The organism is Aeromonas sp. WP2-W18-CRE-05 (genome assembly GCF_014168615.1).
In the GTDB taxonomy this organism is placed as follows: Bacteria; Pseudomonadota; Gammaproteobacteria; order Enterobacterales; family Aeromonadaceae; genus Aeromonas; species Aeromonas caviae.
This window is the reverse complement of record NZ_AP021917.1, coordinates 3,408,281-3,520,689: the sequence shown is the minus strand read 5'-3', so window position 1 is coordinate 3,520,689 and position 112,409 is coordinate 3,408,281. Positions and strand designations below refer to the sequence as shown.

Below are 112,409 nucleotides of genomic sequence, written 5' to 3'. Positions count from 1 at the left end.
ATCGATCAGTTGGCCCGGTATTGATAATTCAGACTGAGCAGGGATATCTAACCCTCGAGCATCTTGCAGGAGCATCGGGACAGCTCGCGGCAGCTCTTGGTTCGCGCGAGCTGGCTCATGGCCTCGACTCGGCGTTGTTGCGACTTGCAACTGCCATGCGCGACCTGGGAGAAGACACACCCAACGACATGATTCTGGCCGCTGCGCTGGGTATCGAACTCGATGCGATCCGTCAAACGCGTCGCCTTGCAAGTGGTGACCTGATTGGGATGCTAGAGTTCGCCATCCCGCTCTCTGCGCATTTTGGATCGCAGCAGACAACGTCGCACCTGCAGGAACTATGGATACAGGATGCGCCTCAAGATGAGGATCTGCGCGCCGCACTCGACACCTTGGCACTCTCTATTGGTATTCCACTGGCTGATCTTGAGGCGCGATTGATGTATCTAGTCGATTTACTGGATCTTAAGAGGGCGTTCTCGATCCCCATTGCTCAGTTCAATGCGGCTATTGCAGGTTTAGGAGGTCGCTACAAGCCTTTGAGCAATGAGCATATGCACCGCGATGCTTGGATGAGACATTTGCGTCAGCGTCAGTCTGCAAGTGTCGACCGGCTGCGTGCCCGTGCCACAGGGATGTTCGATAGGCGAGAACCGCTCAACATGTATGTGATTGCGAGAGACGGTGTCCTAGGTATATCACCGGACCCTACCTGGTTCACAACGTATGACGATTTGCCAGATGTTGTGATGGACGCGCACATCGATAAGTGGATTGATGAAAGTTTACCAGCTGAAACCCTTGAGATGTCACTGGACCTCACACTAACCGATTGCAGGTTGGCCAACGCTACCAAGCTTAACGACTTCCTGGTCAAATTCTCACCAATTCTGTCAGCGTGGGTTCGTGCGTCCGGCGCTGCTACCACCGCAAAAGTTCGTCAGGCATGGGATAACCTGGAGGTAACACGCGACGTCTGCATGGTGTGTGCACGTGACGGAGGATGGCTGGACTTCCGAGTACTCGATGAAGACCAGATCGCCGACTGGTTGACCAGAGAAGGAGTCTGGCCCGTTGGACACGCACCAAGTGCAGACTTGGCGTCCTGGGGTCTGTCCGCAGAGAGCATGGCCCGCGGCGAGGAGCGAGTGAGGTCAGATCGTGCTGAGCAGCAGCGTCGTCGAACGCAGGTGGAGTTCGCAGGTTTGACCATGTCGGCTCTTTCGGACGGGTACGCTGAGATCGCCGTTGCGATTGGTAATGCTGTCTCCCATGCCCCCGCCCTAAAGCACGTTTCATCTAAAGAAGCTAGGCTGCAGCCGATGGATTTCGAAAAGGCGAGCGGGGGTTTGGGTGGAGGCTGCCAACGTGGCACGACCAAGTTGCCAGAGACCAGCATGTCCGATGAACAGAAGTTGGCGGTAGGCCTGATCGGCGAGCTTTGGGCCCGCGAATGGTTACGCCGCCGACATAGACTCGAGTCAGTTGACGAAAGTATTTGGGTGTCCCGCTATCGCGACGCGGTACTCAACACAAGCGGAGGCTTAGACAGTCTGGGCTACGACTTCATCGTCGCGACGAAGAGCCGCACCTACTACTACGAGGTGAAGGCCAGCACCGGCGACCCACTGCGATTCGAAATGGGGCCCACCGAGATTGTCACAGCGCAACGCTATCGTGCAGATCGAGAGCATCGCTACCGGATTTTGTACGTGGCCAATGTCGGCGATCCAAGGCGAATGACGTTCACGCTGCTTGCCAACCCTTTCTCGGCCAAGGGGATGGGGGCGTTTAGAACCGTTGGGAGGGGCAGCGTAGTTTACGCGTTCGATCCAACCCCTATCGATATTGATTGACACTTTGTGGCAGCAACCACCGACTCTGGGCTGCTACCTGCGTGTAGCTAGTTGCAGCCTCGGTAGTTCCTCGGTTTTCGTGTCGTACTGGCGAGCATCTGCTGAGCAGTTATGCAGTAGACAGGTGGCCCGGTGGGGACCTCTACGTAAGCACGAGTGCATTGTTAGTGTGCTTCATGGCACATGGCAAGAATCGTCAGTCGCAATACATAACAAGTTCATCAATCAAATAGATACTGGTTATTATTCGCTGACGGGCTTCAAATGAGGTGTTGTGTGGTGGTGCCCAGCAACAAGTGTTAACCGTTTCATTAGTAGCCCTATGCCTAAACAGATCCAAAATTATAAGGTTTGATATGTCTCAATCACCTGAACTCGCTGGCGGCGAGGGTTTTACTTTTGAAGGCGATGCAGCTGCATTCTACCTCGCTGCAATGCTAGCCGAGGCATATGCTCCTGGCATGACTGATAGAACTGTTGTCGGCGTGTCGGTTCAACAGCGAGATTTTGGAGAGCCGCTTGATGATGTAATCGTTGATTTTGAAGATGCAGCTAAGAATCCTGCTCGCCTGAGTCTCCAGGTTAAGCGCTCACTTACCATCAGCGATGCACAATCGAATACCGACTTTCGCGATATAATCCGCGATAGTTGGGCCACTTTGAAAAAGTCAGACTTTCGTATTAACACTGATCGCTATGGAGCGGCAGTTGGCACGATCAGCCCTGCCAAAGAGCGAGCACTTAAGACCCTTTCTGAATGGGCTCGTGAAAGTTTAACGACTGAGCATTTTCAAGAACGCTTTACACTGAGCGGTAGTGCAAGTCAGGACATAAAAACGGTTAAAGAAAATGTAACCAGTTTGCTGCAAGAGACGAAAGAGGACCCGTGCACTTGTGAAGATCTGCATCAGTTTCTTGCACACTTCGTTTTAATTCAGTTCGATTTCCTGTGTGAAGGTGCCACTGATTCTTCTGTTGCCATTAATCACATAAAGGACTGCCTTGCACCCGATGATGCAGCAAATGCACCCCTTGTCTGGTCGCGGATCGTTCAGCTCGCGCGATCGTCAGCAGGCAAGTCTGGACAATTTGATCGCGCGCGACTTGTACGATTTATCTCATCAAACGCGCGTATTCGCTGTGCGGCCACCTATCGACTCGACCTCGACAAATTGACAGACCTCGCAAGGAGCTATGCTCGTCTCATTCCGGATGATGTAGGCGGAACAAAGCTGGATCGTACTTCACTCCTTGAGGAAGTAGACCTGAAACTAAACATGGCGAGAGTGGTTCAGGTTCGCGGCTTACCAGGATGCGGTAAATCGGTTGTAGTGAGACATTTAGTTGAGCGCGCGATTGAGTGTGGTCCAGCAATCTTCCTCAAGGCTGAGCTGCTAGAGGGTACCAGTTGGGTTAGCTATGCGGCTTCTCAAGGTCTTTCCGGGATCCCCCTGATGCCGCTGCTCTTAGAGCTCGGAGCTGCCGGTACACCCATCCTATTCATTGACGCGATTGTAGTGGTCAACTAAATCCGGACACTTGGTTAGGCCGATCCTCGGCTTTTGCTGGCGCGCTCCCGTCATTGTGTTGATGTGGACGCCGCCAGTTGTAGTAATCCATCAGGTAATAGCTGATATCCCGCTTCGCCTCCCGCAGGTTCATATATCCCGTTGTCGGGAGCCACTCTGTCTTCAGACTCCTGAACAACCGCTCCATCGGTGCATTATCCCAACAGTTGCCACGCCGACTCATGCTCTGGGTCATGCGATGGCGCCACAGCCGCTGCCGAAATGCCCGGCTGCCATATTGGCTGCCTTGGTCGGAGTGAAACAGCACACCTGATGGGCAACCCCGCTGCTGATAGGCCATCTCGAGCGCTTTTATTACCAGCTCTGCATCAGGCTTGTCAGACATCGCCCAGCCCACGACTCGGCGGGCATAAAGGTCGAGCACCACCGCCAGATAATTCCAACGACCACCTGCCCAGACGTAGGTGATATCGCCACACCACACCTGATTGGGCTGCTGGACATCAAATTCACGGGCCAGCAGATTGGGAATATCCGGTCGTTCAGACCGGGCGACCTGATAGCGATGAGCGCCCGGTTGCTTGGATACCAGACCGACCTCCTTCATCAGACTGCGCACTTTGAATCGGCCAATCTGATGCCCCAGCTCTCGCATCATCGACATCAAGGCGCGGCTGCCCGCTGAGTTCCGGCTCTCTTTGAACAAACGGCGCAACTCGCTGCGTTGCTGCATCCGCTCACGGTTAATCGTCCGCTTGCGGGCCAGATAGTCGTAAAAACAGGATGTTGGAACATCGAAAGCACAGCAGACCAGAGTGATAGGGGCTTGCTCTCTTAATCGGTCTATCAGCGCGTACGTTTGAACTCGTCCGTCATCAAGAGAGCCGTAGCCTTTTTTAGAATGTCCTTTTCGCGCTCGAGCCGGTTGATGCGGGCTTCCAGCTCCTGGATTTTCTGCTGCTCCGGGGTCAGCGCCTTGCCGATTGGGGTGGTGCCGGTTCGTTCGGATTGAAGCTGCTGAACCCATCGGCGAAGTATGGTTTCACCGACATCCAGTGAACGGCTGGCTTCGGGGACAGAGTATCCCTGGTCGAGTACCAGGGATGCGGCTTCGAGTTTGAATTCAGCAGTAAATGAGCGACGTAATCTTGTCATTGAACACCTCAAGTCATGGTGGCGACTGTACCACCTAAAATGGTGTCCGGGATGATTAGACCACTACACAGACTCCTTCACCAGAAGTAGACCCACGCCATCACAGGTTTCGTCTCTTTTGGTGACGCGGTGAAGTAAATCAATTTATAAAATATTTTTATAAGGTATAGGCATTATTTAACACCTATGTGTTGGCATCACAACGGCTAGGTAAGGGCTAGATGAACGGCACTATCGCTAGTACAAAAGAGTAAGGGCATGGATTAAGTGAGTTATTGGATTTGATTTATAACAAGTGTTTGAGCTTTGCTTAAGCTGAAAATAATTGATGCTCCTGAGTCAAAACCGCAGGAGAGCAGAACAGGAAAACAACGATGAGTACAGGTGATAATCAACTGCTGCCGGTATTGCGTAACGCATCTGATAGCGAACTGGCCCCGCTCGTGAAATACATCACGGCGGCATTCAGCAACAGCCTCGAGAGTGAGAACTACTACAAAACCCATTACCCAAAGCACGGTAAGTATACCGACTTGATTGCCCAAGAGCTGTGCGCGTTTGGCGGCAACACCTTCGTCAACCTGTTTCGCGGCAGCGGCCCTGAGTGGAAAGCTGTAGTGATCGACGTAGCAGACAAGCTTGACGCGAAGTACGAGACGAGCTGGGGCGTTGAGCGCATTGAACTGGCAGTGCTCGCGGCGATCACCCGCAAGGCTTGGTCCGACATGGATGCGGCGCAGCGCAAGACGTTGCTTGCGCAGATGGATCTCACCCTGGGCAGCTCCACGCTGTTCCCGGAAGAGCTACTGATGAAGCAGCTACAGTCCAGCCGTTTCTCCAGCCTACTGCTGGCGTCGCTGATCGCCAATGTGTTTGCTAGCCAGTTGCTCGGGCGCACGGTGGTGATGACTGCTACCTCGTTTATGGTTTCGCGGGGAGCCGCGTCGCTCCTCGGTCCGATTGGCTGGGTTATCACCGGACTGTGGACCGCTTTTGACCTGGCGGGACCGGCGTATCGCGTCACAGTGCCCGCCGTGGTTCAGGTTGCATTGCTGCGTCAGCGCATCCATGCCACGAAAGAAGCTGACAAAGCGTGGTGGGAATACCACCGCTGGCAAGATGAGAAAGATGCCGACAGCTGGGTGGCAAATCTGTTTCGTATGGCGGGGCTGTCTACTGCCGCCAGCATACGTCGCGAACGCAATATGGCTTTTGATCAGGGTGTGGCGGCCGGACAACAGCAGGCGACTGAAGATTACGCCGATCAGATCCTCAAAAAAATGAACGAAATCCAGTGTTTTGAGAAACGTTGTGAGGCGATGCTGGCCGTTGCCTTTGCCTGTGCGAGAGAGGAGAGCATCGCGCCGTCTGACGTGCGTAGCGGTATCGAAACCTGCTGTCTGGGGATGATGGGCGGACATCTCTCCCCGGCGTTACAAACAGCCGTCAATCGCCTGACGATCAACCCGCCTGATATCCGCGACGCGTTTGCACAGGCAGTGGAGCAGGGGATCCCTGAGACCGAGATCACCGCGCTGATGACGGTGCTTCGTGAGACATTTTGCCAACATGCAGGCGCGAATTAAGGGAGGCCGTGATGGACAAAAAAACACTTTTGCTGCGTCTGAACCAGCAACGCCTGCAGCAAGCGAGAGAACCCGTCCCGTCTGTTGCAACAGTGGAACTTATCGAACCCGATATCAGCCCGTGGCAGGCACAACAGCGGGTCTGGCAACATCAACAGCAGTGGCGAACGGAACAAACCACGCTGATGCTAACCGAGTGTCGTCAGCGTCTGCTGCACAGCATTATCGGCCCGTTCGGGCTGGGGACCATTGTCTCAGCATGGGACAAGGTGGGGGGAAATGTCGATACCCTCCACAATGCCCGCGCCGAGGTGTATGCCACAGAGAAGGAACAGGCGCGTTATGACAGCCGTGGCAAGTACGACAGCGACTCGTACCACAAGCACAAAAACTACAAGAAGACCAACGCTGAAAACAGCAAAAAGCAGGATGCGGGCGAAGCGGTGGATGCCTATACCGGGCAGCCACTGGGCAGGAATACCGATGCGGAGCAAGATCACATGATTTCCGCTGCTTCGATCCATAACGACCCTGCGGTTTCGCTGGCGGAGGCTAATGGTGTGGAACTGGCGAATCACGAAACTAACCTGCACCAGACGCACCACTCGATCAACGAATCGAAAAAGCAAAAAAGTGCGGAGGAGTACATTGCCTGGCTGACAAAAAACCGAGCTGATCGCGACGCCAAAATTGCCCGGCTCGAGGAGAAAGCTAAAACTGAGCCGCTGAGCAAAAAAGATCAGAACGCGCTGGAGAAGTGCATGCAGCAAAACGCCGTCGATCAGGAAAAGATGCGCGAGCTGGATAAGGTGGCCCGTGAGCAGTATGAAAGCAGCCTGCGCAGGGGCTACTACGGCAGCGCGAAGTTTGGTACGTACTTACTGAAAACCAGCGCCGTCGAGGCGGGTAAAATGGGCCTGCAGCAGGCGATTGGCCTGGTGTTGACGGATTTTGTCGACGGGTTGCTGCTGGAAGTGCACGACAGCTGGCATAACGGGTTTTGCGAGGGCGTGGACCAGGATCATGTATGGGAGGCGTTAAAAATCCGTGCCGAACGGGTGGCGAAGCATTGTCTGGATAACTGGCGCAACGTGCTGGTCGCATTTCGCGATGGGGCCATCAGCGGGATCATCAGCAACCTGATGACAACGCTCATTAATACCTTCTTTACCACCGCGCGCAACCTAGTGCGGATGATCCGCGAAGGGGTCTTTTCGCTGTTTCGCGCGGCCAAAACAGTGCTGATGCGCTCTGAGGGCTCGAACCGTGCTGAAGCGCTGGATGCAGGGCTGAAAATTGCCGTCAGCGGCGCGTTCGTGATCGGCGGTGTGATGCTTGAAGAATATCTCAGCAAAACCCTCGGTGCGCTGCTTACTGCTCTGCCCGGCAGTCTGATCACTACCTTGGTGGCGGTGCTAGCGGGTTGCATCACAGGCCTTGGCACTGTGCTGACGGTCTATATGCTTGACCGGATCGATCTGTTCGGCGCGCAGCATCAGCGGGAAGACAGCGCGGTGCTGGCGATGTTGCAGAAGGGCCAAGCGCAGGCTGATGCCCATTTACAATCGCTGCTGGGAGCAGAGCCGGAACCAGCCTGAATACGTACACAGCGGCGAGCCGCTTATGCTGGCCGTTCAACAAAAAGGCTCGCATCTCTGCGAGCCTTGCTATGTTTGGTGCCGGTAATAGGAGTCGGACCCACTACCTACGCGATACGAAAACTGGATCATTTTCGCGACATCTCAAGTAAGTCTCCCATTGGTCAAACAGTTAGGTGGTGGCCATCACTGGCCATCACTTTTCTTGGCCACCACTTACGTCGTTTTTTTGGGCAGGTGAAGGTCACTGCAGTCCAGTATCCATGACGTTTTCAGGTCGATTTCCCCTCGCACCATCACTTTTCCTATTTACACAAAAAAAGTGATGGCGGCGGGCCATTACCACTCCCTCGCCATCACTTGGCCATCACATTTTGCTAGCTAGGCTTTGTGATCGTCTGGTTGTCCTCATCCCACACAATCAGGCCATCTTTGGCGAGCTTCTTCCTCCACCGTGCGCCGTTGCCGCTGTCCCAGGTTCCCGCTCCGGTCATCCACTTCATGACGCTCGTCCACGTGGCAACACCACCACCGGTCTCCCACAAGGTCTTGATCGCCTGATACATGACTTTGTGGTTCGATGAAAGGTTACCAACCGTATCCAGCTCCTTGTCGCCGGGTACGACAGGTTCCCGCCCGCGGTCGATAACCACAAGGCTAGTGACCTCGACACCATTATCGTCATAGCAGACAATGTGCCTTTTTAGGTCATAGCTCTGTTTGGCTGCTTCCTCGTCGTCTTTCATCTTGGTACAGGTGATGGTGACAGCCTGGCTCTCGCTGTCTTCACGTTTCACGAGCAGCTCAACATCGAGTGCAGCACGGAGAGCGCTGCTTCCACGCGCACCATTTTCCTCGCTCTTGCCGGTATGGTGGATGAGCAACACAGTGGCACCGGTCAAGCTCTTGATGAGATCACAACCTTTGATGAATGCCCCCATGTCGGTGGCCCTGTTTTCGTCACCAGCACCAAAGCAACGGGCCACAGTGTCGATCACGATCAGTTTCACGGGTAGGCCAGTCTGCTGCTTCACGCGTCCAGCCGCGATGCTCAACAGGCCCACCTGTTGGTCGTCGGCCATGAATACCGGCATCGGTATCCTGGCAATGTTCGGGATGTCGTGGCCGCCGTTGTACTCATCGGCCCATGCTCTGAACCGGCGGGCCACACCTGCGCCACCCTCACCCACGATATAGAGCACAGAGCCCTGCTCCACGCGCTTCCCATCCCACTCTTTGCCCATCGATACATGGCAGGCTATTGAGACAGCCACGAACGATTTGAAGCTGCCCGAGGGGCCGTAGATCGAGCACATGCTATTGGTCGGCAACAGGCCTTTGACGAGGTAACTGCTCTGGTTGTCGAACCCTTCATAGCCAAAAATGAGCGGGAACCCCGCCGCAGTGCGTTCAGTCTTACACGGTGTCTCCGCTGACAAGGCTTCGGTCAGGCCACACCACGACTCAGCATTCACACCGTACGATCCCCGGTAGATCTCGGTGTTGGGAGCCTGTTTCATCAACTCCAGGCACAACCGCGACAGTTGGCTGAAATGCAGCGGTACCGGGGTGTGAATGATTACGCGCTTGGTGGCGTCCTTGTCAGCCATTTTGAAGAACTTCCCATCCTCCTCACACTGCTTCCCACTGACATAAAGTGACTGCTCTGGCTCTTCCTCCGGGTCCACAGGGTTCTGTTCTTTGATCGCGATGTTGTGTGCACGCTGCCAAATTTTGCGCGCCTCAGGATTCCACTGGGCAGCAGTGCCGGCGTGAATGACAACCACAGAGGGATCGTGCAGATCCTCGAACTTGGTCTGGCGGAACTGATTGATATTGGTGGCCACGGTCATTGCACCACCTCCGCATCGACGGCGTGAGAGTTATCGCGAATCACATGTTTCACGAGGCGGTCACTACAGCACTCGTAAATATTGTGCGAAATCACCGGGCGGGCGGCCCCATGCGGGTTGGTTGCCGAGACAATCGCGTAATAGTCATCACTGAGTTTGACCCTGGTAATGTACTTAGGATCACTGGACTCGGCACAGATGGTGAGAATGACTTGCTGGCGGTTGGCAGCAGAACTACCATGGTATTCGTTATTCAGCGCCACCTCAGATGCCTGCAAGCTCACGGTGGCGCATTTTTTTTTGCTCATTTCGAAATCCTTTTATCAATCTGCGCATCGTTTGGTACTTCAACGCTGCGCAGGACTTGAATGACATAGATCCCCATCTGATTAATCATCTGCATATCCCTTCTGCTGCTCGGAAAGTACATTGGTTTTTCGCGGCTTAGCAGAGGACGTACAGAGCAAGATGAATGGGGTTCTTTAGGCATCCCTTTCTTCGATCTTGGCGTCCAGCCAGGCATTCAGTTCGGCGATGACGTAGTACGCGGTGGCTTGACGGCTATCGCTGAATTTGATCGGTTTCGGAAAGGTCGGGTCCTTCTTGCGCAACTTATCCAGGCCGGAGCGGGTCTGGCTGATAATCTTGTAGACTTCGGTTTGGGCGATGAGGGCGTGAGGAATGGCGGGATGAGTTTGATGCATTTGAATGTCTCCGTATGAGGTACGGGACGATGATTAGGGATCTCAGCGGTGGGGACTAAATCACTATAAGTGGGGTTATGGTGATAGTAGTGATGCGTGATTTGGCCAGTTTGACACCAGATAGTCGCCGGCTCAGAGCGCTCTTTGTGCTCAGGGTCTAGATGACATCCGGAGCTCAAACGCAACTTGCTGCTGGCGGCTGATCGTTATGAACGCACTAGTGACGACCAACCTGACGTTCAGCGAATGGGGAAAGGTGCTTACGGATGAGAAAGATGACCATAGCGATGCAGAAAGATTTATCCATCACGGCAAGGTCATCGAGGCAGGAAACGACGGTTACCGCTTCAAGTTGAGGATGAAATCAGTCAGGTAACCCTGGTTAATTTTGGATGCTGATCCTTGGACATTTTCCGATACGAATTGACAGAGGAAGGCATCACACCTTCCATGTCTTGAGCCGTTTTACCGCACGAACAAGGGCTCGAATCCTCTTAACTGACCAGCATTTGGTATTTCACGGAGCTATTTATTACCGTGGGTGAAGTCATGACGTTACATGCATGCCAAGGCTAGCTGCTCCAGTTGTTCATCGGGTAAGTATTCGGAGCCCGCTCGGAAATCTCTATAGGCCCGTTGGATGGTGATGCTTGCAAGCTTCATATGCTCGGCCGTATCTGTTATGGCATCTTCCCAAGTTGCGCCTTGACGCATGTGCCAGACGACTAGGGTCGCAGCACGAACGTCGCGCTCGAAGGTATCCTCCCGAGGGTATTTTCCCTTACTGACCTTCAATCCAAATGCCTGATCGGCGTTCTTTCCCGCCATGATCTGTTCAAAAACAGGCTTAATCAGCTTAGTTAACGCCCCAGTATCGACATGCTCGTCATCTTGCATGCGCTCATTGAATATCTCGATCACCTGCATGGTTAAGTCGGGATCAAAATTACACTTAAGATATTCGATTTTTGTGTCTAGCTCTTCGGGTGTTATATGGTCCCATTTACGCATTTGCGTTTCCTCGAATAGCAGGTGAATGTCATGTCGGTGGTGCGTTATATTTTGTAGGGGCGTGGCTTGTCATTGCCGACGACCAAATCGTCCAAGTGATCTGCATACCACTGCATCATCGCTTTTCGCTGTTCCAGATAAGTACTTTTGTCATACACCCCCCGAACACCCTCCTTCACATGAGAGAGTTGGGCCTCGACGTGCTGTGGGTCGAAACCGTTCTCGTTGAGGATGGTACTGGCGAGGTGGCGGAAGCCATGGCCAGTCTGCCGACCTTCGTAGCCCAGGCGTCGCAGAGCCATCAGAAATACGGTATTACTGCGGGGTTTGGTCGAGTTGCCACGACCAGGGAATAGAAGCGGAAAATTACCGGTGACATTGCGCAGTTGCCGCAGTAGTTCAAGGGCTTGGTTGGGTAGTGACATCAGATGCTCTCGGCGGCGCTTCATCCGTTCGGCAGGGATCAACCAAAGTCCAGCGTCCAGATCGAACTCGTTCCAGCAGGCTTCGCGTAGCTCAGAGGGACGGCAAGCAAGCATGGCCAACAACTGCAGTCCAATTCGTACGTCAATTGCATGCGGGTAGCCACTGATAGCCCGTAGCAGAGCTGGTAGTTCTTCATGGGAGACATGGGCATAGTTCTCGATGGGCTTGGTGAGCAGGAATTTGTGCAACCCCTCGAGCGGATTATGGATTACTCGACCAGTCACACGGGCAAGGTCGTAGATTTCGCGGCACATGCCGCGTACGCGGCTGGTCTGCTCAACGATGCCGGTCCGCTCCATATTGCGCAGGAATTCCATCCATTCCATCGGCAGGATACCTGCATATGGGCGCTTGCCGAATACGGGAAACACATGCTTCTCAAGCGCGCCGATGGTGCGAACCGCAGTTCCTTTAGTCCAAGTCTTGCATTTCACCGCATACCACTCGCGCGCAAGGTGCTCGAACGTGGTGTTGGCGGCCTCGATCTCGGCGGCACGGATGGCACGTTTGGTCGCTAGCACACTCCCATCCTTCGCCGTCTTATCGCGCAGTTCGATGGCTCTCTTGCGTGCCAGGGCCCCGCTCACCTCGGGATATGCCCCCATGCCTAGCCATGACCATTTGCCATCCGCTTTTTTGTAGCGAAGTTCCCAGGACTTTTGCCCACTCGGCTTCACGCGAAAGTACAGGCCATTGCCGTCGAGCTCCCGGTAAACAGCATCTGCAGGTTCCAGGGTGGCCAGGACGGTGTCAGCCAATGGGCGACGTTTGATTTCACTGCGCTTCATGCTTGTATGCCTCGAGTTCAAGACAGTAGCAAGCATACACACGGGCATACAAGGTGGGCAATGCTATACGGCAATATTTGGAGGTATATGGAAACAAGAAAGCCCGCACTGGGCGGGCTTTCAGGGCGTTTCCGATGCATGTGGGAACATGTGAAAACTTACATTTGGTGGAGCTGGGGGGATTTGAACCCCCGTCCAAAATTACTACATCCTCGGTACTACATGCTTAGTCACTCTTTACATTCGCCAACACGCTGCGGAGAGACACGCCACGCACTGACTAGCTCGATTGGTTTTAATGCTTCCGCCCCGAGCAGGACTTCCACACGATCCTGTGAAGGATGACCTTCCATTTCCCTAGGACACAGGCAAGCTAGGGGAGAAGGGCTCAGCGCAGGTTATTAAGCTGCGAGTGCGTAGTTTTCGTCGTTTGCGACTATTTTTTTGCGGTTTATTAACGAGGCCTACCGCACCTCGGCATGCACCTTGGGTTTCGTGAATCTTGTCGAATCCAGAATCAGCCCCAGGTTGTCAAAAGGGATTGTACGCAAAAATCCTGTCATGGCAAGGCGTTGATGGCAATCGACCGGCCTTGGCCGGTCGATTGCTGGTTTATTGGTCGCCGCATGGGGGCCGGCGGCGCACAATCAACCGCGGTGCTTGTTCTTCATGATGCGGGCCTTCTCACGGTCCCATTCCCGTGCTTTGGTGTCTTCCCGCTTGTCGTGCTCTTTCTTGCCCTTCACCAGGCCGATCTCGACCTTGACCCAGCACGCTTTCCAGTAGAGGGCCAGCGGCACTATGGTGTAGCCCTGACGAGCGGTCAGGCTCTCGAGCTTGTCGAGTTCACGGCGACTGAGCAGCAATTTGCGGGTGCGGGTCGGATCGCATACCACGTGGCTGGAGGCGGCGTTCAGCGGCAGGAAGCTGGAGCCGAACAGGAAGGCTTCCCCCTGCATGAAGATGACATAGGCTTCGCTGATGTTGGCCTTGCCCGCCCGCAGGGACTTCACTTCCCACCCTTGCAGGGACAGGCCGGCTTCCACGCGCTCTTCGATGAAGTACTCGTGACGGGCGGTTCTGTTGAGTGCAATGGTGCTGGACCCGGCTTTGTTTTTACTGTTCTTTTTGCTCATGACGGGGGCCTTAGGCAATGTTTAGGAAGGCGCATTATACGTGGGTGGCGGCGGCTGTAAAACGCACAGCGCTCCGAGTGGCGGCTTTGTGAGCAGTTCGATGACGATTTTGAGGGAAGGGCGGGGCGAGAGCGGACCACACTGGCCGGAAAGTGTGCGATTGCCCTGCTTGGTGACCCGCGAACAGTTTCGGCGGTGATTTTGGCTGACAAGGTGATAAAATCGGGCCGATTGGATGAGGAAAACCCATGCCCCGTATTACTCGCAGTGCCCTGGTGATGTTCAGCGCGGAACAGATGTTCCGGCTGGTCAATGATGTTGATGCCTATCCTGAGTTCCTGCCCGGCTGTGTCGGCAGCCGTGTTCATGAGTCGGGTGAAGACTACATGATGGCCTCGGTCGATGTGGCCAAGGCAGGTATCGCCAAGACCTTTACCACGCGCAACCAGCTTGATGCCAATCGCACCATCAAGATGGAGCTGGTGGAGGGGCCTTTCAGCAAGCTGGCGGGTTGGTGGACCTTCACACCCCTGGACGTGGATGCCTGCAAGGTGGAGTTTGATCTCGACTTCGAGTTCACCTCCAAGCTCATTGAGCTGGCCTTTGGCCAGATCTTCCGCGAGCTGGTGAGCTCCATGGTGCTTGCCTTCTCCAATCGTGCCAAGGTGGTTTACGGTGTCTGAGCTCCTCAATATCGAAGTGGCCTATGCCCTGCCCGAGCGGCAGACGGTGCTGTGCATCCGGGTCGCGCCCGAGACCAGCGTGCTGGCGGCCATCGAACAGTCCGGCATCCTGCAAAAGCACCCGGAGATCGACCTGTCGGTCAACAAGTTCGGTATCTACAGCCGTCCGGTCAAGGGCGCAGAGCCGGTGCAGGAGGGGGATCGCATCGAGATCTACCGCCCTCTCATCGCCGACCCCAAGGAGATGCGCAAGAAGCGTGCGGAAAAAGCCAAGGAAGAGGGGCGCGCCGATGTGGTCACCGGCGGGCGACCCGATGTGCACCGCAAGCGAGACGATGCCGGCACCTGACGGGTGATGGGCTGTGACAAGGGGCGCCGTGGCGCCCCTTTGTGATCGTCTCGCCCGGCACAGGGCATCACAGGGTGAGCAGGCGCTCGTTTTCCACCGTCTCTATCCCGCTCTCCTGGATGGCAAGGCGCGCCATGGCGTGCGCCACCTGACTGGCCTCGATGGCACGCCAGCGGCGCAGCGACCCGCGCAGCAGGGGCTTTACCAGCGGATAGATGGCCTGGATGATCTGCTCCGAACGGCGCGCAGGTTCGCGATGGCCGAGCAGCATGGCCGGGCGCAGGATGACGAGCCGCTGCCACTCCTGGGCCAGCAGGGCCTGCTCCATCTCGCCCTTGGTGCGGGGATAGAGGGCAGGGGAACCCGGGTTGGCGCCCAGACTGGAGACCACCAGCAGGCGGCGGCAGCCGTGGCGACGGGCGAGCGCGGCAAAGGCCAGCACATAGTCGAGATCGACCCGGCGAAATGCCTCGGCCGAGCCGGCATCCTTGCGGGTGGTGCCAAGGCAGCAGAAGGCAATGTCCACAGGGGAGGGCAGCGTCAATCTGTCCAGCGCGTCGAACGAGGTGGGCAGCCAGGTGCGTCCCGGAGCGGGATCGCCGGGTTTGCGGCAAAGCAGGAGGAGGTCGTGCTCCGTCCCCAGCTCGCGCAGCAAGGCTTTGCCAATCAGACCGGTGGCGCCGGCAATCAGGAATCGACTCATGATGATCTCCTCGGGGCAATGAGGTATCCAGAGTGTGGCCCGGCGACATCGCCGGGGCCAGAGAGAACAAAACCGGCAGAAGCCGGTTTTGTGATGTCATCTAGAGCGGTGTGGTGAAGGCGGCAGGGAGAGGGAAATCACCGGTCACGGTGGCCAGTCTGTCACCCACGAAGTTGAGGGTCAGCTCCTTGCGCTCCTTGTCGCCCCGACCGGGCTGGAACTCATAGAGGTAGTACCAGGTGTTGGGGTCAAAGCTGTCGCGCAACATGGGAGAACCCAGCACGAACTCGACCTGTTCGCGGGTCATGCCCTGGCGCAGCTTGTCGACCTGCTTTTGTTCCACATAGTTGCCCTGGGGAATATCGATGCGATAGACCAGGCTGCAACCGGACAGGGTGAGGGCGGTCAGGGCCGCGGCAATCAGGTGTTTCATCCGCATATCGGGTTCAGATCATCCATACAGTCTTTTTAGCTCGGCAAATCATACCCACTCCCCGTGCGGAAGTAAAAAGCCATTGATCCATCAGCCAATAAAAAGGGCCGCGTGGCGGCCCTGGCAGGATCTTGCCCCCTTACATGGCGGCGCGGAAGATGGCGACGATCTCCGCGTGAGTCGCCTGCCTGGGGTTGGTGAGACCACAGGCATCATTGAGCGCATTGGTGGCCAGCACGTCTAGGTCGTCGGCCCTGACCCCGAGCTGCTCCAGACCGGTGGGGATCTTGACGTCGCGAGCCAGTTGCCGGATGGCATCAATGGCTGCCGCCGCACCCTGCTCATCGCTCATGGCGCTCACATCCACCCCCATATGACGGGCCACATCCTTGAGCCGACCGGCGCACACCCGGGCGTTGTAGGCCTGGACATGGGGCAGCAGCACCGCATTGCACACCCCGTGGGGCAGGTCGTAGAAGCCGCCGAGCTGGTGAGCCATGGCGTGCACATAGCCCAGGCTTGCGTTGTTGAAGGCCATGCCGGCCAGGAACTGGGCATAGGCCATCTGCTCGCGGGCATGGAGATCCTCCCCCTGATGCACGGCGGTGCGAAGGTGTTCGGCAATCAGTGCGATGGCCATCACGGCGCTGGCATCGGTGACCGGGGTGGCGGCGGTGGAGACATAGGCCTCGATGGCGTGGGTCAGGGCATCCATGCCGGTGGCGGCGGTGAGGCCGGCGGGCTTGGCCAGCATCAGTTCCGGGTCGTTGACCGACATCAGCGGCGTGACGTGCTTGTCGATGATGGCCATTTTCACCTGACGGGATTCGTCGGTAATGATGCAAAAACGGGTCATCTCGGAGGCGGTGCCGGCCGTGGTATTGATGGCGATGAGCGGCAACTGCGGCTTGGCGGAGCGATCCACCCCCTCGTAATCCTTGATGCTGCCCCCATTGGCGGCCACCAGGGCGATGCCCTTGGCGCAGTCGTGGGGTGAGCCGCCGCCGAGCGAAATGACGCAGTCACAGCCGTGGGCCCGGATCATCGCAAGACCCGCCTCGACGTTGGCCACGGTGGGATTGGGTCTGGTCTCGTCGAACACCACGGCACCGATGCCGTGCTCGGCCAGGAGGGCGGCAAGCCGGCCCACCACGCCAATCTGGCCCAGGATCTTGTCGGTGACGATGAGCGCCTTGCGATAGCCATGTCCCTGGATATCCGCTGCCGCTTCCTGCAGGCAGCCCGCCCCCATCAGGTTGATTGCGGGAATGTAGAACTTGAATGTCGCCATGATGGACTCCGTATGATTAGCCATTAAGTGGTATTCGGGCGCCAACATAACAGCGTCGGAGGGGATGAGAAGGGGTCAATGGTATCTCGTTTGCAACTTTGTGGACTCGATCGCGCTCTTTAAATGGACGGTCGATCAAGGCTTGACAAGGGACGGGAGAGCAAAAGGAGCGTAAAAACGTTTTTCAAGAAATTCATCATCTTAGCAAACGTTTCGCGCCATTTTTGTCAGCTTTGAAGCGCAGAAGTGTGAGGCGCATCAAGGAATTGGAAAGCGCTTTCGACCATAGTTGGCGCCTCCCCGGATGAGGGGACACCGGCTTGAAAGTACCGTAAAGAATCACCTTAACTGCACTCGGCTGCCATGCGGCGGGGCGCAACCAGGAGTCCACTATGTCTGATGTATTTCACTTGGGTTTGAAAAAAGCGGATCTGCAAGGCGCCACCCTGGCGATCGTCCCCGGTGACCCCGAGCGCGTGAAGCGCATCGCAGAGCTGTTGGACAACCCGGTGCACCTGGCCAGCCATCGTGAATTCACCACCTGGCGCGGCGAGATGGACGGCAAGGCCGTGATCATCTGCTCCACCGGTATTGGTGGCCCGTCCACCTCCATCGCGGTGGAAGAGCTGGCCCAGCTGGGTATCCGTACCTTCCTGCGCATCGGCACCACCGGTGCCATCCAGCCGCACCTGAACGTGGGCGACGTGATCGTCACCACCGGCTCCGTGCGCCTCGACGGTGCCAGCCTGCACTTCGCGCCGATGGAGTTCCCGGCCGTGGCCGACTTCGACTGCACCACCGCCCTGGTGAACACCGCCAAGGAGCTGGGCTCCAAGCTGCATGTGGGCGTCACTGCTTCTTCTGATACCTTCTACCCGGGTCAGGAGCGTTACGACACCGTATCCGGCCGCGTGGTACAACGTTTCCAGGGTTCCATGAAAGAGTGGCAAGCCATGGGCGTGCTGAACTACGAGATGGAGTCCGCCACTCTGCTGACCATGTGTACCAGCCAGGGCCTGCGTGCGGGCATGGTGGCCGGTGTCATCGTGAACCGTACCCAGCAGGAAATCCCGAACGCCGAAACCATGGCGAAAACCGAATCTGATGCCATCAAGATCGTGCTGGGCGCCGCCCGCAAGCTGATCTGATAGCCCTCTTTGTAACAAAGAGTACCGAGTGGGGGGTGGGGGCCGTTGCGAAAGCGCGGCCCCTATCTTTATCCGCCGTTTGCCCCTTTTGCCTTCCTGGCCCTGCTTTCCCCCTTCTTCGTTACCCCTGTTGCACCGTCATGGCCGCCAGTGCCTGCGCAAAGGGCGCTTCACAGCGGATCTGTACCGCTTCGCCGCTCACCGGGTGCACAAAACCGAGTTCACTGGCGTGCAGCATCAGTCTGGGGGGCCGTTCGCAGCCGGGCGGGAGCAGGCCGCCATAGAGATCGCATCCCAGGATGGGATGGCCCAGCCACTGGCTGTGGATGCGCAGCTGGTGGGTGCGCCCGGTTTCCGGTACCAGCCTGACCCGGGTCAATGGCACCGGCTGGCCTGCCCCCTCCAGGGTGAGCCGCTCCATTACCCGATAGCGTGAGCGGGCGGGTTTGCCGCTGGCGGCGCAGATGCTCATCAGCGGGAACAGCGCCGGATCCTTGGCGATGGATGCGTCGATGACGCCCTCATCCGCCGCCAGATGGCCGCAGAGCAGTGCCTCGTAAGCCTTGCTCACGGTGCGCTGGCTGAACTGGTGGCAGAGCAGGGCGTTGATGCTCTTGTTTCTGGCCACCACCATGACGCCCGAGGTGCCAAAGTCGAGGCGGTGCACCAGGGTGCAGCCGGGGTAATCCTGTACCAGCCGGTAATGGACCGAATCGAGGTTCTGCGGGTTCTTGCCCGAGAGGCTCAGCAGGCCGCTCGGCTTGTTGATGAGCAGCAGATGCGCATCCTCAAACAGGATCTCGATGGTGGCGGCGCAGGGCGGAGCAACAAAGGTGTCGATGATGGCGGACATGGAGCAACCGGACGATGAAGGAGGAGGGATCATACCCGAACGATGGCGGCGCGGCGAATCTGGGTGTCCGCTCCCAAGGCATATCGCCAAGTACTTGATCTCGTTGGTTGAGGCGTTTTGTGACTCCCTCCTGAGTTCATCTGGCCATCTCTTGCTAAGGTATGGCTCCCTGTCATGTTGTAAGGAGTCTGTCCATGGCGTTGCCCGTTATTCTCGATTGCGATCCCGGCCACGATGATGCCATCGCCCTCATTCTGGCGCTGGCGAGCCCCGAGCTGAAGGTGCTGGCGGTCACCACCAGCGCGGGCAACCAGACCCCGGACAAGACCCTCAACAATGCCCTGCGCATCCTGACCCTGCTCGGCCGCGACGACATCCCGGTGGCGGCGGGGGCTGCCAAGCCCCTGGCCCGTGAGCTCATCATCGCCGACAACGTCCACGGCGAATCGGGGCTGGACGGCCCAGAGCTGCCGGATCCCGCCTTTGCTCCCCGGGCGATGAGCGCCCTTGAACTGATGGCAAGATGTCTGCGCGAGAGCCCGGAGCCGGTCACCCTGGTGCCGACCGGGCCGCTCACCAACATTGCCCTCTTGCTGGCGGCCCACCCCGAGCTCAAGCAGAAGATCGCCCGCATTGTGCTGATGGGGGGCGCCGCCGGTGCAGGCAACTGGACCCCCGCGGCGGAATTCAATATTTATGTGGATCCCGAAGCGGCCGATATGGTCTTCAAGTCGGGGCTGCCCATCACCATGTGCGGGCTGGACGTGACCCACGAGGCCCAGGTGATGGACGAGGATATCGAGCGGGTACGCGCCATTCCCAACCCGGTGGCGCAGTGCGTGGCACAGCTGCTCGACTTTTTCATGATCTATCATCGGGATCCCAAGTGGGGATTTGCTGGCGCGCCGCTCCATGACCCCTGTACCATCGCCTGGCTGCTGGCGCCCTCCCTGTTTCACGGGGTGGAGTGCCGGGTCGATATCGAAACCGGCGGGACCCATACCCTGGGCATGACGGTGGTGGATCGCTACGACCTGACCGGCAAACCGGCCAATGCCCTGGTGCTGCTGGGGCTCGACAGGGTCGGTTTCATCGAGTTGCTGGTGCAGCGACTGCGCTCATTTGGTTGACATCCTGGACATCGGATAAGGGGTTGGGAATGTGGAAAGGGACGTTGGCGCTGCTGACATGCATGCAACTGACGGGTTGCGCGACCCCGTTCGAGAAGATGTGGCAGGGGCTGGCGACCTGCGAGCTGGACACCCTTCATCTCGACATCGAGACCGGGCGCCCGGCCAATCCGCAGCTCGCCATGTATACCCCTGACAAGGTGAGCGAGGGCTTTGCCTGGTACAAGGTCCATCAGGAGTTGCACGGCCTGCCCATCGTCGGTTTCCTGGTGCCAGCCTCCACCTTCGAGGTACATGCCCTCTTCGTGGATACCCCCATCGCCAATGCCCGCAGGCTGACCCACAACGCCTATGGCAGCGAATTTTCCGACGAGAGGCTGCATGACGAGGGGATGGCCCCCCTGTTGCTGCGCGACCCCAACAATCCCAAGCGCTCCATCATCGACTGCACCCGGGGGGAGTCGGCGGAACCTCTGCCGGAAGCGTCGTTCGGCGAAGGGGAGTGAGTCCGGGGGAGGGCAACGGGATATCAGGCCAGACAAGAAAGGGGCCAGCCGCAAGGCTGGCCCCTTCTCTATGGGAGGCAGAGCAGGGCCCGGGGTGTCAGGGATACCCCAGGGTCTGCCTGATAACGGGAAGCTGCGCGGCAATCCAGGCCGGATTGATGGGACCCCAGTCGTTGATGCGGTAGTGCCCCTGCAGATGGCGAGCCCCCTCGGTCTGCTCGAAGGCGCACTGGATGTCGAGCTCCGCCAGGGCGCTGAGGGTGTCCTGGGCGGTGCGGCGCGGCATGCCGGTCGCCTCCATGATGGCGGGCACGGTGTCCGTGCCCTGACTGATGAGGTGAGCCACGTAGAGCCGGCGATAGAAGCTGGTGCGGGTCTTGCTCGGCTCGCTCATATCTCGTCCTCGAGGCGATCGAAGTAGCGCCAGGTGGCGATGGCCGCCTTGCCCATCACCAGGGCCCAGACACCGAACCAGAACCAGCGGAAGAAGCTCCAGGTGGAGGCATCGGGCTCGGTGCTCGCGATCTTGGTGACGTTGGGGAACATGGAGAACATGTTCACGCGCCAGCCGTAGGAGGTGATGATGGCCAGGCGTTTTTCGAACTCCATGGACTTGGCCTTGGCCTGGACGTCGGCGGCGTTGAACTTGAAGTAGAAGGGCCAGCCCCATTCGGTGTCTTCATTGCGAAACACCCGGATCTTCTCGCCGGGGCGCTCGGTGTAGATGTAATAGACGTCGGTGGTGGGGCCGTCAGCCGGGTTCTTCTGGCTGATGGGGCCATCCTTGTCGGTGCGCTTCACCTCCACCCCGGTGATGGTGGCGATGGTGTGTTCCGGCAGATAGAAATCGAGCCAGAGTGCGGAGAGCAGGGCGATGAGGCCGAGCGTGATAAAAGCGGGTTTCTTGAACTTCAGGCTCATGATGATCTCTCGATGAGGGGGAGTGACGTGCCTCTACCATACCCACATTTGCGAATGCAGCCCAGCCCCCAATGACACCTTGATGGCAAAAACCCGTTTTAAACAGGAGGCGTGAAGGGGGAGGGGCAAGTGCGGGGCCTGCGCCGGGCCCCGCGGTATCGAAGAGACCCTCTCGGGATCAGAGCTGGAACTGGGCGAGCTGCCTGCGCTGCTGCTCGGCGAGCTGTGACAGTTCGTGACTGGCGGCGGCACTCTGGCTGATGCCGGCGGCGTTCTGGTTCACGATCTCATGGATGTTGGTGAGGTTGCGGCTGATGTCGGCGGTGACGCAGGATTGTTGTTCTGCCGCGGTCGCCACCTGGGCGTTGGCACCGTTGATCTGGTTGACCGCGTCCGTGATGCCCCCCAGCAAGGCCTGTACCTCGGCGGAGAGCTGCCGGTTGTGGCCGAGGATCTCCAGGGTCTGCTGCACGCCGCTGTTGGCGGAGAGGGACTGGCTCTGCAACTGCTCGATGATGGCCTGGATCTCCTTGGTGGAGTCCTGAGTACGGGCGGCCAGCAGGCGCACTTCGTCGGCCACCACCGCAAAGCCGCGGCCGCTTTCACCGGCGCGGGCCGCCTCGATGGCGGCGTTGAGGGCCAGCAGGTTGGTCTGCTCCGAAATGCTCTGAATGACTTCGATCACCTTGCCGATCTGCTCGGACTGGGACTTGAGCCTGGCCACCACAGTCGCGGCGTTCTCCAGACTGCCCGCCATGCGGCCGTTGGCCTCGATGCTTTCGGCAAACAGGGCTAGCCCCTGCTCGACCCGACTGTTGGCATCCCGGGCCAGCTCGTCGGCCAGGGCGGCGTTGTGGTTGACGTTGTCGGCGGTGCTGGCCAGCTCGGTGACGGCGGAGGCCACCTGTTCGGTCTCACCGCGCTGCTGCTGGGCATTGACCTCTGCCTGGGTCATCACAGCGGCAAGCTCGGTGGCGGCGGAGGCCACATTGCCGCTGATGCCGGTCAGGGTCTGGATGGTGTTGGCAAGCTGGCTCAGGGTCCGGTTGATATCCCTGGCGAGCTGGCCCAGCTCGTTGTTGCCTTCGGCATTGGCACGCACGTTGAAGCGGCCGAGGGCGACGGCGTGCATCACCTCCTGCAACTGGCCGATGGGCTGCACGATGCGCCCGGAGATCCACCAGCCGCCCAGCAGGGCCGCGATCAGGGTGCCCCCCATCAGCAGCAGGGTGCGCAGCAGGGTCGCGCGGTAGTGGGCCTGCTCCTCGGCAATCTCAGTCTGGGTCAGCTGATTGATGTGGACGGACATGGCATCGATCTGCTTGATGAGCGCCTCCCCCAGATCGCGAAAGTGCAGGCGGGCCTGCTCATAGGTGGCGGGATCGCCACTGCCTTGGTACTTGGCGGTCAGCAGGGGCAGCATGCTGCTGCGGGTATGGCCGAGGTAGGCCTGCAGGGCGGCCGCGACCTGACGGTTGTCCTGCTCGGCTCCGGTGACAACCAGTCTGGTCAGGATGGCGCCAATCTCCTGTTCGGCGGCGGAGAGCTGGGCCGGCAACTGGGCGAAGAGGGCCTCATCGTACAGGCCGTAGATGGCGTTGGTGCGCAGCCGGTAGGTGGCGTGGATCAGGGCCGCGATGTCGTCCTTGTGGCGGGTGACGCTGGCGGTGGTTTCATTCATGTCCTGAATGGCACCGTCGATTTCCTGTTTGCTGATCACGGCCATCAGCAGCATCAACAGGCTGGCGAGCAGGAGAGGGATAAGCACTTGAAGACGAATGGACAGATTATTCAATGACATGAAAGATCCTAACCCGAAAGAGGAGTGAGGCGGCATCTTACACAGGCGCGACAATCCTTGTCACAGGGTTTTTAATGCTGAATTCTTGCTGAATGAAAAGGTTTTTCTTGTGTTAAAAGAGTGTGATAGGCAAGATCGTCTGCTTGTTACCCTGGAGGTGTAGTGTGTCCGACTGGATTGATCCCGCCATCTTGGCGCTCTTTATTCCCACGTTCTTTTTTGTCTCAGTAACCCCCGGTATGTGCATGACCCTGGCGATGACCCTGGGCATGAGTCTGGGGGTGCGCCGTACCCTGCACATGATGTGGGGGGAGCTTGTCGGCGTCGGCCTGGTCTCCGTGCTGTCGGTAGTCGGGGTGGCGGCAGTCATGCTCAACTACCCGGCCCTGTTCTCTGCATTCAAATATGTAGGTGGCGCCTACCTGGTCTGGCTCGGCATCCAGATGTGGCAGGCCAAGGGCAAGATGGCCATCCCGGCGGATCTCTCGGCGGGTCAGCAGACCAGCCCAATGGGGCTGGCCGTGCAGGGTTTCGTGACCGCCATCGCCAACCCCAAGGGGTGGGCCTTCATGGTCTCCCTGCTGCCCCCCTTCATCAATGCGGCCAAGCCGATGGCACCTCAGATAGGGGCCCTGGTCGCGCTCATCCTGGTCATCGAGTTCTCCTGCCTGATGCTCTATGCCAGCGGTGGCCGCACCTTGCGCCATTTCCTCGCCAAGAGCGGGAATGTCACTCTGATGAACCGGATCGCGGGCTCTCTCATGCTGTTTGTCGGGGTCTGGCTGGCCTTCGGCTAGACACCCGCTCAATCTGCCGCCCTATGTGACGCCATGGGGCACCTGAAGAGACATCATGCAAAAAGGCCACCTCCCTGCCCGGGAGGTGGCCTTTTACATGGGCCCGTTTTTCATGGACTCATGGGGTCAGTCGGTCAGGCAGTCCGGATCGAACACGTATTCCCCGGCCAGCCAGCGCAGGATCTCGTTCACGCAGGCCTGATCCTGGAACGGCAGGTAGCGGCTCTTGAGGTGGATGACCTGCTCGGGGGTGAGCTGGGCCAGACCGATGTCCTGGAAGAGCGGCAGGTCGGCCTGGATCATGGCGGAGATCTGCGGCCCGCAGGTGGCGTTGAGGGAGGCGTGCAGCGCCTTGTCAGGATCGTACTGCTTGCCGAGCTTGTAGCTCATGGGCAGGGTGGCGAGCGGCAGGGCCGAGAGGGCCGCCTGCTTCATGGGATTGACCGCATGGCCGCTCACGAGATCCGCCAGCTCTGCCGGACGGTTTTCGAAGGCGCGCAGGTGCAGGAAGCTGCTCGCCTTGCTGCCGTCGTTGACCGGATAGTTGTCCCACAGGAAGGGCTTGCGATGGAGCCAGTCGGCGGCCTGTTTGAGGTGGGCAGCCGGATACTCGGTGGAGCAGACTTTGGGGCCGGTCCAGAAGACATCGATGCGCTTGTCGAGCCCCTGACCCAGATCCTGCAGATAGTGGGGGGGCATGGCACCGAACACCTTCTCCAGCACGGGATCCGTGCTGTAGTAGCTGGGGCAGAACAGCAGGCGGCCTGCGCCGGTGTGGGCCGCGATGTCGTGGGCGATGGTGAGCTGCCAGTGGGCGAGATCCGGGGTGTCCCCCTTCATGTCGTCAAACAGGATCGCCAGGATATCGGGCTTGAGCGCCTCCTCGATGAGCCTCACCTTCTCCAGCAGGGCGGGTCGCTGGCGGGCATAGTCGTGATGGGCTCCCATGGGGCTCAGGCCCACCCCGAAGGCCAGACCGTTCTCCCGGCACTGGCGGGCGAGCTGGCACAGGGCTTCAAGCTGGTCGGCGGGCCAGGGCGTAGCCCAGTGCTTGCGCAGGTAGCCGTCTTCCTTGGGGGCGTAGAGATAGAAGCCATAGCCGTGGCGGGGCAGCCACTGGGCGTAGCGGGCACGGGCTTCCCAGCTCCAGCCCTTGCCAAAGAAACCCTCGATGAGGCCCAGCTTGGGCGAGGGAGGATACAGACCGGACAACAGGGTTTGATAAGGCATGGTTCACTCCCTTCTCACACAAATGCGGGCTACGATGGCCGGCGCCTAGACGGGGTCTTCTTCCAGGAAGCGCACCCCTATCTTGCGGGGTTCACCCTCTTCCATTTCCGCCACCGTCCAGAGCAGTCCCTGCCAGGCGACATGGTCACCGACCACCAGATTATCGCCCAACTGATGGGCAATAAAATCGCCGAGGCTCTGATCCGCCACCTCGCTCACATCCAGCCCGTAGAGCGGGGCGAGATCCACCAGCCTGGCGTTGGCCTCCAGCAGGAAGTCACCGAAGAAGCGCGGGCCCAGATCCTGCTCCGGCGCCTGGCTGAAGAGCTGACCGAGGGCAGGCAGGTCGTGCTCGTGGCCGATGACGCAGAGGATGTCATCGGATTGCAGGCAGGTACTGCCCGAGGGGTGGAGCAGCTCCTGGCCGCGGAACAGGGCGCAGATGCGGGTGCCCTGGGGCATGCGCAGCTCTCGCAAGGGGGAGCCGATGCACCACTTCTCGGCGCTCAGGCGATAGACGAAGGTCTCCCACTGGCTGTCGAGATCGATTTCCAGCCCAGAGCGGTTGATGGGAGAGGGCGGTGCGGGCACCTCCACTCGCGCCAGCTTTGATGCCAGCGGCAGCGAGCTGCCCTGCAGGATGAGCGAAACCAGCACCACGAAGAAGGCGACATTGAAGTAAAGCTGGGCATTGGGCAGCCCCGCCATCATGGGGAAGACCGCCAGGATGATGGGCACGGCGCCGCGCAGCCCCACCCAGGAGATGAACCAGCGCTCGCGCGGCGCGAAGTTTTTGAACGGCAGCAGTCCAATCCAGACCGACACCGGACGGGCAAACAGGATCATCCACATGGCCAGGGCCAGCGCCGGCAGGGCGATGGGCAGCAGCTTGTGGGGAGAGGCGAGCAGCCCCAGCACCAGGAACATGCCGATCTGGCTGAGCCAGGTCAGGCCGTCCAGCACGGAGAGGGTGGTACTGCGGCTGCGCAGGGAGAGGTTGCCAAGCAGCAGGCCGGTGAGGTAGATGGCGAGGATGCCGCTGCCCCCCACCGCCGTGGTGAGGGCGAAGATGAGCAGGCCGCCGCTCACCGTGAGCAGGGGATAGAGACCGGGGGCGAGGCGAGCGGTGTTGATGAGTTTCCACAGCAGCCAGCCCCCGGCAAGGCCGATGCCAGCGCCCAGACCAAACTGCTTGACGAGTTGCAGCAGCAGGAAGCCGGCATCCAGCCCCTGCTGGGCGGTGGCCAGTACCTCGATCAGGGTGACGGTGAGAAAGACCGCCATGGGATCGTTGCTGCCCGATTCTATCTCCAGGGTGGCGCTGACCCGCTCGTTGAGGCTGCGCCCGCCGAGCAGGGAGAAGACCGCCGCCGCATCGGTGGAGCCGACGATGGCACCGATGAGCATCCCCTGCATCAGGTTGAGGTCGAACAGCCAGGCGGCGGCGAGGCCCGTGAGGCCTGTGGTGATGGCCACCCCGACCGTGGCCAGCGAGAGCGCGGGCCAGAGCGCGACCCGAAAGGAGGAGACCCGGGTGCGCATGCCGCCGTCCAGCAGAATGATGGCCAGTGCCAGGTTGCCCACCAGGTAGGCGACCGAGTAGTCGGCGAAGTGGATGCCGCCGGGACCATCCTCACCCGCCAGCATGCCGACGGCGAGGAAGATGACCAGGATGGGGATGCCGACTCTGGAGGAGAGCGCGCTCAACAGGACACTGGCGCCCACCAACAGGGCACCGATGAAGAAGAAACTGTTGACGGTGGTGGCATCCAATGGCGAACTCCTTATGGCGGGCTGCAAAACAGGCACATTATATGCAGATTGACCCCCTTTGTGTGGCTTAATTGTGCATTGTTTTGCAGTTTTTTACGTTTGTTGCGCAGTTTTCAAGCAGGGCGAGGGCGGAGTGCCCGCGCGGGAAAGCGCTGGGAAAGGGGTTCAATCGAGGGGGCTTTCAGGGCCGGCTCAGGGGGCGGCAGAGGGCGGAAAAATGCCGTGGACGGGAAGGGGGCAGGAGCGCCGACGGGCTCCTGCGAAGGGGTCAGTCGTCCTCGTCGTCCTTGACCTCCCGGATCTTGTCCTTGTACTTGGGCAGCTGTTTCTCGAGCTGCTTCATGTCCTTGATGGCGTTGAGAAACAGGCCGAGCAGAAACAGCAGCGGCAAGCCTATCCATAACCACAAGCTCATCAGAATCTCCTTTCGTGGTGTGCCGGGGTGACATAGCGGGCCAGGATCTCGTCGAGATGGGCCAGGATGCACTCCTTGCCTTCAATATCCGCCCGTTCCAGACAAAGCGCCAGCGCCGCCGGATCCAGGGCCAGCCCGTCGGATTCGGGCGCGAAGCTCAGGTGCCAGGGCTCGTAGGCCACCCCCTGATCCGGTTGCTCCCCTTTTGCATAGGGCAGGAAGAAGCCGAAGTCGTTCATGTGATCGTCCAGCCATTCGCGCAAATCGGCAAACCAGCCGCCCGCCTCGTACTCCCAGGGTTCCAGCGCGAGCCGGGTGCCGGCGGGCAGGCAGTCCGGATCGTAGATGTCGAGATCCGTGCCCCAGTGATGGCGGCTGGTGCCGGGCAGGGCGCTCCAGTGCAGGATGGCGTGCAGTCGTTCGGTCTCGCCCAGTTGCAGGGCATCGAAGGGCTGGTTGTGCGCATCCAGCAGAGGGCGCTCCCCGCGCCACTTGCCGTTCCAGATGGCGAGCTGGCGCTCGAAGCCGCGCCAGCTGGAGGCCGCCTGCAGGTTGAAACCGGCATGGGCGGCAGCCACCTGCATGTCGTTGAAGGCCGCCGCGGTGGCGGCGGTCAGACGATGGGGGCCGCGCCCCACCAGGATGAGGTGGCTCTCATCCAGCCCAAGCAGTTGATCCTGATTCATGGTCTGGTCTCTCTTGTCCGGAGCGCCGCTCATGCCAGCAGTCGTGCCAGCACCCCTTGGTACATGTCCGCCAGCAGATCCAGATCGTCCGCCTTCACGCACTCGTTCACCTTGTGGATGGTGGCGTTGACCGGGCCGAGCTCGATGACTTCCGCCCCGGTGGGAGCGATGAAGCGCCCATCGGACGTGCCCCCCGTGGTGAGCAGGGCCGGCTGCTGGCCGTTCACTGCCGCCACGGCGGCGACAGTGGCGTCCAGCAGGGCGCCGGTGTCCGTCAGGAAGGGCTGGCCGGAGAGGGTCCACTTCAGCTCGAAGTCCAGGCCGTGACGGGTCAGCAGCGCCTCGACCCGCTCGCGGATAGCCGCATCGGTGAGCTCGGTGCTGAAGCGGAAGTTGAACTGGACCTGCAACTCCCCCGGGATGACGTTGGAGGCGCCGGTGCCGCCCTGGATGTTGGCGATCTGGAAGCTGGTGGGGGGGAAGTAGGCGTTGCCCTTGTCCCACTCGATGGCGGCGAGCTCCGCCAGCGCCGGGGCCGCCTTGTGGATAGGGTTGTCCGCCAGATGGGGGTAGGCGACGTGGCCCTGCACCCCGCGCACCAGCAGATCGCCGGTGATGGAACCGCGACGACCGTTCTTCACCACGTCCCCGACCTGGGCGGTGGAGGAGGGTTCGCCGACGATGCACCAGCGGATCTTCTCGTTGCGTGCCTCCAGGGTGTCGATGACGCGCACCGTGCCGTTGATGAAGGGCCCCTCTTCATCCGAGGTGATGAGAAACGCGATGGAGCCCTTGTGGTCCGGGTGCTCGGCCACGAAGCGCTCGGTTGCCACCACCATGGCGGCCAGGGACCCCTTCATGTCGGCGGCGCCCCGGCCATGGAGCATGCCGTCCTTGATGGTCGGCTCGAATGGCGGGGTGTCCCACTTCTCCAGGGGGCCGGCGGGCACCACGTCGGTGTGGCCGGCGAAACAGAAGAGGGGGCCCTCGCTGCCACGGCGTGCCCAGAGGTTGGTGGTGTCCTCGAAGATCATGGGTTCGATGACGAACCCCAGGCGCGCGAGGCGCTCCGCCATCAGGGTCTGGCACCCTTCATCCAGGGGGGTCACGGAGGGGCGGCTGATCAGATCCTTGGCCAGTGTGATGACGTCCGACATCGGTGTTCCTTAACAGAAAAAGTTAACGGGAGAAGAGGGATTGATAGAGGTCTGCCTTGAAGCCCAGGGTCAGGGTACCGTCCTGGTCCAGCAGCGGGCGCTTGATCATGGCCGGGTGGGCCAGCAGCAGGTCACGGGCCTTGGCGGTGTCGAGCCCCTGTTTTTCTGCTTCCGGCAGGGCGCGGAAGGTGGTGCCACGGGTGTTGAGCAGGGCTTCCCAGCCCAGCTTGGCGAGCCAGAGATCAAGCTGCTCCGGGCTCAGACCGTCGGCGCGGTGATCGTGAAAGCGGTAATCGATACCCGCCTCCTCCAGCCACTTACGGGCCTTCTTGATGGTGTCGCAGTTCTTGATGCCATAGAGGGTGGTGGCCATGGGGGATCCTTTGTCTGCGGGCCGGCGGCCCTGAAATCGTGCAAGGGCCCGATTCTGGCATTGTGGTCTCCCCATGGCAACGCTCATGGCCGGATGGGCTGGTTTTACCAGTCAGGCCGAGTGGAGAAGGGAGGGGCCGCGCGCCAGCACACGCTGGTCTGGGACGGGATGCGCTGCGGTATCAAAGGGGGAGACCGGGGGCAGGAGGCCCTTATGCTGCACGCCTGGCCGGATAGGACGACAAGGGGGCAGGGCGCCTCACAGGGACACACACCTGGCCTGGGGCCGGGGAAGAAACGGTGGGGGCCAAAAACCAGAACGCGCCTGCTGGTATGGGCGCGTTCCGGTTTCAGGGAGCGGCACTCAGTGCAGGGTGGTCCACTCGTGATCGAAGACCCGTGCCCGCTCCCAGGGGGCATCCGGCAGGCTGGAGGAGAGGCCGGCGTATTTGCCCACGTCATCCATCACGATGGCGGAGAGAATGGGCAGGTGATTTTCGGTGCAATACATGCGGATGCGTTGCAGCAGGGTGCGCAGTTCATCCTGGCACTGCTCCAGCCCGGCCTGCCTGGCCAGTTTGGAGTAACGAATGGTGGTGCGTTCCTTTGCAGACTCGACGAGGATGTCCCACAGCTTGCAGTCGCAGGTCGGGGTGCCTGCGGTGGCTTGGTTTGTCATAACTCTCTCCGGTGCGAAATGGTCGCTCTGTGTCGACGGGCATCTTGGCCAGTTCACCCCGGCGGGATGTTGATCCAACGCAAACAAAGTGGCGGTTGTCGGTCAGGGATACCCTGGGGAGCATTCTAGATCCAGTTCCTTGATGTTAAATGTCGTTTTTAGTTTTATTTTTGGAGTAAAAATCTACAACCGTTTGCTTTTTCCATCTTTATTGATGGTGATCAAGAGGAAAGGGGAGATCCCCCACTAGATTGCGCTTCTCGATAATCTTGTCAGGAGTGCACCTTGGAACTCGTCTTCGTCTTGCTCGTGCTGATCGCCGTGGTCTACGGCATCGTCAAGGATTACAACCCGCAGGCGGTGCTGGCGCTGGCGGGCATGGCCCTCTTTGCGGTGGCCTACTGGCTGGGACTGCACCCCATTCTGCCCGCCGACAAGAGCACCGGCTTCGCCCTGTTCGACCTGTTCGAGGTGTTCAAGGGGATCTTCTCCTACCGTGCGGCGGGCCTTGGCCTCACCATCATGGCGGTGGCGGGCTTTGCCACCTACATGTCCCATATCGGCGCCTCCCAGGCCCTGGTGCGGGTGGCGGTCAAACCGGTGGCGGGCATCCAGTCCAGCTACCTGATGCTGGCCATCTGCTACCTGGTGGCGGTCTTCGTCTCCCTGTTCGTCACCTCCGCCACCGGCCTCGGCCTGCTGTTGATGGTCACCATGTATCCTGTGATGCGCAACCTCGGCATCAGCCCGGCTTCCGCCTGCGGCGTCATCGCCACCTCCCAGGCGTTCGAAATCGGCCCGACCCAGACCAACGCCATCTTCTCCGCCGGCCAGTCCGGCATGGATCCCACCAGCTACTTCGTCGACTACCAGATCTGGCTGGTGGCCCCCATGCTGCTGGTGACCATGGTGCTGCACTTCTTCTGGCAGCGGCACTGTGACCGCCAGGAGGGCTGGGATCCGGCCCTGCATCGCGGCGAACAGGCGGAGCTTGACGAGAAAGGGGCGGACGAGGTGGCCGCGCCAACCTGGTACGGCCTGCTGCCCATCATCCCCTTCGTGCTGATGATGACCTTCTCCAAGCTCCTGGTGACCAGCATCAGCGTCAGCGTGGAGGTGGCCATGCTGCTGTCGGTCTTTATCGGCATGCTGTGCGAGCTGCTGCGCACCCGCTCGGTGCGCACCGCCTTCGCGGGGCTGTCGAGCTTCCTCGACGGCATGGGCAAGGTGTTTGGCCCCGTGGTGGCGCTCATCGTCTGTGCCGAGCTCTTCGCCGAATCCCTCAAGGCCATCGGCGCCATCGACACCCTGCTCCATTCGGCCAGCAATGCCGGCATCGGCAGCGGTCTGATGACCCTGGTGATGGTGGGGCTCATCATGGTGGCGGCGGTCATCATGGGCTCGGGCAACGCGGCCTTCCTCAGTTTCTCCTCCCTGGCCCCCGCCGTGGCGGCCAAGTTTGGCGTGCCGGCGGTAACCATGCTGCTGCCGATGCAGCTCGCCTCCAGCATTGGTCGCACCGTCTCCCCCATCGCGGCGGTGCTCATCGCCTGTGCGGGCATCGCCAAGGTCTCTCCCTTCGTGGTGGTCAAGCGTACCAGCGTGCCCATGGCGGGGGCCCTGGTGACGGCGCTGCTCCTCAACTATCTGCTGTTCATGTAAAGGCTCTGGTGTAGAGGCGGCGGCCAGCTGATCCACGCTGGCCGACCGCCGTTGACGAGGCGGCGCCGAGTGCCCGCCCACTCTTATCGTTGCAAAAACAGTCTGTGTTTTACGCAGATTGTTCCATGGAGAAGACAATGAACGACCTCACGCGCCCGTTTTCACTCGATACCTATCTGGCGGATCTGGCCCCGCTCATCAACCTCGACTGCGGCACCCGCACCCCGGCCGGGGTGGCCCGGGTCGCCGACATCATGACGGAGAAATATGAGGCCATCGGCTGGCAGGTGACCCGCCACCAGTTCGCCGCCGAGTGCGGCCCTTGCCTGGAGGCAACCAATGCCCCGGGGGCGGAGCACTACGATGTCATGCTGGTGGGCCACATGGACACCGTCTTCCCCGAGGGGACGGCGGCCAAACGCCCGCTGAAAGTCGAAGGCAATCAGGCGTTTGGCCCCGGCGTGTCGGACATGAAGAGCGGCCTGCTCTCTACCTGGTATGCCTTGAAAGAGCTGGACCCGGCCGTGCTGGCCAGGCTCAAGGTGCTGGTCTGCTGCAACTGCGACGAGGAGATAGGCTCCCCCTGGTCCAAGGAGTGGCTGGTGGAGCGAGCCAGACAGAGCGGCTGCGTGCTGGTGGCCGAGGCGGCGCGCCCGAGCGGGGATCTCATCAGCGCCCGCAAGGGCAATGCCAAGTACCGCATCACCTTCCACGGCAAGGCCTCCCATGCGGGCTCGGCCCTGGCACAAGGGATCTCCGCCATCACGGAGCTGGCCCACTGGGTGCTTGCCATCAACGAACAGGTCAACATGGAGACCGGCACCACCATGAACGTGGGGGTGGTGCAGGGGGGCACCGGCGTCAACGTGGTGCCCGACTTTGCCGAGGCGATCGTGGATTTGCGCTTCTGGCGCAACGAAGAGGCGCAGGCGGTGCACGACCGGCTCACCTTCATGGCCAACAACCCCTTCCTCGCCGGTTGCCGGGTCGAGGTGGCGCGCCAGAGCTTCAAGCCCGCGATGCGCCCGAGCGGCGACACCGAGGCCCTGATGGCACTGGTGGAGGCGGCAGGCAGGGAGGAGGGCGTCCCCTTCACCTGGCTGGAGGCCGGTGGCGGCTCCGATGCCAACTTCACCGCGGCCGCAGGCGTGCCGTCCCTCGATGGCTTCGGCCCCATGGGGGGCGGCTTCCACTCGGAGGCGGAGTTCCTGCTGTTGGACAGCATCGAGCCGCGCATCCGCCTGCTTAAGCGGGTGCTGGGCAAGCTGGCCAACTAGATCGGCGTTAAGGACAAGCAAAACGGGAGGCCAGCGCCTCCCGTTTTTTATGTGTCGCCCTCGTGAGAGGTCATTCCTCGTCCTCCAGCAGATAGGCGAGGTGCTCCTGGCGCGCCACCTGCCAGTGGCCGAGCGTCAGCGGTGCCGTAAACCCGGGGCCGTCGGTCACCATGGTGTGGTACTCCCCCTGCTCGCCGCAGGCATCGAAGCCATCCCGATCCGCCAGTTGCTGCAGATCGCTGAGGGTGCCAGCATCGAGCCTGCGCCCCACCCACTCGGGGGCCAGTACCCGGGTATCGACGCAGGATAGGTGGGCGACGATGCCGCGGGCCAGCATGTCCGCCAGCAACGCCTCGCGGGGTTGTTGCCAGAGCGGGGTGTGAACGGTGAGCCCCAGGGGGCGACAGCGCTCGCGGATCCAGTTCGGCGCGCCCCCCACGCTGTCGATGTCGCCGGTGACGACCCCATCGAGTTGCCACTCCTCTTTCAATGCCGCCAGGGCCCGCTCATAACCGAGATCGAACGGCGCCTCGATGGTGACCAGCCGATGGGGCAGTGCGAGGGCCGCCGCCTGACGGCGAACCTGTGACAGGGGATGGGCGAGAAAGCGGGGCGCTGGCGGGGCAAAGGTGATCAGGGCCACCACCTGATGGCCCGCTTCCCGGGCGTGGCAGAGGGCCTGCATGGCATCTTTGCCGCCGCTCCAGAGCAGGATGACGCGAGACATGGGGGATTTCCGCAAAGAAAAGAGGGGTCATGCTACCCAGAGTGGGGGGCGATGGCAAAGCGCGGGTCGGAGATGCGGGGATAAAAAAGCGGCTCCCACGGGGGAGCCGCTCGCACTGGATGCCTGTTACAGCAGGATGCTGGTCAGGATGAAGCCCAGGGTACAGGAGGTCACCACCCCGATGAGGCCCGGAATGATGAAGCTGTGGTTGATGATGAACTTGCCGATGCGGGTGGTGCCGGAGCGGTCGAAGCCGATGCAGGCGAGATCGCTCGGGTAGGTCGGCAGCACGAAGTAGCCGTAGCTTGCCGGCAGGAAGGCGATGAGCAGTTTGGGTTCGACCCCCAGCGCCAGCCCCATGGGGGCGATGGCGGTGAGCGCCGCGGCCTGGCTGTTCACCAGCTTGGAGATGAGGAAGAGCACCAGGGCGTAGGTCCAGGGCTGGGCCTGTACCACGTGGGCCAGGGTCTCCTTGAGCAGCGGCATGTGGGCCTGGAAGAAGGTTTCGCTCATCCAGGCGACCCCGAACACGGAGAAGATGGCGACCATGCCCGCCTTGAAGACGGCGCCGTTGGCGATCTCCCCTGGCTTGACCTTGCAGCGCATCAGGATGATGGCGCCGGCGATCAGCATCATCATCTGGATCACCAGGTTCATGGAGAGGGGGCCTGTCTTCTCCTTGATGGTGAAGACGGGGCGCAGCGCCTCATCGGCCCCCAGCAGCACCACGGCAGCGATGGCGGCGAAGAAGATCCAGGTGGACCAGTAGGCCTCTTTCGGGAACTTGGTGTTGAGCAGGGTTTCACCACCGCCGTAGATGAAGTCCCGCTGGGCAGGGTCCTTGATCTTGGCCTGGAACTCCTCGTCCTTGTCCAGATCCTTGCCGCGGCGCAGGCTCCACAGGGCAGCCATCATGACACCCATGAGAGAGGAGGGGATGGCGACCATCAGGATGTCGAGCAGACCGTAGGCCTGACCCACGCCGTGAGCCGCCGCCAGGATGGAGACCATGGAGACCACGGCCACCGAGACCGGCGAGGCGCAGATGGCCATCTGGGAGGCAACGGACGCCACTGCCATGGGGCGCTCCGGGCGGATGTTCTTCTGCAGCGCGATGTCGGCGATGATGGGGAACATGGTGTAGACCACGTGGCCGGTGCCGCACAGGAAGGTGAGGGTCCAGGTAGTGAGCGGCGCCAGCAGGGTGATGTACTGGGGGTGGCGGCGCAGCAGACGCTCGGCCACCTGCATCATCAGGTTGAGACCGCCGGCGGTCTGCAGGGTGGCGGCGCAGCCAATGACCGCCAGTATGGTCAGCATCACTTGCACCGGCGGCTCGCCCGGCACCAGGCCGAAGACGAAGGTCAGCAGGAACAGACCGATACCGCTGATAAGACCCAGCCCCATGCCCCCGAAGCGGGTACCCAGCAGCAAGCAGCCGAGTACCACCAAAAATTCCATCAAGATCATTCCATTACCTCGTGTGTTTTATCCATGTCCCCATCGGCCAGCTGCCCGGGATCCGCTGTCATTAATTACCCCTGAAGGGTTAATGGATATTTTGTCACCCCTAAAGGGGTAAAAAATTGCGTTGCTTCAACAACCGGCTTTTTTCCGATTTAAGTGCATAAAAACTACGGTTCAGCCCTTGAACAGGGGACCGCGTCCTGGCGCACACCAGATAAATGACGGGAAAGATGGGGGAGCGCACAGGGTTTGGAATGCAAAAGGCGGGAATAACGGGGGCGGGAAGAGCTAGGCGGGCATAAAAAAAGCCGACCCCGGGGGTCGGCTTTTGCACGGTGCGAGTAGGCGGGTCGCCTTAGAACTCGGCGGTGCGGGGAGTACGGGGGAAGGGGATCACGTCGCGCACGTTGCCCATGCCGGTCACGTAGACCACCAGGCGTTCGAAGCCCAGACCGAAGCCGGAGTGGGGCACGGTGCCGTAGCGACGCAGATCGCGGTACCACCAGTAGTCTTCCTTGTTCAGACCCATCTCGGCCAGACGGGCATCCAGCACCTCGAGACGCTCTTCACGCTGGGAGCCGCCGATGATCTCGCCGATCCCCGGGGCCAGTACGTCCATGGCGGCAACGGTCTTGCCGTCGTCGTTGAGGCGCATGTAGAAGGCCTTGATGTCTTTCGGGTAGTTCTTCACCACCACCGGGGACTTGAAGTGCTCCTCGGCCAGGTAGCGCTCGTGCTCGGAGGAGAGATCGATGCCCCAGGAGACCGGGAACTCGAAGCTCTTGCCGCAGTTTTGCAGCACGTCGATGGCGTCGGTGTAGTCAATCTGGGCGAAGTCGGAGGCGACGAAGCGCTCCAGACGGCCGATGGCGTCCTTGTCCACGTGCTGGGCGAAGAACTCCAGATCGTCGCGGCGCTCGGTCAGCACGGCGTTGAAGACGTACTTCAGCATGGCTTCGGCCAGGGCGGCGTTGTCTTCCAGATCGGCGAAGGCCACTTCCGGCTCCACCATCCAGAACTCGGCCAGGTGGCGGCTGGTGTTGGAGTTTTCGGCGCGGAAGGTCGGGCCGAAGGTGTAGACCTTGGACAGGGCGCAGGCGTAGGTTTCGACGTTCAGCTGGCCGGACACGGTCAGGAAGGTCTCCTTGCCGAAGAAGTCCTTGTCGTAGTCCACCTTGCCTTCGGGGGTGCGCGGCAGGTTTTCCATGTCCAGGGTGGAGACGCGGAACATCTCGCCGGCCCCTTCGGTGTCGGAGGCGGTGATGAGGGGCGCCGCGATCCAGAGGTAGCCCTGTTCGTGGAAGAAGCGGTGAATGGCCTGGGAGAGGCAGTTGCGCACACGGGTCACGGCACCGACGATGTTGGTGCGGGCACGCAGGTGGCCCTGCTCGCGCAGGTACTCGATGCTGTGGCGCTTGGCAGACATGGGGTAGGTGTCCGGATCTTCGACCCAGCCCACCACCTTGACCTCGGTGGCCTGCAGTTCGAACGCCTGGCCGCTGCCCTGGGACTCGACCACGGTGCCGGTCACTTCGACGGAGCAAGCTGTGGTCAGACGTTGCACTTCATTCTCGTAATTGGCCAGGGTATTGGGGGCGACGGCCTGCACCGGATGGAAGCAGGAGCCATCGGAAACGGCCAAAAATGAGATCCCCGCCTTGGAATCGCGGCGGGTCCGGATCCACCCTTTCACAGTCAGGGTGGTGCCGACCGAATACTTACCGGCCAGCACATCAACTACGGATGCGTGCGTCATCGAAATATTGTCTCCAGCTTGTTCTTGCAGCGCTATTTGCAACACTAGGGGTCTGGCCCGGGCGCAGTTGGCCCACCATGGCAGACTAAGCCGTTCATCTTACCCGCGCAGGTTTGATAAACAAGCAAAAATGTCGGACCCTTGCGGGGATTTCCCCATGCATCGTGCATGGATCATGGCGGCTGGACGGGGGTGAGGGTGAAGGAGCGCAGGCGGGGGCCGGATGGCTGGATACGGGTGTTGCAGGGGCTGGTGATCCTCTGCTGGGGCGGCTTTGTCGCCCTGCTCTCCCTCTATCACTTCGCCCGGCCAGAGGTGGCTTACGGCTTTCTGGTCTATGGGGGCGTCAAGGTGCGCCAGAGCTGGGACCCCCTGCTTACCCCCTGGCTGGAGCGTGGGCTCTGGGGTTGCTGCCTGCTGACCCTGGTGGTGCTGGTGCTGGCCCGTGGCCGCAGCCGTCGGCAGGAAGATGCCCGCCACGTCAATCTCTTCATCCTGCTGCTGATCCTGGTGGCCTGCCTGCTGCTTTACTACCGGGGCTGAGGGCCGTCGCCGTCATCCTTCCCCTGAGAGGCGGGGCGTTTGCCTATCTGGCGCTCCACGCTGTCGAGCATCTGGTTGTAGGCGAGCGCCACCCGGCCAATCTCGTCCCCTTCATCCCCCTCCAGCCTGTGGCCGAAGTCGTTGCGATCGGTGGCCTCCTCCATGGAGCGGGTCAGCTGGTTGAGGGGGCGGACTATCCAGGTGCGGATGACCCAGAGGGTGAGCAGGAGTCCCAGCCCGAAGATGAGGGTGAGGCTCAGGGCCGAGGTGAGGATGTTCTGCTCCACCCGGGTAAACAGGGTGTCGAGGGAGTAGTCAAAACGCACCGCCCCCAGCACGGTGTTTTCCGGCACCTGGTGGCAGCTGGTGCAGTCGGTACCGCGAAAATCCTTTCTGGCCAGCAGCGGGCGGGTCACCACCAGCCGGCTGTGCATGCCGTCATGCTCTACCTCCAGGCTCCCCTTGCCCGCCAGCGCCAGGGCATCGTACCTGTCCTTCGGGGCCTCGTCGTCACGGCCCGGCCCGTACTGCTTGTTGACCGCCGCCCCGCGCACGATGCGGGCATCTTCCACGTGGGCGTGATCGAGAAACTTGGCGCGCAGGGTGTCGCGGGCGTCCATCTTGCCGGTCAGCATCAGCATGTTGAGGCCGTCGAAGTAGGCCTCGGTCTGCTCGCGGCTCTGTTCCTTGATGAGGGTCAGGATGAGATCACGCTCGCGCACCGCCTGATAGGCCGCGGAAAACACCAACACCATGGAGAAGATGAAGAGCAGGAAGAAGTTGATCTTGGCAGCAATGGAGAGGCGCATGGGACTGGTACATCTGTTGGGTAAAACCCGCGCAGTCTACTCTCCTCGCCGGACGGGTTTTGGTGTCTTGCTCACATTCTGATGAAAAAGCGCCAAAAGGCCCTGCGTTCTCATGCAGGGCCCGTTCAGCCGGACTCAATATTCGCCGCTGGTGATGGCCTCGTGGATGGCGCCGGTCAATACCCGCAGCTCCTCGGGGGTGATGACGAAGGGGGGCATCAGGTAGATGAGCTTGCCAAAGGGACGGATCCAGGCGCCCAGCTCCACGAACTTGCGCTGGATGCGCGCCACGTCCACCCGCTCCTTCATCTCCACCACCCCGATGGCGCCGAGCACCCGCACATCCGCCACCGCCGGGTGCAGGGTCAGCTCCACCAGTTCGGTTTTGAGTTGGTGTTCGATGGCTTGCACTCGCGCCTGCCACGGGGAGGCGAGCAGCAACTCGATGGAGGCGTTGGCTACCGCGCAGGCAAGCGGGTTGCCCATGAAGGTGGGGCCGTGCATGAAGACGCCCGCCTTGCCGTCACACACGGTGCGAGCCACATGCTCGGTAGTGAGCGTGGCCGACAGCGTCAGGTAGCCGCCGGTGAGCGCCTTGCCCAGGCACATGATGTCGGGGCTGATCCCTGCCCAGTCGCAGGCAAAGAGCTGGCCTGTGCGGCCAAAGCCGGTGGCGATTTCATCTACTATGAGCAGCACGCCGAACTCGTCGCACAGGGCGCGCACCCACTGCAGGTAGCGGGGGTGGTAGAAGCGCATGCCGCCCGCCCCCTGGACGATGGGTTCGAGCACGATGGCGGCAATTTCCTCGTGATGATCCGCCACCAGGGTGGCCAGCTCCACCACGCTCTGCTCGTCCCACTGGGCGTGGAAGCGGCAGCTTGGCGCTTCGACGAAATGGTGTTCGGGCAGGAAGCCCTGGTAGAGCTCGTGCATGCCGCCATCCGGGTCACACACGCTCATGGCGCCGAAGGTGTCGCCGTGATAGCCGCCCCGAAGGGCAACGAATTTGGCGCGGGGCGTCCCTTTGGCATGCCAGTACTGCTGGGCCATCTTGAGGGCCACCTCCACCGCCACTGAGCCGGAATCCGCCAGAAAGACCCGATCCAGCCCCTTCGGGGTGATCTCCACCAGTTTGCGGCAGAGCTCGACCGCCGGTGCATGAGTCAGGCCGCCAAACATCACGTGGGACATCTTGCCGAGCTGGGCGGTGGCGGCCGCGTCCAGTTCCGGCACCTGATAGCCGTGAACGCAGGCCCACCAGGAGCTCATGCCATCCACCAGCTCGCGCCCGTCCGTCAGGGTGAGGGTCACCCCTTTGGCGCTGGCCACTTCATAGCAGGGCAGGGGATGGGTGAGGGAGGTATAGGGGTGCCAGACGTGGTGCAGGTCGAATTCTTGATTGGTCATTTTGTGTTCTGTTGTCAATTGATTTGATCTGGTCGGTGTTGACAGTCTACGCGTGCTCTCTACACTAGCCAACAATTTCAGCCACTTGGCTTCGCGAACGCCCTGGCATCGCGCTGTCCAGCTGGCGGGTCTTGCGGCGAACGCTCTCTTGAGCGCGGCGCAGGATCCCACCAATAACAACCGGAAGCCATGTATGAATGCTCTCACCGCGGGTGCCCACACCCTTCGTCACGACTGGACCCTGTCCGAGGTTCAGGATCTCTTTGCCCTGCCATTCAACGATCTGCTGTTCCAGGCCCAGACGGTGCACCGCGCCCATTTCGACCCGAACGAGGTGCAGGTAAGCACCCTGCTCTCCATCAAGACCGGGGCCTGCCCGGAAGATTGCAAATATTGTCCCCAGAGCGCTCGCTACCACACCGGGCTCGAGACCGAGCGGCTGATGGAGGTGGAAAAAGTGCTGGAGCGGGCCCGGGAGGCCAAGGCCAACGGCTCGTCACGCTTCTGCATGGGGGCGGCCTGGCGCAACCCCAAAGAAAAGGACATGCCCTACATCATCCGGATGATTGAAGAGGTGCGCGGGCTCGGCATGGAGACCTGCATGACGCTGGGGATGCTGACCGCCGATCAGGCGGCGCGTCTCGGGGCCGCGGGCCTGGATTACTACAACCACAACCTCGACACCTCGCCGGAGTTTTACGGCGACATCATCACCACCCGCACCTATCAGGACAGGCTCGACACCCTGGAGCATGTGCGCGGCGCCGGCATGAAGGTCTGCTCCGGCGGCATCGTCGGCATGGGGGAGCAGGCGAAAGATCGGGCGGGCCTCCTGATGGCGCTCGCCAACCTGCCGCGCCACCCGGAGAGCGTGCCCATCAACATGCTGGTCAAGGTGAAGGGGACGCCCCTGGAGAACCAGGAAAACCTGGACCCGTTCGAATTTATCCGCACCATCGCCGTGGCACGCATCATGATGCCGGCCTCCCACGTGCGCCTCTCCGCCGGGCGGGAGAAGATGAACGAGCAGATGCAGGCCATGTGCTTTATGGCCGGGGCCAACTCCATCTTCTACGGCTGCAAGCTGCTGACCACCCCCAATCCGGACGAGAACAGCGACATGCAGCTCTTCAAGCGCCTCGGCATCCGCCCCGCCCAGCGGGCCCAGAAGCCGGATCAGGTTCAAGAGGAGGAGCTGCTGGCCGAGGTGAACCGCCAGAGCGAGCCGAGCGAACTCTTCTACGATGCCACCCGTTCCCGCGCAGATGTCCTCCGTCCATGATGACGCCCGTTGTTACCGGCCCCTTTGCCCTGGGGGAGGCGCTGGCCGAGCGTGAACAGGCCACCCTGCTGCGCCGACGCACCCCGGTGGATGTGGCGAGCGGTGGGCGGATCCGGGTCGGGGGGCGTGATTACCTCAACGTCTCTGGCAACGACTACCTGGGCCTTGCGGGTCACCCCGCCATCAAGGCCGCCTTCACGGCGGGGGTGGCGCAATATGGCGCAGGGGCAGGTGCCTCGCCCCTGGTGACCGGCTACAGCCGCGCGCACCAGCAGCTGGAAGAGACGATTGCCGACTGGCTCGGGGTGGAGGCGGTGCTGCTGTTCAACTGCGGCTTCTCCGCCAATCAGGCGGTGCTCAAGGCCCTGCTCGGCAAGGATCACCTGCTGTGGCAGGACAGGCTCAACCACGCCTCCCTGCAGGAGATGGGGAGCCAGCTCCCCTGCAAGATGAAGCGCTTTTGCCACAACGACATGGCGGCCCTTGAGCGGCTGCTTGAGCCAAACCGGGGCCTGATCGTCTCGGAAGGGGTCTTCAGCATGGACGGGGATCAGGCCCCCTGGGCTGAGCTGGCCACACTCGCATCCCGAAGCGGCAACTGGCTGATGATTGACGATGCCCACGGCCTCGGCGTGCTGGGTGCCGAGGGGCGCGGCACCCTGGCGGCCCAGGGGGTTGCTCCTGCCAGCGTGCACATCCAGATGGGGACCTTCGGCAAGGCGCTCGGGGTGGCCGGCGCCTTTGTGGGGGGCAGTCGCGAGCTGGTGGAGTACCTGGTCAATTTTGCCCGCCACTATGTCTACAGCACCCATATGCCCCCCGCCCAGGCGTGCGCCGTGCACCAGAGCATCGAGCTGGTACGCGTAGCCGACGAGGCCCGTGCCCATCTGGCTCGCCTTGTCGCCCGGTTCCGGCAGGGGGCGCAGGCGCTCGGCTGGCGGCTTGGGGCAAGCGATACCCCCATCCAGCCGCTGCTGGTGGGGGAGAGCGTCGCTGCCCTGCAACTGGCCGAGCGGCTGCGGGAGTGCGGTGTCTGGGCCGGCGCCATCCGCCCGCCCACGGTGCCGGTCGGCACGGCGCGCCTTCGCATCACCCTGTGCGCCGCCCATGGCGAAGATGACGTGGATCGCCTGCTCGAGGCCCTGGGGCCCCGCCCATCCACTGACGAGAGAGGGGGCGCCCATGGTGCATGAGCGTTTCCAGTCGGTGGACAAGGCGCAGCTCGCCCGCCGCTTCGGGGCGGCGGCCCGCCACTACGACGCCCACGCCCGCTTCCAGCAGGAGGTGGGGCAGTCGCTGCTGGCGCGCATGGACGAGGGGGGCGTGAAAGAGGTGCGCTCAGGGGCCGGGCTGGATCTGGGCTGCGGCACCGGTTTCTTCCTGCCTGCCCTGGCGCCGCGCTGCGAGACGCTGACCGGGCTGGATCTCGCTCCCGGCATGCTGGCCCAGGCGGCCCTTCGCGGGAGCGGAGCCCGCCTGGTGTGCGGCGACGCGGAGGGGCTGCCCTTTGCCGACCAGAGCCTGGACTGGGTCTTCTCCAGCCTGGCCCTGCAGTGGTGCGAGCGGCCGGCCCAGGCCTTTGCCGAGCTCAACCGGGTGCTCAAACCCGGTGGACAGGTCTTCTTCTCGACCCTGCTTTCGGGGTCACTGTGGCAACTGCGGGAGGCCTGGCGGGCCGTGGATGGTCGTGACCATGTCAATCGCTTCCTGACGTTGCCCCAGTTGCAGCAGGCGGCCCGTGACGGGGGCTTCGAGGCAACGGAACTCTGCCCGCTGACCTGGTCCCTCGCCTACCCGGCGCTCAGCGGACTGCTGCGCGACCTCAAGGGGATAGGCGCGAGCCAGGTCAACGACGAGCGGTCTGCGGGCCTGGGTCATCGCCAGCGCCTGGTGCGACTGGGGGAGGCCTACGAGCGCCACCGTCAACCGGACGGCCTGCTGGCCGCCAGCTACGAGGTCTGCCTCGGGCGCCTGGTGCGGCGCTGACACAAAAAGACCCGGCGCACCCACCCCTTCAGCGGCAGGACGCGCGCCTGCCTTTCACCATGGATATCGGGGCGCCTCTGCGCCCCTGCACTGCATCGAGGAATCATCATGGGGACATCCTATTTCATCACGGGCACGGACACCGACGTGGGCAAGACCCTGGTGGCCCGCACCCTGTTGCTGGCGCTTGCCGCCAGAGGCATTCGCTGCGCCGGGTACAAACCGGTGTCGGCGGGCTGCACCCGCACCCCGGAGGGGCTTCGCAATCTGGATGCCTTGCTGTTGCAGCAGGCGGCCACGGTTGCGCTGCCCTACGAGCAGGTCAATCCCTATGCCTTCGAGCCGCCCATCGCCCCCCATATCGCCGCCCGTGAGCGGGGGGTGAGCATCCCCTTCGAGGGGCTGTCCGCCGGCTTGCGGGAGATTGAGGGAGCTGGGGCCGATCTCGTCATTGTCGAAGGGGCGGGGGGCTGGTTCCTGCCGCTGGATCATCAGCGTCTGCTCTCGGAGTGGGTCGCCCAGGAGCGGCTGCCGGTGATCCTGGTGGTGGGGGCCAGGCTGGGCTGCCTCAACCATGCCCTGCTCACCGTCAGCGCCATTCGTCAGCAGGGGTTGACCCTGGCGGGCTGGGTCATCAACCGGGTGGATCCGCACATGAGCCGCTACGAGGAGAACCTGGACACCTTGAAAGCCATGTTGCCGGCCCCATTTCTGGGGGAGCTCCCCTTCGTGGACGCGGTGAATGAGGTGGATTTGCACCACTGTCTCGATGTGTCGCCCTTGCTCTGAGGCCAGACATTCAGCAAACATTCATCGAGTCTGTCTATTATCTGGGGCAAGTGTGGCATCGGTCGCCCCTGGGGCGCCCCGAACCATGCATCCATATCTCACAAGGAGTCAATATGAAGCGAATTATGCTATTCCTGGTGACCAACCTGGCCGTCATGCTGGTGCTGGGGGTGGTACTCAATATCCTGTTCTCGGTTCTGGGGATCAACAAGTCCAGCATTTCCGGTCTGTTGGTGTTCTGTGCCGTGTTCGGTTTTGGGGGTTCCTTTATCTCCTTGCTGATGTCCAAGTGGATGGCCAAGCGCAGCTATGGCGTCCAGGTCATCGAGCAGCCCCGCAACGAGACCGAGCACTGGCTGGTGAGCACTGTTGCCCGTCAAGCCCGTGAAGCTGGCATCAAGATGCCGGAAGTGGGGATCTACGACTCCCCCGAGATGAACGCCTTTGCCACCGGCGCCCGCCGTGACGACTCCCTCGTCGCCGTCTCCTCCGGTCTGCTCTACAGCATGAGCCGCGACGAGGCGGAAGCCGTGCTGGCCCACGAGGTGAGCCACGTGGCCAACGGCGACATGGTGACCCTGACCCTGATCCAGGGGGTGGTGAACACCTTCGTGATGTTCTTCGCCCGCATCGTGGCCGGCGTCATCAGCAACTTCTTTAGCTCCAACAACGAGGAAGAGAGCAGCAGCACCGGCGGCTTCGCCTACATGATCACCGTGTTCGTGCTGGAGATGGTGTTCGGCGTGCTCGCCTCCATCATCGTCATGTGGTTCAGCCGTCAGCGCGAGTTCCGTGCCGACGCCGGTGCCGCCAAGCTGGCCGGCCGCGACAAGATGATCGCCGCGCTCCAGCGTCTCGCCCGCGGTGCCGAGCCGCAGATGGAGGGTTCCATGATGGCGTTCGGCATCAACGGCAAGCGCTCCATGAGCGAGCTGTTCATGAGCCACCCGCCCATCGAGCAGCGCATCGCCGCCCTGCGTGGCTGATAGCCAGTCATCTAAAGAAAACGGCTGCCCTCGGGCAGCCGTTTTGCATTCCGGGGACGGGGTTTTGCCCCCCGATCACCCTATTTGATCACCAGATCCGTCAGGGGCACGGCGCAGCAGGCGAGGATCTTGCCCTCGGCACGCTCGGCGGCGCTGATGGCGGGGGCATCGGGGTGATCCACCTCGCCCGAGACCAGGGTCTGCTTGCAACTGCCGCAGATGCCGGCACGGCAGCTCCAGGGCAGCTCTACCCCCTGCTTGTTGGCCTGATCCAGCACGGTGCCCTGGTTGTTGCCCGCAAACTCCCGCTCGCCGATACGCAGTTGCACCGCCTGATGGGGGCGGGCCACCGAGAGCAGGGCCCCGCCAAAGCTCTCCTGGCGGATGCGCCCGGCCGGTACGCCGAGGGCGGTCAGCCGGTTGGCTGCATCGGCCATGAAGCCGTGGGGGCCGCAGATGAACACCTCCCGCTCCTGCAAACCCCGGATCCGGCCCAGGTGATCGTCATTCAGACGGCCGCTGAGCCCCTGCCAGTGTTTGTCAGGCTGGCTCAGGATCAGGGTGAGGGTCATTCCCTGCTGCGCCATGGCGTGCAGCTCGCTGGCGGCAGGGATGTCTGCCTCGCTGCGACACAGGTGCATGAAGTGGACGTCATCGAGCTCCCCCCGTAGTGCCAGAGTGCGGGCGATGGAGAGCATGGGAGTGACCCCCGAGCCTGCCGAGAGCAGCAGCAGCCTGCGCTCGGCCTCTAGGTGAAACTCGCCGGCCGGGGGGGCGGCCAGCAGGTGATCGCCCACGCGCAGCTCATGGTGCAGCCAGGGGGAGAGGCGGCCATCGGCCAGCTTCTTGACGCTGATGCTGTAACGCTCGGGCCGCTCCGGCGTGGAGCTCAGGGTGTAGCGCCGTTGCAGCCGCTCCCCCTTGATGTCCAGGCTGATGGGCAGATGCTGGCCGGGCAGGTAGTCCGGCAGGGGCTCGCCGTCGGCCCCCTCGAACCAGAAGGTTTCCAGATCCCGGGCCAGGGGTTCCCGGGCGACGCACACCAGCTCCCGCTTTTTTGGGGCCGCGTTGGGGTAGACCGGCGCCCGGGCCCGCTCCAGCACCTCGATCTCGCTGCCCGCCTCAATCCAGCCCTCGTTCAGGGCCACCAGATTCTGGCCGAAATAGACCTCACCATCTTCGCCACGGCGGTAGCGGGTGAGGGTGGCCAGCGGCTCTTTCAGGGCATTGAAGCGCTCCGTGCCTGCCTCCACCGTGGTCATGATGCAGCGGCTGCACGGCTTGTCCACCCGAAACTCCACTTCGCCGATGCGGATCCGCTTCCAGCCATCCTCTTCGAAGGGGCGGGTGCCGCTCGCCACCAGGTTGGTACGAAACTGGCTCATCTGGTGCAAGGCATCGGATCTCAGGTTGAGATCCTCAAGGGAAGCCTGGCTGATGAGCAGCAAGGGGTAGCCGTCCGCAAAGCTCACCCGGGTGCCGGTCTTCTCCCGAAAACGATCGGATGCCTCCCCGAGCCAGAGCAGGCGCACCGGCTCCCTCGCCACCCGGCTCAGCCACTCATCGGCGTCGGGCCCGGTGTGCAAGGCGGTAAAGCGATCCCCCCAGACACCGGTGTGCTGAGGGGCGCGACTGAACGCCGCCTCCATGAGGGCAAGGGGGGGCAGACCCGGATAGCGCAGTTGCAGCCCCCCCTCGACGGGGGTGGCCACCACCTGCTGCAACTGGGGATGGGTGCGGGCGGTGATAAAGGTGCCATCCGGTTTGACCACCATGTAGCGGCGATCCCCGGCAAGCCCCTCCTGGGTCACCCGGGCGCGCTCCAGCGGCATGCCTGCCGTCGATTTGATGGGGTAGAGATGTATGCTGGCGAGGGTCGGCATGTCCTGGTCCTTGTGCTGTGGCGATTCCTGTGAAGAGGGGAAGATAACGATTCCTGTCCCGGGCGGCAATCTTCTCCTGCTGCCCACGTCGAGGGCGGCGAGGGGGCTCGGGCGACAGGCCCGAATGGCTGCGGGGTGTGACGGGGATCCGGTTGTGAAGGGGGCGACCCATAAAGCGCAACATTTATTGATCCTGATCCACCATGTCGTACAAAAAACGGCCCATCATCGAGCCAGCTTCCAGTTTCTGACGCTTTCGCTTCTTCCCTCTCCGGCCACCGTCTGCCCAGGCAACACGGTATCAAGCGCATTCGGATGGGGCCTGTCACACAAAAAGAAGAAAGCAATGTATGAGCAAACAACTGGATATGACCCCACAGCCGGATCTCTCCCAGAAAACGGGAACAGGCCCGGTCCGTACCCGGCTGCCCGTCTGGCGGCCGGCCCTGCCACCTTGCAACCACGCCTGCCCGGCTGGCGAGAACATCCAGGCCTGGCTTGCCCTGGCCGAAGCGGGCCGCTTTGAGGCGGCCTGGCAGCGCCTCATCGAAGAAAATCCCCTGCCTGCAGTCCACGGGCGGGTCTGTTATCACCCCTGCGAAACGGCCTGCAACCGTGCCCAGGTGGATGATGCCGTCTCCATCCACGCCATCGAGCGTTTCCTCGGCGACGAGGCGCTGGCCCGGGGCTGGCTGCCTGTGCCACCTGCCCCTGCCAGCGGCAAGAAGGTGCTGGTGATCGGTGCCGGTCCCTCCGGCCTCTCCTGCGCCTGGCACCTCAATCGGCTCGGCCATCAGGTGGAGATCCGCGAGGCAGGGCCGCTGGCCGGCGGCATGCTGCGTTTCGGCATTCCCGCCTACCGCCTGCCTCGCGATGTGCTGGATCGGGAGGTGGCCCGCATCGTCGCTGCCGGTGTCACCCTTACCCTCAACCACAAGGTGGAGGATGTGCTCAAGGCGCGTGACGAGGGGGGCTTTGACGCCGTCTTCATGGCCATCGGCGCCCATCTGGCCAAGCGGGTCGACATTCCGGCCCGGGAGGCAGGCAAGATCCTCGATGCGGTGAGCTTCCTAGAACAGGCGAGTCTGGCCGAAGAGAAAGGACTGCCACCGCCAAAACTGGGACGGCGGGTGGCCATCTACGGCGGCGGCAACACTGCCATGGATGCGGCCCGTACCGCTCGTCGCCTCGGGGTCGAGGAGGCGATGATCATCTACCGCCGCGACCGGGACCATATGCCAGCCCACGCCTTTGAAGCCGATGAGGCCGAGGAGGAGGGGATCAAGATCAACTGGCTGCGCACTATCCGCCAGCTCGACAGCACCAACATCGAGGTGGAGGTGATGATCCTCGACGAGCATGGCAAGCCGGTGCCCACCGGCAAGTTTGAAACCCTCGAAGCGGACTCCCTCATTCTGGCGCTGGGTCAGGAGGTCGACCTCTCTGTGCTGGAGAGCATCCCCGGCGTGCGGGTCAACAAGGAGGGAGTAGTACAGGTTGGCGAGAACCTGATGACGGATGTGCCGGGCCTCTTTGCCGGTGGCGACATGGTGCCCTCCGAGCGCACCGTCACCATTGCCACCGGCCACGGCAAGAAGGCGGCGCGCCACATGGATGCCTGGCTGCGCGGTCGCCTCTACCACAAACCGCTTTCCTATTCATTGGTGGGGCCGGAGCAGTTGCAGCTCTGGTTCCAGACCCACGCCCCGGCCAGCAGTCAGCCGGTCAAACCGCCCTCGGCGCGGGACGACTTTGGCGAGATCATCGGCGGGCTGGACGAGACGGCAGCCCGCTACGAGGCTGCGCGCTGCTACTCCTGCGGCAACTGCTTCGAGTGCGACGGCTGCTATGGCAGCTGTCCCGAGCAGGCCATCGCCAAGCTGGGGCCGGGTCTGGGGTATCAGGTGGATGCCGAGCGTTGCACCGGCTGCGGTGCCTGCCATGACCAGTGCCCCTGCCACGCCATCCTGCTGCGCCAACCGGAGGAGTCCCAATGAAACATGAACTGATCATGGTTGACGGCAACGAAGCCGCGGCCCGGGTGGCGTACCAGCTGAGCGAAGTGTGTGCCATCTACCCCATCACCCCGAGCTCGACCATGGCCGAACTGGCTGACGCCTGGGCGGCAGAAGGGCAGACCAACCTGTGGGGCAACATCCCCACAGTCGTGGAGATGCAGAGCGAAGGGGGAGCGGCCGGCACGGTGCACGGCGCCCTGCAGGCGGGGGCGCTCGCCACCACCTTCACCGCCAGTCAGGGGTTGATGCTGATGCTGCCCAACATGTACAAGATCGCAGGCGAATTGACCTCGGCGGTGTTCCATGTGGCGGCCCGATCCTTGGCGGCGCAGGGGCTGTCGATCTTTGGCGACCATCAGGATGTGATGGCGGCGCGCAGCACCGGCTTTGCCATGCTCGCCTCCGGCTCGGTGCAGGAGGCGCAGGACCTGGCCCTGGTCGCCCACAGCGTCACCCTGCAGTGCCGGGTGCCCTTTATCCACTTCTTCGACGGCTTTCGCACCTCCCACGAGGTGAACAAGATAGTCGCCCTGCACAAAGATGAAATTCGCGCCCTTATCGACAACGACTGGGTACGGGCCCACCGTGCCCGGGCGCTCAACCCGGATCATCCGGTGATGCGCGGCACCGCCCAGAACCCGGATACCTATTTCCAGTCCCGCGAGAGCGTCAACCCCTTCTACGAGGCGGTGCCGGCCCGGGTGCAGCAGTGCATGGAGAGCCTCGGTGAGCTGACTGGCCGCCACTACCAGTTGGTGGAGTACCACGGCGCGCCCGATGCCACCGATGTCATCGTGCTGATGGGCTCGGGGGCCGCCACCGCCCGCACCACCGTGGATTGGCTCAACCGGCAGGATCGCAAGACCGGGGTGCTGGTCATTCGCCTCTATCGTCCCTTCCCGGTGCAGGCGCTGCTCGATGCCCTGCCCGAGAGCGTGCGGCGCATCGCCGTGCTGGATCGCACCAAGGAGCCGGGGGCGGGTGGCGAGCCGCTGCTGCTGGATGTGCAGAGTGCGCTGATCGACGGCTTGCAGCGCGGCCTTATCAAGCGGCTGCCCTGGCTCAGTGGCGGTCGCTACGGCCTCTCCTCCAAGGAGTTCACCCCCGCCATGTGCGCGGCCGTGTTCGAGGAGCTGGCCTCCGATGCGCCACGCCCCCGCTTCACCGTGGGGATAGTGGATGACGTCTCGGGCCTCAGCCTGGCCTGGCACCCCATCGGCGATCTGGAGCCCCCTAGCCGGGTGCGGGCGCTCTTCTTTGGCCTTGGTGCCGACGGCACGGTCGGCGCCAACAAGAACAGCATCAAGATCATCGGCGAGCTGGAGGGCTTCCACGCCCAGGGCTACTTCGTCTACGACTCCAAGAAGTCGGGCTCGCGCACCGTCTCCCACCTGCGCTTTGGCCCCGAGCCCATAGACGCCCCCTGGCTTATCGAGCAGGCGAGCTTTATCGGCTGCCACCAGTGGGGCTTTGTCGAATCGGTCGATCTGCTGGAGCACGCCGCGGAAGGGGCGACCCTGCTGCTCAATGCCCCCCATGAGGCTGACCGAGTGTGGGGCCAGCTGCCCGAGCGGCTGCGGGCCCGCATTCGCGCCCTCAATATCCAGCTCTACTGCATCGACGGCGATCGGGTGGCCGAGCAAAACGGCATGGGCAATCGCATCAACACCATCATGCAGACCTGCTTCTTCGCCCTGGCCGGCATCTTGCCGCGGGACGAAGCCATTGCGCTTATCAAGGAGAGCATCGAGAAGAGCTATGCCCGCAAGGGGCCCGAGGTGGTCGAGCGCAACTTCGCGGCGGTGGACGACACTCTGGCCCATCTCCATCAGGTGGCCATCCCGGCCGGTGAGGAGCTGCTCAGCGACTATCCGCTGCCGCTGGCACCGGGTGGCAGCGAGTTTGTCCAGCGGGTCACAGGCCCGATGCTGGCGGGGCGCGGCGATCTGATCCCCGTCTCCATGCTGCCGGTGGATGGCACCTACCCCACCGCCACCAGCCGCTTTGAGAAGCGGGATATCGCCCGCGAGATCCCCATCTGGCACTCCGATATCTGCATCCAGTGCGGCAACTGCGTCTTTGTCTGCCCCCATGGGGCGCTGCGGGCCAAGTTCTACCATCAGGACTGGCTGGCGAGCGCCCCCGAGGCGGCGCAGTCGGTACCCGTCACCGCCAGGGGCTTCCCCGACAGCCGCTACACCCTGCAGCTCTATCCGGAGGATTGCACCGGCTGTGGCCAGTGCGTGCAGGCCTGTCCGGTGCGGGCCGGGGCTGATGAGGAACACGAGGGCGAGCGCGCCATCACCATGATGGACAAGGCCCCCCATCTGGCTGGTCAGAAACAGGCGCTGCGCTGGTTCGAGAGCCTGCCCTGGCCTGCCCGCGAGCGGGTGGACTTCTCCACGGTGCGAGGGGCCCAGTTCCTCGAACCCCTGTTCGAGTTCTCCGGCGCCTGCGCCGGCTGTGGCGAGACCCCCTATCTCAAGTTGCTGACCCAGCTGTTTGGTGATCGCATGCTGGTGGCCAACGCCACCGGTTGCTCTTCCATCTATGGCGGCAACCTGCCGACCACCCCCTGGGCCAAGAACGGTGAAGGGAAGGGGCCGGCCTGGTCGAACTCCCTGTTTGAGGACAACGCCGAGTTTGGCTTTGGTTTTCGCCTCACCGCCGATCAGCATCACGGTCAGGCGGTGGCGGCTTTGCAGGCGATGAAGGGGGAGCTGGGCCCAGAGCTAGTCGAGTCGCTGATCAGCGCCCCGCAGCGGCTGGAGTCTGAGATCCGCGCCCAGCGTACCCGGGTCGCGCAAGTGCGGGAGCGGCTGGAAGAGGTGAAATCCGGCAAAGCTCGCGAGCTGCTCTCCTTGATTGATCAGCTGGTGCGCCGCTCGGTCTGGATAGTGGGCGGCGATGGCTGGGCCTATGACATCGGCTCGGCGGGGCTCGACCATGTGCTCGCCTCCGGGCGGGATGTGAACGTGCTGGTGATGGATACCGAGGTCTACTCCAACACCGGCGGTCAGATGTCGAAATCGACCCCGCTCGGCGCTGTCGCCAAGTTCGCGGCGGGAGGCAAGACGCTGGCCAAGAAGGATGTGGCGCTGCAGGCCATCTCCTACGGCAACGTCTATGTTGCCCGCATCGCCTTTGGTGCCAACCCGCAGCAGGCGCTGCAAGCCTTGCGGGAAGCGGAAGCCTATCCGGGCCCGTCCCTTATCATCGCCTACAGCCACTGTATCGCCCACGGCATCGACATGGAGCAGGGATTGGCCCAACAGAAGCGTGCGGTCGATTCGGGCCACTGGCCGCTGATGCGCTACAACCCGATACTGCGCAGCGCCGGGCAGAACCCCTTCAGCCTCGACAGCCTGCGCCCCTCCATCCCCCTTGCCGAATATCGGCAGCAGGAGACCCGTTATCGGGTGCTGGCCCAGAGCCATCCTGAAGAGGCACAGCGGCTGATGCAGGTGGCGCAACAAGTGGCGTGGCAGAAGTGGGCCACCTACGAGGAGATGGCTACCCGCGAGGCCAGCCAGTTCCATCCGCCGGTGTGATCATGGGATGAAACAGGTAAGACAAAGCGGGCCATTGGCCCGCTTCGTTTTCCGGTGCCAAGGGAAGTGGCCGTTGCCGCGCCTTGGGGCGGTCAATAAAAAGCCCGGCGTCGGGCCGGGCTGGCAGGATAAGTTGCTTATCCAGGTATTCGTCGAGGCGTCTAGTGTGGATGTTGTTTGAGGATGTCGTATATCTCCTCTTTCAGTTTAAGTTTCTGTTTTTTCAGATCCTTCACCTCGGAGCTGTAGTCGCTGGCGTGGTGTTTCTCCAGCTTTCTGATCTCCGCATCCAGGTCGTTGTGCAAGTCAAACTTCTTTTGGAAATGGACATCACTGCTCTTCAGTTGCGAGATGAGCTCTCTGTACTCTGGGAACATGTAATGCGGCCTCCTTGGTTTCGTTTGATTGTGCCTGCAAGACCAAAGTACCCCTTACTGCCGGGGAGAAACGTGATCCCGATCCAATTCGGGGCCACGGATTTGCTGCATGGGAAGGGCGATTTTTAACTGTTTGAATTACAAGATGATTGCCTGCTGACCCTGGGGCAGCAGAGGAAAGAAGCGGGATCCGCTTCACATTCGGGAGAGGGGGTCTGCAACGGGGCGGGCAACAGAAAGGGGCGCGAGGCCCCTGACTGGAAACGGGTGAGCCGTTTACTCTTTTTTCTTTTTCTTCTCGGGCAGGGGCTTGCCGTCTCTGGCAATCACCTTGCCTGCCTCGAAACCGATCTGCGCCGCCAGCTCTTCCAGATCCGGCGCCTTGGCCTCGTTGCCGATGGCGTACTGGTAGTTGGCGATGGAGATCTTCTCCGCCACCGGTGTGCCCGGCACGATGGGTTCACGCCAGCCCTGACCGATGTGGGCCACGAGGGTGCCGTTCATGATGAGCTCGCCGACGATCTCCTGGGTGGGGATGCCCTTGCCGTAGGTGAGGCCCTGCGGGTGCTTCTTGCCGACCAGGGGCTCTTGGCTTGCGGGCATCAGCTTGGTGCGGATCAGCCACTTGGGCGATTTGGTCTTGCCCACCGCCTTGCCGGTCTGGTACTCGTTGATCTTGATGGTCTTGATCATCTGGGCCGTGAACTCCTTGGTCAGGGCCTTCTGGGCTTCGCTGGTCTCGTCGATGACGATGGGGGCCACATACCAGGTCTGGGGAGCCTGCGCCTTGGGGGTCGCCGGGGCGGTTTGCGCCATGGCGAGCGGGCTGAGCAGGATGGCCGTCAACAAGAGTCCGATTTTCTTCATGGTGATTCCGCTTATGTTTCGACAAGAATTTTGTTTTGCCAGCGACGACTGCGCCAGCGCCAGAACATGGCCAGACCGCGCACCCACTCGTCGCAGGCGAGGGCCAGCCAGATGCCTACCAGGCCATAGCCCTGCATGATACCAAGGAAATAGGCCAGGGGAACGGCAATGCCCCACATGGAGACGAGCGCCATGTAGAGCGGGAAACGGGCATCCCCGGTGGCGCGCAGGGCGTTGATCACCACCAGATTGAAGGTGCGACCGGGTTCGAGGATGAGGCTGATGAGGAAGAGCTGCGCCACCTGGGTGATGATGTCGGCGTCGTCGGTGAACAGGCTGATGATGGCGCGGCCGTTCAGGGCGGCGGCGATGGCGATGGCGGCGGTGACGATGAGGCCGAGTTTCAGGCTCTTCATCAGTTGGCGATAGGCTTGATCGAAGCGTCTGGCCCCCGCCAGGTGGCCGATGATGATCTCGTTGCCAAGGCCGATGGAGAGGCCGAACAGCAGGATGAACAGGCAGATCTGGAAGAAGTAGGACTGGGTCGCCAGCGCCTTGTCGCCGAGCAGGCCGACGAAGGCGGTCACCACCATGAACTGCAGCATCCAGGAGAGGTTCTCCCCCGCCGCCGGCAGCCCGATGTGCAGCACCTTGTCCAGCATGGCGCGGCTTGGGCGGACGATCTCGGGCAGACGCAGCCGGATGCCGGTCTTGCGTGCCACCAGCCACACCAGCAGCACCACCCCGACGATACGCCCGGCCACCGTGCTGATGGCGACCCCGGCGACCCCGAGCTGGGGCAGGCCGAACCAGCCATAGAGCAGCAGCAGGTTGCCGACGAAGGTGATGAGGTTGACGATGAGGGTCACGTACATGGCCTGGCGGGTGTGGCCGTGGGCACGCAGGGTGGCGGCCAGACAGAGGGCCGCCGCCTCCGGCAGCAGGCAAAGCCCGATGATCTGCAGGTAGAGGCTGCCGTCGCTCATCAGGTGGGCAGGCAGGTTCATCAGCGCCAGCATGGTGCCGGCCCCTGCCATGACGCCGACCGCGGCCACCAGTCCCACCAGCAGGTTGAAGCCGATGGCGGTGTGGATAACGACGCGGGCTTTTTCCTTGTCTCCCGCCCCCAGATACTGGGTGATCACCACGCTGGTGCCGATGCTGACAAAGCTGAACAGGGTGATGGCGAGATCGAAGACCTGGTTGCCCACCGCGAGGGCCGCCACCCCCTGATAGGAGACGTGGCCCACCATGAAGGTGTTGAGGGCCCCGGTCAGAAAGTGGAGGGCCAGATCGATGAACAGTGGCCAGGTCAGGGCGAAGAGGGAGCCCGGGCCCGCGTGGGATTGAGTCTGCATGGGATATCCAGGTGCTGGCGATGGCCCTCGTCAGGGCCAACTGGAGGGGCATTTAACACCAAGCGGGGGCGGGGTGCAATCCTGGTCGCAGGAGGAGGGGGCCTGCGACCAGAGGATGTGTCTCAGACCGGCGTGGCGCCGGCCTCCTGCTCGCTGGGGCGGGTGAGGCGCGCCGAGTCGGGCAGGTCGTCATCGTGCGGCCAGCGGGTGAGCAGGGCATCTGTGGTGCTCTCCACCCCCTCGTCGTCCCGGAACACCGGCTCCCGGTAGCAGCGGGTCATGCGCAGGGCCTGGTACATGTCGGGGCAGAGGATGATGCCATCCTCGCCGACCCGGATCCCCGCCTGTTTGAACCACTGGCTCATCTGGCCGTGCCGACCGGCCATCACCATGTGGATGCCGCGCCGCTTGAGCTCCTTGTGCAGCTCTCCCACCATGCTCATGACGCTGATGTCCTGATGGGTGAAGCAGGCCACCGCATCCACCACCAGGCACCTGGGATTGTGGGGATCCTGCACCAGCAGTGCCAGCACCCGCCGCTTGAAGTAGGGGGCGTTGAAGTAGGTGAGCGGGGAGTTGAAGCGGTAGACCAGGATGCCGGGAATCGCCTTGGCCTGCTCGTTGTCCCCCAGGGTGCGCACCACGCCCTCGTCGTCCATGCCGAGCAGCTGGTCGGTGGGGCGCATCACGTTGCGCAGGAACTGGAACAGCCCCAGCAGGACCGCGAGGGTGATGCCCGGAATGACCCCCATGGTGAGCACGCTGACAAAGGTCACCAGGGCGAGCCAGAAGGCGGCGCGGTCAGATTCGCGCAGGGCCCAGAGGCCGCGAAAATCCGTGAGCGACAGGGAGGCCATCACCAGCACCACCCCGAGGGCGGCGGTGGGAATGTATTGCAGCGGCGCCGTCAGGTAGAAGGTGACCAGGGCGATGACGGCGGCGGCGATGATGGAGACCAGCTGGCTCTTGCCGCCGTTGGCGTCGTTGACCGCGGTGCGCGAATCCGCCCCGCTGATGGCAAACCCCTGGGAGGCGGCGGCGGCCAGGTTCGCCATGCCCAGCGCCCTAAACTCCTTGTCCGCATCAATCTCGTAGCCGTTCTTGGCGGCAAAGCTGCGGGCGGTGAGCATCATGGAGACGAAGCTCACCATGGCGAGGTTGAGGGCGGGCAGCACCAGCTCACGGATAAGCCCGGGGGGAAAGTCCGGCATCTGGAAGGCGGGCAGCCCCGAGCCGATGGTCCCCAGGGTGGCGATGTCGACGCGGCCGAGATTGAACAGCCACACCAGGGCCGCCGTCACCACCATGGCCACCATGGAGGAGGGCCAGGCCGGCTTGTAGCGTTTGGCCAGCAGCAGGGTGAGCAGGGCCGTCAGGCTCATGGCCAGGGTGGGCAGATGGGTCTGGGTAATGTAGCTGGTGCCGTTCAGGATCCGCTCTATCAGGTAGCGCTCGCTGAAGGTGAAGCCGAAGATCTTGGAGAGCTGGCCCACCATGATGGTGATGGCCACCCCGTTGAGCAGCCCCATCAGGATGGGGCGGGAGAGAAAGTCTGCCAGCACCCCCAGTTTGAAGCGGCTGGCGATGAGGCACCAGAAGCCGGTCATGGCGGTCATGGTCATCACCAGTTGCCAGTGACGGGTGGGATCCCCGGCGGCGAGCGGCGTTACCACGGCGGCGATCACCGCGCAGGTGGCGGCATCCGGACCGACGATGAGCTGACGGGAGGTGCCAAAGAGGGCATACACCACCATGGGCAGGATGCAGGAGTAGAGGCCGACGATGGCGCCTACCCCGGCGAGCTCCGAATAGGCGATGGCCACGGGCAGGGCCACGGCCGCGACCGAGAGGCCAGCGCGAAGATCCGGCATCAGCCAGGCCCGCTGGTATTGCAGCAAGGCGGCGAGCCCCGGCAGCCAGCGCTCGAGAGAGAAGAAGTCGCGCATTATTTAACCCATTGAGTTACAAACATCTTTTTCTTAGTGTGCCCAAGGTTGTCGACCCTTTGCAATCCGCTCATGGCCAGTTCACCACAAGGTCAGGCCAGATGCGTTGCCACTCCTTGGCGCTGACTCGTTCGCTAAAGATACGGCTCTCCTGGCGACAGCGCGGATTGGGGCTCACCACCAGGGACCAGTTGGGGGCAAAGCCGTAGGGGGCCAGCCACTCGAACCCGTCATCTGCCAGCAGGCGGACCCCGATGCAGGTGGGTATCTCCACCCAGTGGCTGAGGGCCGACAGCGAGCTGGCAAAAGGAGGCACCTGCTGGCGCAGATGCATGCGGGCCTGGTTGCGCACCTCCCACAACTGGCCCGGCATCCTGGCGGCGAGCCAGGCTTCGTGATCGGCCTCCTTCAATCCAGTCGGATCAGCGCTGTCCAGATAGATAAGATCGATGTCGTTGAGCGGGGTGGGCTCGGCCTTGTGATGGAGGTGATCCCAGATGAGGTTGCGCACAAACCCCGCCCCCAGGGCCCAGTCGGGCAGGGCCAGCTCCCGCGCAGCCCGGAGGCAATCCATGCGCGGGTGATCAGCCCGCAGCAGGGCCTCGGTACAGGCCCGCAGGTGCGCCTCCCGCAGCGCCCCGGCTTCAACCGGCATTGCGGCGCAACCAGACGTCGATGTAGCTGCAGCTCGGCACTATGGTGAGCCCCTCGGAGAGGGTCCAGTCGTAGAAGCTGCGGGCCAGCTTGTCGGCGATCCCCTGTCCGCGCAGCTCGGGGGGAACCTGGGTGCTGTAGGCGTCCACTGTGGTGGCGTCCAGCCGGCGATAGGCAAGGCGGGAGAGCTTGCCGTCCACGGTGCAGACAAACTGCTGCTGATCGGCCTGGTGTAGGATGTCGCTCATCGGGAGTCCTCTCTGGGTGAATGGGAAGATCAGAACATGGCGGACAGGGTTTGCCAACGCCATTCTTTGCGCCCATGGCGGGCTCGCTTACACTGGCCGGCCTGCGAATGGTCGCAAGGCAAGGTATAGAACATTGAGAGAGGATGGATCCGTCATGGCCTTCGCCACCCTGGACGATCTGATAGGCAACACCCCGCTGCTGGCGCTGCGCCGCATCAATCCGCACCCCGGCGTCACCCTGCTGGTGAAGCTGGAGGGCAACAACCCCGCCGGCTCTGTCAAGGACAGGGCGGCGCTGAACCTCATCAGGCAGGCAGAGGCGAGTGGTCACTTAGCGCCAGGAGCCCGGCTCATCGAGGCCACCTCCGGCAATACCGGCATCGCGCTGGCCATGGTGGCGGCGTCCCGGGGTTACCGGATGCGACTCATCATGCCGAGCAACATGAGCCAGGAGCGGCGCGACGCCATGCAGGCCTACGGCGCCGAGCTGGTGCTGGTGGAAGAGGGCATGGAAGCGGCGCGAGACCTCGCCCTGGCCATGCAGGCGCGGGGGGAAGGGCTGGTGCTCGATCAGTTCAACAACCCCGCCAACCCGGATGCCCACTACCGCTCCACCGGCCCCGAGATCTGGCGCCAGAGCGGCGGGGCGGTCACTCACTTCGTCTCGGCCATGGGCACCACGGGCACCATCATGGGGGTCTCCCGCTACCTCAAGGAGCAGAACCCGGCGGTGGCGGTGATCGGCCTGCAACCGGCCGAGGGGAGCCAGATCCCCGGCATTCGCCGCTGGCCCGAGGCCTACCGGCCCGCCATCTTCGAGCCTGCGCGGGTCGATGAGGTGCTGGATGTGACACTGGAAGAGTCCCTCGTCATGATGCGCCGCCTGGCGCGGGAGGAGGGGATCTGCTGCGGTGTCAGCTCGGGTGGCGCCATGGCCGGGGCCTTGCGGGTGGCGGCGGAGATCGGGCAGGGGGTGGTGGTGGCGATCATCTGCGATCGGGGGGATCGCTATCTCTCCACCGGGGTCTTCACCCCCGATGTCTGACGGGCAAGGGGCCCGCTACTCCCAGGCCCGCTCCAGCAGGACCAGCAACTGGTCCCTGTCCGCATCCTTGCGGTTGTAGAGCAGGGCGCCATCGTTGATGGCGAGATCCCGGATCCCGGGCAGCAGCGCCTTGTCGGTGAGGCCCGCCTCCCGCAGGGTACGGGGCAGCTTGACCGTCTGCCACAGAGTATCGCGCAGTGCCTGCAACGCCTCGATGGTGGCCTGGGGTCGCCCCTCGGCCGGGGTCGCGGCAAAGCGCTCCGGCCCCACCAGGGGTAGCAGCAGGCGGGCCAGCTCGGGGTCGATGCCGGGCCGGTTGTAGTCGAGCACGGTGGGCAGGAAGAGGTTCATACAGAGGCCATGGGGCAGGTGGCAGCGCGCCCCCAGACTGTGGCCAAGGGCGTGTACCAGCCCCACCATGGAGTTGGAAAACGCCATGCCCGCCAGGGTGGAGCCCTCCGCCAGTTGCAGCCGCAGGCCCTTGTCCGTCGGGTGGGCCAGCACCCTGGGCAGGGCGGTGGCAATCTTCTCCACCGCCATCAGGGCCAGGGCGTCACTGACCGGGTTCTTGCCGTTGCCGATGAAGGCCTCGATGGCGTGGGTCATGGCATCCATGGCGGTGGCGGCGGTGATGGGCAGCGGCAGCCCCAGGGTGAAGCGGGGATCCAGCACCGCCAGCCGGGGCAGCAGGAAGGGGGAGGTGAAGGGCACCTTGCGCCCGCTCCCTTCGTCCTTGATCACTGCCACCAGCGTCACTTCGGAGCCGGTCCCCGCCGTGGTGGGGACCACCGCCAGGGGGTTGAGGGGACGGGTCAGGCAATCCGCTCCGGCATAGTCGAGCAGCCGCTCGCCCCCCAGGGTCGCCAGTATGTTCACCGCCTTGGCGGTGTCGATGACGGAGCCGCCGCCAAGGGCGAGCAGGCTGTCACAGCCCAGCTCCCGGTAGTGGCGGGCGATCCGCTCCACCACGGCGGTGGAGGAGTCCGCCGGGATCTCGTCCCAGATGGCGGCGACCGGCAAGGCCCCTTCGGCCATCACATCGGCCAGCAGGGTGGCGAGCCCGCTGCCGCTGACCCCCTTGTCGGTGAGAAGCAAGGGGCGGCCAGCTCCCAATCCCCTCAAGGCATCCGGCAACTGTTCCAGTGCCTGCTCCCCCGCCATCAGCTTGACCGGGCAGAAAAAATCGTAATAACGGCTCATCCCGTTCTCCTCGTGTTCAACCGGTCAGAAGACCCAGATAGATGTGGCAGGCCCGCGCGAGCTTGCGATGCGGGTCCGGGTAGTGGCGAAGCAGGGGCCGCGCGATGAAGGCGGGCAGGATGAGGCTCTGCAACTGCTCAAGCGCTCGCACCAGGTGCATGGCCGCGTCGAGATCCCCCTCCACCAGCAGCCGGTTTTCGCAAAAGGCCTGGTTGATGCCGAGGCGAAAACTGAGGGCGCGAAAGGCGACGGCGGGGTGCTTGAAGCGCACCCGCAGGGGGTGGGGGCTGTCATGGGCACAGGTCGAATGCGCCCTGCCAGCCTCCTCACCGCAGTGCCAGCGCCCCGCGAACTTGTAGAGACTCAGCCCCCGGGTCATGCCGTTTACCTCCAGCCTGATGGTGAGACCGTCCGGCAGGGGGGCAAGCTCGCGGCGTACCGCCTGGTCGACCCGGGCGGCGCGGCACAGGGTGCGGCCGATGATCCAGAGCAGGCTGCCAATCCAGAGGCGTCTGCCGGTGGCAAGTAGGGCGTCAGGGCGCATGGGAACCTCCGCTGATGGCGGACCAGAAGAGGGTGAAGGCGCTCTCCTGCCAGTGGGGGTCTTCTCCCAGTTCAGGCTGATCGACAAAGAGGGAGGCGCAGGCCAGAAACTGGCCCTGGCACACCTCCAGCATGAGGGCAGGCGGGGCCGACATCAGCTCGCTGCTGGCCTGGCCCCGGGCGAGCAGGCTCGGCAGAAAATGCAGGGTCTCAGCCAGGATCTGGCTGCGCAGGGGGCGGGCCAGCAGGGGGGAGTGGAAAAAGCCCAGCACGAACCTGAGCTCACGGGGGTGGGCCTGCATCCAGCCCATGGCCTGGTGCCAGTAGTGGCGGGCCTGCGCCTGGAGCGGCAGGGCGGCATCGGCCTCGGTGATGGCGGCGCCAAGGCGCAGCTTGATGTCCTGGTAGAGGCTCTGGATCAGCACCTCCTTGCTGGGAAAGTGATGAAACAGGGTGCCATTGGCCACCCCGGCCGCCTTGGCGATGCGGGCGGTGGCGGCACCCTGCAGGCCATCCTCCGCGCACAGGGCCAGGGCGGCATCCAGGATCTGGCGGCGTTTGTCGGTCATGGTTTCTCGCATCTCGCCTCCTAGCGCAGGAACAGGGCCATCATCAGCCGCTGGTACCAGCGCCGATAGGGGGGGTGAATGAGGGAGCCTGTGCTGAAGCGCCCGCGGCGCAGCACGGTTTTCGCTTTGGAGAAGGTGAGAAACCCCTCGCGGCCGTGATAGTGGCCCATGCCGGAGGGACCGATGCCGCCGAAGGGGGCATCGTCCGCCGCCACCTGGAACAGACTCTCGTTGATGGCCATGCCCCCGGCGTGGGTCTCCCGAATGAGGCGGCGCTGCAGCGTCTCGTCCAGGCTCATGAGATAGAGCGCCAGGGGGCGGGGCCGGGCCGCCACATAGGCCAGGGCCTCCTCGATGTCGTCATAGGGCACCAGGGGCAGCAGGGGGCCGAAGATCTCCTGCTGCATCACCTGGCAGTGGCCGGGTACCTCGGTCAGCAGGTGGGGCACCAGTTTGCGGGTGGCGTCATCCTGGGCGGGCGTGACGCAGGGGTGGATCTGGGCACCGGCCTGCCTCGCCTCCTCCAGCCAGGCGGTGAGCCGCTCGTACTGGGGGGCGTTGATGATGGCGCCATAATCCGGGCTCTCGAGCCCTTTGGGGTAGAGGCGGCGAAAATGGGCCTGATAGGCCTCGATAAAGGCCTGCTCCTGCCCCCTCGGCAGCAGCACGTAGTCGGGGGCCACGCAGATCTGGCCGGCGTTGAGGCTCTTGCCGAAGATCATCCGCTCCACCGCCAGGGCCAGGGGCATGTCGGGGGCGATGAGACAGGGGCTCTTGCCGCCGAGTTCCAGGGTGAGGGGGGTGAGCTGGGGGGCGGCCGCGGCCATCACCAGCCGACCCACCGCCGTGGAGCCGGTGAAGATGAGATGGTCGAAGGGGAGGGCGCTGAAGGCGGCCGCGATCCCCGCATCCCCCTCGATGACCACCACCTCGTCATTGCCGAGGGCCTCATCGAGCAGGGTGCGAAGCGCGGCGTTGGTGTGAGGGGTGAACTCGGAGAGCTTGATCATGGCGCGGTTGCCGGCGGCGAGGGCGCCGATGAGGGGCCCGAGGCTCAGCATCACCGGGAAATTCCAGGGCACCATGATGCCGACCACGCCGAGGGGCTGATAGTGCACCTCGACCCTGGCGGGTGCCAGCAGCAGGCCGGAATGACGGCGCTCCGGTTTCATCCACCCCTTGAGCCGTTTCAGGGTGTAGTTGATCTGCATGACGCAGGGGAGCACATCGGCGATCAGGCTGTCGTAATCGCTGCGCTGGCCGTAGTCCCGGGCCAGGGCCTGACACAGTGCCTGTTTGTGGCGCAGCAGCCCCTGCTTGAGGGCATCAAGTCTGGCGCGGCGGGACGCCAGATCCGGCATGGGAGTGGCCTGGCTGGCCTGCCTGAGCCGATGCAGTTGTTCGGGGAGGGAGAACTTGTCCGGTGAGGCGGGGGTGACGGTGGTGTCCATGGCATGCTCCGCACGAAAAGTGACCGACTGATTAGTCGGTCCAAATCTAGCGATTCGTTGCCGACTTGTAAACCGGGCGAGGGCAGAGGGTGGCTGCCAGTGGGCAGCGTTGCCCGGAACTGTGTCCGGGCTCCCATTTTTGAGGTATCTGGATTGGTCTTCTATCCAATAAGGGGTAATTGTGGGTCACCAACTCGGAGGGAGAACCGCACATGACCAGGGAATTGCATAGCCTGCTGGCCCGGCTGGATGACGTGATCGCGCGCATGCCGGACAGTTTCAACACCTATGAGTTTGCCCAGAAGCTGGCGCTGCAACATCAGCAGGAGTATTTCGCCGCGGGCCACTCCCTGGCGGGCCAGGAGAAGAACCTGCTGCGCCTGCTCCACGAGAAGATTGCCCTGGCGCTGGCGAGCCATGAGGACGTCATCGAGGGGGCCCTGCTGCCCTGCATGACCCCCTGGGGAGAGCGCGCCACCTCGCCCCGCTGGCACCGCAAGCACTGACCCGGCAACAACATGAAAAGGCCCCGAGGGGCCTTTTCATGTTTGGGGTCGCACCTACTGGACCAGCCTGCGGGCCTGCCAGTAGCGGCTGTTCCAGTAGACGTTGTCGAGGCGCGAGCGGATCACGCCTTTGCTGGTGGAGGCGTGGATGAACTCACCTGCCCCGGTGTAGACCCCGACGTGGTACTGCTGCCAGCCGGTCTTGAAGAAGACCAGGTCCCCGTGCTGGAGACGGTATCTGTCCACCGGGCGGCCGAGGCTCGCCTGGGATTCCGTGGTGCGGGGCAGGGTGAAGCCCAGCACCTGGCTGTAGGCGAGCTGGGTGAAGGCGGAGCAGTCGAGACCGGCGCGGCTGGTACCGCCCATGCGATAGGGCACGCCGCGCCACTGCTGATAGAAGTTGTCGAATGCGCCGCTCTGGCGCACGGGAGGGGGAGGCTCCGGCGTGCTGGAGCAGGCGGCGAGAAGCAGGGCCAGCAGGGGCAGCAGCAAGGTGCGAAACATCTCAACTCCTTGATAGGGCACGGGGTTCATCATAGACGATGATCCTGCCTGGAACCTGAATGACAACGGTATTGACGAGTGGCCGCCTGTGGGGGCAGCCACTGGATCACCCCGCCGGTTTGGGGGTAATGAGCGGCGTCAGCAGCTCGGCAATCTTGTAGAAGGTCTGCACCCGGGTGGTGCTGGGGCGCCATACCAGGCCTATCTCCCGATAGGGTTTCTCACCGGGCAGGGGAATGGCCACCAGGTCCGTGTTGTCGAGGATGCCCGCATCTATGGCCATCTGGGGCAGGAAGGTGGTGCCAAGACCGGCCCCCACCATCTGCACCAGGGTGTGCAGGCTGGTGGCGGCGAACGGGTTGATCTTGCTCTTGTCCCGCAGCCGGCAGGCGCTCACCGCGTGCTCCGTCAGGCAGTGCTCCCGCTCCAGCAGGAAGATGCTCTGGTTGGGCAGCTCCTTGTAGTCGAACGGCATGTGCAGGCCCGCAGCCATGTGGGAGGGCATCACCATGTGGAAGGGATCCTGGCCGACGGTCTTGCTGTGGAAGCCGCCGATCTCCACCGGCAGCGCCAGGATCAGCAGATCGAGCTGCCCCTGCTCCAGCTGCTTGAGCAGATTGGTGGTGGTGTCTTCCCGCAGCAGCAGCTCCAGATCCGGATAGGCCTTGCCGCACACCTGCAGCAGCTTGCTCAGCAGGAAGGGGGCGATGGTGGGGATGCAGCCCAGGCGCACCGTGCCGTGCATGACGCCCCCCTGCTGCTGCCCCAGCTCCATCAGATCCCGGGCGTCGGAGAGCAGGTTGCGCGCACGCGCCACGATTTCCATGCCGACCGGCGTCATGATGAAGCTCTTGTGATCCCGCTCCACCAGTTGCAGGTTCATCATGTCCTCCAGGGTCTGGATCCCGGTACTCAGGGTCGACTGGCTGACATGGCAGGCCTTGGCGGCGCGGTTGAAATTCTTGTGCTCGTCCAGAGCGACCAGATACTGGAGCTGCTTCAGGCTGGGCCAACGTTGCATAGGAGAAACCCGATCGATGCTATCTATTTGATTTGATTAATCTACCATCGAGAAGCCCCGTTGTCGTCGACAAATCGGTGCCCCCTGGCAGGCGCACTGTCTCACGCACATGGGGTGGCCTGCGCCGATGAGCTGGTCACCCCTCATTGGTCAGGAGCTTATCCCCTTGTGCCGCGCCATTGAAGGGGCGCCGCCATGGGATGTGACGGGGATCGGCCTTCCGGCGGGGCGCCCTGCGCGCAGGAGCGGCCATAAAAAAACGCGCCGGTGGGCGCGTTTTTGCAGAAGGGGGGCGGACTATTCGTCGAAGATACCGAAGTGATCCTTGGCGAAGTTGACCCGCTGCTCCACGTTCATCTTGACCTGACCCAGCTTCTCGATGGTCTTGAGGTTGGGCACCAGGCCGCGACCGTTGGCGATCTGGATGGCAAGGCCCGGTCGTGCGTTGAGCTCCAGCAGCATGGGGCCGCGGAATTTGTCCAGCACCATGTCGGTCCCGATGTAGCCAAGACCGGACATCTCGTAGCAGGAGGCCGCCAGGTTGAGCAGGGTGTCCCAGTGGGGCACCTTCAGATCATAGAGATCCAGGCCGGTGTCCGGGTGGTGGCGCAGCGGGTTGCCAAACTGCACCGCCCGCAGGGCGCGGCCGGTGCGCAGGCACAGGCCCACCCCCACGGCGCCTTGGTGCAGGTTCGCCTTGCCATCGGAAGCCGAGGTCGAGAGGCGCATCATGGCCATCACCGGGAACCCCTTGAAGATGATCACCCGGGCATCGGGGACCCCTTCGAAGGAGTAGCCGTCGAACACGTCGTCGAAGTTGATGAGCCCTTCCACCAGCGCCACGTCGGGCTTGCCGCCGAGGGAATAGAGTCCCGCCAGGATGTTGGAGACATGGCGCTCCAGATCCTGGCCGTTGGCGGCGCTGCCGTTGGGCTTGTAGAAGAGGCCGTCCTCCTGGCGCAGGATCACCAGGATCCCCTTGCCGCCGGAGCCGCGGGCCGGCTTGATGCAGAAGCCCGGCCAGTCCTTCACCAGCTCGGTGATGCGAGTCACGTCGTGCTGCTCTCGGATGGTGCCGATGAGTTCAGGCACCGTCACCCCCGCATCCAGCGCGATGCGCTTGGTCTTGAGCTTGTCATCCACCAGCGGATAGAGGCGGCGCGGGTTGTAGCGGCTGATATAGGAGTGGTTGCGCTTGTTCATGCCGAGGATGCCTGCCTGGGACAGGCTCCACGGACTGGTGTATTTCTGCCAGAACCACATCTGTTACTTGTCCTTACCCGGGGTGGCACCAGACTTCATCTCGTCCACCAGCGGCTTGAAGCGCTTGAGCTCGCTCAGCTTGTAGCCGGTGTAGTTACCCATCAACAGCACGGTCGCCATCAGCACCAGCTGCAGGCCGAGGAAGTTGAAGGTGAGGTGACGAATGAGCTCGTTGTCCATGGCCAGGTAGGCGATGACCGCCACCAGCAGGGAGCCGCCACCCTGGCGGAACACCTCTTTGGGACCCTCTTCTTCCCACAGGATGGACATGCGTTCGATGGTCCAGGAGAGGATGATCATCGGGAAGAAGGTGATCTTCATGCCGTCGGTCAGCCCCAGCTTGAAGGCGAACGCCGAGAAGATGCCGATCATCGAGATCACCATGATGATGATCGCCGATATTCGGGCGACCAGCAGCAGGTTGAGCCTCGAGAGGTAGGAGCGGATCACCAGGCCGGTGCCGACGATCAGCAGGAAGCCGATGAGGCCGGTGACCAGCGAGGTCTGGATGAAGGCGACCGCGATCAGCACCGGCATGAAGGTGCCGGAGGTCTTGATCCCCACGATGACCCGCAGGAACACCACCATCAGCACGCCGATGGGGATGAGCAGCAGACCCTTGAACAGGGCTTGCTCTTCCAGGGGCAGGCTGTGGATGGAGAAGTTCATCATCTCGGATTTTTCGAACTTCTGGGCCAAGGCCACGTTGACCGGTTGCTCCTGCTCGATCATCGAGAAGGTGACGCGGGAGTTGTGACCGCCGGTGACGTCCAGGAGGGCGCCGGAGTTGTACTCCCACAGCAGCAGGTTGGCCGGTTGACCCTGTTCACCGCTTTGCGGGTTGAACAGCTTGTAGTCGGTCGGGCTGTTGAAGACCTGCAGGTAATCCACCAGCTCCTGACGGCGGCGGCCATCTTCCAGACTGAGGGCGTGAACCACCCGGGCCGGGACGTCCGCGTTGTTGAGCAGCTCGGCAATCAGATTGGCGCGGCTCTTGTGGGACTTGAGCAGCTCGGCGTTCTGTTCCTGCTTCTCGATCTCCTTGATGATCTCGCGGGTCAGGGTGTAGCCGTCGGCGGAGCGCTCCTGGGCGCGCTCCAGGATCTGCTTCATGGCCGTGGCGTAGGGCTCGCTCTCGATCTGCTTCTCGATGGCGGGCGGCTGCGGGTTGGCGGCGGGCTTGGCATGGGCATCGGCCATCATGTCGACCCGGTAGTAAAGCTCCTGACGGCCGGAGGCGGTGCGGATGGACCACTCGGCGCGGGCATCCCCGTCTTTTTCCACGAACGACAGGCCATAGCCCGGGCTCGCGGCGTTCTCGTTCATCAGGGTGAAGCCGGGCTGGGTGCCCGGAATGGCCAGGGAGGCGATCACCGGCTCGCCGGTGGCCTCGAACTCGAGCTTGGCTTCGATGGACCAGATCTGGCGCTTTTCACCCGGCGTGAGCGGGACGTCCAGCGCGATGTGATGATAGAAGGTCATCCCCAGGCCGACGATGTAGAGCAGGGCGACCAGCAGATAGAACGGCTTACGGGAAACCATGGATTATTTCACATCCTTGAGCTTGGGTTTGGGTTGGATATATTCGCGGGCCACGTCGACCACGGCGATGTCTTTGAGGAATTCACGGCCCAGCAGCACGGGGAAGGTCATGTCGCTGCGGTCCTTCAGGGTAAATTCGGCCTTCTCGGTCATGTCGCCGATGCGCACGGCGAGGCGGACCACGGGGCGACGGTCGAGATCGTCGGCGGAAGCCTGACGGACCCGCACGTGACGCACCAGGGGCGCTTCAATCTGGATCTTGTCGTCCATCTCCTGGTGGCTCAGGAAGAAGCGCACCCAGTTCTTGCCGTTGCGCTCGAAGATGGTGATCTCCTGGGCGCTGATGGAGGAGGTGGTGGCGCCGGTGTCGACCCGGGCCTGGAAGGCGTCGTTGGCGGCGTCAACCCAGATCCACTCCGCTTCACCCACCAGCAGCTTGCCATCGACGGTGTGGCCCTGACTCGGCGCCGGGCACTTCTCGGTGGGAATGGGCATGGCCTTGGGCGGCTCGGGAGGCAGGGTAGCCAGCTTGCTGTCGACTTTCTTCACGGACTCTTTCATGTTGGTGACATCGGTGTTGAGCTGAACCAGCAGGTGCTGTTGCTGCACATACTGCTTCTGTTGCTGTTCCATGGATGTTTGCAGACGTTGCTCGCTCAACGAGATCTCGTTGCGCAGCTCGGCCAGCGTCAGGGTCGGGGCCGGGGGGGCTTTTTCCATACTGACACACCCGCCGAGACTGAGCAGGGAGAGCAGGGTCATTCCTTTTAATTTGCTTTTCATGTCATTCATTTAACTGTGCTTCCTGGAATTGGGTCAGTGTAACTTCCACAGCCGCCATCGGCTAGTCTTTGGCCTTTCTGGCGATCAGTACGGCACGTTTGGGTGCCGGGTATCCTTCGACCGTGAGTGCAGGATTGTGTGGATCCAGATAGTCACTCAGGGACTCGTTAATCATCCAGTCGGTACGACGCTGTTCGTCGGTGCTGGTCATATTCTCGTCGACGATGCGCACATCGGTGAACCCGCAGCGCTCGACCCAGCGTGTGAGGGCCGCGCTCGAGGGGAGGAACCAGACGTTGCGCATCTTGCCGTAGCGATCGGAGGGCATCAGCACCTGGTTTTCGTCGCCGTCCACCACCAGGGTCTCGAGCACCAGCTCCCCATCGTCTTTGAGCTGGTTGCGCAACTGCTCGATGTGCTCGATGGGGGACTTGCGATGATAGAGCACCCCCATGGAGAAGACGGTGTCAAAGGCCCGCAGCGCCGGCAGCTCCTGGATACCGAGGGGCAGCAGGTGGGCGCGCTGGTCGTTGCCTGCGAAGTGGCGAATGGCCTCGAACTGGCAGAGGAACAGCGGGCTCGGGTCGATGCCGACCGCCAGTTTCGCCCCTTCCCCCACCATGCGCCAGAGGTGGTAGCCGCTGCCGCAGCCCACGTCCAGCACGTAGCGGCCCTGGAGCGGGCTGATGTGGGGCAGCACCCGATCCCACTTCCAGTCGGAGCGCCACTCGGTGTCGATGTGGATGCCGTGCACATGGAAGGGGCCCTTGCGCCAGGGCATGAGCTGGCGCAACAGGCTCTCGGTCTTCTTGCGCTCACCCTCTCCCAGGCTATCGGGGCCGCCGATGGCGACCCGTTCTTTGAGCTCGATCCGGCCGGGGGCCACGACGGGCAGCTTGGCGAGGGCGCGGTTCCAGCGCGGCAGATCCCCGTGCAGGTTGTCGTGCTGCCAGGCGTGCAGCTGGGCGGGCAGGGTGTGCAGCCAGTGGCTCAACCGGTTCTTGGCGATCAGCTGATAAAAATGGGCGAAATCGATCATGGCTTAGTTGGTGTCGCTGGCTTTGATGGCAATCATGGAGCCGAAGTTGAAGCACTGGAACCAGAGGTCCAGGTGGGTGAAGCCGGCGTCCCGCAGGCGCGCCTGATGGACCGCCAGGGTGTCGGTGCGCATCACGTTCTCAAGGGCGGTGCGCTTCTGGCTGATTTCCAGCTCGCTGTAGCCGTTGGCCCGCTTGAAGTCGAGGTGCAAGTCGATGAGCAGCTCGTTGACCTGCTCGTCATCGAAGCGGAACTTCTCGCTCAGGATGAGGATGCCGCCGGGGCGCAGGCCGTCAAAGATGCGCGCGATGAGGGCGGCCCGCTTCTCGGGGGCGACGAACTGCAGGGTGAAGTTGAGCACCACCACGGAGGCGTTCTCGATGGGGATGTCGCAGATGTCCGCCTCCACCAGATCCACCGGTACCTCGGACTTGAAGCCCGAGAGGTGAGCGCGGGCCCGCTCGATCATGGGGTGGGAGAGATCCACCGCCGTGATCTGGCAGCCGGGCTGGGTGACGTGGCGGCGCATGGCCTGGGTCGCGGCGCCGAGGGAGCAGCCGAGATCGTAGAGGCGGCTCTGGGGCTGGGCGTAGCGGGCGGCCATCATGCCGATGGCGGAGATGATGTTGCTGTAACCGGGCACCGAGCGCTGGATCATGTCGGGGAAGACGTCGACGACCTGCTCGTCAAAGCAGAAGTCTCCCAGACGGGCAATGGGGGCGGCAAAAATCTGATCGTGCATGCTGACGCAACCTGACAGCCGGTGTGGTGGGCGGCTGTTTTATTCAATTGAATCTTGGGTGGACGGGCATCGAAATGGCGTCGTCACCGGTTGACGAACGGGGTGGCTTGCTCCGGGATCCGTCGGGCTGCCCCTGTTCGCAACGGGCCATGGTCCGGGCCCTCAGGGTGCCGGGCTGGGGTGGGCAACGCATTGCCATGCACCCAGGCCCGGGACCTTACTTGGGGCGCTAGTGTAGAGGAAAGGCGGGCGTTTGTCTTGACGCCAACCCCGGTGGGACCACAAAAAAAGCGGCTTTTTTTGGGGACGGAGAAGGGGCGGGGAGGGGGCCGCTCAAAAGGGCAGCACCCCCTGGCGGGCGCGATCGTTTTCTCCCGGCCAGGGGGCCATCTCCTGGCCGAGCAGGCGGCTGATCTGCCGTGCGAGTTCGGGGGCCCGGGCATTGTCGGCGGTGTGGACAAAGAGGTAGAGATCCTTGCCCTCCTGGAGCCATTGTTTCCAATGTGGCAACCATGGTGGCAAAAATGGGTGATTGTCCTCGATTTGAGGTAAACCAATCAGGCGTACCACCGGGGCACCCCCCGTGGCCAGCAGATGGACCGGCAACCTGGGTTTCTTGCCCTGGGCATCGATCATGGCGGCCGTGGTGGCGGGCACCGAGAAGAGCGGGCGGCTGTCGAGCATGATGCGATTGATGCCCCGCGCCATCAGCATCCGGTTGAGGGCCCGTTCCGCCTCCCCCTTGGCGAAGAAATCGGGGTGGCGCACCTCGAGGGCATAGGTGAAATCCTGGGGCAGCCGCGCGAAGAAGGCATCCAGACGGGCCAGCCCCTCTGGCCCGAAGCGGGCGGGCAGTTGCAGCTTGAGCAGCCCCAGCTTGTCATGCAGGGGGGCCAGCAGGCGGATGAAGGTCGTCACCTGTTTGTCCGCGCTCACCAGATCGCTCTGGTGGCTGATCTCCTTGGGAAACTTGAAGCTGAAGCGAAAGTGGTCGGGGACCGCATCGGCCCAGCGCTGCACCGTCTCCGGGGTCGGTGAGGCGTAGAAGGTGGTGTTGCCCTCCACGGAGTTGAACACCCTGGCATAGTCGGCGAGGTGCTCGGCGGGCCTGGCATTCATCCCCAGCAACTGGCCGGGCCAGGCCGGGTGTGACCACTGGGGCAGGCCCAAATAGAGGCTCATGATGGTTCCTGTCGGCAGGTTGGCGCACTTTTGCCCTCCTTTTTGCGCCAGAACAACAAAAAACAGGGTAACGGGGGCTGCGGGCCATTTTACCCAAATGGAGGTTTTCCTCTATAATGCCAACCCTTTTGTTTGCCACATTGTCGTAATGCGCGCGACCGAGCCCCCGGGTGACGATGATCGCGGCCCGGCAGTGGCCAGACAACGACGCCAGCCGATACCCCGGCGCCTACTCGTCATCCCGGTCGGGAGCGGGGGCCTGCCTGGGACGGCGGCAAGAATCCGGCTCGGGGAGCCGGATGACCCGAGACAGATTTCAAACCGGGCAAGAAGCAGGATCTGGCCAGCTGTGAGACAGACGGTGCTTGCCAGTCGTGCCCGGCGACCCAGGATGAACCGTCTCTCTACCATTTCGAAGGAAGAAGTCCATGCGCTCTATCTATTGCGGACAGGTCAATGAGGCCCATGCCGGGCAGACCATTACATTGTGCGGTTGGGTCCATCGTCGTCGTGATCTCGGCGGCCTCATCTTTATCGACATGCGCGACCGCGAGGGCATCGTGCAGGTGTTCTTCGATCCGGACAAGCCGGACGCCTTTGCCCTGGCCTCCGAGCTGCGCGGCGAGTTCTGCATCCAGGTGACCGGTGTGGTGCGTACCCGCCCCGACTCCCAGCGCAACAGCGACATGGCCACCGGTGCCATCGAGGTGTTCGCCCACGAGCTCACCATCATCAACCGTGCCGAGCCGCTGCCCCTTGACTTCAACCAGGTCAACAGCGAAGAGGTGAGCCTCAAGTACCGCTACCTGGATCTGCGTCGCCCCGAGATGGCCAAGTACCTGAAGACCCGTGCCAAGGCCAGTGCCTTCGTGCGCCGCTTCATGGACGAGCACGGCTTCCTCGACATCGAGACCCCGATGCTGACCAAGGCGACCCCGGAAGGGGCCCGTGACTACCTGGTGCCGAGCCGCGTGCACAAGGGCAAGTTCTACGCCCTGCCGCAGTCCCCCCAGCTGTTCAAGCAGCTGCTGATGATGTCCGGCTTCGATCGCTACTACCAGATCGTCAAGTGCTTCCGCGACGAAGACCTGCGTGCCGACCGCCAGCCGGAATTCACCCAGATCGACGTGGAGACCTCCTTCATGACCGCGCCCCAGGTGCGTGAAATCATGGAAGAGATGATCCGCAAGCTCTGGCTGCACATCCTGAACGTGGACCTGGGTGACTTCCCCATCATGACCTTCGACGAAGCCATGCGCCGCTTCGGCTCCGACAAGCCGGACCTGCGTCTGCCCATGGAGCTGGTCGATGTGGCAGATCTCTTGACCGAGGTGGAGTTCGCCGTGTTCGCCGGCCCCGCCAAGGATCCGAAAGGCCGTGTGGCGGCCCTGAAGGTACCGGGCGGCGCTGAGCTGTCTCGCAAGCAGATCGACGAGTACACCAAGTTCGTCGGCATCTACGGTGCCAAGGGCCTGGCCTGGATGAAGGTCAACGACGCCGGGAGCGGCCTCGAAGGGGTGCAGTCCCCGGTGGCCAAGTTCCTCTCTGACGCCATCGTGCGCGAGATCCTGGCCCGTACCGGCGCGATGGACGGCGACATCATCTTCTTCGGCGCCGACTCCAAGAAAGTGGTGTGCGATGCCATGGGCGCCCTGCGCCTGAAGGTGGGCCGCGATCTGGGCCTGGTGGAGAACGTCTGGAAGCCGCTCTGGGTCATCGACTTCCCCATGTTCGAGGAAGATGGCGAAGGCGGCCTGGCGGCCATGCACCACCCCTTCACCGCCCCGAGCAACCTGGGCCCGGCCGAGCTGAAAGCGAACCCGGTGGGCGCTTACGCGAACGCCTACGACATGGTGATCAACGGCTACGAAGTGGGTGGCGGCTCTGTGCGTATCCACAACAGCGAGATGCAGTCCACCGTGTTCGACATCCTGGGGATCACCCCGGACGAGCAGCGCCTGAAGTTCGGCTTCCTGCTGGATGCCCTGAAATACGGCACCCCGCCCCACGCCGGCCTGGCCTTCGGTCTGGACCGCCTCAGCATGCTGCTGACCGGCACCGACAACATCCGGGATGTCATCGCCTTCCCGAAAACCACGGCGGCCGCCTGTCTGATGACAGACGCCCCGAGCTTTGCCAACCCGGCCCAACTGGGCGAGCTGGCGATTGCGACCACCGTCAAGGGTGACGAATAAGCCGTTATCGGCAACAAAGGCCGCAGCGATGCGGCCTTTCCCGTTTCCCCCTGGGCGCAACCAGCGTTACTGAAATTTCCAACTATAACGGAGAGTCCCTATGGCAGGTCACAGTAAATGGGCCAACATCAAACACCGCAAGGCGGCGCAAGACGCCAAGCGCGGCAAGATCTTCACCAAGCTGATCCGCGAAATCACCACCTCCGCGCGTCTGGGTGATGCCGATCCTGCCAACAACCCCCGCCTGCGTGCGGCGGTGGCGGCAGCCCTGACCAGCAACATGACCCGCGACACCATCAACCGCGCCATCCAGCGTGGCGCCGGCGGCGGTGACGGCGAGCAGCTCGAGACCATCGTGTACGAAGGGTACGGCCCGGCCGGTTCCGCCGTCATGGTGGAGTGCCTGACCGACAACCGCAACCGTACCGTGGCCGAAGTGCGTCACGCCTTCAGCAAGTGCGGCGGCAACCTGGGGACCGACGGCTCCGTGGCCTATCTGTTCACCAAGAAGGGGGTGCTGACCTTCGTGGGTGCCGATGAAGACGCCCTGATGGACGCCGCCCTGGAAGCCGGTGCCGACGACGTGGTGACCGAAGAAGATGGCACCATCGAGGTCTACACCACCCCGAACGACTTCGGCACCGTGCTGGACGGTCTGGAAGCTGCCGGCTTCAAGCCCGAGAGCGCCGAAGTGACCATGATCCCCTCCACCGAGGCGGAACTGGATGCCGAGACCGCGCCCAAGCTGATGCGCCTCATCGACATGCTGGAAGATCTGGACGACGTGCAGGAGGTGTACCACAACGGCTCCATCTCCGACGAGATCGCCGCGACCCTGTAATTGCCTCTCGGGAACGCGGTGAGACCCAGGGCAAGGGGAGGGCGACCACAACGGTCCTCTCCCCCGGCTCCGACGAGATCGCCGCGACCCTGTGATCCCTCAGGGCAAAGGGGAGGGCGACCACAACGGTCCTCTTCCCCGGCTCCGACGAGATCGCCGCGACCCTGTGATCCCTCAGGGCAAAGGGGAGGGCGACCACAACGGTCCTCTCCCCCTGCTCCGACGAGATTGCCGCGACCCTGTAATTGCCTCTCGCGACCCTGTTCAGGTTCGCGAACACACAGGTGCAACACCTTGTTCACCTTCGCAAAAACGGCAGCCCGGGCTGCCGTTTTTTTATGTGCCAGACCGCGCACCTCCCCTTGTGGTTCGTTTTCCTCTCTTAATGTTCGCTTAAGTTTGCCGTCCTAGGATGACCCCGTATCTGGACCTCCCTGGCTCTTGTCCTGTTTTCAGGGCCGAGTGTCGGGATGGTCACCACGAAGCCTGCTGGCAGGTTGTTAGTTCCACTGGTTTGTCGGAGTCTCTCTATGCGTCTCACTCTGGGAGTGATGAAGGTCAATCTGTTGCTGGTGCTGCTGTTTGCACTGGTCTTCAACTGGCCCATTTTCCTGCACTTTTATCGCATTCTCAGCGCCCTTGAACACGTCAAGGCGGGGTTTGTCCTCTCCATACCCCTGGTACTGGTGGCGGCCCTCAACGCGGTGTTCCTGCCCTTTACCTTCCGTTATCTGCTCAAGCCCTTTTTCGCCTTGCTCATCCTGACCGGCTCCCTGGTCAGCTACGCCATGCTCAAGTACGGGGTGATCTTCGACATGGGCATGATGCAGAACATCATCGAGACCAACAGCGGGGAGGCGGGCTCCTACCTCAACGGTTCCGTGGTGCTCTGGTTCCTGCTGACCGGCCTGTTGCCGGTGCTGGTGCTGCTGTGGGTGAAGATTGAGTATCCCCGTCCCTGGTACAAGGGGCTGGGTCTGCGCCTCGGTTCCATCGCCCTCTCCTTGCTGTTTCTGATGGGGGCTGCCGCCCTCTATTACCAGGATTACGCCTCGGTCGGGCGCAACAACAAGTCCCTCGGCAAGGAGATAGTGCCCGCCAACTATGTGCACGGGCTCTACAAGTACGCCCGGGATGTGGTCTTCGCCACACCCATCCCCTACCAGCAGATCGGCACCGATGCCAGGGTGATCGGCCAGCACGAGAAGCCGACCCTGATGTTCCTGGTGGTGGGGGAGACGGCTCGCAGCCAGAACTACTCCCTCAACGGCTACAAGAAGGAGACCAACGGCTTCACCGAGAAGGAGGCCAATGTCGTCTCGTTCAGAGACGTGCGCTCCTGCGGCACCGCCACGGCGCTCTCCGTGCCCTGCATGTTCTCGAACATGACCCGGCGCGGCTATGACGAGGCCAGGGCCCAGTCCCAGGACGGCTTGCTGGACGTGCTGCAACATGCCGGGATCTCGGTGCTCTGGAAGGAGAACGACGGCGGCTGCAAGGGGGTGTGCAAAAACGTCCCCACCATCGAGATTGAGCCCAAGGCATTCCCCGCATACTGCTCCGGCAATGCCTGTCTTGACGAGGTGCTGTTGCAGGGGCTGGATCAGCAGATCGCCGACATGCAGGGCAAGCAGGGCAGCAAGCTGGTGGCCTTCCACCTGATGGGCAGCCACGGTCCGACCTACTATCGCCGCTACCCGGCCGCCGATCGCGTCTTCCTGCCGGACTGCCCGCGCAGCGACATCGAGAACTGCAGCAACGAAGAGCTGGTGAACACCTATGACAACACCATCCGCTACACCGACAAGGTGCTGGCCCAGCTCATCGACAAGCTCAAGAGCCTGGAGAGCCAGTACAACGTGGGGCTGGTCTATCTGTCGGATCACGGTGAATCCCTCGGTGCCATGGGGCTCTATCTGCACGGCACCCCCTACAAGTTCGCACCGGACGATCAGACCCGGGTGCCGCTCCTGACCTGGTTCTCTCCCCAGTTGCAGGCAGACCGTCAGCTCAATCTGGATTGCCTGCAACAGGAGGCAGCCAGCAAGCGCTTCTCCCACGACAACCTGTTCCACTCCATGCTCGGTATCATGGACGTGCAGACCCAGGTCTATGAGGGCAAGCTGGATCTGTTCAAGCCGTGCCGGGCGGGGTGAATGGGCCAGAACGGTTGAGCGGCACGACAACCTGTTGCCCCGCACCATGCTCGGCATCATGGACGTGCAGACCCAGGCCTATGACGGCAAGCTGGATCTGTTCAAGCCGTGCCGGGCGGGGTGAATGGGCCGGAACGGTTGAGCGGCACGACAACCTGTTGCCCCGCACCATGCTCGGTATCATGGACGTGCAGACCCAGGTCTATGACGGTAAGCTGGATCTCTTCAAACCGTGCCGGGCGGGGTGAACCGGCGAAAACAGACCATAAAAAACGGCAGCCACTGGCTGCCGTTTTCGTGTCCGAAGGGGTGGGCCTTACTTTTGCTCCATGATGATCTGCAGCAGATCCCCTTCCAGCAGGGAGCGCTTGACCAGGGCGAAGCCGCCGATGGTGGGCTGGTTCTGGAAACGCGCCTTAACGATGGGCAGGCCGCGATGGAAACTTGGCAGAGACTGGTGCTCGACACAGCGGCGGATGGCCGGGATCAGGATCTCTTCGGCGGCGGTGATTTCACCGGCGATGAGCACCTTCTGGGGGTTGAACAGGTTGACCGTGATGGCGATGGCGCGCCCCAGGTGCTCCCCCACGTTCTCGATCACGCTGCGGGCCAGCTCGTCACCGGCCACCGCCGCCTTGCACACCTCCTGAATGGTGATGTGCTTCTCTTGCAGCGAACTCAGGTGACCGCGGCTGATGAGCTCCTTCACCTTGTCGACGATGGCCTCGTTGGAGGCGATGGTCTCGAGGCAGCCGAAGTTGCCGCAGTGGCAGCGCTTGCCAAGGGGTTCGACCTGGATGTGGCCTATTTCGCCGACGTTGCGGTTCTGGCCAAGAAACACCTTGCCCTTGGTGATGATGCCCGAGCCCGTCCCCTGGTGGACACTCACCAGGATGGAGTCCATGCAGTCGCGGGACTCGCCGAAGAAGTGCTCGGCCAGCGCCAGCGAACGGGTGTCATTGCCCACGTAGCAGGGGAGGTTGAAGTGGTGCTCCAGGAGCTTGGCGAGCCCCAGGTTGCGGATCTGGTAGGTGGGGGTGTAGATGACCATGCCGGATTCCGGGTTGACCAGACCCGGCATGGTCAGCGCGATGCTGATGAGGTTGCGGCTGCGATCCTGATTGGCGTCGATGAAGGCGCCAATCTCCCGCAGCAGCATGTCCACCACCGGTTGCTGCTCGATCTCGGTCACCTGGGTGATGTGCTGATCGAGCTCCTTGCCGTCGAGGTCATACAGGGAGAGCTGCAGGTAGCCGCGACCCAGCTTGGCGGACACAAACTGGAAGCGATGCTTGATGGTGGTCAGGGAGATGGCGCGGCGCCCGCCGGTGGAGGCTTGCGGCGAGGTTTCCCTGATGAGACCGTGCTCGATCAGTTGCCGGGTTATCTTGGTCACGCTGGCCGGGGCCAGCTGACTCAACTCGGCAATTTTGACCCGCGAGATGGGCCCCTGCAGGTCAATGAGGCGATAGACGACCGCACTGTTTACCTGCTTGATAAGATCTACGTTTGCTATTTGTCCGCCAGTCATAGTGTCACTGTGTTGTGTAGTGTCCGTTAACCACGGTCCCGCAGACCGCGAAGGCCTGATCAAAGACGGTGAGGTTGGCAATTTTTCCGACCTGGATACTACCGAGACGCGAGTCCCATCCAATGGCGCGAGCGGGGTAAAGGGTGGCCATTCTCAGTGCTTCGTCGAGCGGCAATCCGACCTGTTTGACCAGATTTTCCACCCCTTCGATCATGGTGAGGGCGGAGCCGCCGAGTGTACCATTCTCATCGACGCACTGACCATCGCGGAAATAGACGGTTGCGCCGCAAAAATCAAATTTCTCAAAGCCTTCCGGTGCGCCCGCCGCCGCGGTGGCATCGGTGACCAGCACCAGCCGCTCCCCCAGCATCCTGTGCGCCAGGCGCACGTTGGCCCAGTGTACGTGGTGGCCGTCGACGATGATGCCCGCATAGACATCCTTGCGATCGTAGATGGCACCGACCACGCCGGGCTCGCGACCATTCAGGGTCGGGGTCATGGCGTTGTAGAGGTGGGTGGCAAAGCGCATGCCGTTGTCAAAGCCCGCCATGGCCTGGTCGTAGTTGGCGGCGGTGTGGCCGGCGGAGACCAGGATGCCGGCCTCCACCAGACGGCGGATGTGCTCGGGCTTGTTGCGCTCCGGCGCCAGGGTGATCTTGGCGATGGCGTCCGCGTTGTCGCAGAAGAAGTCGATCATCTCGTCGGCGGGCTGGCGGATCTGTTCGGCCGGGTGGATCCCCTTGCGCTTGAGGTTGGTGTAGGGCCCTTCCAGATGGACGCCAAGCACCTCGTTGGGGTGGGCGGCCATGTAGTCGCGGGTGACGGCGACGGCCTGCTTCATGTCCGCATCCGGGCTGGTGATCAGGGTCGGCAGGAAGCTGGTGGTCCCGGATTTCAGGTTGGCCGCCTGCATGGTGGCCAGGGTGTCCGTGGTGATGTGACCGTTGAACATGACGCCACCGCAGCCGTTGAGCTGCACGTCGATGAAGCCGGCGCTGAGGTTGGCGCCCTGGAGGTCAATCTGCTCGATGCCGGCGGGCAGTTCTGCCTGGCGGGAGATGGCGACAATCTTGTCGCCATCGATGACCACGCCATAACCGGTCAGCACGCAGCTGCCGGTGTAGAGAGTGCAATTAGTCAGAGCGTACATGGGAGCTCCTCAGAGGTGCTTGATATTGTCGGCTTCCAGTTGCTGGAAGTAGCGCACCGTCTTGACCTTCAACTCCATGGTGGAAGGTTCGTCGCACACCACAATCCCTTTCGGATGCAGTTGCAGGGTGGAGATGGTCCACATGTGGTTGACGCTGCCCTCCACGGTGGCCTGCAGGGCCTGGGCCTTGGCGTGACCGACCACCAGGATCAGGATCTCTTCGGCGTCCATCAGGGTGCCGACACCCACGGTCAGGGCCAGCTTGGGCACCTGCTCCATGTCGCCGCCAAAGAAGCGGGAGTTGGCGATGCGGGTGTCTTCGGTCAGGGTCTTGACCCGGGTACGGGAAGCCAGGGAAGAGGCCGGTTCGTTGAAGGCGATGTGGCCGTCATTGCCGACGCCGCCCATGAACAGGTGGATCTTGCCGTAGGACTTGATCTTGTCTTCGTAACGCTGGCACTCGGCCACCAGATCCTCGGCGTTGCCATTGAGGATGTTGATGTTTTCCGGGCGAATGTCAACGTGATTGAAGAAGTTGTTGTGCATGAAGCTGTGGTAGCTCTCCGGATGTTCCTTGGGCAGCCCCACGTACTCGTCCATGTTGAAGGTGACCACGTTCTGGAAGCTCACCTCGCCGGCTTTATGCAGCTCAATCAGGCGCTTGTAGGTGTTGAGCGGGGTACCGCCAGTGGGCAGACCCAGCACGAAGGGGCGCTCGGCAGTGGGCTTGAACGCATTGATGCGGTCAACGATGTAACGGGCAGACCAGAGACCCACCTGGCTGGCAGACTTCAACGGGATCAGGCGCATTCTATATACCTCAGTACGGTTGCCGCACAGGGAGTGACGGCAAGGGACCAGACACGGATTCAAGTTGTTTTATAGCGTAAATAAAGATTGCGAACTAAGCCACATCTATCGGCTACCTTTATCTCTGTTGAGTGATAATGATCACGAAAGCTGGTTTATTAATTTGCGCAGCGAAATAAAACACATAGACTGCCAATCAAGCCTTGATGGCTTATGCGTCGAACGTGATAAGCACTTAATTTCTAGAAAAACACCAACTAAGGAGAGGAACCGTGAACATTCTCGGTTATTTGCAAAAGATCGGCCGTGCCCTGATGGTGCCGGTAGCGGTATTGCCTGCCGCCGCGATCCTGATGGGGATTGGCTACTGGATTGACCCGAACGGTTGGGGTGGCGGAAGCCCTCTGGCTGCGTTTCTGATCAAGGCGGGCGCCGCCATCATCGACAGTATGCCCATTCTGTTCGCCGTCGGCGTCGCTTACGGCATGTCCAAGGATAAAGACGGTTCCGCCGCGCTGGCCGGTCTGGTCGGCTTCCTGGTGGTCACCACCCTGCTGAGCCCGGGCGCCGTGGCCCAGATCAAGGGTATCCCGGCCGACCAGGTGCCGGCAGCCTTTGCCAAGATCAGCAACCAGTTCGTCGGCATCCTGTGTGGTGTCATCGCCGCCGAGCTCTACAACCGCTTCAGCAGCGTGGAGCTGCACAAGGCGCTGGCTTTCTTCTCCGGTCGTCGTCTGGTGCCGATCGTGACCTCCGTGGTGATGATCGTCGTCTCCTTCATCCTGATGGCCGTCTGGCCGGTCATCTACGGTGGCCTGGTGAGCTTCGGTGAATCCATCGTCAGCATGGGCTCCACCGGTGCCGGCATCTATGCCTTCTTCAACCGTCTGCTGATCCCGGTCGGTCTGCACCACGCCCTGAACTCCGTGTTCTGGTTCGACGTGGCCGGCATCAACGACATCCCGAACTTCCTGGGTGGCCAGTCCTCCATCGACGCCGGCAAGGCTGTCGTGGGCGTGACAGGCATGTACCAGGCCGGCTTCTTCCCCATCATGATGTTCGGTCTGCCGGGTGCCGCACTGGCCATCTACCACAGCGCGAAGAAAGAGAACAAAGAGAAGGTTGCGTCCATCATGATCGCTGCCGCCTTTGCCGCCTTCTTCACCGGGGTGACCGAGCCGCTCGAGTTCTCCTTCATGTTCGTGGCGCCGGTACTGTACGTCATCCATGCCCTGCTGACCGGTATCTCCGTGTTCATCGCAGCCTCCATGCACTGGATCGCCGGTTTCGGCTTCAGCGCCGGTCTGGTGGATATGGTGCTCTCCAGCCGCAACCCGCTGGCGACCCAGTGGTACATGCTGCTGGTACAGGGTCTGGTCTTCTTCGGCCTCTACTACGTGGTCTTCCGCGCAGTGATCGCCAAGTTCAACCTGAAAACCCCGGGTCGTGAAGATGACGAAGCCGTGCCGGTACAGGCTCAAACCACCGACCGCACCGAGCTGGCCAAGCAGTATCTGGAAGTGCTGGGTGGTCAGGAGAACCTGGTGACCATCGATGCCTGCATCACCCGTCTGCGTCTGACCCTGAAAGACCGCAGCATCGTCGATGAGCGCAAGCTCAAAGCTCTGGGCGCGGCCGGTGTGGTCAAGCTCGGTGAGCAGAACCTGCAGGTGATTCTGGGCCCATTGGCCGAGATCATCGCCGGTGAGATGAAAGCCCTGCGTTAATCGAGCGACTCGCTCACCTCAAGTCTAAGTCCATTGTTGACATAACTAAGGGCCCCGCCTCGGGGCCCCATATAAAAAAAGCCAAGAAAATCCAACCTTTACTTCAAATGAGAGCAGCAGTTATGAACCTGAAACATTCTCTGTTAGCCATTGCCATGTCTACCGTTTTCGCCGGTCCCGCACTTGCAGCCGATGCTGCCAGGCAAGCGGTGGTCGACGCCCTCGCCAGCAACCTCGTCGTCAAGTACGAAGTCGTCACCAATGACGGTGCCGGCGCCGGTCTTGACTGCCAGGCGCTGGGCTCCGAGTGGGCGAGCTGCGGCGTTGCCAAGCTGCACCTGACCAACACCGGTGCCGACGTCACCTCCAAGGACTGGAGCATCTATGTCTCCTCCATCCGCCGCATCCAGCGGGTGGACAACGACCAGTTCACCATCACCCACCTGACCGGCGACCTCTATCGTTTGACGCCGACCGAGAAGTTCCAGGGCTTTGCCAAGGACGCCACGGTCGAGGTGCCCCTGGTGGTGGAATACTGGGTATTGTTCGAATCTGACATCATGCCGAACTGGTATGTCGCCAGTGAAGGGGCCGAGCCGAAAGTGCTGGCCAGCATGAGCAACATCGACGATGCCAGCACCTACGAGAAGCCGATGCCGGCCGATGGCTGGAAGCGCACCAAGGATGACAACAACATCCTGATGAACAGCGAGACCCGTTTCGCCGCCAACCAGACCAGCACCTTGCTGCCTGCCGGCAAGATTGACGACCGCATCCTGCCAAGCCCGATGAAGCAGGTGGTCAAGGCCGGCCCGCAAATCGACTTCTCCACCATCAAGCTCAATGCCCTTGACCTGCCGAGCGATCGCGCCGAGGCCCTGAAGGCGCAACTGACCAAGCTGGGTGTTACCCTCTCCGACACCGGCTACCCGGTCACCATCAAGCTCGGCAGCAAGCTCAAGCAGGCCGAAGGCTACGACATGACCATCGGCAAGAAGGGCACCGTCATTCAGGGGCACGACGTTGACGGCGCCTTCTGGGGCGCCCAGTCTCTGATCTCTCTGCTGGGGGTTGACGACAAGCTGGTGAGCCAGATGAGCGTCGAGGATGCGCCGCGCTTTGAATACCGGGGCATGCAGACCGACGTGGCCCGTCACTTCCGAAGCCCGGAGACCATGAAGAAGCTGGTGGATCAGATGTCCGCCATGAAGCTCAACGTGCTGCACCTGGGGCTGACCAACGATGAAGGCTGGCGTCTGGAGATCCCGGGCCTGCCGGAGCTGACCGACGTCGGCAGCCAGCGTTGCCATGACGAGTCCGAAACCAAGTGCCTGATGCCGCAGCTTGGCTCCGGCCCCACCAACGACAACCAGGGCTCCGGTTTCTACAGCAAGGCGGACTACATCGACCTGGTACGCTATGCCAAGGCGCGCGGTGTGACCGTGATCCCCGAGATCAACATGCCGGCCCACGCCCGTGCCGCCGTGGTCTCCATGGAGGCGCGCTACAAGCGTCTGATGAGCGAGGGCAAAGAGGCCGAGGCCAACCAGTTCCGTCTGACTGACCCGGCCGATACCTCCAACGTCACCTCGGTGCAGTTCTACGACAAGATGTCCTTCATCAACCCCTGCCAGCCGGGTGCCGCCACCTTCGTGGCCAAGGTGATGGACGAAGTGGCCCAGATGCACCAGGCCGCCGGCCAGCCGCTGACCGCCTGGCACTACGGTGGTGACGAGGCGAAGAACATCATGCAGGGCGGTGGTTACCAGGATCCGGCCGTCACCAAGAAAGAAGATCTGGTGGCCTGGAAGGGCAACGTCGACTCCAGCAAGCAGGACAAGCCGTTCGGCAAGTCCCCCATGTGCCAGAAGATGATCGACGATGGCAAGATCAAGGACGTGGCCGAGCTGCCGGTCTACTTTGCCAAGGAAGTGAGCGAGATGGTCAAGGGCCACGGCTTCTCCACCCTGCAGGCGTGGGAAGATGGCCTGAAGTACGCCACGGATGCCAGCGTATTCGCCACCGACAAGACCCGGGTCAACTTCTGGGAAACCCTCTACTGGGGTGGTTTCAACGAGGCGATGAAGTGGGCGCACAAGGGCTATGACGTGGTGCTCTCCAACCCGGATTACCTCTACTTCGACTTCCCGAACGAGGTACACCCGGCCGAGCGCGGCTACTACTGGGCAACCCGCTTCAACGACACCCGCAAGGTGTTCGCCTTCGCCCCGGAAAACCTGCCGCAGAACGCCGAGACCTCGGTTGACCGCGACGGCAACGCCTTCGTGGCCAAGGGTGACCAGGATCCGGTCAAGTTCAAGGGGATCTCCGGTCAGCAGTGGAGTGAAACCGTGCGCACCGATGCCCAGTACGAATACATGGTCTATCCGCGCATCTTCTCCGTGGCCGAGCGCGCCTGGCACAAGGGCGGCTTCGAGCTCGATTACGTGAAGGGTCGCGAGTTCTCCGGCACCACCAAGCATGTCAACAAGGCCACCCTGAACAAGGAGTGGAACCAGTTTGCCAACGTGCTGGGCCAGCGCGTGCTGCCCAAACTGGACCAGGCCGGGGTGGAATATCGCCTCTCCGTACCGGGTGCCAAGGTGGTGAACGGTGTGCTGGAAGCGAACGTGGATCTGCCGGGTCTGCCCATCCAGTACAGCCTGGATGGCAAGAGCTGGAGCGCCTACGACGCTGCCGCCAAGCCGACCGTGGATGGCAAGGTCTACCTGCGTACCACCAGCTTCGATGGCAAGCGCACCAGCCGCGTCACCGAGCTGAACTGATAGCTAGCCTTCAATCCATAACGCAAGGTGGGTCGCAAGACCCGCCTTTCCCAAGGTCGATGGCCATCGGGTTTGGGAAAGGTTGACTCTGCGTGTGAACCTTTGTTGTGTGTGTTTTGTCTGTTTTTCATCACTTGAGACCCCGCCCCGTGCGGGGCTTTTTTTGACCAGGATCTCTGCAATTTCTCCCGTTTCGCCGTTTTTGGTGCGCCAATGACCCGAATTGACCAAATTCAGGTTGAGGCAGGGCGCGTAATGAGGGATCATACCCGGCTTGACGGCGGGGGTATGAGGGTGCCAGCCGGCACAACGTCCGCCAGTGACGCATTTTTGAGGTGAGCCATGAGTCAGGCGAACAGCCCAACTAACTTTATTCGTCAGATCATTGATGAAGATCTGGCCAGCGGTAAGCACAGCAGCGTGCATACCCGTTTCCCGCCGGAGCCGAACGGTTATCTCCATATCGGCCACGCCAAATCCATCTGCCTGAACTTCGGCATCGCCCGCGACTATCAGGGTCAGTGCAACCTGCGTTTCGATGACACCAACCCGGCGAAGGAAGACATCGAGTTCGTGGAGTCCATCAAGCAGGACGTCCAGTGGCTGGGCTTCCAGTGGAGCGGCGAGATCTGCTACTCCTCCGACTATTTCCACAAGCTGCACGGCTACGCCATCGAGCTCATCGAGAAGGGACTGGCCTATGTGGACGAGCTCTCCCCGGAGCAGATGCGCGAATACCGTGGCACCCTGACCGCTCCTGGCAAGAACAGCCCGTTCCGCGATCGCAGCGTGGAAGAGAACCTGGCCCTGTTCGCCAAGATGAAGAACGGCGAGTTCGCCGAAGGCACCGCCTGCCTGCGCGCCAAGATCGACATGGCATCCCCCTTCATGGTGATGCGCGATCCTGTCATCTATCGCATCAAGTTTGCCCACCACCACCAGACCGGTGACGAGTGGTGCATCTACCCGATGTATGACTTCACCCACTGCATCTCGGACGCCCTGGAGGGGATCACCCACTCCCTGTGTACCCTGGAGTTCCAGGACAACCGTCGCCTGTATGACTGGGTGCTGGACAACATCAGCATCGACTGTCACCCCCGTCAGTACGAGTTCTCCCGTCTGAACCTCGAATACACCGTCATGTCCAAGCGCAAGCTGAACCTGCTGGTGACCGAGGGGCACGTGAACGGCTGGGATGATCCGCGCATGCTGACCGTCTCCGGTCTGCGCCGCCGTGGTTACACCCCGGCCTCCATCCGCGAGTTCTGCAAGCGCATCGGTGTGACCAAGCAGGACAACATCGTCGAGATGAGCATGCTGGAAGCCTGCATCCGCGACGATCTCAACGAGAACGCCCCGCGCGCCATGGCCGTGCTGCACCCGGTGAAGGTGGTGATCGAGAACCTGGCGGCGGACGAGGTGCTGACGGCGCCTGCGCACCCGAACAAGCCGGAGATGGGGACCCGTGAGCTGCATTTCTCCCGCGAAATCTTCATCGACGAGGCGGACTTCAAAGAGGAAGCCAACAAGCAGTTCAAGCGTCTGGTGCTGGGCAAGGAAGTGCGCCTGCGCAACGCCTACGTCATCAAGGCCGAACGGGTCGAGAAGGATGCGGACGGCAAGGTCACCTGCATCTACTGCTCTTACGACCCCGAGACCCTGGGCAAGGATCCGGCGGACGGCCGCAAGGTGAAAGGGGTGATCCACTGGGTCAGCGCCACTCACTCCCTGCCGGCCGAAGTGCGTCTCTACGATCGTCTGTTCAAGGTGCCGAACCCGGGCGCCGAGGATGACTTCGAAGCGGCTCTGAATCCGGAATCCCTGGTGATCATCGAAGGGGCCCGGGTGGAAGCTTCCCTGAAGGATGCCAAGCCGGAGTTTGCCTACCAGTTCGAGCGTGAAGGTTACTTCTGCGCCGACAACAAGCTCTCCAGCGCCGAGCGCCTGGTGTTCAACCGCACCGTGGCCCTGCGTGACGTCTGGGGCAAGGCCGAGGCCTGATAGAAGAGGGCAGGGGAAACCCTGCCGCTTCTGGTCCGGATTGCGGACATAAAAAAGCCAGCATCATGCTGGCTTTTTTATTGCGCCGACCCGGCCGAATCAATCGTCGTGCTTGCAGTCACCGTTGGCGCAGTGGCCATACAGGTAAAGGCTGTGGTTGGTCAGGCGGATGTTGTGCGCCTTGGCGATGTCGCGCTGGCGCTGTTCGATCACCTCGTCGGAGAACTCGATCACCTTGCCGCAGTCGAGGCAGACCAGGTGGTCGTGGTGCTCCTGGGTGGCCAGCTCGAACACCGACTTGCCCCCTTCGAAATGGTGACGGGTGACGATACCGGCATCATCAAACTGGTTGAGAACGCGATAAACGGTAGCGAGACCAATCTCCTCGCCCTGATCGATCAGCCGTTTGTACAGATCTTCCGCACTGGTGTGCTGGCAGTCCGGCTGTTGCAGGATTTCCAGGATCTTGACACGGGGCAAGGTGATCTTGAGCCCGGCCTTTTTTAACGCTTGGTTGTTGTCTGCCATTTCTATTTATTCGCATTCTCGAAGGTGTGGTTATTCTGATTGACTGCCGCTGTAATGGCAACCACGAACTCGCTTGGCCTGTCATTATAGGTCGTAGCCAAGTTAAAAATAAACCCAGCAATTCAAGGGCTTTAGCTCATCAAGCCCGTCATGGGAATATTCAGGCCCGCTTGCTCGACCAGAGAATGTTGATACTATGTGACTTCTTTATAGTCTGGTCGGATGAGATCCATGGATTGGCTTTTTGGCAACGCGGCCTGGGTGCGCTGCGCCCTCAACGCCTGGCCCCCCTTCTGGGGTGCAGGCATCAAGATAGAAACCCTGAGCCCCGATTTCCGCTTCTGCCGGGTCACTCTCAAGTCCCGCTGGTGGAACAAGAATGCCAACCGGACCCAGTTCGGTGGCAGCATGTTTGCGATGACGGATCCCATCTATCCGCTGATGCTGATGGGTCATTTCAAGAACCGCTATTACGTCTGGGACAAGGCGGGCAGCATCAACTTCATCAAGCCTGGCAAGGGCAAGCTGGTGGCGGAGTTCACCCTGACAGACGGCAAGCTGGCATCGATCGTGGCGGCGACCGAGGGAGGAGAGAAGCACTTTCCCGAGTTCGAGGTGCAGGTGCAGGATGGTCAGGGCGAGCTGGTGGCCCAGGTGAAGCGCACCCTCTATGTCAGATCCAAGCCCCAGCACAGGGGTGGCTGAATGCCTGCTGCAGATGCAACAAGGGCCCCGTCGGGGCCCTTGTTGCATGAAGAGGGAGGGAGATCAGATCACTCCAGCTCACCCAGGCACATCTCTTCATGCAACTGTTTGCACCAGCCCTTGACGCGCTCTGCAGTCAGCTCCGGCTGGCGATCTTCGTCGATGCCCAGGCCCACGAAGTGCTTGTCATCCACCAGCGCCTTGGAGGCTTCGAACTCGTAGCTCGCGGTCGGCCAGTGGCCGATGATGATGGCGCCCTTGGCTTCGACGATGTCACGCAGGGTGCCCATGGCGTCGAGGAAGTACTCGGCATAGTCTTCCTGATCGCCGCATCCGAAGATGGCCACCAGCTTGTTGTTGAAGTCGATCTCTTCGAGTTCGGGGAAGAAGTCGTCCCAATCGGCCTGGGCTTCGCCGTAGTACCAAGTCGGGATGCCGAACATCAGCAGATCGAAGCTGTCGATGTCGGCCTTGCTGCTCTTGGCAATGTCACGGACTTCAATCAGTTGTTTGCCCAGTTCTTTCTGGATCATCTTGGCGACAGCTTCGGTATTACCGGTATCGCTGCCGAAAAACAGACCTACACTAGCCATAGTGTTTCGTTACCCGTATCTGGTGTTGATGCTTGACGGTTCAGATTGCGATGCCTGCTGCATGAGCAGACTCGATCTGTTGCTTCAGGATAGATTGGATCAGCTCGGCTCGGCTGACGTTCTGTTGCAGCGCAAGTTGGTTCAGGCGCTCCAGCAACTCGGCTTCCACCTTTAACTCGACCCGTTTCAGCCCGTTCTCACGATCGCGCTTGAGCTGGTTGCGCTTGTTGATCTTGAGCTGGGTCTCGCGGGGGAGTGGATTGGTCTTTGGCCTGCCGGGGCGCTTCTCAGTTGCGAACAGATCCAGTGTTGTTCGATCAGTTTGCTGTTTGGCCATACATCACAGATGAAAAGTAGTTAGCCGATCCCTGAGCCTTCCCAGCCCATTTCGATCAGCCCCTTGGCGACAAAACCCGCGCAACCCAGAAACAGCACCAGCCAGACGATGAAGCGGCCGAAGCGGGGCACATTGCCCCGTTTGAGCACGTCCTGAATGGCCAGACCAATCAGCAGGAAGATGGCCACGAAGAACAGTTTCAGGCCCAGACTCTCGATGAGATCGATGTGTTCACTCAGCATGGATTGCGCGCACTCCTTAAGACGGTCGCACTATATCACAAAGGATTTGAAACTGTTAACCGCCTGTCGACAGGAAATCCACAACCAGTTTGTTGAACAAAACCGGCTTTTCCGCGTGCAGCCAGTGGCCGGTGCCGGCGATGACGCGGGCCTTGGCGGCCGGGAACTGGGTCATTGCGGCCCCGCTGTATTCGGGCAGCATATAGTCGGAGTCGCCCCCCTTGATGAAGAGTGTCGCGCCTTCGAAGCGGCGTTCATCGTCGGGCCAGCCCATGATGTTGGCGTAGTTGCGCTCAAGGGCCGGCACGTTGAAACGCCACCCCCATCCAGACTCCCCTTTGGCGAAGGATTTGAGCAGGAACTGGCGCACCCCGGCGATCTCGATGTGCTCGGCCAGCATGGCTTCCGCCTCGCTGCGGCTCTGGGGGGGCGTGGCCAGCGTGGCATTGAGCCCGGCAAACACGTTCTTGTGGCGGGCGTGGGGATAGGCCACCGGGGCGATGTCCGCCACTACCAGCTTGCTGACCCTGTGAGGGGCCTGCTTGGCGACCTGCATGGCGACCTTGCCCCCCATGGAGTGGCCCACCAGGGCCACCTGCTCAAGTCCAAGATGGTCCAGCAGGGCCAGGATGTCCGCCGCCTGGGCCGGGTAGCTCATCTCGTCCGAGTGAAAGGAGGCGCCGTGATTGCGCAGATCGACGCTGATGACCCGGTATTGTTCGCTGAGGGGGCGCGCCAGCAGGCCGAGGTTGTCCAGGCTGCCAAAGAGGCCATGGATCAGCACGACAGTCAGGCCTTTGCCCTGATCCTTGAAGTTCAATCGTGGGTATTGTTGCAAAATGACACCTTATCGGTCGTGGGCTCTATCGCCATAATTTTTAACACACTGAAAGAAAAGGATTTCATTCATGGTGGGGGATTTTTTTGTGGTTTTTTTTCAAAAATATCGCCCCGGGATCGGCTATCAGTGCGGGGGATCACACACTTGGCCCGTCATTATGCCGTATTCTCAAGGAGATTCATGCACATCTGTCCGCCCCTTGCTTGGGCTGCCGGGTCTGCCTATGTATAATCGCCGCATCCGAATTTCGACGAGTCCAGCGCATCCCTATGAAAACCATCGAGCTTGATGACGATCTCTACTTCTTTATCGCGAGCCAGACCCGGCACATCGGCGAGAGTGCGTCCGATATCCTGCGTCGCCTGCTGGAGCAACCCGCCCAGGCTGGCACGGCAACCGTGGCGGCCGCGCCTGCGATGCAACCGCAACCCGTGGCCGATGCCATGGGGCTGGAGGCGTTGCTGGATTCCGGCGAGCTTCAGAAAGAAGAGAAGTCCATCAACCGCTTCATGCTGGTATTGAGCACCCTCTATCGGGACAACCCGGAAGGCTTCACCCAGGCGACCGAGATAAAAGGGCGCAAGCGCGTCTACTTCTCCCGTGACCCTGAAGCGCTGCGTGCCAGTGGCAGCACCACCAAGCCCAAGCCGGTACCGGAGACCCCGTTCTGGGTGATCACCAATACCAATACCAGCCGCAAGCAGAACATGGTGGCCCAGCTCATGAACAGCATGGGTTATGACGAGGATCTGACGGCTCGGGTGTGCGGCGCCGTTTAACCCATCAATGACTTCAGGCCTTGCCGGGCAAGGCTCAGCTCAAGGAAAACGCCATGGCACAGCATTCCCACGCCGGTCAGCCGGCTCGTCTTTGCGATCTGACCAACATTCCCCGTCTGGTCAGCGCCTACTACCTCAACAAGCCGGACATGAGCCGCCCTGAGCAGCGGGTCGCCTTCGGCACCTCCGGTCACCGCGGCAGCGCCCTGCACGGCGCCTTCACCGAATCCCACATTCTGGCGGTGACCCAGGCGCTGGTGGAGTACCGCCAGCAGGCCGGTATCACGGGGCCGCTGTTCGTCGGCATGGATACCCATGCCCTGTCTGAATCCGCCTTTGCCAGCGCGGTGGAAGTGCTGGCGGCCAACGGTGTCGAGACCCGCATTCAGGCCGGCCTCGGCTTCACGCCGACCCCGGTCATCTCCCATGCCATCCTGCGCCACAACGCAGGCAAACCCGTGGCCCAGGCGGACGGCGTGGTGATCACCCCGTCCCACAACCCGCCGGAAGATGGTGGCTTCAAATACAACCCGCCCCACGGCGGTCCTGCCGAAGGCGAGATCACCAAGTGGGTGGAAGACCGCGCCAACGCGATCCTGGAAGCGGGCCTGGCCGGTGTGAAGCGGATGCCGTTTGCCGAGGCTCTCAAGAGCCCGTTCGTGGTGGAACACGACTATGTCACCCCTTATGTGGATGATCTCGAGAACGTGCTGGATCTGGCCGCCATCAAGCAGGCTGGCATCAAGATAGGCGTGGATCCGCTGGGTGGCTCCGGCGTCGCCTACTGGGACGTCATCGCCAGGCGCTACGGTCTGGACATCGAGGTGGTGAACTACAAGGTCGACCCGACCTTCTCCTTCATGACCCTGGACAAAGACGGCAAGATCCGGATGGACTGTTCCAGCCCGTTCGCCATGGCGAGCCTGATTGCCCTGAAAGACAAGTTCGACATCGCCCTTGGCAATGACCCTGACTACGACCGTCACGGCATCGTCACCAAGGCGGGCCTGATGAATCCGAACCACTATCTGGCGGTGGCGATCCAGTATCTGTTCACCCACAGAACCGGCTGGCCCAAGGGGGCGGCCGTCGGCAAGACGCTGGTCTCCTCTTCCATGATCGACCGGGTGGCTGGCGAGATCGGTCGCACCCTCAAAGAGGTGCCGGTCGGCTTCAAGTGGTTCGTGGACGGTCTCTACAGCGGCGAGTTCGGCTTTGGCGGCGAGGAGAGCGCGGGTGCCTCCTTCCTGCGCAAGGACGGTACCGTCTGGACCACCGACAAGGATGGCTTCATCCTGGCGCTGCTGGCGGCCGAGATCCTGGCGGTGACCGGCAAGGATCCCCAGGCCCACTACGATGCGCTCGAAGCCAGATTCGGCCGCTCCAGCTACCGCCGCATCGATGCCCCGGCCAACAGCGCCCAGAAGGCGGTGCTCTCCAAGCTGGATCCGGCCCTGGTGGAAGCCTCCACCCTGGCTGGCGAGCCCATCCTCGCCAAGCTGACCAAGGCGCCGGGCAACGATGCCGCCATCGGCGGCCTGAAAGTGGTGACCGAGAACGGCTGGTTCGCGGCGCGCCCCTCCGGTACCGAGTCCATCTACAAGATCTACATGGAGAGTTTCAAGGGGGAGGCGCACCTGGACCTCATCCAGCAGGAAGCCCAGCAGATTGTCTCCGCCGCCCTGGCCAAGGCCGGCGTCTGACCCTTACGGCAACAACCCATGTGAAAGAGGAGCCCTGGTGGCTCCTCTTCTTTTTGTGTCGGGTTGACTGCGGATCAGCCGTTGTCGACGCTGCCGGTGGCGGCCTTGCGGTTCTGCCAGCGCTTGAGGAAGGAGCGGGCCGGCAGCTTCATCAGGAAGAGAGAGAGCAGGATGATGCCGATGCCGAGCCACTGACGGCCATCCAGGGTTTCTCCCACCATCAGCACACCGCAGGAGACCGCCACCATGGGGTTGGTGAGGGCCAGCATCCCCATCACCTCCGGGCCATGGCGTTTGAGTCCCCAGAGCCAGGCCCAGTAGGCCAGGGCCGTGTTGAGGATCACCAGCCAGATAAGCCCGGGAGTGGCGTCAGCCCGGGGCAGGGGCATGGGGCCGGCCAGCCACCAGGCCAGCGGGATCAGCATCAGGCCGCCCAGCAGCAGCTGCCAAGCGGTCAGGGCCAGCAGATCGTCCACCGGCCAGCGTTGCATCCAGCGGCTCGACTGGCCGATGAGCAGGGTGGCGAGCAGGGCGCACGCCACGCCGACGGGATCCAGATTGGCAGAAGGATTGAGCAGCAAGAGCACCCCGACGAGCCCCATCACCCCCAGCAACAGCCACTTGATCGTCGGTCTGACACCGTCTTGCAGCCAGGCCAGCCCCATCAGGATGAGGGGCAGCGTCGCTCCCAACGTACCCGCCACGGCGCCGGGCAGGCGAAACGCCGCCACGAACAGCAGGGCGAAGAAGGCGGTGATGTTGCAAAACGCCAGCAGGAACTGCCTGCTCCAGACGAGAGGCGGCCTGCGGGGATGGAGCAACAGCAGCAGCACCCCGGCGGGGAGGGCGCGCCACACGGCCACCCAGTAGGGGGAGTAGTCGGTCAGGTAGAGACTGACGACGGCATAGGTGCTGCCCCAGAGCAGGGGGGCGAGCAGGGCGATCAGCAGTGGCATGGTTATCTCGTAATAAAGTATCTTTAAGTAAAGATACATTAGTCGCGAGTTGGTTTATTATCAAGTATCTTCATGTAAAGATAATGGAGCCCCAATGGAGAGTGATCATGTAGATCAGCTGCTGGCCCAGTGGGCCCGGCAGCGCCCGGACCTCGACTGCACCCCCATGGGGGTGCTGGGGCGGGTGGCGCGCATGGCGGCGATCGCCGGGCGCGAAGTGAGCGAGACCCTCAAGGAGTGCGGTCTGCTGGGGTCCGATTTCGATATCCTGGCGACCCTGCGTCGGGCCGGCGAGCCGCTGACCCCGACCGCGCTCTACCAGTCCGCCATGCTGAGTTCAGGGGCCATGACGGCCCGGCTCGACAAGCTGGAGCAGCGTGGCCTGATAAGACGTGAAGCCTCCCCCGATGACAGGCGCAGCCTGCTGGTCTGCCTGACGGAGCCGGGGCGGGAGCTGGTTGACCATGCGGTGGAGCAGCACGTGGCAAACGAGCGTCGCCTGCTGGCCCCATTGAGCCTGGCCGAACAGGAGCAGCTGGCGGCCCTGCTCAAGCGCTGGTTGCTGGAAAACGAATAGCAAAACGGGCCCATCGGGCCCGTTTTCGTTGGCATTGAGGCTGGCTCAGTAGCCGCCTCTGGCATCCCTGACGGCAAGGCCAAGCTGCCATACCGCCATGGCGTAGTGGGTGCTGTGGTTGTAGCGGGTGATGGCGTAGAAGTTCGGCAAGCCGTACCAGTACTGGTAACCGGTGCCGACATCCAGACGCAGCAGGCTCGCCTCCTTGTGGTTGCCCAGATTGCCGGTAGGAGCCAGCCCGGCACCGCGCAGGGTGGCCACCGGGTAGCGGGTCTGGAAGCCGTGCTCATAGCCCGGCAGCTGTCCCTGACCACGCACCGCCACCGGCTGCCCTTTCTCCCAGCCGTGGGCCTTGAAGTAGTTGGCCACGCTGCCGATGGCATCCACCGGATCCCACAGGTTGGTGTGGCCGTTGCCGTTGAAGTCCACCGCGTAGTTGCGAAAACTCGACGGCATGAACTGGCCGTAGCCCATGGCCCCGGCATAGGAGCCCTTGGGTTCGGTGGGATCCATCCCCTCATCCCGGGTCATCACCAGGAAGGCTTCCAGCTCGCCGGTGAAGAAGTCGGCGCGGCGCGGGTAGTCAAATGCCAGAGTCGCCAAGGCGTCGAGAATGCGGGTTTTGCCCATCACCCGACCCCAGCGGGTCTCCACCCCGATGATGCCGACGATGATCTCGGGTGGCACCCCGTAGATCTGCTGCGCCCGGTTGAGTTCACTCTCGTATTCACGCCAGAAGTTGACGCCGTTCTGCACGTTGTCCGGGGTGATGAACTTGGCGCGGTAGCGGTTCCAGGCGCCGGTCGGACCGGTGGGCGGTCTGGTGGTGGGGGCCTGGGCGTCCATCAGCTTGATGATCCAGTCATAACGCTCGGCCTGGGCCAGTACCCGGTGCAGCTCGGCGCTGTCGAAGCCGTGCTTTTGCACCATCCGCTGCACGAAGTTGTCCACGTTGGAACGATTGGCGAAGTCCCCCTTGCTGACCCCGGGCTGGCTCACCTGTCCGTAGAAGGGTTTGCTCGGCGGCGTCTGGTTGATGAAGGCGCTGTTGGGTTGGGGTTTGACCACGGGCTTGGGCGCCGGCGTGCTGCTGCAGCCGTAGATCAGGGGAAACAGGGAGAGGACACAGACAAGGCGACGCATAGGGTTCTCGTGAGCCTGAAAAAGAGTGCCGTCATGGTAAAACATTGGCGTGCAGGCGCAAGTGCTCCGTGCCGGCGCGCCCTCCGGGATCCCGTCAGCGCAGGGTGTGGTAGCCGCTCCAGATCCGGGTCAGGGTCGTGATGGCACAGAGCAGGGCGAAACCGTAGGCCAGTGGCACGAAGGCGGCGGGCCAGAGGCACATGAGCACGAAGAGGGCGATGGTTTCGCTCCCCTCGGTGAGCCCGCCCAGATAGTAGAGGGATTTGTGGTGGTAGACGGGGCTCTCGATGCCCCGTTTGCCCGCCATGATGGCAAAGGCCAGAAAGCTCGATCCCGTGCCCATGAAGGCGAACAGCAGGGTGGCGGCGGCCAGGGCGTTGGCCGGGTCGGCGAGGGCAAAGCCCAGCACCACGGCGGCGTAGAAGATGAAATCCAGCGTGATGTCGAGAAACCCGCCGCAGTCGGTGATGCCCGTTTCCCGCGCCACGGCGCCATCCAGCCCGTCCAGCAGCCGGTTGAGCAGAATCGCCGCCAACGCCCACTGATAGCAGCCAAAGGCCAGCAGCGGCAGCGCCAGCATGCCGATGAGAAAGCCGGCGAGGCTCACCTGGTTGGCGCTCACCCCGGCCCGGCACAGTGGGAGGGCGAGCGCGGCGAGGGGGCGGCGGATAACCGGGATCAGGTGGCGATCAAACAAGGTGGTGCTCCTCTTCGGGGATGGCTGGGGGGATCAGCTGCAAGATGGTGCCCGGCGCATCCTCTTCGTCGTGGGTCACCAGCAGGGCGGGGATGGCCTGCGTGCGCAGGCGCTCGAACACCAGGGTTCTGAATGCCGCCCGCAGCGGCTTGTCGAGGCGGGAGAAGGGTTCGTCCAGCAGCAATGCCCTGGGCTCGGCCAGCAGGGCACGCAGCAGGCTGACGCGGGCTTTCTGGCCGCCGGAGAGCGTCCCAGGCAGCTTGTCCGCCTGAGCCTCCAGCCCGACCTCGGCCAGCGCCTCACGGGCCCGGGTCTGCCTTGCCGCCATCCCCTTGAGATGCGCCGGCATGCCGAACATCAGATTTTCGGCCACCGTCAGGTGGGCAAACAGCAGGTCATCCTGAAACAGGATGCCGACGCCTCTCTCCTGGGGGGGGAGCGGGGTGAGGCGATGTGCGCCGAGCAGGATGTCCCCGGTCAGCCGGATGGGCCCCCCGGGTGGCAGCACTCCCGCCAGGGCCGCCAGCAGGGAGCTCTTGCCACAGCCGCTCTGTCCCATCAGGGTGAGCACCTCGCCCGGGGCCACCCTGAGGGGGGGGAGCGTCAGCAGGGGGGCGCCGTCGAGGAAGAGGGTGAGTGCGGAGGTGTGCAGCATCGGGTCAGGACCTCAGGGCGGGGTTGATGCGCCGCGGCAGCCAGAGCGCCAGGGCATAGATGAAAAGGGGCAGCAGGAGTTGCAGCAGGCCGTAGAGCCCCGCCAGCCGCCGGTTGAGGCCGCTACCGATGGCCACCGCCTCCGTGGTGATGGTGACGACCCGCCCGCCCCCGAACAGCAGGGTCGGCAGGTATTGGGCCAGACTCACCGCCGCCCCGACACCGAAGGCGAACAACAGGGGACGGGCGAGCAGGGGGCCCTTGACTCGCCACCAGGCCCCCCAGGGGCTGGCCCCGAGCGTGAGGGCCACCCGGGTGAGGCGCTCGTCGAACTGGCGATAGGGGCCGTGCAGGCAGAGATAGACGTATGGAAAGACGAAGATCAACTGGCTCCAGAGTACCCAGCCAGGGCCTATGCCAGTGAATCCCAGCCCGTCGGTCTGAAGGCGCAATCCAAACAGCAGGCTGGCCTGGGGCAGCAGCAGAGGCAGGCAGACAAGCCAGAGGGTGCGTGTGGCGCGGCGCGCAGGCAACGCCTCGAGGCAGAGCACCGCCAGCAGCAGGGAGAGCGCGGCGCAGAGCAGGGCCAGCCACAGACTCTGCCACAGCAGCGGGCCCAGGCTCGGCAGCAGAGCCAGCCAGTGGTGGCTGCTCCATTCGCTCGGCCAGAGGGCGGGAAAGGACCAGCGCCGGGTCAGGGACCAGAGCAGCAGGGCGGCGAGCACCAGCAGATTGGTCAGGAGCAGCCCCCACACGCCGATGCGGGCAATGAGTGCGGGCCAGGGCGAGGCGGGGGCGCGTCGCCCATCCAGCCAGCGTGCCTTGCCGAGGGTGAGGTGGGCCCGCTCCAGCAGCCTGAGGGCGCCAAGCAGCAGCAAGTTGAGGGCGAGCAGCAAGAGGGCGCCGCTGGCACTGGCGCCGCGCCAGGCGGGGTCGGCATCCTGATACCAGAGCCAGAGTCGCACCGCCAGGAGCGGCGGGGCATCCGGCCCCAGCAGCAGGGCGAGATCCACCACCGCCAGACCATAGGCGGCCACCGCGTAGAGGGGCAGTCGCAGGGCGGGCCAGAGGGCGGGCAGCAGCAGGCGCCACCAGATCCGGGGGGCACTGAAGCCGAGGCTGGCCCCCAGCCACTGCTGGCGCGCCACCTTGGCGGGATCCAGTGCCGCCAGCGCCATCAGCAGCAGGAAGGGGGTCTCCTTGAGGATGAGCACCACGATGAGGCCAAGGCCCCAGGGATCCTTGAGGGTTTGCCAGTCCGGGGGCTGATGGGTGAGGTCAAGCAGGGGGGCGACGAGGCGCAGCAGCCAGCCGGAGGGAGCGAGCAGAAAGGCGATGCCGATGGCAAAGGCGACGTGGGGAAGCGCCAGCAGGGGGGAGAGCAGGCGGCGCAGCCAGCGCATCCAGGGACGCCCGTCCCCCTGGGCGAGCAGCAGGGCGGTGACGGCCAGGGCCCCCAGAGTGGAGGCCCCCGCCACCCAGAGGCTCAACCCTGCGGAGTGCCAGAGTCCAGGCTGGGGGAGCAAGAGGGCGAGGTTGGCGGGGGTGAGCCCCTCGATGACCAGCAACAGCAGGCCCCCGGCGAGCGGGATCCCCAGCAGCAAGGCTCCCAGCATCAAAAAGGGCAAAAGGAGGAGAAGAGGGGCGCGCACCTGCATGATGGATCAGTGGCCGTAGCGCTCGGCCCAGGCCGCTTCCAGCCGGGTCTGCCAGCTGGGGTGGGGCTCTGCCACCCCCTTGAAGCGCAATGCCGGACGGGTCTGGCCAGGCAGCGCCTCCTGGCGCAGCACGCTGGGATCCCCCCAGAAGGCGGGGTCGCTCTTGCGCGCCTGGGCGGCGGGGCTCAGCAGGAAGTTGACTACCACCTTAGCCCCGGCCCGGGCGGAGGCATTGAAGGGAATGGCGAGGAAATGGCTGTTGGTGAGCGCCCCTTTTTCCATGGCGATGGCCTTGACGGTGGGGGGCAGGGTGCCGTTTTGCGCCGAACTCTGGGCTTCCCCCGGGTTGAAGCTGATGGCCATGGCCAGCTCGCCGTCATCGAGCAACTGTCTGGTCTCGGCGGCGCCGGTGGGGAAGAGCCTGCCCTTTCGCCAGAGCGCGGGGTGAAGCTGGTCGAGCCAGGCCCAGAGAGGGGCGGTGATGCGAAGGAAGTCGGCATCGGTCGCCTCCCGATAGAGGGGGGCGGGGTCGGGTGTCAGCTCCAGCAGGATCTGCTTGAGAAAGCTCGAGCCGTGAAACTGGGGAGGCTTGGGGTAGGTGAAGCGGCCGGGGTGAGCCTTGGCCCAGGCCAGCAGGGCGGCCGCCGAGGTGGGAGGTGCGTCTACCTGGTCGCCATCCACCATCAGATTGAGCTGGCCTATGCCCCAGGGGGCCTCCAGCCCCTCGACCGGCACGGTGAAGTCTTCACTCACCGGCAGGGCGGTGTCCACCAGGGCCATGTTGGGCAGCTCGTCGGTAAAGGGGGTTCCGAGCAGCCCCTGCTCCTTGAGCGCCTTGAAGTTCTCGCCGTTGACCCAGAGCAGGTCGATGGGGCCGTTCGACGTCTTGCCAGCCTGCTTGCCGGCCAGCAACTGGCTCACGCTCTGGGCGATGTCATCCACCTTCACCTGCACCAGCTCGACCTGGTACTGGCGAGCGATCTCCTGCCCCGCCCACACCAGATAGGCGTTGATCTCGGGGCTGCCCCCCCAGGCGTTGAAGTAGACGGTCTGCCCCCTGGCGGCCAGCAGGGTCTGCTGCCACGACGCGTCATTGGCGTGGAGCGGGGAGGCAAGCAGCAGGGGGACAGCGGCCATCAGGGGACGGAGCAGGGCGCGAAGTCGGGTCGTGAACATGATGGTTGCCTCGTCAGAGTCAGGCGCTGCGGCGCCAGCGGTGATAACGGGCCAGCAGCGCCAGCAGGCGCCCGGGCTGGCGGGCACGGCGCCAGGCGCCAGCCACGTACTTGTTCCCCTCCATCAGGGTGGGGTAGGGGTGAACGGTGGCGAGGATCTTGCCAAGTCCCAGGCGGTGGCGCATGGCGAGGGCAAACTCGACGATCCGCTCGCCGGCGTGAGCACCCACTATGGTGGCCCCGAGTATCCTGTCACGGCCCGGCACCGTCAGCACCTCGACAAAGCCCCCTGACTCGCCGTCGGCGATGGCTCTGTCCAGCTCGGCCATCTCGAAGCGGGTCGACTCGAAGGGGATGCCTCGGGCCCGAGCCTCTTTCTGGTTGAGGCCGACCCGGGCTATCTCCGGACTTGTATAGGTGGCCGCCGGCATGACCCTGTAGTCTGCCCGAAAGCGCCTGAACTGGCCAAAGAGGGCGTTGATGGCGGCATACCAGGCCTGATGAGCGGCAAAATGGGTGAACTGGTAGGGGCCGGCAACGTCCCCCACCGCCAGGATGCTGGGGTAGTTGGTGGCGAGGAAGCCGTCGATGGCCAGGGTGCCGCCGGGGGCCAGTTCAACCCCCAGCGCCTCCAGCCCGAAACCGCTCACGTTGGCCTCCCGGCCAAGGGCCAGCAGCAGCTGGTCCCCCTCAACCACCAGCGTCTCGTCCCCCCGGCGCAGGTACAGCCGGATGGGCAGGTTGGCGCCTTTACCGTCCATATACCCGGCCGAGGTAGCCTGCCAGCCGAGGTGCAGGGTGACGCCGTCGTGCTCCAGCTGCGCGGCCAGGGCCCCGGCGACGTCCCTATCTTCCCGGGGCAGCAGCTGAGGGCCTTGCTCCACCAGGGTGACGGGGATACCGAGCAGGGCCAGGCTCTGGGCCAGCTCGCAGCCGATGGGGCCTCCTCCCAGCACCAGCAGATGGCGGGGGGGCTCGCGCAGTCGCTGCCAGAGGGTGTCGGAGGTGAGGTAGGGAACCCTGTCCAGCCCCGGCAGTGCGGGCACCCGGGGGCGGGCGCCGGTGGCGATCACGATATGACGGCTGGTCAGGCGCTTGCCGTTGACCTCCACCTCCCAGGGGGAGGTGACTCGCGCCCGCCCCTGGATGCACTCCACCCCAAGTCCTTCATAGCGCGCCACCGAGTCGTGGGGTTCGACCTCCTCGATGACCCGGGCGACCCGCGCCATCACGGCGGCGAAGTCGGCGCGGCTCTGGCTCGGGGTAAAACCAAGCTCCCCGGCCTTGCGCTGTTCAATGGCGAAGCGGGCGCTTCGGATCAGCGACTTGGAGGGGACGCAGCCGGTATGGAGGCAATCCCCTCCCATCCTGTGCTGCTCGATGAGGGCCACTCTGGCTTTCACCGCGGCGGCGATGTAGCTGGTGACCAGGCCTCCGGCGCCGGCACCTATCACCAGCAGGTTGTAGTCAAAGCGCGCAGGCTTGCGGTAGGGGGCGTGCAACCGGTAGAGGGCGAGACGGCGCTGCAAGGCACGCATCAGCCAGGGCATCAGGCCGAGCAGGGTCAGGGCGGCCAGCAGGCCGGGGGAGAAGAGGTTGCCTGTGCTGGTGAGGGTAGCCAGCTCGCTCCCCGCCAGCACGTAGACGAGGGTGCCCGGCAGCATGCCGAGCTGGCTGACCCAGTAGTAGGTGCTGACTCTGATGGGGGTGAGCCCCATCACCAGGTTGACCAGAAAGAAGGGGAAGAGGGGGATGAGGCGCAGGCTCAGCAGATAGAAGGCCCCCTCCTTTTGCATGCCGGCCTGAACGCTCGCCAGCTTGTCGCCAAAGCGCGTCTCGACCCAGTCCCGCAGCAGGAAGCGGGCACTGAGAAAGGCCAGGGTGGCGCCGAGGGAGCTGGCAAAGGAGACCAGCAAGAGCCCCCACAGAATGCCGAAGACGGCGCTGCCCGCCAGGGTGAGCAGGGCCGCCCCCGGCAGGGAGAGGGCGGTGGTGAGCACATAGATCACCAGAAACAGCAGGCTGGCTGCGACAACATGGCGGTCGACCCAAAGGGTCAGGCGCGCCTGGTGTGCCTGCAACTGGGTGAGGCTCAGATAGTGGTCAAGGTCGAGGGCAAAGAAGGTGCCGACCAGGGCCCCCATCGCCAGCAACAGCAGCAGGCGTGCCCGGTTCATCCCTGTCCCTTGTCGAGGGGGCGCTCGGGTTGCACCGGCAACTGGCAGAACCCCTGGGGAGCGATGTCGAGAGCGGCATTGAACTTGGCGGACATGTTCTGGAAGGCGATGAGGCCGGTGAGCTCCACCAGGGCGTCGTCATCGAACCAGGGCTTGAGGCGGGCGGCCTGCTCGTCGCTCACGCCATCCAGCCCGGTCATGGCCTCGGCATAGTCCAGCACGGCCCGCTCCCGCTCGTCGAACAAGGGGCTGTCGCGCCACCGGGCCAGCGCCTCCACCTTGTCGCTGGAGCCTGCCCGCTTGACGAGGGTCATGGCGTTGATGTCGACACAGAAACGACACCAGTTGAGCTGGGAGACCCGCACCGTCACCAGGGAGCGCAGCACGGGGTCGATGGGGGAGCGCTTGCGGTTGATGACGCCGTAGAGGGTGGCGACCGCGGCGAACAGCCTGGGGGAGCGCCCCCAGCACTTGCCCGGGATCAGCACCTGACCGTAGTTGCGTTTCTGCAGCCAGAAGAAGGGGCGGATGAACCAGGCGTAGGCCCGGTCCGGTTTGACCTCAATGCGCATCTTGTTCCTCTTTGAGCTTCTCCATCTTGGGCTTGTAGGCCCCGCCCAGGCGCTCGTTCAACCGATTCAGGAAATCGATGATCCGTGCCCGGTTGACCCCCAAATCGCTGCGCCCCTGGCGCGAGGCGGAGCGCATGTCGATACGGGTCTCTTTGGGCCCGGCAAAGACCCGCAGAGCCACGTCATCCTGAAACCCGAACCAGCCGGTGGTGACGACGGCATCGATACCCTCGCTGCCCGGGCGAACCTGCCAGCCCAGCTCCGTCATCAGTTCCTCGGCTTCCGCGAGCACTTCGACCGGGGATGCCCGGGTATAGAGAGGACCGGGGTTGCCTGGAAATAGTTGCAGGGGCGGGGGGGAGACCGGGAGATCCTCCGGGCTTCTGAGCTGCTCGGCCCACTGGAGCCGTGGCGGATGGTAGGGATCCGTGCTGACGTCGTTGGTGAGGGGGGAGCGCAGCGCCTGGACGAGAAACAGCAGGGGCAACAGCAGGGGAGTTATGCCCCAGATATCCGGCCAGAGGTTGGTGGTGCGGCGATAGCGCCAGGGCAGGCGCAGCAGCAGCACGAGGCTGAGGAGGGCGCTGGCGAGACAGAGGATGAAGCCGAGCCACCAGGGCCAGAGATGGGCGCGGCTGCCAAGGGCCCCGCAAAGGGGCAATAGCCAGGTCAGCAGCGGCCACCACAAAGAGCTGTGCATATGAGGGATCCACGGGACAGGATGGAACTATGCCCAGAAGGATAAACTTAATTGCCTGATAACGTTAGTAAATGATCATCAATCCCGGGCGTGCGGCTCAGAGAGCCGATGGCCTCGTCGCCCTGGATCAGTTGCGATAGAGCACCTTGATGAGGTGGAAGCCGAACTTGGTGCGCACCGGCCCCAGCACGGTCAGCAGCTCCCCCTTGAACACGGCATCGTCGAAGGACTTGACCATGTCCCCCTTGGAGAACTCTCCCAGATCGCCGCCACGCTTGCCGGAAGGGCAGGTGGAGAAACGCTTGGCCATCTGGCTGAAATCGGCGCCCTTGGCGAGCTTCTCCTTGATCTCCAGACACTGTTTCTCGGTCTTGACCAGGATGTGCTGGGCACAGGCTTTTTTCATCGGAATGCTCCTCGGCGAGGGGAAAGGGGGCGCAAGATTACTGCAATTGCGCCTCCACGTCAGCCCCTCGGGCGCGAGACCCGGCTCCGGGGGCCGGTGGCCAGGGGGACCCTGGCCCGGGATTGCCAGAGGATCTCCAGCCCCAGCAGGGCATAGAGGCTCCAGATGGCCAGGGGGTTGAGCCAGTTGCCCCCCATCTGCAGGGTGGCCAGGGCTGCGCTCACCAGCAGCAGGACTATCCCGGGCAGGCGCCAGTGGACAGGCAGGGGAGCGAGCAGGGCCATGCCCAGCAGCAGGGCCAGGCCAAAGGGCAGATTGAGCGCAGTGAAGGCGAGGGCCTGCTGGCCGTTCATGCCGGTCAGCAAGGCCAGCAGGGCGCTGCAGCAGGCCAGGAAGGTGATGAACTCGAGTCGGTCGGCGATGTAGTCAGCCAGTTGTTCGCTACGTAGGTGCATGGGGTCTCTCCTGCGATGATTGGGATCAGTGTGGGACAGGCCGGAGCGCAGGGGCAGCGGGATAAATCGATTGAATTGAACGAAGCTTTAGTGCCATCTATTCAAGTGATTGATTTAAAATTATTTTCCTGTTCAATAGCAGGCAGGGCGGGGAAGAGGGCATTGAGCAAGTCGAGGAGGACGGGTTGACGAAACCCGCCGGATGCGGGCTGTCCGACAAGGGTTGTCGCGAAGAGCCGGACCCTGCTGCCAGCCCAAGGCTGCCAGGGGAGATCCGGCGTGGCGGGGCAGGTGGTGGCGTTTTGTTCGCCCCTTGCCCGGATAGTGCGCAGTTTGGCTCCTCACACCCGGCTGGCTCCTTGCAGGGCCGAAGCGATCCCCGCACCGGGGGCGGCAGAGCGGCACGCAAAGGGGCCCCGAGCGTGGGATTTCGCCGTCGCGATTATGCTAGGATGAGCGGCACTCGCCCGGGATGAGTCTCGGTATCGTACTAAATAACACAATCTTTAAATCATGTTATTCGGGGAAACTGACGTTTGACAGGATGCTATCCTACTTTTCTCACCGGGAGCACTTCATCCGGGCGATCCCGTCGCCCTGGGCCCGGTCTCTTGCTGCTCGCCCTCGTTCTCTGGCTGATGGCGATGCCCGCCATGGCGGCCAAGTTGACCTACCAGATCAAGGGGGTCAGGGGAGAGCAGAAAGACAACGTCGAGGCCTACCTCAACGCCCTGCCCGTCTACCAGGAACGCCAGTACCGCCCCGCCCGCGCCAAGATCACCGAGAGCGTACAGAAGGCGCTGCAGGTCTATGGCTACTACCAGCCCAAGATCACCCTGAACCGCGACAAGAAGGCGCCCGCCAAGGTGGTGATCGAGATTGAGCGGGGGGAACCCGTGATCATCTCGCGCCTCGACATCCTGCTGGAAGGGGATGCGGGGAGCGACGAGGTGTACAGCGAGCTGCTGGACAAGTTGCCCCTGAAGGAGGGAGATCCCCTCAACCACGGCAAATATGAATCCATCAAGGCGGATCTCGGCAGTCTGGGGCTGGCCCGCGGCTATTTTGACGCCAAGATCAGCAAGAGCCAGGTCAAGGTTTTCCCGGAACAGGGCAAGGCGGAGATCTACATCCTGTTTCGCTCCGGCCCGCGCTACCATTTCGGCGAGATCCGCTATGACGCGACGCCGGAGGCACTGCACCTTATTCGCCCGCTCATCAACATCAAGAGCGGCGACCCCTATCTGGCGATCCGTCTGGCGGAGATGTCCCAGGATGTCTCCTCCACCAAGCTGTTCAAGCAGGTGGACATCAAACCCCTGATCAGCCAGGCCGAGGGCAACCGGGTGCCGGTGCAGGTGACCCTCTCCAACCGGGTCGATCACGAGATTGAGACCGGTATCGGTTATGCCACGGACGTGGGGCCGCGCCTGAGTGCCACCTGGGAGAAACCCTGGGTGAACCGCTATGGTCACCGCCTCTCCAGCACCGCCAAGATCTCGGCGCCGGAAGCGGAGCTCAGCTTCGACTACCAGATCCCGGTGGGCAACCCGCTGCGGGATTACTACTCCCTGCAGGCGGGCTATCAATACACCGACAACAATGACACCCGCTCCGATCTGGCCACCTTCGGGGTGCACCGCTGGACACGCCGACCGGAGAGCTGGGACAGAGACGTCTTTGTGCGCCTGGAGAACGAGCGCTACGTCCAGGGTCAGGACGAGGGGAACAGCCTGCTGCTGATCCCCGGCGTCTCCTGGTCACGGCTGCGGGTGCGCGGCGGTCTGGTGCCGGATTGGGGGGATCGCCAGCAACTGACGATGGAGTTCTCGAGTCCCTACTGGGGGTCCGACATCAGCTTCATGCGGGTGTGGGGGCGCAGCAAGTGGCTGCGCACCTTGGGCGAAGATCACCGTTTCCTGATGCGGGCCGAACAGGGGGCCATCGTCGGGGATGATTTCTCCCTGGTCCCCCCCTCCCTGCGCTTCTTCACCGGCGGCGATCAGACGGTCCGGGGCTACGGTTACGAGACCATTTCGCCACGGGGGGACGATGGCAAGCTGACCGGCGGACGCTACGCCAGCGTCGGCAGCCTGGAGTACAACTACCGCTTCAGCGAGAAGTGGCTCGGTGCCCTGTTCGTGGACGCCGGGACCGCCACCGTCGACTACAGCGAGGCCTGGAAGATAGGCACCGGGGTCGGGGTGCGCTGGGTCACCCCCATCGGTCAGGTCAGGCTCGATCTGGCGGTGGGCATCTCCGAGGAGGACAAGCCGCTGCGGCTGCACTTCGCACTGGGGCCGGAACTATGACCCGGCAACCAGGCGCATATCCTCTTCTTTCTCTTTTCTGGCCGCTGCGGCTGCTTTCCTTGCAGGGGTCTGCATCGTGATCTGGGTAAAACGCATTTTCTTGTGGCTCATGGGCCTCTTCTTCCTGCTGCTCATCGGCGTCAGCCTGCTGGGCTTCACCCATCAGGGCAACAAGTGGTTGTGGCAACAGGCCAGAGCCGCGCTGCCCTCCCTCAAGGGGGAGCTGGTGGCGGGGCAACTCGGGTATGGCTGGACCTTCGAAGGGGTTGGCTGGCAGGACGAGCTGGTGGATGTCACCGTGGAGCGGGCCGTGCTGGACTGGGATCTGGGCAAGCTCCTGCAGGGCAAGCTCTGGATCAAGACTCTGGCGGTGACTCGCCCCGTGGTCCGGGTGGCGGAGTCCGAGCCGGTGCCGGAAGAGCCGTCGGAGCCATTCGTCTGGCATCCGTTGCCGCTCAAAATCCAGGTCGACAGCCTCAAGGTTGCCGATCTCGATGTGGCGGTGCCCGGCGTGACGATCACCCTCAAGGATCTGGACATTGGCGCCGCCCTGGATCGCGCCGGGCTCATCGTGCGCGGCCCCGTGCTCGATGGCCTGAACGTGGTGGTGGCACCCTCCCCGGTGGAGGCGGCCAGTGGCAAGGGCGCCAAACCGGCGGATGAGAAAAGCGCCACCCTGGCGGCCGGCGAGCGCAAGGCTGCCCCCGGTGACAAGACGCAGGCCGCAAACAAGCCCGAGCCCATGGTGCTGCCGGCGGTGCGACTGCCTTTCCCCATCCAGCTGGAGGGGCTGAAAGCCACGGCGTTCCGTTATCAGCAAGGTGAGCTGGTGGAGGGGCTTGACAACCTGTTGCTGTCGGCCACCGCCGAGGAGGAGCGCATCGACATCCGGGAGCTCTCCTTGCGCCATGCCATGGCGGATCTGGCCTTGAGTGGTCAGGTGCGCCTGCACGAGGATTATCCCCTCACCCTCACTCTGGATGCCAAGGCGCGTCAAGGGCTGCTGGACGGGGAGCTCAAGGGGGAGCAGGTCAATCTCGTCCTGGACGGTTCTGTGGGCAAGCTTGGGCTGGCACTCAAGGCCAAGGGGCCGGTGGGCGCCAATCTCAAAGGATCCCTTGCGGCCCTCGACCCGGATCTGCCCTTCGATCTGGCGCTGGACTGGAAGAGCCTCTCCTGGCCCCTGCACAAGCCCGCCAAGGATGAGCCCAGCTATCGGCTGGACAAGGGCACCCTGAGCGCCAAGGGCAAGCTCTCCGGTTATCAGTTTGCGCTCAACACCGCCGGCAAGGGGACCGATGTGCCCCCCTTCAAGGTGGCCCTCTCGGGCAAGGGGGATCTCAACCAGCTGAGCCGTATCGAGCTGCTGCTGGGTGTCCTCAAGGGGGAGCTCAAGGTCGACGGCAAGCTGGCCTGGAGCAAGGGGGTCCAGTGGCAGGGGACGACCGAATTCAAGGGGATCAACCCGGCGGAGCTGGTGCCCGAGATCAAGGGGGTACTGGCGGGCAAGATCGCCAGCCGCTTCGATCTGGATGAGGCGGGCCACTGGCAGCTGGCCCTGCCCGAGCTCAAGGTGGATGGCAAGCTCAACCAGTATCCCCTGGCCTTGCAGGGCAGGCTCAGCGGCAACGACAAGATGGAGTGGACCATCCCGGCCCTGGCGCTGCAAAGCGGCCCAAACCGGCTGCAGGCCAAAGGCTCGCTCACGACCCAGGCCTGGAAGCTGGATGCGGATCTGGATGCGCCCAAGCTTGGGGGTATCTACCCGGGTCTGGGAGGGGACATCAAGGGCCAGGTGCGCGTCACCGGCAACCAGCAGGCGCCGCGCGTGAATGCCGATCTGGTGTCGGGCCGACTCGCCTACGCGGGCACCGTCCTCAAGGAGACCGTCATCAAGGCCAACGCCCTGGTCGGGGAGAAGCCCGCCGGTGAGGTGGCGGTGACGGTGGCGAGCCTGGCGCAGGGGGAGACCAAGCTCTCGCAAATCGCCCTGAACCTGAGCGGCGATCTCGAGCGCCACGGGCTCACCTTGACCATGAAGGGGGATCCGCTGGCGGCAGACCTCAGCCTGAATGGCAGCCTGCGCGGTGACCGCTGGCGTGGCGCCCTTGCCGAGCTGAAGCTCAAGACCCCCCTCAAGCGCTGGGCGCTGACCGCCCCCTGGTCTCTGGACCTGGATCTGCCGAAACAGCAGCTGACCATGGGGGATCTCTGCCTCGCGTCCCAGAAGGCCAGTCTCTGCGTCAAGGGGAGCCGGATAGCTCAGTCCCAGGGCAATCTGGAATTTGCCCTGAACGAATTTGATCTCAAGCGGCTGCGCCCCTGGTTGCCGGACAATTTCCGCTGGCAGGCGGTGCTGTCGGCCGACGGGCGCGCCAGCTGGCGCGGCAACCAGCCGACCCTGCACGCCACCGTGCGCACCACGCCTGGGACCTTCGTCGCCGACGAACTCAAGACCGATTACCAGCGCCTCGAGCTCGGGATCGACTTCGAGCGCCAGCAGGCCGCCATCCGGGTCGATTTCGCCTCCGAGCAGATAGGCAACATCGACACCGATCTGCTGATCCGGGATCCCGCCGGCCGCGGCAACCTCGGCGGTCAACTCAGGTTTGACGATCTGAAGCTGGCGACCTTTGCGCCCCTCATTCCCGAAGTGCGCTCCCTGCAAGGGGTCATCTCGGCGGATGCCCGCTTCGACGGCACCCTGGCTGCCCCCCTGCTGTATGGCGAGCTGAACCTGAAGGAAGGGGAGGTTCAGACCCACTCCGACATGGTGACCCTCTCCAAGCTGGTGACCCGCCTCAAGATAGATGGCAACCGGGCCGAACTCGACGGCTCCATGATGGTGGGCAAAGGCCCCCTGGTGCTGGGGGGCTGGCTGAGCTGGGCCCAGCAGCCGGTGACCGGCAGCCTCACCATTCAGGGCAAGGAGCTGGAGGCCCAGTACCCGGGCATGGGTCGGGTCAGGGTGACACCTGACATCGCCATCTCTCTCGGGGAGGAGACCAGGGTGACCGGGCAGGTGGACATCCCCTGGTCGCGCATCCTGGTCAAGAGCCTGCCAGACAGCGCGGTAGCGGTCTCCGATGATGTCACCGTCATCTACGACGATCTGCCGCCGGTCCCCAAGGCGGCACCGCTGCCCATGGAGATCAGGCTCGCCATCCGGCTCGGGGACGACGTCCGCCTCGAAGCCATGGGACTCAAGACCAAGGTGGGAGGGGCCCTCAACATTCGCCAGGATCCCTCCAAGCCGCTCTCGGGCAACGGGCAACTGGAGCTCAGGGACGGGCGCTTCAAGGCCTATGGCCAGAACCTCATCATCAAGGAGGGGCGGATCCTCTTCTCCGGCCCCATCGATCAGCCCTATCTCAACATCGAGACCTATCGGGATCCGGATACCATCGAGGACAACGTGACCGTCGGGGTGCGGGTGACGGGGCCGGCTACCAAGCCGAAGATCACCGTCTATTCCGAGCCGCAGATGGCGCAGTCCGAACAGCTCTCCTATCTGTTGCGGGGCAAGGGATTGCAGACCAGCGGCGAGGATGGCGGCTTCAACGGCCTGCTGGTGGCGGGGGCCGTGAGCCAGGCGAGCGGCGTGGTCTCCAGCATCGGGGAGTCCCTCGGCATGAGCGACGTGGCCCTCGATACTGCAGGCAGTGGCGATGACACCGAGGTGACCCTGTCGGCCTACCTGCTGCCCGGCTTGCAGTTCCAGTACGGGGTCGGGGTGTTCAGCCCCATCGCCGAATTCAAGCTGCGCTACGAGCTGATGCCAAGGCTCTATCTGCAGGCCATGAGCGGGGTGGCCCAGGCGGTGGATATCTTCTATCGCTTCACCCTGTAAGGGGCGCGGATGACAAGACAGATGCCTGGGGAGACGTTTATCCCCCTCTGCCCGACCTGCTGATGACAGCTGTCGCCAGCAGGTTCGGGGTGAGAGCGTGCATATATTGACGGGAGGCCTGGCCTCCCGTTTTTTTGTAGAAGAAGGGGATTTGTGGAAGGCAGAAAAGCGAAAACCCGGCACAAGGCCGGGTTCTCTGAAAGATGGTGGAGGGAGAAGGATTCGAACCTTCGAAGGCAGAGCCGTCAGATTTACAGTCTGATCCCTTTGGCCGCTCGGGAACCCCTCCACGGGGTATGACCTGATTGTGCGCACTTGAATGGTGGAGGGAGAAGGATTCGAACCTTCGAAGGCAGAGCCGTCAGATTTACAGTCTGATCCCTTTGGCCGCTCGGGAACCCCTCCACGGGGTATGACCTGATTGTGCGCACTTGAATGGTGGAGGGAGAAGGATTCGAACCTTCGAAGGCAGAGCCGTCAGATTTACAGTCTGATCCCTTTGGCCGCTCGGGAACCCCTCCCCAAGTGCGAGGCGCATACTAACAGATCTGTCGCGCTTGTGAACCCCTCTGCCGGGATTTTTAATGCTTAAAGGATCGGGTTGATGGCCGATAAGCAATGAAACCTTCATTTCCAAGATTTATCTCATGCTGCCCAGTGCGATTCGTGACCGCTTGCTCGTGGATGAGGCCCAGTTGGGCCAACGGCTCAACCAGGATCTCCGTGCGGGGGACCGTGCCGACTTCAGGCTGCACCTGGCGCTGCTGACCGATGCGGTGGAAGAGCAGCCCTGGTTTGATGCCCCGCCCAAGCCTGCGTCGGGTGAGCTGGATTGGCGCTCCCGTTTCGGTCTGATGCCCCGGGCGTCCCTGCAAGGCGGGGTGGAAGAGAGCGATGCCACCAGCCTCAACGAGCGTCTGCAACAGGGCGGGTGCATGACGGATGTGAGACTCTGGCTGGCGCTGCGCTCCCCGCCACTGGTGAGCCGAACGCCCGCGCTGGATCCCGCGGTGTACGACAACCTCTCGGCACTGGGTCGTGAGCGATGGCAGACCCGACCTATGGGTGCTGACCCCAGGGAGGAGGCTCCGCTGATGATGCTGCCGCTGCTCGATGAGCTTGCGCAAGGGGTGGATGCCAGGCTGCGCTGGCTGGGGTGACGGCACGGTAGAATGCAAAAAGGCGGGATAACCCGCCTTTTGCTTTATGAGTGGTGAACCTTGTCAGGCGTCTGCTTCGTCCGGTTGGGGCACTTCCTTGCCGGCGGCACGACGGGCGATGGGTTTTTCCGTGTGACGGTTGAGCTGGCGTTCCAGCTTCTGGCCCAGGTCCGTGATGGCAGCATAGAGATCCTCGTGCTCTGCCTGCGCAAACAGTTTGCCGTTGGGAATGCCGATAGTGGCTTCGACGATATACATCAAACGCTCTTTGGAGATGATCACATGGGGTGTGATAAGAGGCACCTGAAGACGCTCGAGCTTTTCAAAACGGGATTCAATGCGCTCGCGGATGGCTGGGGTGATGTCGATGATTTTACTGGTCATTTCGATTTTCATAATGGCCCCCTTCGGGTCGTCTTGCTTGTGTCTTCACCTCCAGATTACCCATGTCGCCAAATCAAAATGTGATCTGTGTCACGAAAAATACCCTTGGGAATCCCGCTGTCCATAAATTGTGAGCTTTTCCCGTTTCATGCCAAAAACCGCTTGAGCTCAGTGAAACAGGCAGGCAGTATCAGCAAATAGGATCGTTTCTGTCCCCCCTCGGCAGCGCCTTGTGTCGACCCGATGTTTGGTTTTTGCCGCATAGTCTCGAATTTTCTCCACCCACATCGCCTCATCGCATCGCAAAATCATTGCCATGCGCCGGTGGAGATATGCGCGCAAACGGATATGCTTTTCTGCAGGAGTCGGGGTGGATAACGTGGTTGTAGTGGTTGGAGTCGTAGATGAAGCAGCAAGCCACCCAGATGATGTGGTTTTATGATCGGCAGCATGGGCAATGGAGCCTGTCTGATCATGTCTCTTGTGAACCCTGGGCAGGGGAGGGAACCCACCCCTGGGCCACCCAACTTGAGCGGGAAGATGAAGCGGGTTTCGCCGATTTTCTTGCAAGACTCCACGATTCCGGCCAGCCTGGCCAGTTCATCGGTCACCTGCGCGATGAGGACGGCAAGGTACACCACGCGCTCTGGTACGGTCAGTATGTGCCTGCACAGGGGCTCTGTTGTGGCTGGCTTGCCCCCCTCGAAATGATGCATCGCGAGATGGATCGCGCCGACTCCCCCGCAGGCGTGACACCGCCGCTCCCCATGTTACAAGCCCCCTTGCTGGCCAAGCTGGCGCAGGCGCTCTCCGCCAAGACGGGGCTCGATTTTTGCCAGACCCTGGTCAACGAGCTGGCCCATATCCTGGGAGCCACTGCCGTCTGGCTGACGGAGCGGGTCGGTCTCGACAGGCTCAGGGTGCTGGCGAGCCACGGCATCGACGTCAAGGAGTATGCTCTCTGTGACATGCCCTGCCAGCAGCTCTATCG

The 112,409-nt window shown here is 62.6% G+C and carries 102 protein-coding genes, 3 tRNA genes and 1 other RNA gene (2 of these 106 running past the window's edge); 37 read left to right on the top strand and 69 right to left on the bottom strand.

What is annotated here, in order from left to right:
• Both H7R73_RS16320 and H7R73_RS16315 read left to right on the top strand, forming a co-directional pair.
• Window positions 1-1,856, top strand: partial view of an ATP-binding protein gene (locus H7R73_RS16320; RefSeq protein WP_182951330.1) — the end only. 3,574 nt of this gene lie to the left of the window's left edge; only the last 1,856 of its 5,430 coding nucleotides appear in the window; its start codon lies off the left edge, out of view; it ends in the stop codon at window positions 1,854-1,856.
• Between the two features lie 356 nt (window positions 1,857-2,212).
• Window positions 2,213-3,385, top strand: a complete 1,173-nt coding sequence (locus H7R73_RS16315; RefSeq protein ID WP_197971164.1) for a hypothetical protein — start codon at window positions 2,213-2,215, stop codon at window positions 3,383-3,385.
• On the opposite strand, the gene H7R73_RS16310 is transcribed toward H7R73_RS16315, so the two are convergent.
• A protein-coding gene (locus H7R73_RS16310) for an IS3 family transposase (RefSeq protein WP_103259777.1) occupies window positions 3,378-4,540 on the bottom strand; the annotation gives its coding sequence in 2 pieces (ribosomal slippage) (window positions 3,378-4,285 and window positions 4,285-4,540; 1,164 coding nt in all). The two genes, H7R73_RS16315 and H7R73_RS16310, sit on opposite strands and share 8 nt — an antisense overlap.
• 374 nt (window positions 4,541-4,914) lie before the next feature.
• Between H7R73_RS16310 and H7R73_RS16305 the strand changes: the two genes are divergently transcribed.
• Together H7R73_RS16305 and H7R73_RS16300 are read left to right on the top strand one after the other, a co-directional pair.
• Entirely contained in the window at window positions 4,915-6,126 is a 1,212-nt protein-coding gene (locus H7R73_RS16305) for a YaaW family protein (RefSeq protein ID WP_103259778.1), read from the top strand.
• 11 nt (window positions 6,127-6,137) lie between these two features.
• Window positions 6,138-7,724 (top strand): hypothetical protein, encoded by a 1,587-nt coding sequence (locus H7R73_RS16300; RefSeq protein WP_103259779.1) that lies wholly within the window; start codon window positions 6,138-6,140, stop codon window positions 7,722-7,724.
• 377 nt (window positions 7,725-8,101) lie between these two features.
• On the opposite strand, the gene H7R73_RS16295 is transcribed toward H7R73_RS16300, so the two are convergent.
• The 3 genes from H7R73_RS16295 to H7R73_RS16285 all read right to left on the bottom strand — a co-directional run bounded on the left by H7R73_RS16295 (window position 8,102) and on the right by H7R73_RS16285 (window position 10,281).
• Window positions 8,102-9,577, bottom strand: coding sequence for a helicase RepA family protein (locus H7R73_RS16295; RefSeq protein ID WP_197971163.1), 1,476 nt, complete (start codon window positions 9,575-9,577; stop codon window positions 8,102-8,104).
• Window positions 9,574-9,885 carry a hypothetical protein gene (locus tag H7R73_RS16290; RefSeq protein WP_103259780.1) on the bottom strand — a complete coding sequence of 104 codons (312 nt, stop codon included), beginning with the start codon at window positions 9,883-9,885 and terminating at the stop codon, window positions 9,574-9,576. The genes H7R73_RS16295 and H7R73_RS16290 overlap by 4 nt, the downstream gene beginning before the upstream one ends.
• Window positions 9,886-10,059: 174 nt before the next feature.
• Window positions 10,060-10,281, bottom strand: a complete 222-nt coding sequence (locus H7R73_RS16285) for a helix-turn-helix transcriptional regulator (RefSeq protein WP_103259781.1) — start codon at window positions 10,279-10,281, stop codon at window positions 10,060-10,062.
• Window positions 10,282-10,489: 208 nt separating this feature from the next.
• Between H7R73_RS16285 and H7R73_RS24570 the strand changes: the two genes are divergently transcribed.
• Window positions 10,490-10,657: an ATP-binding protein gene (locus tag H7R73_RS24570; RefSeq protein WP_410488744.1), complete on the top strand. Its 168-nt coding sequence runs from the start codon at window positions 10,490-10,492 to the stop codon at window positions 10,655-10,657.
• A gap of 179 nt (window positions 10,658-10,836) precedes the next feature.
• Here the strand turns inward: H7R73_RS24570 and H7R73_RS16280 are convergent, their stop codons facing one another.
• The 4 genes from H7R73_RS16280 to smpB form a co-directional block, all read right to left on the bottom strand.
• Window positions 10,837-11,292 (bottom strand): hypothetical protein, encoded by a 456-nt coding sequence (locus tag H7R73_RS16280; RefSeq protein ID WP_103259782.1) that lies wholly within the window; start codon window positions 11,290-11,292, stop codon window positions 10,837-10,839.
• A gap of 44 nt (window positions 11,293-11,336) precedes the next feature.
• Window positions 11,337-12,566: a tyrosine-type recombinase/integrase gene (locus tag H7R73_RS16275; RefSeq protein WP_182951329.1), complete on the bottom strand. Its 1,230-nt coding sequence runs from the start codon at window positions 12,564-12,566 to the stop codon at window positions 11,337-11,339.
• Between the two features lie 165 nt (window positions 12,567-12,731).
• Window positions 12,732-13,091: a transfer-messenger RNA gene (ssrA, locus tag H7R73_RS16270) on the bottom strand.
• Window positions 13,092-13,213: 122 nt separating this feature from the next.
• Window positions 13,214-13,702, bottom strand: coding sequence for an SsrA-binding protein SmpB (gene smpB, locus H7R73_RS16265; RefSeq protein ID WP_010673973.1), 489 nt, complete (start codon window positions 13,700-13,702; stop codon window positions 13,214-13,216).
• 248 nt (window positions 13,703-13,950) lie between these two features.
• On the opposite strand from smpB, the gene H7R73_RS16260 reads away from it, so the two are divergent.
• Together H7R73_RS16260 and H7R73_RS16255 are read left to right on the top strand one after the other, a co-directional pair.
• The gene (locus H7R73_RS16260; protein ID WP_010673974.1) at window positions 13,951-14,385 is read left to right on the top strand and encodes an SRPBCC family protein; all 435 of its coding nucleotides are present in this window, start codon (window positions 13,951-13,953) and stop codon (window positions 14,383-14,385) included.
• The gene (locus H7R73_RS16255; RefSeq protein ID WP_102948158.1) at window positions 14,378-14,734 is read left to right on the top strand and encodes an RnfH family protein; all 357 of its coding nucleotides are present in this window, start codon (window positions 14,378-14,380) and stop codon (window positions 14,732-14,734) included. The genes H7R73_RS16260 and H7R73_RS16255 overlap by 8 nt, the downstream gene beginning before the upstream one ends.
• A 67-nt stretch (window positions 14,735-14,801) precedes the next feature.
• On the opposite strand, the gene H7R73_RS16250 is transcribed toward H7R73_RS16255, so the two are convergent.
• The 3 genes from H7R73_RS16250 to yiaY form a co-directional block, all read right to left on the bottom strand.
• Complete coding sequence (locus tag H7R73_RS16250) at window positions 14,802-15,437, bottom strand: NAD-dependent epimerase/dehydratase family protein (protein WP_041212681.1); 636 nt, start codon at window positions 15,435-15,437, stop codon at window positions 14,802-14,804.
• A 100-nt stretch (window positions 15,438-15,537) separates the two neighbouring features.
• The gene (locus H7R73_RS16245) at window positions 15,538-15,876 is read right to left on the bottom strand and encodes an outer membrane protein assembly factor BamE (RefSeq protein ID WP_029314185.1); all 339 of its coding nucleotides are present in this window, start codon (window positions 15,874-15,876) and stop codon (window positions 15,538-15,540) included.
• Window positions 15,877-16,009: 133 nt separating this feature from the next.
• A complete protein-coding gene (gene yiaY / locus H7R73_RS16240) occupies window positions 16,010-17,161 on the bottom strand; it encodes an L-threonine dehydrogenase (RefSeq protein WP_103259785.1) in 1,152 nt (383 codons plus the stop codon).
• Window positions 17,162-17,553: 392 nt separating this feature from the next.
• Here yiaY and udp point away from each other — a divergent pair, with 392 nt between their 5' ends.
• Window positions 17,554-18,309 (top strand): uridine phosphorylase, encoded by a 756-nt coding sequence (gene udp, locus H7R73_RS16235; protein ID WP_010674037.1) that lies wholly within the window; start codon window positions 17,554-17,556, stop codon window positions 18,307-18,309.
• Between the two features lie 121 nt (window positions 18,310-18,430).
• On the opposite strand, the gene H7R73_RS16230 is transcribed toward udp, so the two are convergent.
• Entirely contained in the window at window positions 18,431-19,162 is a 732-nt protein-coding gene (locus H7R73_RS16230) for an RluA family pseudouridine synthase (protein ID WP_103259786.1), read from the bottom strand.
• Window positions 19,163-19,356: 194 nt separating this feature from the next.
• On the opposite strand from H7R73_RS16230, the gene rihA reads away from it, so the two are divergent.
• Window positions 19,357-20,292, top strand: a complete 936-nt coding sequence (gene rihA / locus H7R73_RS16225; RefSeq protein WP_010674039.1) for a pyrimidine-specific ribonucleoside hydrolase RihA — start codon at window positions 19,357-19,359, stop codon at window positions 20,290-20,292.
• 29 nt (window positions 20,293-20,321) lie between these two features.
• Entirely contained in the window at window positions 20,322-20,798 is a 477-nt protein-coding gene (locus H7R73_RS16220; RefSeq protein WP_045525252.1) for a hypothetical protein, read from the top strand.
• A gap of 97 nt (window positions 20,799-20,895) precedes the next feature.
• On the opposite strand, the gene H7R73_RS16215 is transcribed toward H7R73_RS16220, so the two are convergent.
• From H7R73_RS16215 to H7R73_RS16205, 3 genes are all read right to left on the bottom strand, one after another.
• Window positions 20,896-21,192 (bottom strand): winged helix-turn-helix domain-containing protein, encoded by a 297-nt coding sequence (locus H7R73_RS16215; RefSeq protein WP_103259787.1) that lies wholly within the window; start codon window positions 21,190-21,192, stop codon window positions 20,896-20,898.
• Window positions 21,189-21,719: a DUF1523 family protein gene (locus H7R73_RS16210; RefSeq protein WP_039039880.1), complete on the bottom strand. Its 531-nt coding sequence runs from the start codon at window positions 21,717-21,719 to the stop codon at window positions 21,189-21,191. The genes H7R73_RS16215 and H7R73_RS16210 overlap by 4 nt, the downstream gene beginning before the upstream one ends.
• 178 nt (window positions 21,720-21,897) lie before the next feature.
• Window positions 21,898-23,520: a methyl-accepting chemotaxis protein gene (locus tag H7R73_RS16205; RefSeq protein WP_103259788.1), complete on the bottom strand. Its 1,623-nt coding sequence runs from the start codon at window positions 23,518-23,520 to the stop codon at window positions 21,898-21,900.
• 164 nt (window positions 23,521-23,684) lie between these two features.
• Here H7R73_RS16205 and H7R73_RS16200 point away from each other — a divergent pair, with 164 nt between their 5' ends.
• Window positions 23,685-24,317: a LysE family translocator gene (locus H7R73_RS16200; RefSeq protein WP_039039878.1), complete on the top strand. Its 633-nt coding sequence runs from the start codon at window positions 23,685-23,687 to the stop codon at window positions 24,315-24,317.
• A gap of 126 nt (window positions 24,318-24,443) precedes the next feature.
• Here the strand turns inward: H7R73_RS16200 and H7R73_RS16195 are convergent, their stop codons facing one another.
• The 7 genes from H7R73_RS16195 to H7R73_RS16165 all read right to left on the bottom strand — a co-directional run bounded on the left by H7R73_RS16195 (window position 24,444) and on the right by H7R73_RS16165 (window position 30,629).
• Window positions 24,444-25,547 (bottom strand): beta-N-acetylglucosaminidase domain-containing protein, encoded by a 1,104-nt coding sequence (locus tag H7R73_RS16195; RefSeq protein WP_103259789.1) that lies wholly within the window; start codon window positions 25,545-25,547, stop codon window positions 24,444-24,446.
• Between the two features lie 45 nt (window positions 25,548-25,592).
• On the bottom strand, window positions 25,593-27,320 hold the full coding sequence (locus H7R73_RS16190; protein WP_041215565.1) for a potassium/proton antiporter: 1,728 nt from the start codon (window positions 27,318-27,320) through the stop codon (window positions 25,593-25,595).
• Between the two features lie 268 nt (window positions 27,321-27,588).
• Entirely contained in the window at window positions 27,589-27,735 is a 147-nt protein-coding gene (locus H7R73_RS16185; protein WP_010674048.1) for a hypothetical protein, read from the bottom strand.
• Complete coding sequence (locus tag H7R73_RS16180) at window positions 27,735-28,421, bottom strand: M15 family metallopeptidase (RefSeq protein WP_103259790.1); 687 nt, start codon at window positions 28,419-28,421, stop codon at window positions 27,735-27,737. The genes H7R73_RS16185 and H7R73_RS16180 overlap by 1 nt, the downstream gene beginning before the upstream one ends.
• A 29-nt stretch (window positions 28,422-28,450) precedes the next feature.
• Window positions 28,451-29,578, bottom strand: coding sequence for a succinyl-diaminopimelate desuccinylase (dapE, locus tag H7R73_RS16175; RefSeq protein ID WP_042016356.1), 1,128 nt, complete (start codon window positions 29,576-29,578; stop codon window positions 28,451-28,453).
• Between the two features lie 22 nt (window positions 29,579-29,600).
• Window positions 29,601-29,951 (bottom strand): ArsC family reductase, encoded by a 351-nt coding sequence (locus H7R73_RS16170; RefSeq protein WP_039039874.1) that lies wholly within the window; start codon window positions 29,949-29,951, stop codon window positions 29,601-29,603.
• 363 nt (window positions 29,952-30,314) lie between these two features.
• The gene (locus H7R73_RS16165) at window positions 30,315-30,629 is read right to left on the bottom strand and encodes a hypothetical protein (protein WP_010674057.1); all 315 of its coding nucleotides are present in this window, start codon (window positions 30,627-30,629) and stop codon (window positions 30,315-30,317) included.
• A 285-nt stretch (window positions 30,630-30,914) separates the two neighbouring features.
• Between H7R73_RS16165 and dcuC the strand changes: the two genes are divergently transcribed.
• Together dcuC and H7R73_RS16155 are read left to right on the top strand one after the other, a co-directional pair.
• Window positions 30,915-32,291, top strand: a complete 1,377-nt coding sequence (gene dcuC, locus H7R73_RS16160) for a C4-dicarboxylate transporter DcuC (RefSeq protein ID WP_103259791.1) — start codon at window positions 30,915-30,917, stop codon at window positions 32,289-32,291.
• A 137-nt stretch (window positions 32,292-32,428) separates the two neighbouring features.
• On the top strand, window positions 32,429-33,568 hold the full coding sequence (locus H7R73_RS16155) for a M20 family metallopeptidase (RefSeq protein WP_103259792.1): 1,140 nt from the start codon (window positions 32,429-32,431) through the stop codon (window positions 33,566-33,568).
• A gap of 70 nt (window positions 33,569-33,638) precedes the next feature.
• Here H7R73_RS16155 and H7R73_RS16150 read toward each other — a convergent pair whose 3' ends face one another.
• From H7R73_RS16150 to asnS, 3 genes are all read right to left on the bottom strand, one after another.
• The gene (locus H7R73_RS16150) at window positions 33,639-34,295 is read right to left on the bottom strand and encodes a hypothetical protein (RefSeq protein ID WP_103259793.1); all 657 of its coding nucleotides are present in this window, start codon (window positions 34,293-34,295) and stop codon (window positions 33,639-33,641) included.
• Window positions 34,296-34,421: 126 nt separating this feature from the next.
• Window positions 34,422-35,765, bottom strand: coding sequence for an anaerobic C4-dicarboxylate transporter (locus H7R73_RS16145; RefSeq protein WP_041215561.1), 1,344 nt, complete (start codon window positions 35,763-35,765; stop codon window positions 34,422-34,424).
• 352 nt (window positions 35,766-36,117) lie between these two features.
• Complete coding sequence (asnS, locus tag H7R73_RS16140) at window positions 36,118-37,518, bottom strand: asparagine--tRNA ligase (RefSeq protein ID WP_039039869.1); 1,401 nt, start codon at window positions 37,516-37,518, stop codon at window positions 36,118-36,120.
• 240 nt (window positions 37,519-37,758) lie between these two features.
• Between asnS and H7R73_RS16135 the strand changes: the two genes are divergently transcribed.
• Complete coding sequence (locus H7R73_RS16135) at window positions 37,759-38,061, top strand: hypothetical protein (protein ID WP_010674063.1); 303 nt, start codon at window positions 37,759-37,761, stop codon at window positions 38,059-38,061.
• Here the strand turns inward: H7R73_RS16135 and H7R73_RS16130 are convergent.
• A complete protein-coding gene (locus H7R73_RS16130; protein ID WP_103259795.1) occupies window positions 38,049-38,870 on the bottom strand; it encodes a HAMP domain-containing protein in 822 nt (273 codons plus the stop codon). The two genes, H7R73_RS16135 and H7R73_RS16130, sit on opposite strands and share 13 nt — an antisense overlap.
• A 135-nt stretch (window positions 38,871-39,005) precedes the next feature.
• Complete coding sequence (bioA, locus tag H7R73_RS16125; RefSeq protein ID WP_103259796.1) at window positions 39,006-40,280, bottom strand: adenosylmethionine--8-amino-7-oxononanoate transaminase; 1,275 nt, start codon at window positions 40,278-40,280, stop codon at window positions 39,006-39,008.
• Window positions 40,281-40,473: 193 nt separating this feature from the next.
• Between bioA and bioB the strand changes: the two genes are divergently transcribed.
• The 5 genes from bioB to htpX all read left to right on the top strand — a co-directional run bounded on the left by bioB (window position 40,474) and on the right by htpX (window position 45,323).
• A complete protein-coding gene (gene bioB / locus H7R73_RS16120) occupies window positions 40,474-41,562 on the top strand; it encodes a biotin synthase BioB (protein ID WP_103259797.1) in 1,089 nt (362 codons plus the stop codon).
• Window positions 41,559-42,755, top strand: a complete 1,197-nt coding sequence (gene bioF, locus H7R73_RS16115; protein ID WP_103259798.1) for an 8-amino-7-oxononanoate synthase — start codon at window positions 41,559-41,561, stop codon at window positions 42,753-42,755. Before bioB ends, bioF begins: the two co-directional genes overlap by 4 nt.
• Entirely contained in the window at window positions 42,745-43,548 is an 804-nt protein-coding gene (gene bioC / locus H7R73_RS16110; protein ID WP_103259799.1) for a malonyl-ACP O-methyltransferase BioC, read from the top strand. Before bioF ends, bioC begins: the two co-directional genes overlap by 11 nt.
• Window positions 43,549-43,656: 108 nt before the next feature.
• The gene (gene bioD / locus H7R73_RS16105) at window positions 43,657-44,337 is read left to right on the top strand and encodes a dethiobiotin synthase (protein ID WP_041212695.1); all 681 of its coding nucleotides are present in this window, start codon (window positions 43,657-43,659) and stop codon (window positions 44,335-44,337) included.
• A 113-nt stretch (window positions 44,338-44,450) separates the two neighbouring features.
• A complete protein-coding gene (htpX, locus tag H7R73_RS16100; protein ID WP_010674070.1) occupies window positions 44,451-45,323 on the top strand; it encodes a protease HtpX in 873 nt (290 codons plus the stop codon).
• An 80-nt stretch (window positions 45,324-45,403) separates the two neighbouring features.
• Here htpX and H7R73_RS16095 read toward each other — a convergent pair whose 3' ends face one another.
• Window positions 45,404-47,206: a hybrid-cluster NAD(P)-dependent oxidoreductase gene (locus tag H7R73_RS16095; protein WP_103259800.1), complete on the bottom strand. Its 1,803-nt coding sequence runs from the start codon at window positions 47,204-47,206 to the stop codon at window positions 45,404-45,406.
• Window positions 47,207-47,556: 350 nt separating this feature from the next.
• On the opposite strand from H7R73_RS16095, the gene H7R73_RS16090 reads away from it, so the two are divergent.
• Window positions 47,557-49,203: an NAD(P)-binding protein gene (locus tag H7R73_RS16090; protein ID WP_103259801.1), complete on the top strand. Its 1,647-nt coding sequence runs from the start codon at window positions 47,557-47,559 to the stop codon at window positions 49,201-49,203.
• Entirely contained in the window at window positions 49,200-52,775 is a 3,576-nt protein-coding gene (nifJ, locus tag H7R73_RS16085) for a pyruvate:ferredoxin (flavodoxin) oxidoreductase (protein WP_103259802.1), read from the top strand. The genes H7R73_RS16090 and nifJ overlap by 4 nt, the downstream gene beginning before the upstream one ends.
• Before the next feature lie 161 nt (window positions 52,776-52,936).
• On the opposite strand, the gene H7R73_RS16080 is transcribed toward nifJ, so the two are convergent.
• From H7R73_RS16080 to H7R73_RS16055, 6 genes are all read right to left on the bottom strand, one after another.
• Window positions 52,937-53,152 carry a YdcH family protein gene (locus tag H7R73_RS16080; RefSeq protein ID WP_103259803.1) on the bottom strand — a complete coding sequence of 72 codons (216 nt, stop codon included), beginning with the start codon at window positions 53,150-53,152 and terminating at the stop codon, window positions 52,937-52,939.
• A gap of 276 nt (window positions 53,153-53,428) precedes the next feature.
• Window positions 53,429-54,019 carry a hypothetical protein gene (locus H7R73_RS16075; protein WP_039039859.1) on the bottom strand — a complete coding sequence of 197 codons (591 nt, stop codon included), beginning with the start codon at window positions 54,017-54,019 and terminating at the stop codon, window positions 53,429-53,431.
• Window positions 54,020-54,030: 11 nt separating this feature from the next.
• A complete protein-coding gene (locus H7R73_RS16070) occupies window positions 54,031-55,377 on the bottom strand; it encodes an MATE family efflux transporter (protein ID WP_010674075.1) in 1,347 nt (448 codons plus the stop codon).
• A gap of 122 nt (window positions 55,378-55,499) precedes the next feature.
• Window positions 55,500-57,323, bottom strand: coding sequence for a SulP family inorganic anion transporter (locus H7R73_RS16065; RefSeq protein WP_103259804.1), 1,824 nt, complete (start codon window positions 57,321-57,323; stop codon window positions 55,500-55,502).
• 70 nt (window positions 57,324-57,393) lie between these two features.
• Window positions 57,394-57,978 carry a nucleotidyltransferase family protein gene (locus H7R73_RS16060; protein ID WP_103259805.1) on the bottom strand — a complete coding sequence of 195 codons (585 nt, stop codon included), beginning with the start codon at window positions 57,976-57,978 and terminating at the stop codon, window positions 57,394-57,396.
• Entirely contained in the window at window positions 57,968-58,225 is a 258-nt protein-coding gene (locus H7R73_RS16055) for a GNAT family N-acetyltransferase (RefSeq protein ID WP_103259806.1), read from the bottom strand. Before H7R73_RS16055 ends, H7R73_RS16060 begins: the two co-directional genes overlap by 11 nt.
• 154 nt (window positions 58,226-58,379) lie before the next feature.
• On the opposite strand from H7R73_RS16055, the gene cysM reads away from it, so the two are divergent.
• On the top strand, window positions 58,380-59,270 hold the full coding sequence (gene cysM / locus H7R73_RS16050; protein ID WP_103259807.1) for a cysteine synthase CysM: 891 nt from the start codon (window positions 58,380-58,382) through the stop codon (window positions 59,268-59,270).
• A 15-nt stretch (window positions 59,271-59,285) separates the two neighbouring features.
• On the opposite strand, the gene H7R73_RS16045 is transcribed toward cysM, so the two are convergent.
• From H7R73_RS16045 to H7R73_RS16030, 4 genes are read right to left on the bottom strand one after another with little or no spacing between them, the layout of a single operon-like run.
• A complete protein-coding gene (locus H7R73_RS16045) occupies window positions 59,286-60,470 on the bottom strand; it encodes an iron-containing alcohol dehydrogenase (RefSeq protein WP_042882017.1) in 1,185 nt (394 codons plus the stop codon).
• A gap of 16 nt (window positions 60,471-60,486) precedes the next feature.
• The gene (locus H7R73_RS16040) at window positions 60,487-61,014 is read right to left on the bottom strand and encodes a hypothetical protein (protein WP_103259808.1); all 528 of its coding nucleotides are present in this window, start codon (window positions 61,012-61,014) and stop codon (window positions 60,487-60,489) included.
• On the bottom strand, window positions 61,004-61,594 hold the full coding sequence (locus H7R73_RS16035; protein ID WP_103259809.1) for a TetR/AcrR family transcriptional regulator: 591 nt from the start codon (window positions 61,592-61,594) through the stop codon (window positions 61,004-61,006). The genes H7R73_RS16040 and H7R73_RS16035 overlap by 11 nt, the downstream gene beginning before the upstream one ends.
• An 8-nt stretch (window positions 61,595-61,602) precedes the next feature.
• Window positions 61,603-63,033 carry a coniferyl aldehyde dehydrogenase gene (locus H7R73_RS16030; protein WP_103259810.1) on the bottom strand — a complete coding sequence of 477 codons (1,431 nt, stop codon included), beginning with the start codon at window positions 63,031-63,033 and terminating at the stop codon, window positions 61,603-61,605.
• A 212-nt stretch (window positions 63,034-63,245) separates the two neighbouring features.
• Here H7R73_RS16030 and H7R73_RS16025 point away from each other — a divergent pair, with 212 nt between their 5' ends.
• Complete coding sequence (locus tag H7R73_RS16025) at window positions 63,246-63,539, top strand: hypothetical protein (RefSeq protein WP_041212706.1); 294 nt, start codon at window positions 63,246-63,248, stop codon at window positions 63,537-63,539.
• 54 nt (window positions 63,540-63,593) lie between these two features.
• Here the strand turns inward: H7R73_RS16025 and H7R73_RS16020 are convergent, their stop codons facing one another.
• The 8 genes from H7R73_RS16020 to H7R73_RS15985 all read right to left on the bottom strand — a co-directional run bounded on the left by H7R73_RS16020 (window position 63,594) and on the right by H7R73_RS15985 (window position 71,614).
• On the bottom strand, window positions 63,594-64,043 hold the full coding sequence (locus H7R73_RS16020) for a C40 family peptidase (RefSeq protein WP_029314241.1): 450 nt from the start codon (window positions 64,041-64,043) through the stop codon (window positions 63,594-63,596).
• A gap of 106 nt (window positions 64,044-64,149) precedes the next feature.
• Window positions 64,150-65,064 (bottom strand): hydrogen peroxide-inducible genes activator, encoded by a 915-nt coding sequence (locus H7R73_RS16015; protein ID WP_010674086.1) that lies wholly within the window; start codon window positions 65,062-65,064, stop codon window positions 64,150-64,152.
• A 297-nt stretch (window positions 65,065-65,361) separates the two neighbouring features.
• Window positions 65,362-66,327, bottom strand: a complete 966-nt coding sequence (locus H7R73_RS16010; RefSeq protein WP_039039849.1) for an alpha-L-glutamate ligase-like protein — start codon at window positions 66,325-66,327, stop codon at window positions 65,362-65,364.
• Window positions 66,328-66,330: 3 nt separating this feature from the next.
• The gene (locus H7R73_RS16005) at window positions 66,331-67,869 is read right to left on the bottom strand and encodes an inactive transglutaminase family protein (protein ID WP_010674088.1); all 1,539 of its coding nucleotides are present in this window, start codon (window positions 67,867-67,869) and stop codon (window positions 66,331-66,333) included.
• 3 nt (window positions 67,870-67,872) lie between these two features.
• Window positions 67,873-68,661, bottom strand: coding sequence for an ATP-dependent zinc protease family protein (locus H7R73_RS16000; protein WP_039039848.1), 789 nt, complete (start codon window positions 68,659-68,661; stop codon window positions 67,873-67,875).
• Window positions 68,662-68,713: 52 nt separating this feature from the next.
• Complete coding sequence (gene cmoB / locus H7R73_RS15995; RefSeq protein WP_053288620.1) at window positions 68,714-69,691, bottom strand: tRNA 5-methoxyuridine(34)/uridine 5-oxyacetic acid(34) synthase CmoB; 978 nt, start codon at window positions 69,689-69,691, stop codon at window positions 68,714-68,716.
• A gap of 3 nt (window positions 69,692-69,694) precedes the next feature.
• Window positions 69,695-70,432, bottom strand: a complete 738-nt coding sequence (gene cmoA / locus H7R73_RS15990; protein WP_042882621.1) for a carboxy-S-adenosyl-L-methionine synthase CmoA — start codon at window positions 70,430-70,432, stop codon at window positions 69,695-69,697.
• A gap of 333 nt (window positions 70,433-70,765) precedes the next feature.
• Complete coding sequence (locus H7R73_RS15985) at window positions 70,766-71,614, bottom strand: DUF72 domain-containing protein (RefSeq protein WP_103259811.1); 849 nt, start codon at window positions 71,612-71,614, stop codon at window positions 70,766-70,768.
• 428 nt (window positions 71,615-72,042) lie between these two features.
• Between H7R73_RS15985 and aspS the strand changes: the two genes are divergently transcribed.
• From aspS to H7R73_RS15970, 3 genes are all read left to right on the top strand, one after another.
• The gene (gene aspS / locus H7R73_RS15980; RefSeq protein ID WP_010674093.1) at window positions 72,043-73,809 is read left to right on the top strand and encodes an aspartate--tRNA ligase; all 1,767 of its coding nucleotides are present in this window, start codon (window positions 72,043-72,045) and stop codon (window positions 73,807-73,809) included.
• Between the two features lie 100 nt (window positions 73,810-73,909).
• The gene (locus H7R73_RS15975; protein ID WP_039039845.1) at window positions 73,910-74,650 is read left to right on the top strand and encodes a YebC/PmpR family DNA-binding transcriptional regulator; all 741 of its coding nucleotides are present in this window, start codon (window positions 73,910-73,912) and stop codon (window positions 74,648-74,650) included.
• A gap of 530 nt (window positions 74,651-75,180) precedes the next feature.
• Window positions 75,181-76,806 carry a phosphoethanolamine transferase gene (locus H7R73_RS15970; protein ID WP_103259812.1) on the top strand — a complete coding sequence of 542 codons (1,626 nt, stop codon included), beginning with the start codon at window positions 75,181-75,183 and terminating at the stop codon, window positions 76,804-76,806.
• 316 nt (window positions 76,807-77,122) lie between these two features.
• Here the strand turns inward: H7R73_RS15970 and nagC are convergent, their stop codons facing one another.
• The 3 genes from nagC to nagB are packed head-to-tail and all read right to left on the bottom strand — an operon-like array spanning window position 77,123 to window position 80,297.
• Window positions 77,123-78,337 (bottom strand): DNA-binding transcriptional regulator NagC, encoded by a 1,215-nt coding sequence (nagC, locus tag H7R73_RS15965; protein ID WP_010674096.1) that lies wholly within the window; start codon window positions 78,335-78,337, stop codon window positions 77,123-77,125.
• Between the two features lie 4 nt (window positions 78,338-78,341).
• Window positions 78,342-79,487 carry an N-acetylglucosamine-6-phosphate deacetylase gene (gene nagA / locus H7R73_RS15960; protein WP_039039842.1) on the bottom strand — a complete coding sequence of 382 codons (1,146 nt, stop codon included), beginning with the start codon at window positions 79,485-79,487 and terminating at the stop codon, window positions 78,342-78,344.
• A gap of 9 nt (window positions 79,488-79,496) precedes the next feature.
• On the bottom strand, window positions 79,497-80,297 hold the full coding sequence (gene nagB, locus H7R73_RS15955) for a glucosamine-6-phosphate deaminase (RefSeq protein WP_010674098.1): 801 nt from the start codon (window positions 80,295-80,297) through the stop codon (window positions 79,497-79,499).
• 272 nt (window positions 80,298-80,569) lie between these two features.
• Between nagB and nagE the strand changes: the two genes are divergently transcribed.
• The 3 genes from nagE (at window position 80,570) to glnS (ending at window position 86,814) form a co-directional block, all read left to right on the top strand.
• The gene (gene nagE / locus H7R73_RS15950) at window positions 80,570-82,024 is read left to right on the top strand and encodes an N-acetylglucosamine-specific PTS transporter subunit IIBC (protein ID WP_039039841.1); all 1,455 of its coding nucleotides are present in this window, start codon (window positions 80,570-80,572) and stop codon (window positions 82,022-82,024) included.
• A gap of 122 nt (window positions 82,025-82,146) precedes the next feature.
• Window positions 82,147-84,810, top strand: coding sequence for a beta-N-acetylhexosaminidase (locus H7R73_RS15945; protein ID WP_182951328.1), 2,664 nt, complete (start codon window positions 82,147-82,149; stop codon window positions 84,808-84,810).
• Window positions 84,811-85,152: 342 nt separating this feature from the next.
• The gene (glnS, locus tag H7R73_RS15940) at window positions 85,153-86,814 is read left to right on the top strand and encodes a glutamine--tRNA ligase (protein ID WP_103259814.1); all 1,662 of its coding nucleotides are present in this window, start codon (window positions 85,153-85,155) and stop codon (window positions 86,812-86,814) included.
• Window positions 86,815-86,913: 99 nt separating this feature from the next.
• Here glnS and fur read toward each other — a convergent pair whose 3' ends face one another.
• Complete coding sequence (gene fur, locus H7R73_RS15935; protein ID WP_010674102.1) at window positions 86,914-87,342, bottom strand: ferric iron uptake transcriptional regulator; 429 nt, start codon at window positions 87,340-87,342, stop codon at window positions 86,914-86,916.
• Window positions 87,343-87,573: 231 nt separating this feature from the next.
• On the opposite strand from fur, the gene H7R73_RS15930 reads away from it, so the two are divergent.
• Window positions 87,574-88,047 carry a DUF4442 domain-containing protein gene (locus H7R73_RS15930; RefSeq protein WP_182951327.1) on the top strand — a complete coding sequence of 158 codons (474 nt, stop codon included), beginning with the start codon at window positions 87,574-87,576 and terminating at the stop codon, window positions 88,045-88,047.
• Window positions 88,048-88,115: 68 nt separating this feature from the next.
• Here the strand turns inward: H7R73_RS15930 and fldA are convergent, their stop codons facing one another.
• From fldA to H7R73_RS15910, 4 genes are read right to left on the bottom strand one after another with little or no spacing between them, the layout of a single operon-like run.
• Entirely contained in the window at window positions 88,116-88,640 is a 525-nt protein-coding gene (fldA, locus tag H7R73_RS15925) for a flavodoxin FldA (RefSeq protein WP_010674104.1), read from the bottom strand.
• Between the two features lie 40 nt (window positions 88,641-88,680).
• Window positions 88,681-88,977 carry a LexA regulated protein gene (gene ybfE / locus H7R73_RS15920; protein WP_005325670.1) on the bottom strand — a complete coding sequence of 99 codons (297 nt, stop codon included), beginning with the start codon at window positions 88,975-88,977 and terminating at the stop codon, window positions 88,681-88,683.
• 20 nt (window positions 88,978-88,997) lie between these two features.
• The gene (locus H7R73_RS15915; protein ID WP_010674106.1) at window positions 88,998-89,219 is read right to left on the bottom strand and encodes a DUF2788 domain-containing protein; all 222 of its coding nucleotides are present in this window, start codon (window positions 89,217-89,219) and stop codon (window positions 88,998-89,000) included.
• 55 nt (window positions 89,220-89,274) lie between these two features.
• Entirely contained in the window at window positions 89,275-90,039 is a 765-nt protein-coding gene (locus tag H7R73_RS15910) for an alpha/beta fold hydrolase (RefSeq protein WP_103259816.1), read from the bottom strand.
• A gap of 290 nt (window positions 90,040-90,329) precedes the next feature.
• Here H7R73_RS15910 and seqA point away from each other — a divergent pair, with 290 nt between their 5' ends.
• The gene (seqA, locus tag H7R73_RS15905) at window positions 90,330-90,839 is read left to right on the top strand and encodes a replication initiation negative regulator SeqA (protein WP_010674108.1); all 510 of its coding nucleotides are present in this window, start codon (window positions 90,330-90,332) and stop codon (window positions 90,837-90,839) included.
• Window positions 90,840-90,892: 53 nt separating this feature from the next.
• Window positions 90,893-92,542, top strand: coding sequence for a phosphoglucomutase (alpha-D-glucose-1,6-bisphosphate-dependent) (pgm, locus tag H7R73_RS15900; RefSeq protein WP_103261100.1), 1,650 nt, complete (start codon window positions 90,893-90,895; stop codon window positions 92,540-92,542).
• Window positions 92,543-92,616: 74 nt separating this feature from the next.
• Here pgm and H7R73_RS15895 read toward each other — a convergent pair whose 3' ends face one another.
• Window positions 92,617-93,498, bottom strand: a complete 882-nt coding sequence (locus H7R73_RS15895; protein WP_042017343.1) for a DMT family transporter — start codon at window positions 93,496-93,498, stop codon at window positions 92,617-92,619.
• 94 nt (window positions 93,499-93,592) lie between these two features.
• Between H7R73_RS15895 and H7R73_RS15890 the strand changes: the two genes are divergently transcribed.
• Complete coding sequence (locus H7R73_RS15890; RefSeq protein ID WP_042017340.1) at window positions 93,593-94,075, top strand: MarR family winged helix-turn-helix transcriptional regulator; 483 nt, start codon at window positions 93,593-93,595, stop codon at window positions 94,073-94,075.
• A 45-nt stretch (window positions 94,076-94,120) separates the two neighbouring features.
• Here the strand turns inward: H7R73_RS15890 and mltB are convergent, their stop codons facing one another.
• The 10 genes from mltB to H7R73_RS15840 all read right to left on the bottom strand — a co-directional run bounded on the left by mltB (window position 94,121) and on the right by H7R73_RS15840 (window position 103,712).
• The gene (mltB, locus tag H7R73_RS15885) at window positions 94,121-95,218 is read right to left on the bottom strand and encodes a lytic murein transglycosylase B (RefSeq protein WP_039039833.1); all 1,098 of its coding nucleotides are present in this window, start codon (window positions 95,216-95,218) and stop codon (window positions 94,121-94,123) included.
• A gap of 94 nt (window positions 95,219-95,312) precedes the next feature.
• The gene (locus H7R73_RS15880) at window positions 95,313-95,915 is read right to left on the bottom strand and encodes a CDP-alcohol phosphatidyltransferase family protein (RefSeq protein ID WP_103261101.1); all 603 of its coding nucleotides are present in this window, start codon (window positions 95,913-95,915) and stop codon (window positions 95,313-95,315) included.
• Window positions 95,908-96,570: an ATP-binding cassette domain-containing protein gene (locus H7R73_RS15875; RefSeq protein ID WP_182951326.1), complete on the bottom strand. Its 663-nt coding sequence runs from the start codon at window positions 96,568-96,570 to the stop codon at window positions 95,908-95,910. Before H7R73_RS15875 ends, H7R73_RS15880 begins: the two co-directional genes overlap by 8 nt.
• A 4-nt stretch (window positions 96,571-96,574) precedes the next feature.
• A complete protein-coding gene (locus H7R73_RS15870) occupies window positions 96,575-98,185 on the bottom strand; it encodes an ABC transporter permease (RefSeq protein WP_182951325.1) in 1,611 nt (536 codons plus the stop codon).
• A 48-nt stretch (window positions 98,186-98,233) separates the two neighbouring features.
• Entirely contained in the window at window positions 98,234-99,403 is a 1,170-nt protein-coding gene (locus tag H7R73_RS15865) for an ABC transporter substrate-binding protein (RefSeq protein WP_103261102.1), read from the bottom strand.
• 19 nt (window positions 99,404-99,422) lie between these two features.
• Complete coding sequence (locus H7R73_RS15860; RefSeq protein WP_182951324.1) at window positions 99,423-101,579, bottom strand: FAD-dependent oxidoreductase; 2,157 nt, start codon at window positions 101,577-101,579, stop codon at window positions 99,423-99,425.
• Window positions 101,576-102,151, bottom strand: a complete 576-nt coding sequence (locus H7R73_RS15855; protein ID WP_039039829.1) for a carboxymuconolactone decarboxylase family protein — start codon at window positions 102,149-102,151, stop codon at window positions 101,576-101,578. The genes H7R73_RS15860 and H7R73_RS15855 overlap by 4 nt, the downstream gene beginning before the upstream one ends.
• Window positions 102,141-102,851 (bottom strand): DUF1499 domain-containing protein, encoded by a 711-nt coding sequence (locus H7R73_RS15850; RefSeq protein ID WP_043154191.1) that lies wholly within the window; start codon window positions 102,849-102,851, stop codon window positions 102,141-102,143. The genes H7R73_RS15855 and H7R73_RS15850 overlap by 11 nt, the downstream gene beginning before the upstream one ends.
• A gap of 127 nt (window positions 102,852-102,978) precedes the next feature.
• Window positions 102,979-103,257 (bottom strand): peptidylprolyl isomerase, encoded by a 279-nt coding sequence (locus tag H7R73_RS15845; protein ID WP_039039827.1) that lies wholly within the window; start codon window positions 103,255-103,257, stop codon window positions 102,979-102,981.
• Between the two features lie 59 nt (window positions 103,258-103,316).
• Window positions 103,317-103,712, bottom strand: a complete 396-nt coding sequence (locus tag H7R73_RS15840; RefSeq protein ID WP_010674121.1) for a hypothetical protein — start codon at window positions 103,710-103,712, stop codon at window positions 103,317-103,319.
• A gap of 536 nt (window positions 103,713-104,248) precedes the next feature.
• Between H7R73_RS15840 and tamA the strand changes: the two genes are divergently transcribed.
• Window positions 104,249-106,024, top strand: a complete 1,776-nt coding sequence (gene tamA, locus H7R73_RS15835; protein WP_103259819.1) for an autotransporter assembly complex protein TamA — start codon at window positions 104,249-104,251, stop codon at window positions 106,022-106,024.
• Between the two features lie 76 nt (window positions 106,025-106,100).
• The gene (gene tamB / locus H7R73_RS15830) at window positions 106,101-109,874 is read left to right on the top strand and encodes an autotransporter assembly complex protein TamB (RefSeq protein ID WP_182951323.1); all 3,774 of its coding nucleotides are present in this window, start codon (window positions 106,101-106,103) and stop codon (window positions 109,872-109,874) included.
• A 204-nt stretch (window positions 109,875-110,078) separates the two neighbouring features.
• On the opposite strand, the gene H7R73_RS15825 is transcribed toward tamB, so the two are convergent.
• The 3 genes from H7R73_RS15825 to H7R73_RS15815 form a co-directional block, all read right to left on the bottom strand.
• Window positions 110,079-110,163, bottom strand: a tRNA-Tyr gene (locus tag H7R73_RS15825).
• 31 nt (window positions 110,164-110,194) lie between these two features.
• Window positions 110,195-110,279: transfer RNA gene (locus H7R73_RS15820), tRNA-Tyr, on the bottom strand.
• Window positions 110,280-110,310: 31 nt separating this feature from the next.
• Window positions 110,311-110,395 (bottom strand) — tRNA-Tyr (locus H7R73_RS15815).
• A 126-nt stretch (window positions 110,396-110,521) separates the two neighbouring features.
• Here H7R73_RS15815 and H7R73_RS15810 point away from each other — a divergent pair.
• Entirely contained in the window at window positions 110,522-111,034 is a 513-nt protein-coding gene (locus tag H7R73_RS15810; RefSeq protein ID WP_182951322.1) for a VC2046/SO_2500 family protein, read from the top strand.
• A gap of 63 nt (window positions 111,035-111,097) precedes the next feature.
• On the opposite strand, the gene hpf is transcribed toward H7R73_RS15810, so the two are convergent.
• The gene (gene hpf / locus H7R73_RS15805) at window positions 111,098-111,430 is read right to left on the bottom strand and encodes a ribosome hibernation-promoting factor, HPF/YfiA family (RefSeq protein ID WP_010674126.1); all 333 of its coding nucleotides are present in this window, start codon (window positions 111,428-111,430) and stop codon (window positions 111,098-111,100) included.
• Window positions 111,431-111,822: 392 nt separating this feature from the next.
• Here hpf and H7R73_RS15800 point away from each other — a divergent pair, with 392 nt between their 5' ends.
• Window positions 111,823-112,409, top strand: the start of a protein-coding gene (locus H7R73_RS15800) for a bifunctional diguanylate cyclase/phosphodiesterase (protein WP_134997975.1). Its footprint extends 1,933 nt past the window's final position; only the first 587 of its 2,520 coding nucleotides appear in the window; it begins with the start codon at window positions 111,823-111,825; the stop codon falls past the right edge of the window.

What these genes read in the sequence shown, in the direction of transcription:
- H7R73_RS16315 (WP_197971164.1), top strand. Translation starts at nt 2,213, where the DNA reads ATGTCTCAATCACCTGAACTCGCTGGCGGCGAGGGTTTTACTTTTGAA.
- H7R73_RS16305 (WP_103259778.1), top strand. Translation starts at nt 4,915, where the DNA reads ATGAGTACAGGTGATAATCAACTGCTGCCGGTATTGCGTAACGCATCT.
- H7R73_RS16300 (WP_103259779.1), top strand. Translation starts at nt 6,138, where the DNA reads ATGGACAAAAAAACACTTTTGCTGCGTCTGAACCAGCAACGCCTGCAG.
- H7R73_RS16295 (WP_197971163.1), bottom strand. Translation starts at nt 9,577, where the DNA reads ATGACCGTGGCCACCAATATCAATCAGTTCCGCCAGACCAAGTTCGAG.
- H7R73_RS16290 (WP_103259780.1), bottom strand. Translation starts at nt 9,885, where the DNA reads ATGAGCAAAAAAAAATGCGCCACCGTGAGCTTGCAGGCATCTGAGGTG.
- H7R73_RS16285 (WP_103259781.1), bottom strand. Translation starts at nt 10,281, where the DNA reads ATGCATCAAACTCATCCCGCCATTCCTCACGCCCTCATCGCCCAAACC.
- H7R73_RS24570 (WP_410488744.1), top strand. Translation starts at nt 10,490, where the DNA reads ATGAACGCACTAGTGACGACCAACCTGACGTTCAGCGAATGGGGAAAG.
- H7R73_RS16280 (WP_103259782.1), bottom strand. Translation starts at nt 11,292, where the DNA reads ATGCGTAAATGGGACCATATAACACCCGAAGAGCTAGACACAAAAATC.
- H7R73_RS16275 (WP_182951329.1), bottom strand. Translation starts at nt 12,566, where the DNA reads ATGAAGCGCAGTGAAATCAAACGTCGCCCATTGGCTGACACCGTCCTG.
- smpB (WP_010673973.1), bottom strand. Translation starts at nt 13,702, where the DNA reads ATGAGCAAAAAGAACAGTAAAAACAAAGCCGGGTCCAGCACCATTGCA.
- H7R73_RS16260 (WP_010673974.1), top strand. Translation starts at nt 13,951, where the DNA reads ATGCCCCGTATTACTCGCAGTGCCCTGGTGATGTTCAGCGCGGAACAG.
- H7R73_RS16250 (WP_041212681.1), bottom strand. Translation starts at nt 15,437, where the DNA reads ATGAGTCGATTCCTGATTGCCGGCGCCACCGGTCTGATTGGCAAAGCC.
- H7R73_RS16245 (WP_029314185.1), bottom strand. Translation starts at nt 15,876, where the DNA reads ATGCGGATGAAACACCTGATTGCCGCGGCCCTGACCGCCCTCACCCTG.
- yiaY (WP_103259785.1), bottom strand. Translation starts at nt 17,161, where the DNA reads ATGGCGACATTCAAGTTCTACATTCCCGCAATCAACCTGATGGGGGCG.
- udp (WP_010674037.1), top strand. Translation starts at nt 17,554, where the DNA reads ATGTCTGATGTATTTCACTTGGGTTTGAAAAAAGCGGATCTGCAAGGC.
- H7R73_RS16230 (WP_103259786.1), bottom strand. Translation starts at nt 19,162, where the DNA reads ATGTCCGCCATCATCGACACCTTTGTTGCTCCGCCCTGCGCCGCCACC.
- rihA (WP_010674039.1), top strand. Translation starts at nt 19,357, where the DNA reads ATGGCGTTGCCCGTTATTCTCGATTGCGATCCCGGCCACGATGATGCC.
- H7R73_RS16220 (WP_045525252.1), top strand. Translation starts at nt 20,322, where the DNA reads ATGTGGAAAGGGACGTTGGCGCTGCTGACATGCATGCAACTGACGGGT.
- H7R73_RS16215 (WP_103259787.1), bottom strand. Translation starts at nt 21,192, where the DNA reads ATGAGCGAGCCGAGCAAGACCCGCACCAGCTTCTATCGCCGGCTCTAC.
- H7R73_RS16210 (WP_039039880.1), bottom strand. Translation starts at nt 21,719, where the DNA reads ATGAGCCTGAAGTTCAAGAAACCCGCTTTTATCACGCTCGGCCTCATC.
- H7R73_RS16205 (WP_103259788.1), bottom strand. Translation starts at nt 23,520, where the DNA reads ATGTCATTGAATAATCTGTCCATTCGTCTTCAAGTGCTTATCCCTCTC.
- H7R73_RS16195 (WP_103259789.1), bottom strand. Translation starts at nt 25,547, where the DNA reads ATGCCTTATCAAACCCTGTTGTCCGGTCTGTATCCTCCCTCGCCCAAG.
- H7R73_RS16185 (WP_010674048.1), bottom strand. Translation starts at nt 27,735, where the DNA reads ATGAGCTTGTGGTTATGGATAGGCTTGCCGCTGCTGTTTCTGCTCGGC.
- H7R73_RS16180 (WP_103259790.1), bottom strand. Translation starts at nt 28,421, where the DNA reads ATGAATCAGGATCAACTGCTTGGGCTGGATGAGAGCCACCTCATCCTG.
- dapE (WP_042016356.1), bottom strand. Translation starts at nt 29,578, where the DNA reads ATGTCGGACGTCATCACACTGGCCAAGGATCTGATCAGCCGCCCCTCC.
- H7R73_RS16170 (WP_039039874.1), bottom strand. Translation starts at nt 29,951, where the DNA reads ATGGCCACCACCCTCTATGGCATCAAGAACTGCGACACCATCAAGAAG.
- H7R73_RS16165 (WP_010674057.1), bottom strand. Translation starts at nt 30,629, where the DNA reads ATGACAAACCAAGCCACCGCAGGCACCCCGACCTGCGACTGCAAGCTG.
- H7R73_RS16155 (WP_103259792.1), top strand. Translation starts at nt 32,429, where the DNA reads ATGAACGACCTCACGCGCCCGTTTTCACTCGATACCTATCTGGCGGAT.
- H7R73_RS16150 (WP_103259793.1), bottom strand. Translation starts at nt 34,295, where the DNA reads ATGTCTCGCGTCATCCTGCTCTGGAGCGGCGGCAAAGATGCCATGCAG.
- H7R73_RS16145 (WP_041215561.1), bottom strand. Translation starts at nt 35,765, where the DNA reads ATGATCTTGATGGAATTTTTGGTGGTACTCGGCTGCTTGCTGCTGGGT.
- asnS (WP_039039869.1), bottom strand. Translation starts at nt 37,518, where the DNA reads ATGACGCACGCATCCGTAGTTGATGTGCTGGCCGGTAAGTATTCGGTC.
- H7R73_RS16130 (WP_103259795.1), bottom strand. Translation starts at nt 38,870, where the DNA reads ATGCGCCTCTCCATTGCTGCCAAGATCAACTTCTTCCTGCTCTTCATC.
- bioA (WP_103259796.1), bottom strand. Translation starts at nt 40,280, where the DNA reads ATGACCAATCAAGAATTCGACCTGCACCACGTCTGGCACCCCTATACC.
- bioB (WP_103259797.1), top strand. Translation starts at nt 40,474, where the DNA reads ATGAATGCTCTCACCGCGGGTGCCCACACCCTTCGTCACGACTGGACC.
- bioF (WP_103259798.1), top strand. Translation starts at nt 41,559, where the DNA reads ATGATGACGCCCGTTGTTACCGGCCCCTTTGCCCTGGGGGAGGCGCTG.
- bioC (WP_103259799.1), top strand. Translation starts at nt 42,745, where the DNA reads ATGGTGCATGAGCGTTTCCAGTCGGTGGACAAGGCGCAGCTCGCCCGC.
- bioD (WP_041212695.1), top strand. Translation starts at nt 43,657, where the DNA reads ATGGGGACATCCTATTTCATCACGGGCACGGACACCGACGTGGGCAAG.
- htpX (WP_010674070.1), top strand. Translation starts at nt 44,451, where the DNA reads ATGAAGCGAATTATGCTATTCCTGGTGACCAACCTGGCCGTCATGCTG.
- H7R73_RS16095 (WP_103259800.1), bottom strand. Translation starts at nt 47,206, where the DNA reads ATGCCGACCCTCGCCAGCATACATCTCTACCCCATCAAATCGACGGCA.
- H7R73_RS16090 (WP_103259801.1), top strand. Translation starts at nt 47,557, where the DNA reads ATGAGCAAACAACTGGATATGACCCCACAGCCGGATCTCTCCCAGAAA.
- nifJ (WP_103259802.1), top strand. Translation starts at nt 49,200, where the DNA reads ATGAAACATGAACTGATCATGGTTGACGGCAACGAAGCCGCGGCCCGG.
- H7R73_RS16080 (WP_103259803.1), bottom strand. Translation starts at nt 53,152, where the DNA reads ATGTTCCCAGAGTACAGAGAGCTCATCTCGCAACTGAAGAGCAGTGAT.
- H7R73_RS16075 (WP_039039859.1), bottom strand. Translation starts at nt 54,019, where the DNA reads ATGAAGAAAATCGGACTCTTGTTGACGGCCATCCTGCTCAGCCCGCTC.
- H7R73_RS16070 (WP_010674075.1), bottom strand. Translation starts at nt 55,377, where the DNA reads ATGCAGACTCAATCCCACGCGGGCCCGGGCTCCCTCTTCGCCCTGACC.
- H7R73_RS16065 (WP_103259804.1), bottom strand. Translation starts at nt 57,323, where the DNA reads ATGCGCGACTTCTTCTCTCTCGAGCGCTGGCTGCCGGGGCTCGCCGCC.
- H7R73_RS16060 (WP_103259805.1), bottom strand. Translation starts at nt 57,978, where the DNA reads ATGCCGGTTGAAGCCGGGGCGCTGCGGGAGGCGCACCTGCGGGCCTGT.
- H7R73_RS16055 (WP_103259806.1), bottom strand. Translation starts at nt 58,225, where the DNA reads ATGAGCGACATCCTACACCAGGCCGATCAGCAGCAGTTTGTCTGCACC.
- cysM (WP_103259807.1), top strand. Translation starts at nt 58,380, where the DNA reads ATGGCCTTCGCCACCCTGGACGATCTGATAGGCAACACCCCGCTGCTG.
- H7R73_RS16045 (WP_042882017.1), bottom strand. Translation starts at nt 60,470, where the DNA reads ATGAGCCGTTATTACGATTTTTTCTGCCCGGTCAAGCTGATGGCGGGG.
- H7R73_RS16040 (WP_103259808.1), bottom strand. Translation starts at nt 61,014, where the DNA reads ATGCGCCCTGACGCCCTACTTGCCACCGGCAGACGCCTCTGGATTGGC.
- H7R73_RS16035 (WP_103259809.1), bottom strand. Translation starts at nt 61,594, where the DNA reads ATGCGAGAAACCATGACCGACAAACGCCGCCAGATCCTGGATGCCGCC.
- H7R73_RS16030 (WP_103259810.1), bottom strand. Translation starts at nt 63,033, where the DNA reads ATGGACACCACCGTCACCCCCGCCTCACCGGACAAGTTCTCCCTCCCC.
- H7R73_RS16025 (WP_041212706.1), top strand. Translation starts at nt 63,246, where the DNA reads ATGACCAGGGAATTGCATAGCCTGCTGGCCCGGCTGGATGACGTGATC.
- H7R73_RS16020 (WP_029314241.1), bottom strand. Translation starts at nt 64,043, where the DNA reads ATGTTTCGCACCTTGCTGCTGCCCCTGCTGGCCCTGCTTCTCGCCGCC.
- H7R73_RS16015 (WP_010674086.1), bottom strand. Translation starts at nt 65,064, where the DNA reads ATGCAACGTTGGCCCAGCCTGAAGCAGCTCCAGTATCTGGTCGCTCTG.
- H7R73_RS16010 (WP_039039849.1), bottom strand. Translation starts at nt 66,327, where the DNA reads ATGTGGTTCTGGCAGAAATACACCAGTCCGTGGAGCCTGTCCCAGGCA.
- H7R73_RS16005 (WP_010674088.1), bottom strand. Translation starts at nt 67,869, where the DNA reads ATGGTTTCCCGTAAGCCGTTCTATCTGCTGGTCGCCCTGCTCTACATC.
- H7R73_RS16000 (WP_039039848.1), bottom strand. Translation starts at nt 68,661, where the DNA reads ATGAATGACATGAAAAGCAAATTAAAAGGAATGACCCTGCTCTCCCTG.
- cmoB (WP_053288620.1), bottom strand. Translation starts at nt 69,691, where the DNA reads ATGATCGATTTCGCCCATTTTTATCAGCTGATCGCCAAGAACCGGTTG.
- cmoA (WP_042882621.1), bottom strand. Translation starts at nt 70,432, where the DNA reads ATGCACGATCAGATTTTTGCCGCCCCCATTGCCCGTCTGGGAGACTTC.
- H7R73_RS15985 (WP_103259811.1), bottom strand. Translation starts at nt 71,614, where the DNA reads ATGAGCCTCTATTTGGGCCTGCCCCAGTGGTCACACCCGGCCTGGCCC.
- aspS (WP_010674093.1), top strand. Translation starts at nt 72,043, where the DNA reads ATGCGCTCTATCTATTGCGGACAGGTCAATGAGGCCCATGCCGGGCAG.
- H7R73_RS15975 (WP_039039845.1), top strand. Translation starts at nt 73,910, where the DNA reads ATGGCAGGTCACAGTAAATGGGCCAACATCAAACACCGCAAGGCGGCG.
- H7R73_RS15970 (WP_103259812.1), top strand. Translation starts at nt 75,181, where the DNA reads ATGCGTCTCACTCTGGGAGTGATGAAGGTCAATCTGTTGCTGGTGCTG.
- nagC (WP_010674096.1), bottom strand. Translation starts at nt 78,337, where the DNA reads ATGACTGGCGGACAAATAGCAAACGTAGATCTTATCAAGCAGGTAAAC.
- nagA (WP_039039842.1), bottom strand. Translation starts at nt 79,487, where the DNA reads ATGTACGCTCTGACTAATTGCACTCTCTACACCGGCAGCTGCGTGCTG.
- nagB (WP_010674098.1), bottom strand. Translation starts at nt 80,297, where the DNA reads ATGCGCCTGATCCCGTTGAAGTCTGCCAGCCAGGTGGGTCTCTGGTCT.
- H7R73_RS15945 (WP_182951328.1), top strand. Translation starts at nt 82,147, where the DNA reads ATGAACCTGAAACATTCTCTGTTAGCCATTGCCATGTCTACCGTTTTC.
- glnS (WP_103259814.1), top strand. Translation starts at nt 85,153, where the DNA reads ATGAGTCAGGCGAACAGCCCAACTAACTTTATTCGTCAGATCATTGAT.
- fur (WP_010674102.1), bottom strand. Translation starts at nt 87,342, where the DNA reads ATGGCAGACAACAACCAAGCGTTAAAAAAGGCCGGGCTCAAGATCACC.
- H7R73_RS15930 (WP_182951327.1), top strand. Translation starts at nt 87,574, where the DNA reads ATGGATTGGCTTTTTGGCAACGCGGCCTGGGTGCGCTGCGCCCTCAAC.
- fldA (WP_010674104.1), bottom strand. Translation starts at nt 88,640, where the DNA reads ATGGCTAGTGTAGGTCTGTTTTTCGGCAGCGATACCGGTAATACCGAA.
- ybfE (WP_005325670.1), bottom strand. Translation starts at nt 88,977, where the DNA reads ATGGCCAAACAGCAAACTGATCGAACAACACTGGATCTGTTCGCAACT.
- H7R73_RS15915 (WP_010674106.1), bottom strand. Translation starts at nt 89,219, where the DNA reads ATGCTGAGTGAACACATCGATCTCATCGAGAGTCTGGGCCTGAAACTG.
- seqA (WP_010674108.1), top strand. Translation starts at nt 90,330, where the DNA reads ATGAAAACCATCGAGCTTGATGACGATCTCTACTTCTTTATCGCGAGC.
- pgm (WP_103261100.1), top strand. Translation starts at nt 90,893, where the DNA reads ATGGCACAGCATTCCCACGCCGGTCAGCCGGCTCGTCTTTGCGATCTG.
- H7R73_RS15895 (WP_042017343.1), bottom strand. Translation starts at nt 93,498, where the DNA reads ATGCCACTGCTGATCGCCCTGCTCGCCCCCCTGCTCTGGGGCAGCACC.
- H7R73_RS15890 (WP_042017340.1), top strand. Translation starts at nt 93,593, where the DNA reads ATGGAGAGTGATCATGTAGATCAGCTGCTGGCCCAGTGGGCCCGGCAG.
- mltB (WP_039039833.1), bottom strand. Translation starts at nt 95,218, where the DNA reads ATGCGTCGCCTTGTCTGTGTCCTCTCCCTGTTTCCCCTGATCTACGGC.
- H7R73_RS15875 (WP_182951326.1), bottom strand. Translation starts at nt 96,570, where the DNA reads ATGCTGCACACCTCCGCACTCACCCTCTTCCTCGACGGCGCCCCCCTG.
- H7R73_RS15870 (WP_182951325.1), bottom strand. Translation starts at nt 98,185, where the DNA reads ATGCTGGGAGCCTTGCTGCTGGGGATCCCGCTCGCCGGGGGCCTGCTG.
- H7R73_RS15865 (WP_103261102.1), bottom strand. Translation starts at nt 99,403, where the DNA reads ATGTTCACGACCCGACTTCGCGCCCTGCTCCGTCCCCTGATGGCCGCT.
- H7R73_RS15860 (WP_182951324.1), bottom strand. Translation starts at nt 101,579, where the DNA reads ATGAACCGGGCACGCCTGCTGCTGTTGCTGGCGATGGGGGCCCTGGTC.
- H7R73_RS15855 (WP_039039829.1), bottom strand. Translation starts at nt 102,151, where the DNA reads ATGCGCATTGAGGTCAAACCGGACCGGGCCTACGCCTGGTTCATCCGC.
- H7R73_RS15850 (WP_043154191.1), bottom strand. Translation starts at nt 102,851, where the DNA reads ATGCACAGCTCTTTGTGGTGGCCGCTGCTGACCTGGCTATTGCCCCTT.
- H7R73_RS15845 (WP_039039827.1), bottom strand. Translation starts at nt 103,257, where the DNA reads ATGAAAAAAGCCTGTGCCCAGCACATCCTGGTCAAGACCGAGAAACAG.
- H7R73_RS15840 (WP_010674121.1), bottom strand. Translation starts at nt 103,712, where the DNA reads ATGCACCTACGTAGCGAACAACTGGCTGACTACATCGCCGACCGACTC.
- H7R73_RS15810 (WP_182951322.1), top strand. Translation starts at nt 110,522, where the DNA reads ATGCTGCCCAGTGCGATTCGTGACCGCTTGCTCGTGGATGAGGCCCAG.
- hpf (WP_010674126.1), bottom strand. Translation starts at nt 111,430, where the DNA reads ATGAAAATCGAAATGACCAGTAAAATCATCGACATCACCCCAGCCATC.